Raw genomic sequence first — 114,306 nt, forward strand, 5'->3', positions numbered from 1 at the left:
TGGTCGTTCGGTGGTTATGGCGAGGGGGAAACACCCGGTCCCATCCCGAACCCGGTAGTTAAGCCCCTCAGCGCCGATGGTACTGCATGGGAGACTGTGTGGGAGAGTAGGACACCGCCGGACATATTTTGGAAAGGGCCCCGCCACGAAAGTGGCGGGGCCCTTTTTCCATTTGTGGCTCCACTCGGACCTGCGCGTCATGCGCTGCTCTCGAACGAACTCCTGCTGGCAACGGGGCTGAAGGCATACTGTTCTCTCTATGACCGAGGAGAACCTGCCGGAGCGACGACCGGAGCTGAGGGTCTCGCATGAAGACCGGGACCGGGTCGCCGAGCAGTTGAGAGTCGCGGCCGGGGACGGTCGGCTCACGCTGGAAGAGCTGGACGAGCGGCTCGACAAGGCGCTGTCCGCCCGTACGGAGTCCGATCTGGCGATTCTGGTGAACGACCTCCCTGCCGTCGCCGGCGGATCGGTGCAGGTTCCGGCTCCCGAGGTCAAGGATCTCGTCCGGATCGAGGTCGGCAGTAGCAGCGTGTCGCGTGAGGGTGAGTGGGTCGTCCCTCGCGCGATGGACATCTCTGTCCGCAGTGGCAGCGTCAAGCTGGATCTGACCCATGCCGTCATCAGTCACGGTGTCCTCCGGATCGCCGCGGCGGTCAAGAGCGGCAGCCTCACGATCGTCACGCGACCGGGGATCGTCGTGGACCACGACGAGGTTCGCGTGAAGAGTGGATCCGTGAAAGTGCGCGTCCCGGCGGCTGCGAAGGGGACGAATCCGGAGACGTTCCTCCGTGTCGAGATCACGGGATCGGTGGCCAGCGGGAGCATCAAGGCGCGTCCGCCTCGGCGCGGGTTCTTCGGCTGGCTGTTCCGTCGTCCGCCCAGGTACTGATGGAACCCAGGGATCTGTCGGCGCACCCGGACCGGGTGCGCTGGAACGCGAAGTACGAATCCGCCGATGTGCCGCGGTTCGCGCCGCACGCGCTCGCCGAGTGGGCGTTCGCCACGCCGGTGCCCGACGGACCGGTCCTGGATCTCGCGTCCGGTCCCTCGGGCAGTGCGCTGCGCTTCGCGGCAGAAGGACGCGCGGTCACGGCCGTCGACGTCTCCGAGGTGGCGCTGAGGCTTCTGCGCGCCGAGGCACGGCGCCGGGGCCTGGACGACCTGATCACGCTCGTCCAGGCCGACCTGGCGACCTGGCGTCCGGCGCCTGCCGACCAGTACGCCGCCGTCCTCTGTACCGGGTTCTGGGACGAGCGGATCTTCCGTCCGGCTGTCGAGGCCGTTCGCTCCCGCGGCCTCGTCCTGTGGGAGGCGTTCACCGCCGAGGCGCGGCGCCATCGCCCGAGGCTTCCGTCCGAGTGGTGCCTCGGGCAGGACGAGCCAGGATGCCTCCTCCCGGAAAGATTCACGATCATTCTCCAACAGGAGCTGCCTGACCAGGGAAAACGAAGGTTCGCCGCGCGCGCCGCGTGATCGGTGAGAACAAATTCCTGGATCCACCCCAACGTTCCGTGCCCGTCAGCCGTTTTTCAGGGGTGACGACGTTGAGGCGGAGGCTGCATGGCTGGCTGGGCTCAGACCATGGCCGCGCTCGCGGACCGGCGGGGCGCGGCGTTGAAGAGGTACGCGTTCCTGCTGTGCGGTGACGATGCCGAGGCGGACGACCTGGTGCAGGAGGCGCTGGTCAGGGCATTCGCCCGGCCGGGCCACCGGACCGAGGACGAGGCGGAGGGATACGTCCGCCGCATCATGCTCAACCGGTTCCTGGACGCCAAACGGAGCCGGCGGGTCTGGCGCAGGGTGAGTCCTCTGCTGCACCGCAAGGACTACGTACCCGACGCGTCCGGCCAGGTGGTCGTGAACACGGACGTCCGCGCGGCATTGGCGCGGCTCTCACCGAGGCAGCGCGCCTGCGCGGTGCTGCGCTACTACGAGGATCTGACCGTCGCGCAGATCGCAGCCGAACTCGGCTGCCGCGAGGGATCGGTCAAGCGCTACCTGAGCGAGGCGCATCAGCGCCTGGCCGAACTACTGGGCGATGGCGAAACCGCCGACGAGGGACGGACGAAGGCCCCCGCACGCGCTGCGGTCGCGCGGCCTCGTCCGGCGGCGAGGAAGTAGGAGAAGGCAATGGAGTCGAAGGTCGAAGAGATGCTGGCGCGGCGCATCGCCGAGCTGGCGGACGAGGCGCATCCCCTGTCGGTCGGCCCGGACGAGCTGGCCAGGCGGGTCCGGCGCCGCAGGCGCACTCGGAACGCGACCGTCGTCGTGGTGGCGGGGGCAGCAGCCGCCACGGCCGTGGGCATCCCGCAGATCTGGGCGGCGACCCGTCCGAGCGGGCACCCCGGAACGGCGACGGGCTCGGCCTCTCCCGACATCATGATCGCCGCCGCACCGCCACCGGGCGTCGCCGCGCCCCCCAAGTACTGCGGCGCGGCGCGGCGGACCACACCGACCACTCCCGATCCCCGCCAGTCCGCCCCGCCCGACCAGGCCGCGCTGGACCGCGCCGCCCGCACGATCGAGAACGTCGTCGGCGGCGGTAAGGAGATCACCAAGAACGGACGCCGACCCGGCCCGCTCGAACGCTGGTACGCGGGCGTCGCCATCGACAACGCCTGGCGCAAGGTCATCGTCTACCGGCTCCCGAACGACCGCTTCGACACGGCCGTCTGCGGCGCCGTCCACGACGTGACCGTGGAGATCCGGGGCGCCTACCGCAACGAGGCCGACGCGGGCCACATCGTCACGCGAATCATGGCCCAGCCCAAGCAGCCCACCTTCGAGATCTTCGGCGGCGGCCCCCTGCCCGACGGACGCATCGAGGTCTACACCGACCACCCCGCCGAGGCCACCAGGGCTCTGGCCGCCTACGGCCCCGGCATCACCGCCCGCCAGGCCTCCCGCCCCCAACCCCTTCAAGGAAGCGACCCTGGCTCGTCCCCCGACACCCCGAGAACCGGCATAGGCACAGTGACTCCCCAAACGACCCCGAGCTGACGGCCCCACCATGACGCCACCCAGTCACCCCCTACGGCACCCCGTACGCCGCCCGACCTCTTCAGCCAGCCCGACCGCTTCACCTCGCCGACTCCGTCCCTCCACAGCAACTTCCACAGCCGCCTCACTCAACCGCGAGAGCCCCCACAACATCGATCACCCACGCAGCGGCGATCAGCCGGATACCTCAGCTTGCTGGCCTCCCGAAAGGCGCGAAGCCGCTCCAGACGAACATCCCGCCGGGAGCCGACCAGCCACTGCCAGGGCGTCGCCTCCAGCTCGTCCTCGTGACGATGCCGCGTCCATGGCATGGGCATGGGGCCGCTGCACCGAAGCGGGACGGTCCACGCCAGGCGCGGCGCGTCGGGATCAGCGGAGATCAGGGGACGGCTGATCCCGACGTCCCACTCCGGGCCAAGGTGATCTACCCACCGCATGATCGAACGGCCAGGCGCGCAGGCCCTGGGCAGTGCGAGTACGAGGGGACGTGGGCCACGCGAGCGGACCTGGGTGATGCGATGGGATCTGTACGGCGCGGTGGGAGCCGGGCGATGCGAGGGGGAACCGGTGGTGCGGTGGGAGCTGGGCGGCGCGGAAGGGGCGCGGTTCTCTGTCGCCGGGTCTTCGGGGGTGTCGGCGTGGAGGATGCGAATCGCTCGGGATGGATGGGAGAAGCGAGAGGTCAGGAGACGGGAGAGGGGAGTAGCGCGTTCCAGTAGCGCTGGGCTGTCGGAGGGAGGTCGGTCTGGCGACCGCTCTGGAAGATGGTGAGGGTGCCGGTGGGGGACGCGTCGGGGGCCGGCTGCTCGTCGATGCGGCGGAGGGTCTGGCTGGCCAGGGCGTTGGCGGAACTGAAGAGCTGAGGAGGGGAGGGGAACGCGGCGGTGATCTGCGGCGCGATCAGCTCGTAGTGGGTGCAGCCGAGGACCACGTGCTTCGCCTCGTCGGGCGTGGCGCGGACGGCGGTGTCGATGGCGGCGCGCAGGCGGCTCGGGTCACCGGAGTCGACGGCGTCGGCCAGGCCGGGGCAGGCGACGCGATGGACGGGGACGTCCGGGGCGAAGCGGCGGATCAGGTCGGCCTGGTAGGCGCTGTGCGTGGTGGCGACCGTGGCCCAGACCGCGACCGGGACGCCCGCCGCGGCGGCGGGCTTGATCGCCGGGACGGTGCCGATCACCGGGACGGCGGGTTCGAACGCCAGGCGCAGCGTGGGGAGGGCGTGCACGGTGGCGGTGTTGCAGGCGACGATCAGCGCGTCCGGCTCGGTGGAGGCCGCCGCGCCGGCGCAGGCGAGGGCGCGCTCGGTGATCTCCTCCTCCGGGCGCGGTCCCCAGGGCGCGCCGTCCGGGTCCCAGGACAGCACGAGGTCGGCGTCCGGGCGGAGGCGGCGGACGGCGGCAGCGGCGGCGAGCAGGCCGAAGCCCGAGTCGATGAGAGCGATGCGCATGCGGGGCCTCAGGATTCCAGTTCGGCCAGGTAGGCGGCGGCTTCGGGGAGTTCGTCCTCGCTGAACACCCGGATCCCGGCCGAGGACAGCAGCGCGGCCGTGACGCCCTCGCCGGGGACGGAGGTACCGGTGAAGGTGCCGTCGTAGACGCGGTGGCTCCCGCAGGAGGGGCTCGACTCCTTCAAGATCGCGATGCGGGCGTCCGCCCGCCGCGCGGTGTCGAGCGCCACCAGGGCCCCGCGCACGAACTCGTCCGTGACGTCCTCCCCGGACGCGGTCACCACCCGCGCCCGATCACCGGCCCCACGATTCGTCGCCGAAGCGTCCGATGAGGCGGGAAGGACGGTGAGGGGGAGGAGGGTTCGGGTGGGGGCGCCGGTGAGTTCGGCGGGTGGGCGGGGGACGGGGAGGCCGCCGGCGATCTCGGGGCAGACGGCGACCAGGCGGCCCTCGGCCCGCCAACGGTCGAAAAGGGCGTCCGCCACGGGCTTGGCCGCGCCGTCGTAGCGCACGGGTCGGCCGAGCAAACAGGAACTCACCAGTATCCGCTCCACGGACACAGCCTAGGAGGTCGGGGTGAACGGGTGTGTCTTGCGTCTCAGGAGGGAGCGGCGAATAGTTGAGGACACCCCCCGTTCCAAGGGAGACCGGCATGGTCCTACTCGGCCGCCCCCTCCCCGAGGCGCCCTCCCAGCGGCGGCGTACCCGGGGATCGGTCCTGGTGTCCTGGATCACGACCACCGACCACAAGGTGATCGGGCACCTCTATCTCATCACCTCGTTCGTGTTCTTCCTCCTCGCCGGACTGATGGCGATGGTGATCCGGGCGGAGCTGTTCTCGCCCGGGCAGCAGTTCGTCACCAACGAGCAGTACAACCAGCTGTTCACGATGCACGGCACGGTCATGCTCCTGCTGTTCGCGACACCGCTGTTCGTCGGGTTCGCGAACGAGATCATGCCGCTGCAGATCGGCGCGCCGGACGTGGCGTTCCCGCGCATGAACATGCTGAGCTACTGGTTCTTCCTGTTCGGCGGCATCATCGTGATGCTGTCGTTCGTGGCGCCGGGCGGTTCGGCGGCGTTCGGCTGGACGGCGTACTCGCCGCTGACCAGCTCGATCCGGTCGCCGGGCATCGGCGGCGACATGTGGATCATGGGGCTGGCGCTGTCCGGGGTCGGCACGATCCTCGGCGCGGTCAACTTCATCACCACGATCATCGGGATGCGCGCGCCCGGCATGACGATGTTCCGGATGCCGATCTTCAGCTGGAACATCCTGCTCACCAGCCTGCTGGTGCTGCTGGCCTTCCCGGTGCTCGCGGCGGCGCTGCTGGTGCTGGAGGCCGACCGGCGGTTCGGCGCGCACGTGTTCGACCCGGACGTCGGCGGCGCGCTGACCTGGCAGCATCTGTTCTGGTTCTTCGGCCATCCCGAGGTGTACATCATCGCGCTGCCGTTCTTCGGCATCATCACCGAGATCATCCCGGTGTTCAGCCGCAAGCCGCTGTTCGGCTACTTCGGCATGGTCGGCGCGACGATCTGCATCGCGGGGCTGTCGATGGCGGTGTGGGCGCACCACATGTTCACCACCGGCCGGATCCTGCTGCCGTTCTTCTCGTTCATGACGTACCTGATCGCGGTGCCGACGGGGGTGAAGTTCTTCAACTGGGTCGGCACGATGTGGCGGGGCAACCTCAGTTTCGAGACGCCGATGCTGTGGTCGATCGGGTTCCTGGTGACGTTCCTGTTCGGCGGCCTGACCGGGATCATCCTGGCGTCGCCGCCGCTGGACTTCCAGCTCCAGGACTCCTACTTCGTCGTCGCCCACTTCCACTACGTGGTGTTCGGGACGGTCGTGTTCGCGATGTTCGGCGGCTTCTACTTCTGGTGGCCGAAGTTCACCGGGACGATGCTGAACGAGACCCTCGGCAAGATCCACTTCTGGACGCTGTTCGTCGGGTTCCACACCACCTTCCTCCTCCAGCACTGGCTGGGCGCGGAGGGCATGCCCCGCCGGTACGCGGACTACGCGAAGGGGTTCACCGCGCTGAACCGGGTGTCGAGCATCGGCGCGTTCCTGCTCGGCGCGTCCACACTGTTCTTCCTCTACAACGTCTACATCACCTGGAGGCATGGAAAGCGTGTCGAGGCGGACGACCCTTGGGGATATGGCAATTCCCTGGAATGGGCCACGTCCTCACCCCCGCCGCGGCACAACTTCAAGGCGATACCGCGGATCCGCTCGGAGCGGCCCGCCTTCGACCTGCACTATCCCCGGCTGCCGGTGGAGCCGCCGCCCGAGCACGCCGCCGAGCCGGAGGGGTAGCCGAAGTCCGGGAGTGGTCATCAGGCTCCGTTCCGCGCCCGAATGCTCACGCTGCGTCCTACATTGCTGCTCATGGAGCAATGCAACCAGCCGGTACGACGGGATTGGGCCGCCTGGCACGACGCGTACGACGAGCCGGGATCGGCGCTGTCCCGGCGGTTGCGCACCGTCCAGCAGCGCCTCCGTGAGGCCGTGGACGCCGCGCCGCCGGGACGGATCCGGGCGGTCAGCTTATGCGCCGGGCAGGGCCGCGACCTGATCGGGGCCCTGCGCGACCATCCGCGCCGCGACGACCTCGTCGGGCGCCTGGTCGAGCTGGACCCGGTCAACGTGCACCGCGCCGGGGAGGCGGCGCGGGCCGCCGGCCTCAAGCAGGTCTCGGCGGTGGTCGGCGACGCGTCCCGCACCGACGCCTACGCCGGGGCCGTCCCGGCGGACATCGTCATGGCGTGCGGGGTGTTCGGCAACATCGTGGACGGCGACGTCGAGCGGACGATCGGCCTGCTGCCGCAGCTGTGCGCGCCCGGCGCGTTCGTCGTGTGGACGCGCAACCGCCAGCCGCCCGACCTGACGCCGCGGATCCGCGAGTGGTTCGCCGAGCACGACTTCGAGGAACGCTGGATCTCCCCGCCCGAGGAACGCGCCTACGGCGTCGGCGTGCACCGCTTCACCGGAACCCCGCGGCCCCTGGAGCCGGGCGTCCGGATGTTCACGTTCGTCGGGTACGACGTCCTGCGTAACGGTCGTCCGTGGCCGCAGTGATCCGGGTCCGTCCCGAATCGGCCATTGACCCCCTGACGACCTGATCGTCAAGGCCCCGGCGGCCCCGTCCCGCGAGTCTCCGACCTGCGGGGCGGGGCCTTCTCGCCGCAGCGGAAGCGATCTCCCCGGGCAGACGGAGATGTGTGCGTCCGCAAACCGTTCCGGCGAAAGCGATCCGGTTCGTGTCCGTCGGGCTACAATCGGCGACTGACAGCGGTCCGTGAGCGTCTCGTGGCTCGCGGGCGAAGTCCACGACGAACGGCACCCCCTCCCCATGGCCTGGATTCGTCACTCCCACCGCGTCGACCCCGCGGCGTGCGTCCCCCTCGCCGCCCTGCTGGTCGTCGCGATGGCCGACGTGTGCCTGCCGGACGGCGGTTCCCTGCTCGACCTGCTCATCGCCGTGCCGGTGCTGGCGGGGCTGCGGCCGTCCTCGGCGCGGTTCGTGACCGCGACGGGCGCGGCCACGCTCGCGACCGTCGGGGTGATCGGGGCGCCGATGGCCGGCGACGACGCGGTGAGCTTCACCGCCGTGATCGGCGGCGTCCTCGGGACGACGGCGATGATGGCGGTCGCGACGCGCCGCCGCGAGCGCAGCGACCACGCGCAGGCCGACCTGCGCGAGATCGCCGACGCGATGCGCCGGGCCGTGCTGCGTCCCGCGCCGAACCGCACCGGCGGCGTCCGCACGCGCGTCCGCTACCTGGCGGACGCGGCGGAGGCGGGGCTCGGCGGCGACCTGTATGCGGTGATGGAGACCACCTACGGCGTCCGCGTCATCGTCGGCGACGTGCGCGGCAAGGGCCTGGGCGTGGTGGAGCAGTCCGCCGACGTGCTCGGCGCGTTCCGCGAGCTCGCGCACAACGAGCCGACGCTCACCGGCATGGCGCTGCGGCTCGACGGCTTCCTCGCCCGCCGCGACGGCGCCGAGGACTTCGTCACCGCGCTCCTCATCCAGATCCCGCCGGGCGGCGGGGCCGCCGAGCTGGTCAACTGCGGGCATCCGCCGCCGCTGCTGCTGTCGCTCGACGGCTGCTCGACGTTCGTGGACGCGCTGCCGCCCGCGCCGCCGCTCGGCCTGCTCGCGCTGGCGGGCGAACCCTGCCCGTCCGGCCCGCTGCCGCTCCCGTCCGGCGGCGGCCACCTGCTCCTCTACACCGACGGTGTGACCGAATCCCGCGACGCCGCGGGCCGTTTCTACCCGCTCGCCGAGCGCGCCGCCGCCCTCGTCCGCCCGGACCCGGACGACCTGCTGGACGCCCTGCAAACGGATCTCCAGGCCCACGCGGGCGGCCACCTCCAGGACGACGCGGTCCTGCTCGTCCTCGCCCTGGACCCCGTCCCGCCCCCGCGCCCGAGCGGCGACCCGCCCCGGCCGCGTTCCGCCCACCGCCGGACCGGCGACTGGACCCATGAGCCCGCGGACGGCCGCTGACCACGCCCCGGCTCTCCGCTCCGCCCGCCCAGCGCCCCCGCCGAACGCGCCCCGCAGGCCCAGCTCACCGCGCGTCCGGAGAAGCGCAGAATCGTGTGTCAACACGGCATTTCTTCACCCTCGAACTCACCACACGTTCCCCCTCCCGCGCGTCCGTGCCTGCCGGCGGGCTTTTCGCGTTCGCGAATGCAGGGTGCTCGGGTGGGTGCGTTGCGGTCGGACGCGTTGCGTTGGGCAATGTTCGTCGCGGTTCACAGGGCCTGGGTTGGAGGCGTGCGGTGACGGGCCGTGGAGCGTATGTGGACCGATCCAAGAACGGGGTTGACGTGGCTTTCGTCGGATTCGGATTGTGGGAGGTGACGGGTGTTCCGGGACGATCGGTCGTTGCTGGCACGGGTCGGGTTGGTGGATCGGGACCGGGAGCTCGCGACGGTGCGCGAGCAGGTCGGGCGGGGACGGCCGGTGACGCTCACCGGTGTCGGCGGCGTCGGGAAGACGCGGCTGGCACTGCGGGCCGCGCAGGAGTTGCGGACGCTGTTCCGCGACGGCGCCTGGTTCGTCCGGATCGACGAGATCCGGCAACCGGGGCTGCTCGCGCACGGCGTGGCTGCGGCGATGGGCGTGGCGGACCAGCCGCGGCGGCCCCAGGCGGACGTCCTGCTGGAATACCTCGCGGACCGGGAGGCCCTGCTCGTCCTCGATGGCTGCGAGCACCTACGCGAGGCGGTCGGCGAGCTGGCCGGCAGGGTGCGCGAGGACGCGCCGGGCGTGCGGATCCTGGCCACCGCGCGGCAGGGCATCGCGATGCCGGACGAGTACCGGCTGGTCGTCCGGCCGCTGCCGGTGCCGGCCGACGCGGACTGCGAGCGCCGCGACTTCCACCCCGCCGACCTGCGCAGGCTCGCCCGGGTGGAGGCGGTGCGGCTGTTCACGCTGCGCGCCGCCGAGGCCGCTCCGGGCTTCGCCCTGACGGCGGCGAACGCGCGGCAGATCGCGCTGCTGTGCAGGCGGCTGGACGGGGTGCCGTTCGCGATCGAGCTCGCCGCCGTCCGGCTGCGGGAGATGTCTCTGGACGAGGTGCTCCGACGGATCGGCGACCGGTTCGCGGTGCTGGGCGCGGCGCGTCCGGGCCTGCCGAGGCACCAGACGCTGCGCACGGCGATCGGCTGGAGCCATGAGCTGTGCACGCCGGCCGAGCGGCTGCTGTGGGCGCGCCTGTCGGTCTTCGAGGACGGCTTCGACGCCGACGCCGTGCGCGCGGTGTGCGCGGACGACCGGCTGCCCGCCCGCGACGTCCCGATGCTGCTGGCGGGGCTGGTGGACAAGTCCATCCTGTACCTCGGCGATGACGACGACGGGACGCGCTACCGGCTGCTGGACACGATCCGCGAGTACGGCCTCGGCTGGTTGCGGCTGCTCGGCGAGGAGCAGCGGATGCGCCGCCGCCACCGCGACCACTATCTGGAGGTCGCGCGCCGCGTCGACCGCGAGTGGTTCGGTGCGAACCAGTTCGTCCTGTATCGGGGACTGCTGGCGAACCTCGGCAACTTCCGGACGGCGCTCGGTTACGAAAGTGTGGCGGACGCGGACCGGCGGGCCTCGATGGAGCTGGCCGCCGCGCTGTGGCCGCTCTGGATCGTCCGGGGGCTGACCCGCGAGGGCCGCTACCACCTGGAACGGCTCCTCGACGACGAGCCGCCGCCCGGCCTCGAACGCGCCCGGGCCCGCTGCCATCTGGCGTGGGTCGCGTTCGCCCGCGCCGACGTCGAGTCCGCCTGCGAGTCCGCCGAGACCGCCCGCTCCGAGGCCCTCGATCTCGGCGACCACCTCCTCGCGCTGCGCGCCCGGATGATCGCCTGCGTGTCGGTCGGGACGAGCGGGCACCTGCCGAGCCCGCTCGCCGCGCCGAGCCCCGCCGTCCGGGAGTCGCGCGGCGGCGCCGAGGCCGGGAGCGGCCCGCACGGCCTGGCGCGCGAGGCCGCGCTCGTCCTCAGCGACACGCTGGACGACGTCCTCGCCGGTGACGCCGGACGCCCCGACGACCTGGACCCGCTGCTCGCGCTCGGCGTGATCGGCCTGCTCCTGGACCGCTGCGGCGAGCTCGACCGGGCCGCCGACCTGCTCGTCCGCGCGGTGGAACTCTGCGCGGGGAACGGCGACCTGTGGTGGTGGTCGCACCTCGACTGGATCCTCGCGTGCGTCGAGCTGCGCCGGGGCCGTCCGGTGGAGGCGTCCGGACGGGCGCGGGCCGCGCTCGCCGTGAAGCTGGAGTTCCAGGACGCGATCGGCGCGGCGATGCAACTGGAGGTGCTGGCGGCGGCGGCCGTGGCGCTCGGCGGTCCGGTCCGCGCCGCGCGCCTGCACGGGATCGCCTCGGCCGTCCTGCGCACCGCGACCACGCCCGGCTTGTCAGTTCTGGCGCTGGGTGACGTCCACGCCGAAGCGGAACGCGCCGCTCGCGAGCGGCTAGGGGACATGGCCTACGAGCGGGAACGCGATTTCGGAGCCGCTCTGGACCAGGAGGCCGCGGTCGCCTACGCCCTGGCTCCGGACACCGCCGAAACCTGAGTGACGTGCGAGGGCCCGTCCGCCGGCGGCGGACGGGCCCTCGCACGTACCGAGGATCAGTGCTTCTGGTCGGCGCGGACGCGGTTGACGGCGATCTGGGCGACGCGGACGGCGGCGCCCGGGTTGAGGCGGACGCCCCGCCAGGCGGCGCGGCCGTGGGCCGGGGCGACGATGAGCGCCTGGTTCTTCCGGACGCCGCGCATGATGTCGCGGGCCAGCTTCTCGGCGGTGTAGAGGCGCGGGGACGCCTTCTTGATGTCCTCCTTGGCGTCGCCCGACATCGGCGTCGCGGGGAGGTCGGGGTTGACGTTGGTGAGCAGCGGCGTGTCCACGAAGGACGGGCAGACGACGCTGACCTTGACGCCGCGTCCGGCGGCCTCGGCGCGCAGGCCGAGGGAGAGGCCGACGACGGCGTGCTTGGTCGCGGTGTAGGGGATGCCGATCGGCATCGGGACGAGCCCGGCGAGCGAGGCGGTGTTCACGATGTGCCCGGAGCCCTGCTCCAGCATGATCGGGTAGGCCGCGTGGACGCCGTGCACGACCCCCTTGAGGTTGATGTCGATCGCCCGGTTCCAGTGGTCGAGCGTGAGCTCCTCGGCGAGGCCGCCGATGGCGATGCCCGCGTTGTTGAACACCAGGTCGAGGCTGCCGTGCTCGGCCTTGACGCCCTGGTAGAGCTCGGCGACGGCGGCGGCGTCGGTGACGTCGAGGCGCTCGGCGGTGGCCTTGCCCCGGCCGAGGGTGTTCAGCCGCTCGGCGACCTTGGCCGCGCCGTCGGCGTTGATGTCGGTGACCACGACGGTGTTCCCGCGGGACACCAGGGCCGTGGCGATCGCCCGGCCGATGCCGGACGCTCCACCGGTCACGATCGCAATGCTCATCGTCGCTGCTCCGCTCGCTGTTCAGTGGGCACGGGGATGGGGGAGGGACACCGGGCCGCGGGGCCGGCCTGGAGGGGGAGTGCGGCCGGCCCCGCGGTGGCTAATTGGATGGTTGGTTCAATACGGCCGTGCGGGGCAGTCTAGCCAGCCGCCGCCGGCGCCTGCGCGCGACCCCCGGAACCGGCCCCGCCGGACCCGCCACCAGGTCCGTCACCAGGCCCTTGGCCGCGACCGTCCTGACCGGCGGGGCCGGTCAGGACGAAGGACGCCGGGTCGAGGCGGCGCGTGCGCAGCCAGTAGCTCGCCGTGGACGCCGGCCACGCGGCCCGGTTCACGCCCTCGCGGTCGAGGTACCAGGACGTGCAGCCGCCCGCGACCCACACCGCGCCCTCGGACTTGCGCTGCACCCACTCGTTGAAGCGGTCCTGCGCGCCGCGCCGGACGGCGATCGCCCGCGAGCCCGTCGCGTCCATCAGCCGCAGGCACTGGAGCGCGTGCCGGACCTGCGCCTCGATGATGAAGATCATCGAGTTGTGGCCGAGCCCGGAGTTCGGGCCGAGCAGCAGGAACAGGTTCGGGAAGCCGGCCACCGTGACGCCGAGATGCGCCTCGATGCCGTCCTGCCAGGCGTCCTGGATCTTCAGCCCGTTCCGGCCGACGATGTGCGCGTGCTCGAACGCGTCGGTGACGTGGAAGCCGGTGCCGAGGATGATCGCGTCCACCTCGTACTCGCGGCCGTCCTTCGCGACCACCGAGTGCGGCCGGACGGCCTCGATCCCCGCGGTCGTCAGCTCCACGTTCGGCCTGGTCAACGCCGGATAGTAGTCGCTGGACACCAGCGTCCGCTTGCAGCCCATCGTGTAGTCGGGGGTGAGCTTGCGGCGCAGCTCCGGGTCGGCGACCTGCCGGTTCAGGTGCGCCTTGGCGAGCGTCGAGGCGACCTTCAGCAGCCGCGGGTTCTTGAACCCGAGGACGAAGCTCTCCTGCAGCAGGTAGATCCCGTTCCGGTAGGCCCGCTGGACGCCCGGGACGCGGCGGAACAGCGCCCGCTCGACCCCGGTGATCGCCCGGTCCGGCTTGGGGATGATCCACGGCGGCGTCCGCTGGAACACCGTCAGGCGCGCGACCCGCCTGGCGATCTGCGGCACGAACTGGATCGCGGACGCGCCCGTCCCGATCACCGCGACGCGCTTGCCGGTCAGGTCGTAGTCGTGGTCCCACTCCGCCGAGTGGAAGACCTTCCCCTCGAAGGACGCGAGGCCGGGCAGATCCGGGATGTTCGGCTGGTGGAGCGGTCCCATCGCGGACACGAGCGCCCGCCCGCGGACGACCTCCTCACCGTCGCCCACCAGGACGCGCCAGGTGTCGGTGTCGTCCTCGTACTCCGCGCCGACGACCTCGGTGCCGAACCGGATGTGCTGGCGCAGGTCGTACTTCTCGACGATGTCCTTGATGTACTCGAGCAGCTCGCGCTGCTTCGGGAACATCCGCGACCAGTCGGCCTTCGGCTCGAAGGAGTAGGAGTACAGCAGCGACATGATGTCGCAGGCGCAGCCCGGATAGGTGTTCTCCCGCCAGGTGCCGCCGACCTCGTCCGCCTTCTCCAGGATGACGAAGTCGTGCACGCCCGCCTTCTTCAGGCCGATCGCCATGCACAGGCCGGAGAAGCCCGTCCCGATGATGACGACCTTGTAGGGGCCGCCGGGGCCCGCCGCCGGAGTGACCGTGCGATGCGCGACCACCGGAATTCCGGACGCGTCGTCGCGGCCGGCCCCGCTCACGCCGTCGCGGCCGGCGCCGCTGTGGTCGTGGTCCGGGACGCTCGCGTCGTCATGGTCCGCCACGCTCAGGCCGCCTTCGCGGCGCGGCCGGACGGCTTCTCCTCGGGCAGCGGACGGCGCTCGCCCGGCTCGTCCCAGATCCCGAACGCCTTCCAGATCCGCTTGTTCACCGGGGTGATCACGCCCAGCTCGGCCATCAGGTCACGGATCTTGCCGACCGAGTTGGCGATCTCCGCCTGCGCGACCGGGTTCCTGTACGCCTCCCGGACGACGTCCTTCGGGATGTTGAAGTGCCGCACCATCGGGCCGGGCGGGGACAGCATGATCCGCGCCATCACGCCGAGCACGATCGGCGTCGCGACTCCGAGGGCGCGCCGGCGCGGCTTCGGCATCGCCGGGACCCGGTGCTTGAGGTAGTGCCGGGCGAACGAGATGTGCCGGGCCTCCTCGGCGATGTGGATCTTCATGATGGTCTCTTCGAGCGGGTGCTTGATGTGCCCGCCCTTGAGCGACTTGCGCTGCACGTAGTCGATCGGGTCCTCGCCGCCGAGCACGAAGACGAAGAACATCTCGGTGCTGATCAGCGGGATCCACGGCGCGAGCTGCGCGACCAGGGTGAGCGCCTTCGGCATGCCCTTGATCGGCATCTTCGTCCGGTTCACGAACTCCTGGAACATCATCCCGTGGTGACATTCCTCGGTCGTCTCGTGGTAGACGTACCGGAATTCCGGACGGCCGTTCGGCAGCCAGTAGGCGAAGTTCAGCAGGCCGCGCTTCAGCAGGTTCTCGAACTGGAGGCCGATCTTCATCGCGGTCGCGACCCGCCACAGCCCGATCTGCGCCTGGATCTCCGGCGGCTGCGACCGGTACCACTCCGTCCGGCCGAGCCGGTCGAACGGCGGCAGCACCCAGCGCGGGTCGTTCCGGTCGACCTGGAACTCCGGGTCGTCCCAGGGGATGTCCGCGTACGCCTCCCAGTGCTTCTCCACCGACGCCTTGTTCAGGCGGTCGATGACGCCCAGGTAGGACTTGCGGTCCTTGACCTGCTCGCGGACTTCCTCGGCGAGTTCGGTGGGGGCCTTGGTCATGGCTGTGCTCCCTCGGGGGTCGGGGGTACGGCGGTTCCCGAGTCGGTGTGGGCGGGCGGGCCGTCCGCGGTGTCCGGACGGTCCGGGGAGGACGCGGTGTCGGCGTCCGCTGTGGCTCCGGTCGAGGCGCCGGCGGTTTCGGGCGTGCTGCCGGCGGGTTCGGTCGAGGTGCCGGCGGTTTCGGAGGCGGCGCCGGCGCTCGCGGGGGAGGCCGCGCCGGGATCCGGGATGATCAGGCGGGCGACGCTCTTGACCTGGTCGAGGACCGCCTTCTGGTGGCCCGCGGCGTCGTCGTCCAGCGCGTGCTGGACCGACAGCCCGACGAACATCGCGAACACGCCGCGCAGCATCGTCGGGACGTGGTCGTCTGGGAGGTGCGTCGCCGGGAAGAGCCGCTCGAACGTCTCCAGGATGACCTCCAGGATGCGTTCGTTCAGGTCGCGGCAGAGCGGCCGCAGCTCGTCGTCGGTGCGCGCGGCGACCGCGAGCTCCAGCAGCGCCTTGGCCGGACGGCCCCGGAAGACCTCCCAGAGCAGGTCGAGCGCGCCCTCCACGTTGCGCCGCTCCGGCGGCAGGACGGCGAACGCCGTCTCGTAGGCGAGCCGCTGCCGCTCCAGCAGGTGCTCCAGCGAGGCCGCCACCAGGACCATCTTGGTCGGGTAGTGGTGCTGCTGCGCGCCCCGCGACACGCCCGCGCGGCGCGCGACCTCGGTGGTGGACGTCCCGGACCAGCCGAGATCGACCAGGCACTCCATGGTCGCGTCGAGCAGGCGCGCCTGGGTCCGGGAACGCCGCTCCTCCTGGGTGCGGCGGCCGGATGACCTGCGGCGCGCATGACGTCGGCGAGTGCTTACTGACACATCTCCGACGGTACGGACACACTTACAAGCAAGCAAGCCTGCTTGTATGTTGCCCGCATCACAATTGGACTGCATGTCCAATCAGAGGAATCGGTGCGCCCGACCGCGCGAACTGCGGTGCCCCCGTGTTCGCCTGTCGCGCGGCGGTGCCTGTCGCGCGGTGGTGCCCGCGCGGCGGGTGTCACATGCTGGCGATGAGCTCGTCGACGCGTTCGTCCACCGAGCGGAACGGGTCCTTGCACAGCACCGTGCGCTGCGCCTGGTCGTTCAGCTTGAGGTGCACCCAGTCGACGGTGAAGTCGCGCCGCTTCTCCTGTGCCCTGCGGATGAACTCGCCGCGCAGCCGCGCCCGCGTCGTCTGCGGCGGCACCGACTTGGCCTCGAAGATGTCCAGGTCCCGCGACACCCGCTCCACCGAGCCGCGCTTCTCCAGCAGGTAGTACAGGCCGCGACCGCGGTGGACGTCGTGGTAGGCCAGATCGAGCTGCGCGACCCGCGGCGAACTCAGCGGCAGGTCGTACTTGCGCCGGTACCGCTCGATCAACTGGTACTTGGTCACCCAGTCGATCTCCCGCGAGACCAGGTCCAGGTCGCCCGTCTCGACCGCCCGCAGCGTCCGCTCCCAGAGGTCCAGCACCCGGGCCGTCACCGCGTCGCCGCCGTGCCGGTCCACGAAGTCCTTCGCCTTGCCGAAGTACTCCCTCTGGATCTCCAGCGGGCTCACCTCGCGGCCGTTCGCCAGCCGCACCTTGCGCCGTCCGGTCATGTCGTGGCTGACCTCGCGGATCGCCCGGATCGGGTTCTCCAATGTCAGGTCGCGCAGCACCACGCCCGCCTCGATCATCCGCAGCACCAGGTCGGTCGCGCCGACCTTGAGCATCATCGTGGTCTCGCTCATGTTGGAGTCGCCCACGATCACGTGCAGCCGCCGGAACCGCTCGGCGTCGCCGTGCGGCTCGTCCCGGGTGTTGATGATCGGACGGGAGCGGGTCGTCGCCGAGGACACGCCCTCCCAGATGTGCTCGGCCCGCTGCGACACGCAGTACACCGCGCCGCGCGGCGTCTGGAGCACCTTGCCCGCGCCGCAGATGAGCTGCCGCGTCACCAGGTACGGGATCAGCGCGTCGGCGAGGCGGCCGAACTCGCCCTGGCGTCCGACGCAGTAGTTCTCGTGGCAGCCGTAGGAGTTGCCGGCCGAGTCGGTGTTGTTCTTGAACAGGTAGACGTCGCCGGCGATGCCCTCCTCGTGGAGCCGGCTCTCGGCCTCCTCGCGCAGGCCCTCCAGGATGCGTTCGCCCGCCTTGTCATGGGTCACCAGGTCGATGACGCTGTCGCACTCGGGCGTGGAGTACTCGGGATGGCTGCCGACATCCAGGTACAGCCGGGCGCCGTTGGGGAGGAAGACATTGCTGCTGCGGCCCCACGAGACCACCCCGCGGAACAGGTAGCGGGCCACCTCGTCCGGTGACAGCCGCCGCTGGCCGCGGAAGGTGCAGGTGACGCCGTACTCGTTCTCAAGCCCGAAGATGCGCCTGTCCACACCTGGAGCGTAAGCGTCCGGACGCCCGGTTGACACTCCCCGAAGCCTCTGTTCACTCACCGTGCAAAGGCGGTACCGCCCGGCGGGGCGCGGGCTCGGGACCTTGCGACGTGCGCGTTGCGGGACGGGACGCGGAGGCGCGACGCCGCGACGTGGGCATTCGCCGTCCGCCTACGCCCGGTGCGGTACGCCGGAGGGCGCGACTGCTGCGCAGGACGCACTGCTCAAGCCGCTTCCCGCCGGACGACGCGAACACCGTCCGCGCGGGAGCGTCGACGTCATGAAGAAGAGCAGAGAGAACCACGCCGACGCGCGCCCCTCGGGCAGGGGCGTGACGCCGTCCGCAGGCGTGACGCCGTCTGCGGGAGCGATGCCGTCTGCGGGGGCGATGTCGTCCGCGAGGGGGACCGCGAGTGAAGCCGCGGGTGGGGCGGCGAGCGGGGACGGCGGCGCGCGCACCGAGCGGCTGTCGAAGGTGTACGGGACGGGCCCGACCGCCGTCCGGGCCCTGGACGGGGTGAGCGTGACGCTGCCCGGCGGGCGGTTCACCGCGATCATGGGACCGTCCGGCGCGGGCAAGTCCACGCTCATGCACTGCGTCGCGGGCCTGGACGCGCCGACCTCCGGCCGCGTGTTCGTCGGCGGCGTCGATCTCGGCGCGCTGCCCGACGCGAAGCTCACGCGGATGCGCCGGGAGCGGATCGGGTTCGTGTTCCAGGCGTTCAACCTGCTGCCGACGCTGACCGCCCGCGACAACGTCCTGCTGCCGACCACGCTCGCCGGGACGCGCCCCGACCAGCAGTGGTTCGACACCGTCGTCCGGACGCTGGGGCTCGGCGACCGGCTCGGGCACCGGCCCGCGGAGCTGTCCGGCGGCCAGCAGCAGCGGGTCGCGCTCGCCCGCGCGCTGATCACCCGTCCGGAGATCGTGTTCGCGGACGAGCCGACCGGCAACCTCGACTCGCGCACCGGCGCGGAGGTGCTGGCCCTGCTCCGCCGCTCGGTGGACGATCTCGGCCAGACCGTCGCGATGGTCACCCACGATCCGGCCGCCGCCGCGCACGCCGACTCCGTGATCTACCTCGCGGACGGCCGGATCGTGGACGTGATGGACGCCCCGACGCCCGACCGCGTCCTGGACCGGATGCGCTCGCTGGGCGGTGCGGCATGATCGGGCTGGCCGTCCGGGAGCTGTGGGGACGCCGCCGCCGGCTCGCGTCGTCGCTGGTCGCGGTGTTCCTCGGCGTCGCGTTCCTCACCGGGACGCTCGCGCTCGGCGACACGCTGTCGCACGCGATCGACCGGTACTTCGCGAACGCCTACGGCGACACCGACGTGATGGTCCGGAACGCGACGCGCGTGAGCAGGTCGCCGGGACAGTTGCCCGGCGAGATCGACGGGGCCGTCCTGCCGAAGGTGCGGGCCGTGCCGGGCACGGCGGACGCGCAGCCGGTGATCCAGGGGGCCGGCCAGCCGCTCGGCCGGGACGGGAAGGTCATCCCCGAACGCGGTCCGCGCGTCGCCGGGAACTGGATCGAGGACCCCGCGCTCAACGCGTACCGGATCGCGCAGGGCCGCGCGCCGCGCGCGCCGGACGAGGTCGTGATCAACAAGCGCGCCGCCGACGACGGGCACCTGCGCGTGGGGGACCGGACCGTCGTCCTCACGCCCGAGCGGGTGCCGGTGACGGTCGTCGGCATCAGCATGTTCGGCAAGGATCCCGCGTTCGGCGAGACCGCGTTCACCGCCTTCTCCCTCGAAGGCGCGCAGCGGTACGTGGCGCACGGGACCGGGCGCCTGACCGGCGTCGCCGTCCGCGCCGGATCCGGCGTCGGGCAGGGCGAGCTGGCCGCGCGCGTGTCCCGCGTCCTGCCCGCCGGAACCGAGGCGATCACCGGGAAGGCGCTGGTGGACGAGGGCGTCGGGCAGGTCCGGGACGGCTTCCTCAAGGTCTTCCAGAGCGCGCTGGCCGCCTTCGGCGCGGTCGCGCTGCTGGTCGCGGCGTTCTCCATCCACAACACGTTCGCGATCACGCTCGCCCAGCGGGTGCGCGAGTCGGCGCTGCTGCGCGCGGTCGGCGCGAGCCGCCGCCAGCTCACCCTGCTCGTGGGCGCGGAGGCGCTGGTCGTCGGCGGGGTCGCCACCGCGGCCGGGGCCGCGGGCGGCGTCGGCTGCGCGGCGCTGCTGAAGCTGCTGTTCCAGGGCTTCGGCATGGGCCTGGACGCGCAGGGCGTCGTGATCACCGCGCGGACGCTGCTGATCGCCGTGCCGGTCGGGCTGGCCGTCACGCTGCTGGCCGTGCTCGGACCCGCGGTGCGCGCCGCCCGGATCCCGCCGATCGCCGCGCTGCGGGAGTCGGCGGCCGAGCCCGCCGGAATGTCGGAGGCGCGTGTCATCGTGGGCTCGGTGGTGGCGGCCGTCGGCGTCGGGGCGGCGGTGTTCGGGGCGGTCGTCGGCCGTGCGGCGTGGACGGGCGTGGGCGCGTTGATGTCGCTGGTCGCGCTGGTGGCGCTGGGGCCGGTCGCGGCTCGTCCGGCCGCGGCTCTCATCGGCATGCCCGCGGCCCGGTGGCGCGGCGTGCCCGGGCGGCTCGCCCGCGAGAGCGCCGTGCGCTCGCCGCGCCGCACCGCCGGGGCCGCGACCGCGCTCATGATCGGCGTCGGCGTGGTCACGCTGCTCACGGTCTTCGCCGGGTCGCTGCGCGCCTCCCTGGCGGACGGCGTCGCGGGCTCGTTCCGCTCGGGCCTCGTCGTGAACGGCGGCACGAACGCGAGCGGCGGATTCGAGCCGTCCCTGGCCGCGCGCGCCGCCGCGCTGCCCCAGATCGAGACGGCCGCCGGGCTCGGCAAGGGCGCGGCCCGCGTGGACGGCCACACAGCGACGGTGGGCGTCGCCGACCCCGCGCAGCTCGCGCGGGTCCTCCGCCTGGACGTCACGTCCGGCACCCTCCCGTCCGACCCGTCCTCGCCTTCCGCGCCAGCACCAGGCCCCGGCCCCAGCGGCGCGTCGGGCACCGGTGGCGGCACGTCGGGCACGTCGGGCGGCGCGTCCGGCACCGGCAGCGGCACGTCCGGTGGCGCGTCGGGCACCGGTGGCGGCACGTCGGGCACGTCGGGCGGCGCGTCGGGCAACGGCGGTGGCGCGTCCGGCGGGGGAGCACGGGGGGCTGGGCCGGGGGTGCTGGCGGTGGCGGAGAAGGTCGCCGACCAGCGGAAATGGCGGGTCGGGGCGACGGTCACGGTCACGTTCTCGGACGGTTCGCGGCTGCCGATGACGGTCGGCGCGATCTACAAGCGGGCCGATCTGGCCGGGGACTACCTCGTCCCGCGGTCGGTGTGGGCCGAGCACAACCGGCGGCCGCAGGACATCGTGGCGTTCGCGAAGCCGAAGCAGGGCGTGTCGGAGGCGGACGCGCGGGCCGCGCTCACCTCGCTGGCCCGCTCGTACGGGGCGCCGGATGTCCAGAACCGGCCAGAGTACGTCGCGGCGCAGACCAAGCAGATGAACGCGTTCCTCGGGATCGTGTACGTGATGCTGGCGCTGGCGATCGTGATCGCGCTGCTCGGGATCGCGAACACGCTCGCCCTGTCCGTCCATGAGAGGACGCGTGAGCTGGGGCTTCTGCGGGCGGTCGGCGCGACCCGGCGGCAGCTGCGGTCGATGATCCGGTGGGAGTCGCTCATCGTGTCGCTGTTCGGCACGGCGGGCGGCGCGGGCCTCGGCCTCTTCCTCGGCTGGGCGCTGGTCGGCGCGATGTCGAACCCGTTCTCCGTCCCGGCCGTGCCTCTGGTGGTGATCCTGCTGGTCGGCGCGGTCGCCGGCGTCCTGGCCGCGCTGCGGCCCGCGCGCCGAGCGGCACGGCTTCCGGCGCTCACCGCCGTGGCGTCCACGTGAGACGCGTCCGCGCCGTCCGCCCTCGGTGTTTTCAGGGGGGCGGACGGTGCCGGGCGCGCACGCGCATGGTTGTCACTCCTGTGCCTCGCGCCGCCGGAGTCACGGTCGTCCCACCCGCGCGGCCTAAGCGGACGCCTCGTGCGCGCACGAGGACGGCCCGTATGCGGTCTCGGAGGACGCGATCGGGCGGCGAGGACGGTGCGAGGACGGTGCGCCGCAGGATGCGCGGTTTGCCTGGATAGGCTGTTGCAATGCAGGTCAACCAGTCGGGCAAGCTCGCCAACGTCTGTTACGACATCCGCGGTCCGGTCCTGAAGCGCGCCAGGGAGCTGGAGGCGCAGGGCAACCGGATCCTCAAGCTGCACATCGGGAACCCCGCTCCGTTCGGGTTCGAGGCCCCGCCCGAACTGCTGCAGGACATGATCCGCAACCTGCCGGAGGCGCACGGCTACAGCGACTCCAAGGGCATCCTGCCCGCCCGCCGCGCCGTGGTCCAGCGGTGCGAGGAGCTGGGCATCGCCGGAGTGGACGTCGAGGACGTCTACCTGGGCAACGGCGTCTCCGAGCTGATCGTGATGACGCTCCAGGCGCTGCTCGACGACGGTGACCAGGTGCTCATCCCCACTCCGGACTACCCGCTGTGGACGGCCGCGACGTCGCTGTCCGGCGGCGTGCCGGTGCACTACCGGTGCGACGAGGCGGCGGGCTGGGCGCCCGACCTCGACGACCTGGAAAGCAAGATCACCGACCGCACCCGGGCGGTCGTGATCATCAACCCGAACAACCCGACCGGCGCGGTCTACCCGCGCGAGGTGCTGCTCGGCATCACCGAGCTGGCGCGCCGGCACGGCCTGCTGATTTTCGCCGACGAGATCTACGACCGGATCCTGTACGACGGCGCGGCGCACACCTCGATCGCCTCGCTCGCCCCCGACCTGCTCTGCCTGACCTTCGGCGGACTGTCGAAGAACTACCGGGTGGCCGGGTTCCGGTGCGGCTGGGTGATCCTCTCCGGCCCGAAGGAGCACGCCGAGTCCTACATCGAGGGCCTCGACATCCTCGCGAACATGCGGCTGTGCCCGAACGTCCCCGCGCAGTACGCCGTGCAGGCCGCGCTCGGCGGCACGCAGAGCATCGAGGAGCTCGTCCTGCCGACCGGACGGCTCGGCGAGCAGCGCGACCGCGCCGCGAAGATGCTCAACGACATCCCCGGCGTGAGCTGCGTCCGCCCGGCCGGCGCGCTCTACGTCTTCCCGCGCCTCGACCCGGAGACGTACCCGGTCAAGGACGACGTCCAGTTCGCGTTCGACCTGCTGGAGCAGCAGAACATCCTGATCGTGCAGGGCACCGGCTTCAACTGGCCGACGCCCGACCACTTCCGGATCGTGACGCTCCAGTACGCCGACGAGCTCGAAGAGGCGATCGGCCGCATCGGCGACTTCCTCGGCACCTACCGTCCCTGACCGTCAGGTGAGACTTTCGGAGCGCCGCGAAAGCGTTCTGTGGCCCGCGGGGAGGCCGGAGGCTACTCGGCGTCCCCGTCCTTCCCGCTCGCCGCCGCGGCCTGGTCGAGACGGCGGAGCGCACCCCGCACGACCTGCGGATCGGTCGTCGCCCAGAACGGCGGCAGGGACGCCTTCAGGAAACCGCCGTACCGCGCCGTCGCGAGCCTCGGGTCGAGAACGGCCACCACGCCCCGGTCGTCCATCGCGCGCAGGAGACGGCCCGCGCCCTGCGCCAGCAGCAGCGCGGCGTGCGTCGCCGCGACCGTCATGAAGCCGTTGCCGCCGCGCGCCGCGACCGCCCGCTGCCGCGCCGACGCGACCGGGTCGTCCGGGCGGGGGAACGGGATCCGGTCCATGATCACCAGTTGCAGCGACGGGCCGGGCACGTCCACGCCCTGCCAGAGCGACAGGGTGCCGAACAGGCAGGTCCGCTCGTCCTCGGCGAACTGCTTGACCAGCAGGGACGTGGAGTCCTCGCCCTGGCAGAGCAGCGGGTGCGACAGGTGGTCCTTCAGCTCGTCGGCGGCCTGGCGGGCGGCGCGCATCGAGGAGAACAGCCCGAGCGTGCGGCCTCCGGCGGCCTCGATCAGCTCGGTGATCTCGGTCAGGTAGGCGTCGGGGAGGCCGTCGCGGCCCGGCTGCGGCAGGTGCCGCGCGACGTAGAGGATGCCCGAGCGCGGATGGTCGAAGGGCGACCCGACGTCGATGCCCGTCCACGCCAGGTCCTGCTTGCCCTTCTCGGGCTTGGCCTTTTCGGACTGCGTCTTTTCGGGCTGGGCCTTTTCGGACGGGGCCTTCTCGGGCTGAGCCTCGGCATCGGCTTGCGCGGGGGCGCGCTGCGCCGGGACGTCAAGCGGAGGCAAACCCCATTGGCGAGCCAGGGGTTCGAAGGATCCGCCCAGCGTGAGTGTGGCGGACGTGAGGACGGCCGTGCGCTTCTCGAAGAGCGTCGCGCGCAGCAGCCCTCCCACGCCGATCGGTGCAACGTGCAACGTCGGCGGACGCTTCGGACGGCCGTCCTGCACGAACGGCTTCTCCAGCCAGACGACCTCGTTCCGCGCGGCGATCTCGACCTGGTAGGACTCCAGGATCCGGACGGCCGTGTCGTGCAGATCCTCCAGCGCGGACCGGGCCGCCTTGCGCGCGCCCGCGTCGGCCGGGTCCATTTCCTTCTTCTCCGGACCGATCGCGGTGAGGCAGGCGTGCGCGGCGTCCCGGACGACGGCGAGCGCGTTGCCGAGGGCCTCGGGCAGGACGTCCATACGTCCTGCAGGAAATTCCTCCAGGAGAAGCGTCAGATCCTCTGCCGAGACCTTCAGACGGTCGGCGACGCCCTCTTCGATGAGCCGTCCGCAGCGCCGGGCGGCCGTGTCTACAGCGGAAGCTGAAATGTCGCCCGTGGCTACGGCGGTGACGCGGTCGACGAGTTCGTGCGCCTCGTCCACGATGACGATGTCGTGCTCGGGGAGGACCTGGAACTCCTCGAGAGCGTCGATCGCGAGCAGCGCGTGGTTGGTGACGACGATGTGCGCCTCGCCCGCCTGCGCGCGGGCCAGCTCGGCGAAACACTCCGTGCCCTGCGGACACCGCGTCGCGCCCAGGCATTCCTTGGCGGTGACCGCGACCTGACGCCACGCCTGTTCGCTCACGCCCGGAACGAGCTCGTCGCGGTCGCCCGTCTGCGTCTCGTCCGCCCATTCGTTCAGCCGTTTCACCTGGCGGCCGAGCGTGGAGAGCTGCTGCGGATCGAACAGGCCGTGGTCTTCTTCCTGCTCGTCCGGAACGCCGGTCTGGACGCGGTGGAGGCACAGGTAGTTACGGCGGCCCTTGAGAATCGCGAACTTCAGCTCGGTGCCCAGGTGCGGCCGGAGGGCTTCGGCGAGCCGCGGCAGATCGCGGTCCACCAGCTGCCGCTGGAGGGCGATGGTCGCGGTCGAGACCACGACCGTCCGCCCCTTGGTGACCGCGTGCCGGATCGCCGGGACGAGGTAGGCGAGCGACTTTCCGGTGCCGGTGCCCGCCTGCGCGGCGAGGTGCTCGCCGTCGCCGAGCGCCTTCTCCACGGCCTCGGCCATGGCGACCTGTCCGGTCCGCTCGGCGCCGCCGATGGCCTGGACGGCGGCGGAGAGCAGCGTGGCCGTGTCGGGGACGCGTCCGGCCGTGGCGGGCACGCCCTTGCCTTTGGCGGGACGCGCGGAACCGGCCGACTCTTCGGCGTCGGCGGAGCTGGAGAGCAGATCAGGGGCGGGCACGACGCCCAACGCTACCGTCCGTCCGCCGTGCTCGCGGCCAAGCCGGCGCGGTTGGCCCAGGCGGTAACGACCCAGTGGCCTGGATCACTTCCTCGACCAGCAGCCGCTGGGCAGTTGTCCAGATCACACGGTTTCGGACGGTCTCGGCTGGAACGCGGCCCACATAATGAAGCACTTACTTATTCCGCTGCCCGTCGAGGGGGTTGACGCATGTCCGAAGTCGGGCTTTCCGGGCGGTCCCGGGCAGTGTTCAGCTGCTTCGGCGCGGCCGTCATCGCCGGTGCGTCGGGCCTCGCCGTGTATGCGGCGAACCCGTCCCCACCGCCGTCCCGCTACTACAGCGCCACTTTCGCGCGCGCGGGGCAGGGGCTCGACAGCAGGTCGGACGTCAAGGTCCGTGGGGTGACGGTCGGGAACGTCGATTCCGTGAAACTCACTGGGGACGGCCGTGTGCGCGTGCGTCTGCGCGTGGATCGCGGCGTGCGCGTCCCGCGCGGGGCCGAGGCCCGCATCGACCCGGTGTCCATCTTCGGGCCGAAGGAGATCTCGCTGGATTTCGCCGGGGCCGGGGACGGTCCCTATCTCGCGGACGGCGATGCCATCGCGCGCACGCGCGAGGCGTCCGATCCGGCTGAGACGGCGATGCCCGCCTACCGGCTCAGCCAGGCGATCGACCCCGACGACGTGGTCACCCTGACGCGGACGCTGTCGGAGGGCCTGAACGGTCAGGGGCCCGCACTGCACCGGACGATCGACAACGGCAGCCGCCTGGCCGGGCTGGGCACGTCCGACCGCGCCGAGCTGCGGACGCTGATCGGCAGCCTGAACGGCCTGGCCGGAACGTTCCAGGGACGCGGCGACGAGATCGTCCGGACGAGCCGCGACGCGTCCGGGCTGACCGCGCTCGTCGGCGACCGGCCGGACCGGATCACCGCGCTGCTCGACCAGGCCGGAATCCTGAGCGGACGCGTCGGCGACCGGCTCCGCGACCACGGGGCGAACGCCGGGAGCCTCATCGACGACCTCAGCGGGCCGGCCACGCTCGTCGCGGCGAACCGTCCCGCGCTGAGCCTGCTGATCACGAACCTGACCCGGCTCTTCAACGGGCTCGGCGGCATGCTGAACGGCCCCGGACCGTCCGGGTACCGCACCGCGATGATGATCGACAGCCAGCAGATCACGCCCTGCGGGATCTTCATCGACCTCTGCGCCACCGCCACGCCCGCGCGCTGACGGGCCGCGTTGCGGTCGGCCCCGAAGAGCGCTTTGGGACAGCCCCAGGGACGGAACGGTCCAGAGCGTCCGCGAAGATACTGCTGTGTCTGATGCTGAAAGAGAAGTCCTGACCTGGGAACTGTTCGGCACGGCCAGCCGCGAGCTGGCCGTCGCGGTCGCCGAGAGCGGTTACCGGCCGGACCTGATCCTGTCGATCGCGCGCGGCGGGCTGTTCGTGGCGGGCGCCCTCGGCTACGCCCTCGACGTCAAGAACCTGCACGTCATGAACGTCGAGTTCTACACCGGCGTGGACCAGCGGCTCGACATGCCGGTCATGCTCCCGCCCGTCCCCGCCCCCGTGGACCTCTCCGGCGCGCGCGTCCTGGTCGCCGACGACGTCGCCGACACCGGCGCGACCCTCAAGCTCGTCCGGGACTTCTGCGCCGACCACGTCGCGGACGTCCGCTGCGCCGTCGTCTACGAGAAGCCCCACTCGACCGTGAAGTGCGAGTACGTGTGGCGCCACACCGACCGCTGGATCAACTTCCCGTGGTCCACGCTGCCCCCGGTCGTGCAGCGGGACGACCAGGTCCTGGACGCCTGACGGTTCGCCCCTCGCAAAGGCCGGGTCCCTCCGCCGGGCCCGGCCTCACTCATAGGGGCACGACCTGCGAAATCGTGGGCCGCGCCTAAGGCACCCGTTCGGTTATCCACAGATCGGCCGCCCGGTGGCGACCCCGGAGCCGGGTCGGCCAGGGTCGAAGCATGACCAACGCATCGACCCGTCTGGTGATCCGGACCCCCGACGACGCCATCGCCGCCGTCCCGTACCTGCTCGGCTTCCACCCGTCGGACAGCCTCGTCGTGCTGGGCTTCGACGGCCCGGAGAGCACCTGCGCCGTCCGCGTCGACTTACCGGACGACCCGTCCGCCACCCGCGAGGCGGCCGAGCGGATCGCGACCGTGATCGGCCGCAACGGCTTCCGCAAGGCCCTCATCGTCGGCTACGGCGACCCCGCGAAGGTGACCGCCGCCGCGTCGGCCACCTGGGAGTCCCTCGCCGCCGCCGACGTCCGCACCGTCGAGGCCATGCGCGTCGCGGACGGCCGCTGGTGGTCCCTCACCTGCCTGGAGAGGTGCTGCCCGCCCGAAGGCCGCCCCTTCGACACCAGCACCACCGAACTCGCCGCCCGAGCGGCCTACGCCGGCCACACCGCCCTCCCCAACCGGGACGACCTCCGCAACTCCCTGGCCCCCGCACCCGGCGCATCGCAGGCCGCGGTCCGCCGCGCCACCCTCCGAGCCGAAGCCGAAATCCAGCAGTGGACGCAGGAGACACCGTCCGCCCAAGCCCTGACCGCCCGCAAAACGACCAAGGCGCTGGACCTTCTCACCGGCATCCGCGCTGCCGGCGGCACCACGAACGCCGACGCGGCCATGCTGTCCGTCCTCATGACCGACCTGCGCGTCCGAGACGAGATCTGGGTCCGCCTCGACCACGAGACGGACCTGCCCCTCTGGCGAGAGATCCTCCGCAGAACCGACCTCCGCCACGCCGCCGCCCCGGCGTCCCTGCTGGCCTTCCTCGCCTACACCACGGGCGACGGCGGCTTGGCGAACCTGGCCCTGGACCGCGCCGAGGAGGCCGATCCCCACTACTCCATGGCGGCCCTGATCCGCGCCATCATCGCCCTCGGCGTCCCGCCGAAGAAGGCGCGCTTGAAACTCACCCCGCAAGACCTGGCCGACCTCTACAAGGCCCGCGACCATCCCGAAACCCTTCGCCCGGAGCCCCACCCATGACTCGCCACCGCCGGCGCCCGCTGGCGGCGAGGCATCGAGGTGCTCGCCCAGGCCGTCGCTGTCCGGTGCGATCACCCCGTTGTCGATCAGCCGGGGGATTCCAGGCCAGTGGCGTGCCAGATCGTCGGCGCAGTAGGCGGCCGGTGAACGCTCGGTACGGCTGCGGGGTCGTGGGCCGCAGCCGTCACGCGAACGACGGCCACCGGTCGGCGGCCCACTTCCGCCAGCCGTCCCAGCCGGGCGGCGGGTCAGCGATCTCACGGCCCTCCAGCTCTGCCGCGTCGGGTTCCTCGAAGAGCGCCCGCCCGTCCACGATGTCGGCGTCCGATATCGCCACCGTCTTCTCGGAGTCGGTCGCCCAGCGGTTGGCGATACGCGCGCGTTGGGTCTCCTCGTCCACCGGCAGGTAGACCATGCGGAAGCAGGCTCTCTCGGCCTCCACCAGCCAGCGGATCGCCGACCGTTCGTCCCGCGACCAGCAGCCGTAGTCCAGGACGACGTCGGTGCCCACTTTGACCGCCTCCAAGGCGAGCCAGAGCAGGCGCCCTTCCAGCACGTCGCGCTTCCCGTCCGCCTCCGCCTCGCCGAACAGGGGAATCATCCAGTCGTCGGGCGTCAGACGCAGCGCGCCGTGCTCCGCGGCGAGCTGCCGGGCTTGCGTGGTCTTTCCGGCCCCTGGCAGGCCGACCATCAGGAACAACGTGGTCACGCCCGAATCGTGGCAGGAAGGCCGATGAGACCACCATCGCTTTATTCGCCTGCTCACAGGCCGAGCACAGGAGCATGGAGGCCCCCGTGACGGTCTGGCCGCGCGCTCGGGGCCGCCCGGCATGTTCGCGGGGCTGCCGCTCCGTCCGGCTGGTCGGCTGGGCGCGCGAAGGCCCGCGAGCCGGTGCTCTTCGGTGCTCGTCCTGCTCAAGCCCGTTCTGCGCGGGGCGCACGCCTGCGCGGGGCGCACGCCTGCGCGGGGCGCACGCCTGCGCAGGTCGCGGTGTTCGCTGGTGGGCGGGTAGGCGCTGACGAGGGGTGAAGCGGCGCAGTTCGAGCCCCTCTTGGAGGCAGCGGTGGGTGGCCGGCTGTTGCGGTTGTTACTCGAGTGGCCGTAGGTGGTCACGGTGCATCAGGAGGTGGGGTGAGGGCTCCTTTAGGAGTCGGTGATTCCTGGGGAGGCATTGTGGGTGGACGTGACGTTCGGTGCGGTGGGGGCTCGGCCACGGCGGGGAACCTCGCGTTGGACCTGGTGGGCGGCGGCGCTGGGCGGGTGCCTTTGCGGGTGCTGCCCGGAGGCGAGTCCGCCGTGGGGGCTCGGCAGGTGGCGGCGCAGGTGGTTCACCTGCTGCTGGAGGCGCTGGCCGGGAAAGCGGTGCTCGGATATGAGGGCGTGGCCGTGAGCGGGCCGGTGGCCGTGCCGCAGGTGCTGTCCTGCTGGGTGCAGCAGGTGGACGGACGGGCCGCTGAGGGTGGGGCCGTCGTCCTGTTCCGGGGGCGCGTCCACGGGGTCGCGCTCCGGATGGAGCTCCGGCACGGGCGGTGGCGGTGCGCGGAACTCGAAACCACCGCTCTCCGCCGGGTGGCGACGTCCAGTGCCTAGCGCTGGCACAGTGCGCGCGCCGGATCGGTAACGGCGTCCGGGACCTCCGGGATCCCGGTCGGCGCGGTCGGCGCGGTCGGCGCGGTCGGCGCGGTCGGCGCGGTCGGCGCGGTCGGCGGGGTCGGCGGGGTCGGCGGGGTCGGCGGGGTCGGCGGGGTCGGCCGGTCACCCTCGGCGCGGGCAGTCGTACCTGTGGAGGCTGGTCAACCGGATCGCGGGCGAGTGCGGTGTCCCGTTCACGGTCGGCCCGCGCTCCTTCAGCCGCTCGGCGGCACGGCGGGCGGGGTCAGGGGGAGGTGCCGGCTTGGTGGCGGCGGGCGGCCGGTTGTGGCCGTTCGGGGAAGCGGGGTGGTGAGTGTCAGGGGCGGCGGACGGCTTCGCCGGGGCTGCCGGGGTCTATGCGGCGGTGGCGGTTGCGCTCGTTCCAGGCGCGCATGCGGGGTGGGTAGCCGACGATCTGGACGTCGTAGACGGGCATGCCGAGGTCGCGGGCGACCTTGCCGATGACCTTGGGGGAGCCGACGCGGCGGCGGGTCCATTCGCCGTCGGTGGCGACGGCCACGGCGGTGGTGTCGGTGGCGAAGGTCTCGGGCTCCACGTAGAACTCGACGCCCGGACGTGAGCGGGCGAACGCGATCAGCGCCTCGATGTCGTCGTCGGTGGCCTCGCGGTCCAGCTTGGCGACCGTTGTTCCGCGGTTTCGGCGGATTCCGAAACGGTCCCGGAATCTCATCGGTTGTCCTGTCCGTTCTCTTGCGCTCGGGATGCGGTTTTCCTGAGCGATCGGCATTATTGCGTCAACGATCGCCGGGGCGATGCCGGTTCCCCGACATTCGGCGCGTCCGGGGCGGACGGCGTTCGGGTGCGGCCTACACTGGCGGACTCCGGCGATCAATGCAACGGGCGCCCCCAGGAGGCGGGATGAGGGTTCGGCAGGCGTTGGTTCGACGGGGAGCGGCGGCGGTGGCCGCCGTGACGGCTTGCGGGGCGGTGAGTTCACTGGCGCCCGTGGCCGCGGCCGGGCGGATCGATCTGGCGGCGGCACGGCAGAGCACGACGCAGCAGGCGCAGCTGCTGAGCGCGCAGCGCAATCCGGTGGCGGCTCCGCCGCGCAAGATCAATTGCGCCAAGGTCAAGTGCATCGCGCTGACCTTCGACGACGGGCCGGTGGCGGGCACCGACAAGTTGCTGAAGATCCTGGCGCAGCGGCACGTGCGGGTGACGTTCTTCCTGGTCGGACGCAACGCCAAGGCGCGTCCCGACCTGGTGCGCAAGGAGCTCGCGGCGGGGCACGAGATCGGCAACCACAGCTACACGCACGCGGAGCTCACCAAGCTGTCCACGGCCGGGATCAAGAGCGAGATCGGCAAGACCCAGGCGGCGATCCGGAAGGCGAGCGGGTTCACGCCGAAGCTGCTGCGGCCGCCGTACGGGGCGACGAACTCGCGGGTCGCGTCCGTCACCAAGCGGCTCGGGATGCCTCAGATCATCTGGGCGGTCGACCCGCTGGACTGGCGTGACCGCAACTCCAGGACCGTCGAGCGGCGCGTGGTGAGCGCGGCGCGTCCGGGCTACATCGTGCTCATGCACGACATCCACCCGACGACGGTGAACGCCGTCCCGACGATCCTGAGCAAGCTGGCCAAGAAGGGCTACGTGTTCGTGACCGTCTCCGAGCTGTTCGGGCACCCGCTCAAGCCCGGCAAGACGTACGCGCACCGCTGATCCCGGCGAGATCCGGCCGGTCCCTCGCGTGAGGGATCGGCCGTTCGGGTGAGCCGTTCGGGCCCGCCGTCCGTGAAGGAGACAGGGACGGCGGGCGAGGGGACGGAATCATGGCCGGAACATGCGACGGCGAGCAGCCCGGATCGGCGGGCGAGCACGCGCTCCAGGAGACGGCGGGGACGGCCGGGCGCGCGCGGCGGTTCTACGACGACCAGGTGCTCGACCACCTGAACCCCAAGATGATCGAGTTCGTCCGGCGGCAGGAGATGGCGTTCGTCGCCACGTCGGACGCGTACGGGGAGTGCGACTGCAGCTTCCGCGCCGGCCCGCCGGGATTCCTGGCCGTGCCGGACGACCGGACCATCGCCTACCCGGAGTACCGGGGCAACGGCGTCCTGGCGAGCCTCGGGAACATCACCGAGAACCCGCACGTCGGCATCCTGATCATCGACTTCTTCCGGGACGTGATCGGACTGCACGTCAACGGCACCGCCCGGATCGTCCTCGACGCGGACATGCGGGCGCGATATCCGGAACTGCCCGAACCCGACGTCCCCGGGCGGCGCGCCGAGCGCTGGGTCGTGGTGGACGTGGAGGAGGCGTACATCCACTGCGCCAAGCACATCCCGCTGCTGGCGCGCCTTCCGCGCGAGCGCCACTGGGGGACGGACGACACGCGCCGTAAGGGCGGCGACTTCTTCGGCGCCGCCGCAGACGCCCGCACCCGACGCCGACTCCCCGGCAACCACCCTCGAAGCGTCTGACCCACAGTCCCGTCCGGAACCATGAGCCCACCGGACGGTCTTCACCCACCCACCCACCCACCTACCGGACGGTCTCCACACCCACCTACCGGACGGTCTCCACCTGCACTCAGCCCGCCGGACGGTCTTCACTCGCACTCAGCCCGCCCCGCGCTCCGCGCCGGGTCGCGCTGGCATCGCGCCGAGGTGTGCCCGAATCCGGATACGCTCCGTATGCACTCGTAACGTTACGAAGTAGCTCCAGGTAACTGGCCGGTGGAACACCGCGTCGTCACCCACAGTGACAGATTCTTTACCTGTCGGCGGAAAAGCGGTAAGGGACCCGTTTCGCTCCGACGGCAGGGAGGCCCACATGCTGCACGGCGTCGACATCTCCTCGTACAACCCGCACTACCGCCCGCACGGCGAGGTGGACTTCGTGATCATCAAGGCCACCGAGGGACGTACCTACGTCAACCCCCACCGCGTCGCCCAGGCCGCCGCCGCGCGCAAGGCGGGCTGTGTGGTCGGTTTCTACCACTTCCTGCACCCGCGCCGGATCAATGCCCAGGCCAAGTACTTCGTCGAGCACTGCCACGCCCGCGAGGGCGACATCCTCGCCCTGGACTGGGAGACCACCTCGAAGGGCAAGCGCGCCTCCAGCAAGCAGAAGGACAAGTTCCTGCGCAAGGTCAAGAAGCTGATGCCCCACCACCGAGTGATCCTCTACTGCGACCGCCACGTGTGGAACGACCGCCGCACGAGCCACTACGTGGCCGACGGCCTGTGGATCGCCAGCTACCGCGAGGCGGGCGACCCCGGCATCGACGAGAAGTGGCTGTTCCACCAGTACACCTCCACTCCGATCGACAAGAACGTCGCCCGGTTCGGCAGCCGCTCCGCCCTGCGGAAGTGGGCCTTCGGCCACGACCACTGACGTCCCCCGTTCCGGCCCCGGCCCCACCGTCCTCGCCGTCTGGGTGCCGGGCTGCCGGCCGTCCGCGCACCTCCAGGCCTTCCGGCGGTGGCGCCGCCCCGTATCCGACCGGCCCCCGTATCCGACCGGCCCCCGTATCCGACCGGCCCCCGTATCCGACCGGCCCCCGCATCCGACCGGTTCCCGCGCCCGACCGGCGCCTCGTATCCGACCGGTCCTCCTCCCTCCCCGGCGCGGTGGATGGGGACTCAGGGGTGGCTCAGGGACTTCCCCGATGGCGGTCGGACGGGCCCTGGCCCACTATGGGTGCATGGACAGCGGGTATGCGGATCTGAGGGTCTCCAACGCCGAGCGGGACGAGGTCGTCGAGCGGCTCCAGGTGGCCTACGCCGACGGACGGCTCGACCACGACGAGTTCGACATGCGGACGCACCTGGCGATGACGGCCAAGACGCGGCGGGACCTCGACGCCGTCCTCCTGGACCTCCAGCCGGTGCCGACGGCGGGACGGACGCCGGCGACGGCCGGGGGACCGCCGACGTCCGAGGAGCGGATGCTGGCGGCGGTGGGGCACGGGCTCGGGTACTTCACCCTGTTCGTCGGGCCGCTGATCATGATGATGACGGCCGGCAGGCGGTCGGCGTACGTGCGGGCGCATGCGGCCGAGGCGGTGAACTTCCAGCTCACGGTGCTGCTGGTGACGATCGTGACGTTCGGGCTCGGCGCCGTCCTCTACGCGGTCACCTGGATCGTCGCGGCGGTCGCGGCGCTGTTCGCGCTCACCGGCCAGCCGTTCCGCACCCCGTACATCCTCCGCCTCGTCAAGTAGAGCGCGCCCTCCTGACCCGCCCTCGTCGACTCGCGCCCTCCTGACCCGTGCCCTTCCGGCACGCGTCCTTCCGACTACTCCGCCGCACGGCGGTTGGGGCCCTGTTGTGCGCGGGTCCGCCGCGAGGGCGGTGGCCTGTGTCGGCCACGAGTGGAACGATCGTCCCCGATGATGGTGAGGGCCGCGTCGCCTGCGGGAACGCGGTCGCGGAGGGGTGTCCGGCGTGGGCGGTTTATTCCCGTCCGGGCCTGTGACGACCCTCTCGCCATTTTATGTGGAACATACATGGGATGATCGATTTACTGTGTGCGGGAGGGGTAGATGACGGAGCTTGCGGTCGACGGGGGTCACGAGCGCGCGGTCGAGAGGCTGCGCCGGTCCTATGACGCGATCCCCAAGGGCACGCCGGTCAGGCTGGCCAAGAAGACCTCGAACCTGTTCCGCTGGCGGGACCCGGCGCAGGGCCCCGGCCTGGACGTCACGGGCTTCGACCGCGTCCTGAGCGTCGACCCGGAGACGCGGACGGCGCAGGTCGGCGGCATGACCACCTACGAGGACCTGGTCGACGCGACGCTGCCGCACGGGCTGATGCCCACGGTCGTCCCGCAGCTCAAGACGATCACCCTCGGCGGCGCGGTGACCGGGCTCGGCATCGAGTCGACCTCGTTCCGGCTGGGGCTGCCGCACGAGGCCGTCCGGGAGCTGGAGATCCTCACCGGCGGCGGCGAGATCGTCACCGCGACGCGCGACAACGAGCACTCCGACCTGTTCTACGGGTTCCCGAACTCCTACGGGACGCTCGGCTACTCGCTCCGCATCAAGATCGACCTCATCCCGGTGAAGCGGTACGTCCGCCTCCGGCACCTGCGGTTCGACACCGCGCGGGAGCTGTCGCGGGTGATGGCGGAGATCACCGACTCGGGCGTGTACGAGGGCGAGACCGTCGACTTCATGGACGGCACGGTCTTCTCGGGGGACGAGCAGTACATCACGCTCGGCTTCTTCACCGACGAGGCGCCCTACACCTCCGACTACACCGGCCAGCGGATCTACTACCGCAGCATCCAGGAGCGGTCGGTCGACTTCCTGACCGTCCGCGACTACATCTGGCGCTGGGACACCGACTGGTTCTGGTGCTCGGGCGCGTTCGGCGTGCAGAACCCGGCCGTCCGCCGCCTGTGGCCGGACAAGTACAAGCGCTCGGACGTGTACCGCAAGCTCGTCGCCTACGACCGCCGCTACCAGATCGTCGCGCGGGTGGACCGGTGGAGCGGCAAGCGTCCCCGCGAGGACGTCATCCAGGACATCGAGGTGCCGGTCGAGAACCTGCCGGCGTTCCTCGACTTCTTCCACGCGAAGGTCGGCATGAAGCCGGTCTGGCTCTGCCCGCTCAAGGCCCGCGAGAACTGGCCGCTGTACCCGCTGGAGGCGGGCCGCGCCTACGTCAACGTGGGCTTCTGGGGAACGGTCCGGATTCCGCCGGGCCAGATCCCCGAGTACCACAACCGGATGATCGAGCGCGAGGTCGCGGCGCTGGACGGGCACAAGTCGCTGTACTCGACGTCTTTTTACTCGCGCGACGAGTTCTGGAAGCACTACGACGGGCAGACCTACCGGCGGCTGAAGGGGATCTACGACCCGGAGGCCCGGCTGCTGGATCTCTACGACAAGTGCGTGCGCGGACGCTGATCGTCCGCGGCATCGGGGGGAGGGCCCCGAGCCCGGGGCCGGTGGTAGTGACGCCGTCGTCCCGCCGGGCGGGGCGAACAGACAGGAGGGATTCACAATGACGCTGGCCAGGGTCTTCGAAAAGCTCATCGGGCCTGACGCGCCAGTGGAGTTCGTCGCCTATGACGGGTCGCGCGCCGGACGCCCCGGATCCGACATCCGGATCGAGGTGACCTCGCCGTACGCGCTGTCGCACATGGTGCACGCGCCGGGCTCGCTCGGCCTCGCGCGCGCGTACGTCAGCGGTTACCTCGACGTGCACGGGAACATGTACGAGGCGCTGTCGACGCTGCAGGCGGCACTGGGCGACATCACCGGACGCGACAAGGCGATGCTGCTCCGGGAGGTGCTGAAGGACCCGCTGCTGCGCGCGGCCGTCTCGCGGCGCCTGGACCCGCCGCCGCAGGAGGCTCCGTTCAGCCGCGTCCCGTCGTGGCTGCGGCACTCCAAGAAGCGGGACGCGAAGGCGATCTCGCACCACTACGACGTGTCCAACACGTTCTACGAGTGGGTGCTCGGGCCGTCCATGGCGTACACGTGCGCGTGCTTCCCCGAGGAGAACGCGACGCTGGAGGAGGCCCAGTTCCACAAGCACGACCTGGTGGCCAAGAAGCTCGGGCTGAAGCCGGGCATGCGGCTCCTGGACGTGGGCTGCGGCTGGGGCGGCATGGTCATGCACGCGGCCAAGGAGTACGGCGTCAAGGCGCTCGGCGTCACGCTGTCCAAGGAGCAGGCCGAGTGGGCGCAGAAGGCGATCGCCGAGCGCGGCCTCTCGGACCTGGCCGAGGTGCGGCACATGGACTACCGCGACGTGACCGAGACCGGTTTCGACGCGGTCAGCTCGATCGGCCTCACCGAGCACATCGGCAAGGACAACCTGCCGTCGTACTTCGCGCACCTGTACGGCAAGCTCAAGCCGTACGGCCGGATGCTGAACCACACCATCACCCGTCCGGACAACCTCGCGCCGCCGATCAAGCAGGCCGGGTTCATCAACCGCTACGTCTTCCCGGACGGCGAGCTGGAGGGCCCCGGCTACATCCAGCAGCAGATGAACGACGTGGGGTTCGAGATCCGGCACCAGGAGAACCTGCGCGAGCACTACGCGCGGACGCTCGCGGGCTGGTGCCGCAACCTCGACGCCCACTGGGACGAGGCCGTGGCCGAGGTCGGTGAGGGCACGGCCCGGGTGTGGCGCGTGTACATGGCGGGCTGCATCGTGGGCTTCGAGCAGAACTGGATCCAGCTGCACCAGACGCTCGGCGTCAAGCTGGACGAGAAGGGCGCGGCGCACATGCCGCTGCGCCCCGACTGGGGAGTCTGAGCGGGCGGCCGTCCTGGCGGACGGGGCCGGAAGCCCGGCGCGCGGGTCGAACGCGCGCCGGGCTTCCTCCTGTTCCGAGGATGGTCTGCCGGGGCCCGCCGTCCGGGGGACGAGGAAACGTCTCACCGGACGTCCGGCGGGACGCCCGGTGAGAGTTGCGTGCCCTCGGGAACGATTTTATGGCTTCCGGGACAGCCGGGTCAGGTGAAACGGAGGGTGGACGCGATGGCGTCGGCTTCGTCCGGCATGTGACCGTCGCGTGCGGTCACGGTGACGACGCAGAGCCGGTCGGAGCCGATCACCTCGTACTGGCGGCCCTGGAGGACGCCGGTCCCGGTGCGCAGCTTGTAGTCGGCGCGGACGCCCTGCTGCCCGGCCATCGGCATGTCGGTGGTGGTGAGGTTGGTCGCGCCGACGCGGCTGAGGCCCGAGCTGACCGCGCTCTTGAGCAGTTCGGGGGTGATGCCGCCGGTGCTCTGGCAGAGCCCGTTGACGTTGGTCGCGTACCCGTCGATGACCGACTTGGGGTCGAGCGCGTAGATCGCGTGCCGCGCCTGGAGGGTGGCGAGGCCCTGCTTGATCGTGTTCTGGTCGGCGCCCTGGATGCCGACCTGGCTGAGCTTGTCCTCCAGGTCGCCCGCGCTGAGCGAGATCGGGCTCCAGGTCGGCGGGACGGCGAGGGCGAGCTGGTTCTCCGGCCCGCCGATGGTCTTCCAGCCGGCCGGGGTCGGCGCGGACGCCGGTCCGGAGCCGCCCGGGCTCGCGGTGCCGGACGGGCCGGACGAGTCGGAGGGGCTCGCCGAACCGGACGACGTGGCGGAGGGGGAGGCGGTGTCCGCGGACGAGCCGGACTTCGAGTCGGACTTGCCGATGCCGAGGCAACCGGTCAGGGTCAGGGCCGCGCCCAGGGCGACGGCTGCGGAGGCTAGAGCGCGGCGTGCCATCTGCAGGGGTCCTCTCGCTGGAAAGGGGGCCTTGCTAAGGAAAGCGTGCATTGTCCAGACGCGGGAGGGACGTACCGGGTTCGGGCCTCGATCTGTGGCGTGTATCACATCGGCGGGGCGGTCAGACCGAAATCGGTGATCTCCTACTAACGCAGCGTGCAGGTGATATCGCCGTACTGTGGACTACGACTACGTCATCGTCGGCGCGGGCTCCGCCGGGGCGGCGCTCGCCGCGCGGCTCTCGGAGGACACCTCGATCCGGGTCGCCCTGCTGGAGTCCGGAGGACCGGACCGCAAGCAGGAGATCCACATCCCCGCCGCCTTCACCAAGCTCTTCAAGACCCCCCTCGACTGGAACTTCCACACCACCGAGCAGGACGGCCTGGACGGCCGCGAGATCTACTGGCCGCGCGGCCGGATGCTCGGCGGGTCGTCCTCGATGAACGCCATGATGTGGGCGCGCGGCGCCCGCGCCGACTACGACGGCTGGGGCGTGCCGGGCTGGACGTACGACGACGTCCTGCCGTACTTCCGCCGGGCCGAGGGACGCGTCGGCAGCAACGCGGGCGCGGTGTACGGCATGGACGGCCCCCTCACGGTGTCCGAGCAGCGCGACCCGAACGTCACGACCCGCGCCTTCCTGAAGTCGTGCCGGGCGGCCGGGCTGACCCCGCTGCCCGAGCTGAACGGCCCGGAGATCGAGGGGTTCGGCCTCGTCCCGGTGAGCCAGAGGCGCGGTCGCCGCTGGTCGACCGCCGACGCGTACCTGCGTCCGGCCGGGCGTCGCAAGAACCTCTACATCCGGCCGAGGACGCACGTCACCCGCGTGCTCTTCAACGGCGGACGGGCCGTCGGCGTCGAACTCGCCGGGGGCCGGCGCGTATCGGCCCGCCGCGAGGTCGTGCTCAGCGCGGGCGCGATCGGCTCGCCGCACCTGCTCCTGCTGTCGGGCGTCGGCGACCCCGACCACCTGCGCGAGCACGGCGTCCGGCCGGTCGCCGAGCGGCCCGCGGTGGGCCGCCACCTCCAGGACCATCTGGCGATCATGCTGCTGCGGCACTGCCCGGTGCCGGTCACGCTCGTCGGCGCGGCCACGCGCGCGAACATCGCCCGCTACCTGCTGCTGCGGCGCGGGCCGTTCACCTCGAACGTGGGGGAGGCGGCCGTCTTCGCGCGCAGCGGCCCGGAGCAGCCGGCGCCGGATCTGGAGTTCATCTTCGGTCCCGTCCCGCTCATCAACGCGGGGCTGGAGGAGCCGACCCAGCACGGCGTGACGCTGGGGATCGTCCTGCTGCGGCCGGAGTCGTCCGGGCGGGTGATGCTGGCGTCGGGCGACCCGGCGGTCAAGCCCGCGATCGACCCCGCCTACCTGAGCGCGCCCGGCGACCTTCCGCGCCTGGTCAAGGGCCTGCGCATGGGACGGGAGCTGCTGGACACCGCGCCCGTGTCGAGGTACGCGGAACGTCCGATGCTCCCGCATCCGGACGGTGACGACGACGCGTCGCTGGAGGCGTACGTCCGCGCGCACGCCGAAACGCTCTTCCACCCGACCGGAACCTGCCGGATGGGCGTGGACGACGACTCGGTCGTGGATCCGGACCTGCGCGTCCGGGGCGTCGAGGGGCTGCGCGTCGCGGACGCGTCCGTCCTCCCGGAGATCATCCGGGGGCACACCAACGCGCCGTCCATCATGGTCGGCGAGCGCGCCGCCGACCTCATCCGCCGGGGCTGAGCGCGGCGAGGGGGCGGGGTCCTCGAAAGGCCCCGCCCCCTCGCCCTGCGTCTCGGCTACAGCTTGGCCCACGCCTCCGTCAGGACGGTCCGCAGGATCTGCTCCATCTCGTCGAACTGGGTCCGGTCGCTGACCAGCGGCGGCGCGAGCTGGACGACCGGGTCGCCGCGGTCGTCGGCGCGGCAGTACAGGCCGTTCTCGAACAGCGCCTTGTCGAGGAAGCCGCGCAGCAGCCGCTCGGCCTCGTCGCCGTCGAAGGTCTCCTTGGTCGCCTTGTCCTTGACCAGCTCGATCCCGTAGAAGTAGCCGTCGCCGCGGACGTCGCCGACGATCGGCAGGTCGAGCAGCTTCTCCAGAGTGGCGCGGAAGGCGGCCTCGTTGCGGGAGACGTGGCCGAGCAGGTCCTCGCGCTCGAAGAGGTCGAGGTTGGCGAGCGCGACGGCCGACGACACCGGGTGGCCGCCGAAGGTGTAGCCGTGCGCGAACATGTTCGTCCCCTGCGCGAACGGCTCGAACAGCCGGTCGGTGACGAGCATGCCGCCGAGCGGCGAGTAGCCCGAGGTCAGCCCCTTGGCGAAGGTGATGATGTCCGGCTGGTAGTCGAACTTCTGGGCGCCGAACATCGTGCCGAGGCGTCCGAACGCGCAGATGACCTCGTCCGAGACGAGCAGCACGTCGTGCTTGTCGCAGATCTCCCGGACGCGCTGGAAGTACCCGGGCGGCGGCGGGAAGCAGCCGCCCGCGTTCTGCACCGGCTCCAGGAAGACGGCGGCGACGGTGTCGGCGCCCTCGAACTCGATGGCCTCCTCGATCCGGTCGGCGGCCCAGCGGCCGAACGCCTCCGGGTCGTCGCCGTGCTCGGGGGCGCGGTAGAGGTTGGTGTTCGGCACGCGGAAGCCGGACGGCACGAGCGGCTCGTACGGGGCCTTGAGGCCGGGCAGCCCGGTGATCGACAGCGCGCCGTGCGGGGTGCCGTGGTAGGCGACCGCGCGGCTGATCACCTTGTGCTTGGTCGGCTTGCCGACCAGCTTGAAGTAGTGCTTGGCGAGCTTCCAGGCGCTCTCGACCGCCTCGCCGCCGCCGGTGGTGAAGAAGACGCGGTTCAGGTCGCCGGGCGCGAGGTCGGCGAGCCGCGCGGCGAGCTCGACGGCCTTCGGGTGGCCGTAGGACCAGATCGGGAAGAACGCCAGCTCGGCGGCCTGCTTGGCGGCGGCCTGGGCGAGCTCCTCGCGGCCGTGCCCGGCCTGGACGGTGAACAGCCCGGCGAGACCGTCCAGGTAGCGGCGGCCCTTGTCGTCGAAGACGTACGCGCCCTCGCCCCGGACGATCATCGGGACCTCGGCCCCGGCCGCGACCGGGGCGTGCCGGGCGAAGTGCATCCAGAGGTGGTCGCGGGCGGCCGACTGAAGCGACTCGGACGGGTGTGTCATCACTCTTCCTCGCAAAGCCGAAGGACTCTCGCTGTCTGCGAGCGATCCAGTTGTCTAGATGCTAGCTAACAACTGATTCCGATGTAAACACGGCCATGTATTTGCGAGATCCGTACATCCCGTGAGCCCGGTCACGGTTCGGTAGGGTCGTCGGGGCGGAGCGAGCGCTTGGGAGGTCACCTCATGGCGGACGTCGGCACGGGAACGGTCGAGGCGAACGGGCTCGAGTTCGGCTACCTCACGGCGGGACCCGCGTCCGGGCCGCTCGCCCTCTGCCTGCACGGCTTCCCCGACTCGGCGCACACGTGGCGGCACCTGATGCCCGAGCTGGCCGCCGCCGGGTACCGCGCGGTCGCGCCGTTCATGCGGGGGTACGCGCCCACCGCGATCCCGGCGGACGGCGCATTCCAGACAGGCGCGCTCGCCGCCGACGCGAACGCGCTGCACGAGGTGTTCGGCGGGGACGGCGACGCCGTCCTCATCGGCCACGACTGGGGCGCGTTCGCCGCCTACGGCGCGTCCGGGGCCGCCCCCGGCCGCTGGCGGCGGGTCGTCACGCTGGCCGTCCCGCCGATGGGCGCGATGCTGCACTCGTTCTTCGCCTACGAGCAGCTCAAGCGGTCGTTCTACATCTTCCTCATGCAGACGCCGCTGGCCGCGATGGCGATGTCCGACGACTTCGTCGCCGGGCTGTGGCGCGACTGGTCGCCGGGGTTCGACGCGTCCGACGACGTCACGCGGTTCATGGCGTGCATGGCGACCCCGGCGCACATGGAGGCGGCGATCGGCTACTACCGGGCGATGCTCGACCCGACCCGGCACCGGGAGCGCTACGCGTCCGAGCAGGACGCCGCGTCCAAGCCGGGCAGCAAGCCGACGCTGTACCTGCACGGCTCGTCCGACGGATGCCTCGGCCCGGACGCCGTGTTCGCCGACCACGCCGCCCTGCTCGCGCAGCTCCCGCCGGAGTCGCGCGCCGAACTCGTCCCGGACGCGGGCCACTTCCTGCACCTGGACCGCCCGGGCGAGGTCAACCGCCGCATCCTGGACTGGATCACCACCCGCTGAGTTCCGTCCCTTCCTGCCGGACCCTTCCGTCCGCGCGCTTGACGCTGGCAGAGTGGATGTAAACCGAATCTCATTCTGCTCAGTTCCGCCGTGAGGGGTGCGCGATGCCGAAGGCCGAGGACATCGACCTGACCGACTGGGCGTTCTGGCGGCTCCCGCCGGACGAGCGCGCCGCCGCGTTCCGGACGCTCCGGTACGAGGCGGACCTGCCACGCTTCGAGGAGCCGGACGTCGTGATCGTCCCGCGCGGCCCCGGCTACCGGGCGGTGACCCGGTACGCCGACGTCGTCGAGGCGTCCCGGAGGCCCCAGGACTTCTGCTCCGGGCGCGGCGCGATCAGCATCCCGGACATGCCCGGCGACATGCACGAGTACTTCGGGTCGATGATCGGCATGGACGACCCCCGGCACGCGCGCCTGCGCCGCATCGTGTCCCGCGCGTTCTCGCGGAGCATGCTGCTGCGGTTCCAGGACAGGGTCGAGCGGGTCGCCGCCGGGATCGTGGCGGACCTGGCCGCCGGGCGCGGCACCGGCGACTTCGTCGCGGACGTCGCCTGCCGCCTGCCCCTGAAGATCATCTGCGACATGATGGGCGTCGGCGAGGAGCACTACGACGACGTGCTCGCCGCGACCAACGTCATCCTCGCGGGCAACGACCCCGAGTTCCTGCCCGCCGCCGACCCCGAGGAGGCCGCGCTCGCGCTGCTCGCGGCGGGGGAGAGGCTCAAGGGCATCGTCGAGGAGTTGGGCCGCGCGCGCCGCGCCGACCCGGCCGACGACCTCGTCTCCGCGCTGGTCACCGCCGACATCGACGGCGAGTCGCTGACCGACCAGGAGCTCGGCTCGTTCTTCATCCTGCTCGTCGTCGCCGGGAACGAGACGACGCGCAACGCCATCGCGCACGGCCTGCACCTGTTCACCGCGCACCCCGACCAGCGCGCCCTGCTCACCGCCGGCTTCGAGGGCCGGATCGCCGGCGCGGTCGAGGAGATCGTCCGGTACGTGTCGCCGGTGATCTGGATGCGCCGCACCGCCACCCGCGACACCGAGCTGAACGGCTACGCGGTGAAGGAGGGCGAGAAGCTCGTGCTCTACTACGGCTCTGCCAACCGCGACGAGACCGTGTTCACCGATCCCGACCGCTTCGACATCCTGCGCGCGCCGAACCCGCACGTCGGGTTCGGCGGCCCCGGTCCGCACTTCTGCCTCGGCGCGCACCTCGCCAGGCACGAGATCACGGTGATGTTCCGCGAGCTCTTCGCGGCGTTCCCGAAGATCCGCTCGACCGGCGAGCCGGACCGGCTGGAGTCGAACTTCATCAACGGCGTCAAGCGCCTGGCCTACACCCGGGGTTGACGCAAGCGCTTGCTTTGTCACGATGGGAGGGACGCGCGGGAGAGGCGGTGCCATGGTCAACCCGGACGACTTCGACCTCGGTGACATGGAGTTCTGGACCCGGCCCCTGGAGGAGCGCGCCGCGGCGTTCGCGGCGCTGCGCCGCCTGGACCGTCCGGCCCACTTCGACGAACCCGAGATCGCCGGCATGGAGGCGTTCGGGTTCACCCGCGGGGACGGCCACTACGCGCTGGTCAGGCACGCCGACATCGTCGAGGCCAGCCGCCGTCCCGACGTGTTCTGCTCCTCGCGCGGCACGGTCGCCGGAGTGCTCGACCCGCCGCCGGAGTTCATGGAGTACTTCGGCTCCATGCTCACCATGGACGACCCGCGCCACGCCCGCCTGCGCCGGATCGTCTCGCGCGCCTTCACCGCCCGCGTGATCGCCCGCATCACCGACGTGATCGACGAGGTGGCCGTCCGGGTCATCGAGGACTTCCGGCCGAGCGGCGGCGGCGACTTCGTCACCCGCGTCGCCGGCCGGCTGCCGCTGACGATCATCTGCGACCTCATGGGCGTCCCGGCGGACAAGCACGACCGGGTGTTCGAGCTGTCCAACCTCATCATCGGCTCGTTCGACCCCGAGTTCGTGTCCGATCTCGCCGAGATCGGCCCGAAGGTGATCGAGGCGGGCGAGGAGCTGCGGCAGATCGTCTACGACCTGGCCGCCGAGCGCGCGGACCGGCCGCGCGACGACCTGACCTCCGTCCTCATGCAGGCGAACGTCGAGGGCGAGTCGCTCACCGACAAGGAGCTCGGCTCGTTCTTCATCCTGCTGATCATCGCGGGCAACGAGACGACCCGGAACGCGATCGCGCACGGCCTCACGCTGCTCACCCGCCATCCCGGGCAGCGCGAGCTCTGGATGTCGGACTTCGAGAAGCACGCCCCGACCGCGGTGGAGGAGATCGTCCGGTACTCCTCGCCCGTCTCGTACATGCGCCGCACCGTCACGCGCGACCACGAGCTGGGCGGCCATCGGTTCAAGGACGGCGACAAGGTCCTCATGTACTACTGCTCGGCCAACCGCGACGAGGACGTGTTCGAGGATCCGGACGTCTTCGACATCACCCGGTCCCCGAACCCGCACCTCGGCTTCGGCGCGCCCGGCCCGCACTTCTGCCTCGGCGCGCACCTCGCCCGGCAGGAGATCACGGTCATGTACCGCGAGCTGTTCCGCCGCCTGCCGGGCATCCGCGCCGCCGCCGAGCCCGTCCGGCTGGAGTCGGCGTTCGTCAACGGCGTCAAGCACCTGGAATGCGAGTTCTGAGCAGCCGGGCTCTGAGCCGCCGGGCTCTGAGCAGCCGGGCTCTGAGCCGTCCGGTCCTGAGCCGCCGGGGCTCCGAGCCGCCGGGCCTACCAGGGCAGGGGCTCGGTGCCGGTGAAGAAGCCGCCGGACGGGCCGTCCTCGGGGAGCAGCGCGAGCGGGACGACGTAGCCCGCGCCCTCCTCGACGGTCTGCGGGCCGCTGTGCATGTTGATGTCGGTCGCGGTGTAGCCGGGGTTGGCGGCGTTCACCTTGATCCCGGTGTCGGCGAGTTCCTTCGCATACGCGAGGGTGACACCGTTCAGGGCCGACTTGGACGAGTTGTAGGCCAGGAGGTTGAACGGGTAGAAGGCGCTCTCCGGATCGCTGAGCAGCGTCAGCGAACCCAGCTCGCTCGACACGTTCACGATCCGCGCGGCGTCGGCGCGGCGCAGCAGCGGGAGGAACGCGTTCGTGACGGTGACGACGCCGAACACGTTCGTCTCGTACGTCGCGCGGAGCGCCGCGATCGGCACCTCGCTGGGCGAGACGCTGCTCTCCGGCGGCATGATCCCGGCGTTGTTGACCAGGACGTCCAGCCGGCCGAACTCGGCCTCGACCCACTTGGCGGCGGCCCGGACGCTCTCCTCGTCGGTGACGTCCAGTTGGACGAACCGGGCGTCGATGCCCTCGTCGGCGAGGACGCCCGCCGCCGGCTCGCCGCGTTCGGCCGCCCGCGCCCCGACGAGGACGGTCATCCCCTCGCGGCCCAGCATCCGCGCCGTCTCGAACCCGATTCCCTTGTTGGCCCCGGTGACCAGGGCGATGCGCTTCTCGCTCATGCCGTCCACCGTGGCCTCCGCTCGTGCGGCACGAGGAGAGACCGCCCGAGGCTGGGATCAGCGATACCACCCTTGGCGTGCGATAACAGATGACAATGGACGGGTGGAGAAGGACCAGCTCGCAGAGTTCCTGCGCACCCGCCGCGCCCGCGTCGGCCCGGAGGACGTCGGCCTGCCCTCGGGCTCGCGGCGCCGCACGCCGGGCCTTCGGCGGGAGGAGGTCGCGCGCCTGGCCGACATGTCGGTGGACTACTACATCCGGATGGAGCAGGGGCGCGGGCCCAACCCGTCCAGGCAGATCCTCGGTTCGCTGGCCCGCGCGCTGCGGCTGAGCGACGACGAGCGCACGCACCTGTTCAACCTGGCGGGCGAGCCGCCGACGCCGCCGCAGGGCCCGCCGCAGGACGTGCCGGCGGGGATCGTCCACCTGCTGGAGCGCATGGACGACACCCCCGCGTACGTGATGGACGCCGCGTACAACGTGCTCGCGTGGAACGCGATGGCGGCGGCCCTCATGGTCGACTTCTCCACGCTGCCGCCGGACGACCGCAACCCGATCCGCTGGTTCTTCCTGGTGGAGGGCGCGGCCGACATCTGCCCGGAGAGCGAGTTCTACCAGTTCGCCCGCGAGTCCGCCGCCGATCTCCGCGCCGCCCAGGGGCGCTACCCGCACGACCCGGGGATCAAGGGCCTGCTGGCCGAGCTGCTGGAGAAGAGCGAGCTGTTCCGCCGCGTGTGGGCCGAGCACGACGTGGAGATCCGCCGCACCAACAGGAAGACGATGACCCATCCGGCCGTCGGGCCGATCGAACTGCACTGCGACGTTCTGGTCGTCCCGGAAAAGGACCAGAAGGTCATTCTCTACACGGCCACGCCCGGCACCGCGTCCCACGAGGCGCTGAAACTTCTCCGCGTCATAGGGACGCAGCAGATGCAGGCCGAGCGTTCTCAGGTTCTGTAAGCGGTTTCTCAACCGTTCCCACCGAGGCGGGCAGGAGCAGCGTCGCCCAGACAATCTTCAGCCCGCCCGCCGTGAACCGGTGGCCGAACTGCGACGCGAGCGCCCGCACCATGAACAGTCCGCGCCCGGACTCGGCGAGCAGATCGGGCTCCTGATCGGGCGCGGGCCACCGCGGCTCGTCCGGCGAATGGTCGTGCACCTCGATCAAAAGGTGCCCCTCGTCGCGAATAAGTCGCAGACCGAAAAGCGACCCGGCCGCCTGGACGGCCGCCACGTTGGCGACGAACTCCCCGACGATCACCTCCGCGTCGTCCCGGAGGTCCGGATGCCCCCACTGGGCGAGAACCTGCCTGGTCAGGAGTCGTGCCGTATCCGACGCGTCCGCGTTGACGAACAACGCCCGCCGGAACATCCCCCCGCCGTCCCGCGCCCCGTCCCTCACCCGCGCCACCCGCCCTTCAAGAAGTCGTGCCGTCAAAGACACAGTTCTCCTGACGCGCTGTGATGTCGCGTGTACGGTCAGCATCTGGGAAACATTGGGAAAGCGAGGTGCGGCCATGGCGACGCGTGAGTCTCTGCTTCGACTGCCGGATCCCAAGAGCAACATGTGGGATCTCACCGCTCACTACCTGCGGCAGACGCGGAAACGGAAGGGTTTGTCCGGTGAGGCGCTCGGACGCGCCCTCCAGATCAGCAAGTCGAAAGTTTCCCGGATCGAGCGCGGCGATGAGCGGCTCGATCTTGTCCTCGCTGAAAAAGCCGATATCGCGTTGGGGACGGTCGATCTCTTCGCGCTGCTCGTCTGGTATGCGAGCTTCGGTCACGATCCGGAGTGGTTCCCGCAGTACGTCAAGTTCGAGCAGGCGGCGACGTGGCTCCGTCTCTACGAAGCGGACGTCGTCACAGGGCTCTTCCAGACCGAGGAATATGCCCGCGCGCTCATGGTCTCGTCCATCGAGACCGACATTGAGAGCCGTGTCCTGGAGCGGCTTCAGCGTCAGGAGATGCTCACGCGCGAAACGGATCTTCCGAATATCTCGCTGCTGCTCAGCCAGAACGCCCTGGAGTGGCCTGTGGGGTCACCGCGCATCATGCGCGAGCAGCTCGGCACTCTATTGGAGATTGCCGAGTTGCCGCACGTCATGGTGCGAGTGGTGCCGCGGTCGTGGGAGTGCGGCGCGCACGCCGGGCTCGCTGGTTCTTTTCAGCTCCTCACCGGGGAGCCCTGGGGAGACGTCGCATACACCGAGGCGCCGGGCGCAGGGCGGCTGATAGCGTCGCCTGCCGAGGTGCTGAAGTACGCTCTGAGGTACGAGCGGATCAGCGGATCGGCCTTGAGCATCGAGCGCTCGATCGAGCTGATCCGGCGAGTTATGGAGGCGTTCCGTGACTGATCAGCCCGTCTGGCGTAAGGCCAAGGCCAGCGGCCCCGAGCAAGGGGCCTGCATCGAACTCGCTGACTTGGCGAATGTCGTGGGACTTCGCGACAGCAAGGCTCCGGAAATGGGGCACCTGAACCTGTCGCGTTCGGCGCTCGCCGAACTACTAGGACGCGTGAACGAGACGTCCCGTGAATGATCACGCCACCTGGCGAAAGTCGAGCTACAGCGGGACGGAGCAGGGGGATTGCGTCGAGCTGGCTGACCTGGTCGGCGGCATTGGGCTTCGGGACAGCAAGGATGCTCGTGCGGGGCATCTGAGCTTGTCGCGGGCGGAGCTGGCCGAGCTGTTGCGGCAGATCGACAGCTGACGACGAGGAGCGCGTCACCCGTTGGGTGGCGCGCTCTTCCGGCTTCGCGCCCTCGGGCGTTCGCGTGAGCGAAGCGTCCCGTAACTGAGCAGGTGACGGTAACGAGCTGGCTCTGGCATGACCGCACGTTCGTTTGGGACGAGATCACCGACGTCTACGTGAAGGAAACCCCGAGGCGCGGTGGCAAGAACCATCACCTGCGAGGACGGCTCCGGTCCGGCAAGTCCTTCTTTATGCCCGGGCTGACCGGCGACGACCTGACCACGACCCGGCAGGACCCGGTCGGCGCGCTGTACGAGATCCGCGATGACCTCCTCCGTCGCGTCCGCGAACACCAGGCGAGCACGCCGGCCGGATGAGTCTCGCCGCCCGCGGTCGCGAGGCGGGCTCAGCCGAGGATGAGGGGGAGGCGGGGGGCCAGGGGGCCTAGGGCCGCTTTCTCTTTGGGGGTGGGGGTGCGGCGGCCGGTGCCTACCAGGAGGGCGTCTTTGTCGGTGAAGGACGTTGGGAACTTGGCTTGGGCGATCTCTTCTAGGAGGGCGCGGGCTGCTGCTGTGGACTCGGGCGGGGGCTCGGGGGCGGACGGCAGGTGGGCGATGAGGTCCAGATGGTGCAGCGTCCATTCGAGGACGTAGGCGGACAGGTAGTCGCCGGCAGTTAGGACCATGTCCTGGGTGCTGATGCGGGCTGTGGGGTCGGCGAGGTCGGCGGCTCGGGCGGCGGCTGAGCCTACGTCGTCCAGGTGGAACTTCAGCCAGCGCGGTTCGCCGTACGCGGCGGCGAGGCGGGGGATCAGGGCGTCGAGGGGGTCGTCGCCGGTCGGGGGCTCGTCCTGGAGGCGCCAGTAGGTCGCGGCGTTCGCGGTCGGCTCGGCGTCGGCGGGGGTGACCAGGGTGATCAGGACGTCCTGGGCGTCGATGACCAGATGGCAGGCCAGGTCGCGGATCGACCAGCCGACGCATCCGGACGGCTTCTCGAAATCCTCGTCGGGGGTCTCGGCCACCGCGGTGAGCAGGGCCGTCCACGCGCGCGAGAAATGGTCCATCCGCCGCACGCTAACGGCGGGGCGCGGGCCCGACAACGACTTTTCCCGGCGGACGGTCAGGGGTCCAGGCCGAGGGAGGCGACCAGGGCGCGCATCTCGTCCAGGTAGATGGTCGCCGGGTCCCCGATCAGCGGACTGAGGTGGCCGTAGATCTCCAGGGCGAGGAGCCCGTGCATGCGGCCCCAGACGCGCAGGGTGAGCGCGAGCGCGGCCGGGGGCAGGTCGGGGAACTCCGCGCGGACGTGCGCGACGAGGCTCGGGTCGAAGTCGTCCCACGAGTAGTCGCGGACGTCCCGGACCAGGGGTGAGGCCGTCGGCCAGGCGGCGGCGACCAGGCCGGTGAGGCCCGAGCAGGCGCGGACCTCGGCGGCCTTGCCCGGCCCGTCGTCCGGCGCCCGGTAGCCGGGGACGGGATCACCGTAGATCAACCGGAAGCCCTCGGGGTTGGCCAGCGACCAGGCGCGCAGGGCGTCCGCCCAGGCGAGGATCCGGCCGCCCGCGTCCGACTCGGGGACGGTGTCGCGGGCGGCCTCGACCGCGTCCACGAGCGCGGTGTACACATCGCCGATCAGCGTCGTGACGAGGTCGTCGCGGGTCGCGAAGTAGCTGTAGATCGCGCCCGCCGTCATGCCCATCTCGCGGGCGATGGCGCGCAGCGAGATGGCGTCCGGGCCGCCGCCGGCCATCAGCCGGAGCGCGATCGCCTTGATCTCGTCGCTGGTCTGCGCCCGCAGCCGGGCCCTGCGGGTGGTCGCCTGCTCGCTCACCCTTGACACTCTACAGCGTTGGGCTACTGTACGGCGTGTGTCTTCTGAACGGCGTGTAGTAAATCAACGGCATGCAGGATGTGGAATGGAACGGCATCGACTACGCCTCGGGCTGCTGGCGTTCACGCAGCTCATCGTGGCTTTGGACTACAACATCGTGTACGTGGCGCTGCCCGACGTCGGGCGCGCGCTCGGATTCGGCTCGTCGTCGGTGCAGTGGGTGGTCAGCGCCTACGCGGTCGGCCTCGGCGGGCTCCTGCTCTTCGGCGGACGGGCCGTGGACCGGCTCGGCGCGCGCCGGATGTTCATGATCGGCCTCGCGCTCTACGCCGTGTCCTCGCTGGCGGGCGGCCTCGCGCCGGACGCCGGGACGCTGGTCGCCGCGCGGGCCGTCCAGGGAGCGGGCGGCGCGATGCTCAGCCCCGCGACGCTCACCCTCATCTACCGGAGCTTCGCCGAAGGACCCGAGCGCAACCGCGCCCTCGGCGCGTGGGGCATGGCGGGCAGCGCGGGGCTCGCCGCGGGTTCCCTCCTCGGCGGAGTGCTGACGAACTACCTGGGCTGGGAGTGGGTCTTCTTCGTCAACGTGCCGCTGGCGCTCGGCAGTGCCGCGCTCGCGCCGCGCGTGCTGCCCGCCGACCCCGCCCGCACGCCCGGCCCGTTCGACGTGCCGGGGGCGCTGCTCGCCACGGCGGGCTCGGCCCTGCTCGTGTTCGGCCTGGCCAGCGGCCCGGACGCCGGCTGGTTCTCGATCCGCAGCGCGGGCGCGTTCGCGGCCGGCGCCGTGCTGCTGGCGCTGCTGGTCCTGGTCGAGACGCGGACCCGCGATCCGCTGATCCCGCTGCGGCTGGTGCGCGGCCGGAGCCTGTCCACGACGATGGTCGTGATCGCGATCTTCCAGGGGACGCTCGGCGGCGGCTACTTCATCCTGACGACCTACCTGCAGCCCGTGCTCGGCTACAGCTCGCTCGAAGCGGGGCTGACGTTCCTGCCGCTCACGCTCGTCTGCATGATCGCCGCGCTGAAGGCCACCCCGGCGCTGCTCGGACGCTGGGGGATCCGCACGACGCTGGCCCTCTCCATGGCCGGCACCGGCGCGGGCATCGCGGCGCTGGTCGCGGGCACCACGTCCGGCGGCGGCTTCTGGACGCTGCTGCCCGGCTCGGTGATCTGGGGCCTGTTCGGCGGCATCGGCTTCGTCACCCTCTTCGCGTCCGCCGGGGCCGGCGTCGCGCCGCAGGAGCAGGGCGTCGCGTCCGGGCTGGCCAGCACGGCCAAGGAGGTCGGCGGCGCGATGGGCCTGGCGGTCCTCGTCGCGATCGCCACGTCCTCGGCCCAGCCGCTCGAAGGTCTGCACGCCGCCGGCTGGACGGCCGCCGCCGTCACCGTCGCGGGCGGCCTGGTCGCCCTCGTCCTCAAGCCCGCTCGAACCCTTTCCCGACCCGAGAAGTCGATCGAACTCGAAGGAGCCGTCCAGTGAACGTCACCGAACTGATCAACGCCTACCTCGACATCTGGAACGAGCGGGACGCCGCCGCCCGCCTGAAGCTCATGGAATCCGTCCTGTCCGAGGACTCGCTCTACGCGGACCCCGACTACGAGGGCCTTCGCGGACACGCCGCCCTCTCGGACGCGATCGCCCTCGCCCACACCAAGCTCGGCGACCTGCGGTTCAGCCTCGGCGAGCTGATCGGCGTCCACCACGATCGCGCCCTGTTCACCTGGAGGCTCGGCGACGCCGCGACCGGATACGACGTGGTCGAGTTCGCCGGCGGACGCATCCGAAGCGTCATCGGGTTCTTCGCGTGAGCGGCTGAGCGGCGGTCTGGACCGCCGCACCGCAGCGACCCGGCCCCGGCTTCGCCCCCAACTGGTCCGAGGAGGGCTTCACCGACCGGACGATCCGCCAGACCGTCCGGCTCACCCGCGGCGGCGGCGTGCTGCGCGTCAGGCTGTCGAACCGCTACGGCACGACACCCCTGCGCGTCGCGGGCCTGACCATCGCGGCGAGCGCGGGCGGCGCGGCGGCGAAGGGCGACACGCTCGACCCGCGCCACGACTCCGGGGATGGCCTGCACCCGAACGGCGCCGGATACGAGGCGATGGCCGCGGCCGTCGATCTCGACTCGTTGTGAGCGAACCGGCGTCCCGGCCTCGGAGGAAGCCGGGACGCCGGGGCGGTCAGCGGAGGCCGTAGGCGTCGATCAGGGTCTGGTCGACGACTCCGGGGACCTGCGCGCGGAGGGAGACCGTGCCCTTGGGCGGGTTGGTGAAGGTGGCCTTCCAGCCCTGGTCGGTGGCGGTCACCGGGACGGGCTGCCAGGTGGTGCCGCTGTCGGTGGACGTCCACAGCTTGGGCGCACTGGAGGCGGGCAGGGTGTCCGGGGTGAGGGTGATCGTCTGGCGCGCGCTCGCGGCGGCGCGGTTGGAGGCGTCCAGGCCGGGGACGCGGTAGCGGACGACGCCCAGCGGCAGGGTCGCCTTCGGGTCGGTGACGTTGAGGTTCCAGACGATGTGCTGGCGGGTGGAGAGGGCCGACCAGGGGGCGGAGCGGCGGTCGTCCACGGTGAGGGTGTGCGGGCCGGGCTTGGCGGGCTCCCAGCCGTCGAGCACGCCGGGAATGCTGCTGGTCGCGACCATCGCGCCCGAGGCGTCGGTCAGCGTCGTCGTCCCCTGGCTGGACGCGTCGGGGCCGGGACCCGAGATCGTGTCGGCGGTGCTCAGCATCGGCACCTGGACGAAGTTCTGGCCGTCGTGGTCGGGAGTGAAGGTGCCCGCCGACGCGGCGACCGGCGCGGTGTTCCAGGTGCGGGTGTAGCGGCCGGGCGCCGGGAACCGCTCCTGCCGTTCGTAGTAGTCGAGGCTCTGGAACGAGCAGGACGCGTCGGTGAGCCCGCGGTTCAAGTCCCACTTCACGCCCGGCGTGTAGTACTCGACGCGTTCGGCGGGAAGCGCGCCCGGCGCCTCGTAGAGGCCGATCCCAGCTTCGAGGCCCAGGTCCGCCATGGCGTGGCCGCCGACGCACCCGGGAGCGCCCTCGCTCGCGTAGCGGGTGCGGACCCGCGCCATCTCGGCCTCGCGGACATGGACGCTCGGGTCGGCCGGGATGCCCTGCGCCGTCGTGGCGATGTTGTAGGCGTACGGGCTGCCCTTCTCCACGCCGCCGCGCGTCAGGACGGCCAGCACGTGGAACGCGAGGTCACCGCCCGCCGGCTGCGGGGTCACGTACAGGTCGTTCCCGTCGATCTCGGTCATCCACTGGACGTGGTCGCCGAGCCTCTGGGAGATGACGGCGGCGGTCGCGAGCGGCGCTGCGTCCGGACGGTCGGCCGTCACCCGGACGGGACGGGTCGTCCGCGCGTCGAGCGTGAGGGCGGTGTCGGCGGCGATGGTGACCTTGGGCAGGTACATCAGCGCGGCCGAGGTGCGGCCGTCCGGCGCGGTGTCGTAGATCTTGCTGTAGACGATGTACTCGCCGTCCGGAACGGGGCCTTCGGCGTGGCCGTTCTCGACGTCGAGGCCGGTCGGCATGTCGCCGTTCAGCGGCCAGACGTAGAGGCGGCTGTCGCGGTCGGTCGAGGGCGCCTTGCCCTCGCGGTCCAGGACGTCCACCTTCAGGACGTGCTCTCCCGCCGCCTTCTTCAGGTGCGGACGGCGGGCCTTGGCCTCGCCGTCCGAGCCCGTCCGGACGGTGCGCGTGAAGGCTTCGTGCCGCCCCGGCCCGGGCGGCGACGCACTGGCGGGGACCGCCGCTCCCGCGAGGGCCGTGCCCACGGAGAGCGCCGCTGTCGTGGCCGCCACCGCTGCCTTGAAAACCATGCGTTTCCTCTCGCCGGAAAGACGGCGGCGCTGGGCGCGCCGCCGTCACGAGAGGTTCGCCGAAGGGGCCGAAGCCTTTCCCGAGCGGTTCCTAGCGGAGCTCGCGCTTGAGGATCTTGCCGGTCGCGGTCATCGGCAGCTCCTCGCGGAACTCCACGATGCGCGGGTACTTGTAGTTCGCGAACTGCTCCCTGCCCCACGCGATCAGCTCGTCCTCGGTGAGGGACGAGCCGGGCGTGCGGATCACGTACGCCTTGATCTCCTCGCCGTGCGAGTCGTGCGGGACGCCGACGACGGCCACCAGGGAGACGTCCGGGTGGGTCATCAGGACCTCTTCGAGCTCGCGCGGGTACACGTTGTACCCGCCGCGGATGATCATGTCCTTGGACCGGTCGACGATGTAGTAGTAGCCCTCGTCGTCGCGGCGGGCGATGTCGCCGGTGCGGAACCAGCCGTCCCGGATCGCGGCCTCGGTCGCCTCGGGCCGGCCGTAGTAGCCCTTCATGACGTTGTGCCCGCGGATCGCGATCTCGCCGGGGCCCTCGCCCTCGACGTCCTTCCAGTCGTCGGTGATCAGCTTCATCTCGACGCCCCAGATCGGCAGGCCGATCGAGCCCGGCTTGGCCGGACGGTCCGGGCGGTTGAACGACGCCACCGGCGAGGTCTCGGACAGGCCGTAGCCCTCCAGCACCTGGACGCCGAACTTCTCCTTGATGCCGTTCAGCACCTCCATCGGGAGGGCCGCGCCGCCGGACACGGCGACGTTCAGGTTCTCCCGGATGGTGGCGACGTCCTCGGGCGACGTCTCGTGCGTGAGCAGGCCCCAGTACATCGTCGGGACGCCGGCGAAGACGTTCACCTTCTCCTTGACCATCAGCTTGATCGCCTCGTCGGCGTCGAACCGCGGCTGCATGACCATCGTCGCGCGGCGGTAGAGGCTGACGTTCATCACGCAGGTCTGGCCGAAGATGTGGAACAGCGGCAGCGTGACGAGCGTGGTGTCGTGCGCGCTGCGCTTGAAGAGCGTGTCGTCGAGCATCGCGTTCGTCAGCAGGTTGCTGTGCGACAGCTCCGCGCCCTTCGGCTGGCCGGTCGTCCCGCTGGTGTAGATGATCACCGCGGTGTCGGTCGGCTCGGTCGGGTGCGGCTCGAACTCGCCGGACTGGCCCGCCAGCGCGGCCCAGAACAGCTCGGCGCCCTCGATCGGGGACTCGGTCGCGGCCGGGTTCGCGGGCAGCAGGAAGAAGTGCTCGCAGCCCTCGGCCCGCTCGAACCCGGCGTGCCCGGACTCGCCGAGCGGGAGCTGCGGGGTGCCCTCGAAGCAGAAGAACGCCTTCGCGTCCGAGTCGGACAGGTGGTAGGCGATCTCGCGCGGCTTGAGCAGCACGTTCAGCGGGACGACGACCGCGCCCGCCTTGAGCGCCCCGAAGTAGACCATCGGGAAGTAGGGCAGGTTCGGCGAGGAGAGCGCGATCTTGTCGCCCGGCCCGATCCCGCGGGCGCGCAGCAGGTTCGCCACCTGGTTCGCGACCGTGTTGACGAACGTGTAGGAGAGCCTCAGGTCGCCGAAGACGAGGGCGTCGCGGTCGGGCGTCTCGCGGGCGGCGTCCTCCAGCAGGACGGACAGGTTGTACATGGCACTCCTCGCGCCGAAGTCACCAGGCGGTTATTACTGACGAGTTTATGCAGTTTTGCCACATCCTGGCTCATGTCCGCCATGCCGCGCCAGCCCTGACGTGCGGTTCCTTCCTGGAAGGAAGCTGAACGCCCCGCTCGGACGGGTGTGTCGCGATTGGTCGCTAGGCTGGCGGCGAAAACGACAGAGGGGATCGGGCCAGTGCTGATCATTTTCGGCTTCCGGGTCGTGTACTTCACGCTCGCCCGGGGCGTGTTCCACTGCCCGAACTGCGGCGGCGACCGGGACTTCCGCCGCCGCCAGGGACGCAACTTCTTCACCCTGTTCTTCATCCCGGTGCTGCCGCTGAACAAGACCGGCCCCGAGATCGTCGAGTGCGACACCTGCCACGGGCGCTGGACCACCGCCGTCCTCGCCGTCCCGACCAGCGCGCAGCTCTCCACGATGCCGGGCGTGCTGCTGCGGATGGCGATCGTCCAGGTGCTGCGCTCCGGCGACTCCTCGAACGCCGCCGCGCGGGCGCGCGCGGTCGAGGTCGTCCGGCAGGCGGGGATCGAGTACGACGAGGCCGCGCTGGACGCCGACCTCGGCCGCTCCTTCGACGACATCCGCGTCGAGATGGCCCGCTCGGCCGACACCCTCGCCCCCGAGGCCCGCGAGAACATCCTGCGCGCCGCCGCCGAGATCGGCCTGCTGGACGGCCCGCTCACCTTCTCCGAGGAGGAGACGCTGAACGCCGTCGGCGCCGACCTGGCGCTGACCCGCGTCCAGGTCACCGGCGTGCTGTCGCTGGCGCGCGAGTCGTCCGGCCGCTGAGAACCGACGACGGGCCGCCCGCCGTCCCTCCTTCGGGACGGCGGGCGGCCTCGTCGTTGCGCGGCTCAACCGAAGTTGACGTCAGAGCACTGGTAGAACGCGTTGCCGGTGTCGGCGATCGTCCAGACGGCGAGGATCATGTGCCGTCCGTGCTTGGCGGGCAGCGTCCCGGTGTGCGAGACGTCGTACGGCGGGATCTTGCCGTTGTAGTTGACCGTCAGGAACGGCGTCAGGTCGAGCTGGGCGCGGGTGAGCGGCTGCGTCGGGTTCCAGCCGTCCCGCGTGACGAAGTAGCGGAACGAGGTCGTGGCGTGCGCGGCCGTGAGGTGCCAGGTGAAGGTGTAGGACGACCCGGGCGGCACGGACGCCGCGGGCCAGGTGCCGTTGCGGGGATCGTCCAGCGGAGCCCAGCGCGAGTCCCCGGCGGCGCAGATCGTGCCGTCGGCGGGTCCCGCGCTCGGGAACCCCTTCGGCCCCTCGGTGCTCTGCGGCTCCCACTGGATCGGGCCGCAGTTCTTGACGACGCCCTGGTGGCAGAGCAGGGCCCGGCTGGGCGGAGCGGTGGTGTAGCCGTGCGCGAGGGCCGGCGCCGCGCTGAGCAGCGGCAGGCCGAGTCCGGCGACGGCGGCGAGCAGGAGCGTGGTCTTTCTGGGCGCTGTGGGCATGCGCGTCTCCTCGGCGGGGGAGCCCCTCGGGGCGGGGCTCCGGAGCGGTCGCAAGGCCGGGCCGTCCCCTCTCCCGGTCCTTACCGACAAGAAACCTTCCTGTCGGATGCCCGTCAACCCCTGACCGCCCGGCGCCCGGCCGGCACGGCCCTCGCGCGGGCCTGGCGCAAGCCTCGTGCAGGCCGGTCGGTTGTCCCGGAGGGCGCGGGCCTTGCCCCTGCGCTACTCTTGGGGTATGCGAGCCAGGCTGCTCCTTGGACCGCCGCGTTGACGCGACTCTGACACGTCGGCGCGGCGACCCCTCCTGTGCGAGGGGTCTTCTCATGTTCCGGGGCCGGTGCGGCACCGACCCCCGGGACCCACGAACCCCAGGACAGCCGGACATCCCGTTTGAGTTGAGGACCGGAGTAGCGACCGTGAGCAGCGACGAGCAGTACGACCCCCGGGCGGTTCAGGACACGTGGCAGGCACGGTGGGCCGAGCTCCTGCCGTTCGCCGCCGCCGAGGAGGACGACGGCCGCGAGCGTCGCTACGCGCTGGACATGTTCCCCTACCCGTCCGGTGACCTGCACATGGGCCACGCCGAGGCGTTCGCGATCGGCGACGTCCCGGCCCGGTACTGGTTCCAGCGCGGCTTCAACGTGCTGCACCCCATCGGCTGGGACTCCTTCGGCCTGCCCGCCGAGAACGCCGCGATCAAGCGCGACTCGCACCCCGCCGAGTGGACCTACGCCAACATCGAGACGCAGGCCGGGTCGTTCCGCCGGTACGCGCCGTCCTTCGACTGGTCCCGGCGGCTGCACACCTCCGACCCCGAGTACTACCGGTGGACGCAGTGGCTGTTCCTGCGCTTCCACGAGCGCGGCCTGGCCTACCGCAAGGGCGGCCAGGTCAACTGGTGCCCCAACGACCAGACCGTGCTGGCCAACGAGCAGGTCGTCGGCGGGCACTGCGAGCGCTGCGGCGCGCTGGTCGAGAAGCGCGTGCTGACCCAGTGGTACTTCAAGATCACCGACTACGCGGACCGCCTGCTGGACGACATGGACCAGCTGGAGGGCAACTGGCCCGAGCGCGTCCTGCTGATGCAGCGCAACTGGATCGGCCGCTCCACCGGCGCCGACGTCGACTTCGTCATCGAGGGCCGGGACGAGCCGGTCACCGTCTACACCACCCGCCCCGACACCCTGTTCGGCGCGACGTTCATGGTCGTCGCCGCCGACGCCGCGCTGGCCGAGGAGATCGTCGCGCCCGAGCAGCGCGCCGCGTTCGAGGCCTACCGCGACGAGGTCTCCCGCGAGAGCGAGATCGAGCGGCTGTCCACCGAGCGCGAGAAGACCGGCGTCTTCCTGGGCCGCTACGCGGTCAACCCGGTGAACGGCGAGCGCATCCCGGTCTGGGCCGCCGACTACGTGCTGGCCGACTACGGGCACGGCGCGATCATGGCCGTCCCGGCGCACGACCAGCGCGACCTGGACTTCGCGCTGAAGTTCGGGCTGCCGGTCCGCGTCGTGGTCGACACCGGCGAGCCCGACCCGGCCGAGACCGGCGTCGCCACCGCCGGGGACGGCCGGATCGTCAACTCCGGCCCGATCGACGGGCTGTCCAAGGCGGACGGCATCGCCAAGATCATCGAGCTGCTGGCCGAGCGCGGCACCGGCAAGGCGGCGGTGAACTTCCGGCTGCGCGACTGGCTGGTCTCCCGGCAGCGGTTCTGGGGCTGCCCGATCCCGATCGTCCACTGCGAGGCGTGCGGCGAGGTCCCCGTCCCCGACGACCAGCTGCCCGTGACGCTGCCGGACAACCTGCGCGGCGCCGACCTGGCGCCGAAGGGCGAGTCGCCGCTGGCGTCCGCGCACGACTGGGTGAACGTCGAGTGCCCCAAGTGCGGCGGCGCGGCCCGGCGCGACACCGACACCATGGACACCTTCGTCGACTCGTCCTGGTACTACTTCCGGTACTGCTCGCCGCGCTACACCGGCGGGCCGTTCGACGTCGAGGCCGTCCGGAAGTGGATGCCGGTCGACCAGTACACCGGCGGCGTCGAGCACGCCATCCTGCACCTGCTGTACAGCCGGTTCTTCACCAAGGTCCTGTACGACATGGGCATGGTGGACTTCACCGAGCCGTTCCGCCGCCTGATGAACCAGGGCCAGGTCATCCTGAACGGCAGCGGGATGTCCAAGTCCACCGGCAACCTGGTCGACCTGGGCGAGCAGATCGACGAGTTCGGCGTGGACGTCGTCCGGCTGGCGATGCTGTTCTCCGGCCCGCCGGAGGACGACATCGACTGGGCCGACGTCTCCCCGCACGGCATGCTGAAGTTCCTGGGCCGCGTGCACCGCATCGCGTCCGAGGTCCGGGCCGAGCCGGGCGCCGACCCCGCGCTGGGCGACGCCGCGCTGCGCCGCGTCACCCACCGCACGATCGACGAGGTCACCTCGCTGGTCGAGGCGGGCCGGTTCAACGTCGCGATCGCGCGGATCATGGAGCTGGTGTCGGCCGCGCGGCGCGCGATCGACTCCGGCCCGGGCGCCGCGGACCCGGCCGTCCGGGAGGCCGCCGAGACGATCGCGGTCACGCTGTCGCTGTTCGCGCCCTACACCTCCGAGGAGGCGTGGTCGGTGCTGGGCCGGCCCGCCCCGGTCATCAAGGCCGGCTGGCCGCAGGCCGACCCGGCGCTGCTGGTCGAGGAGTCGGTGACCTGCGTCGTGCAGGTCGCGGGCAAGGTCCGCGACCGGCTGGACGTCCCGCCCGCGATCGCCGCCGACGAACTGGAGCGGCTGGCGCTGGACTCGGCCAAGGTCCGGGAGGCGCTGGGCGGCGCGGAGATCGCCAAGGTCATCGTCCGCGCCCCGAAGATCGTGAACATCGTGCCGAAGCGCTGACGCCGGTTTCGTCCCGGCTCTCCCGGAGATCACTGCTCCCGGCGGTCGATCTCCGGGAGGGGCTGTGGGCGAGGCGTTGGCACTGGCGGCGGCGGTCGGTTTCGGCACCACGCACTTCCTGAGCGGCCTGCTGTCCCGCCGCGTGGACGCGACGGCCGTGGCGCTCGTCGCCCAGCTCGGCGGCACGCTCATCGCCCTGCTGGCCGCGCCCTGGTTCGCCGCGCCGCACGTCACGCCCGGCGACCTGGCCTGGGGCGCGCTCTCCGGAGTGGGGACGGGCGTCGGCGTGGCGTTCCTCTACCGCGCGCTGGGGGAGGGCGACTTCAGCGTCGTCGTGCCGCTGAGCGACGTGGCGGCCGTGGCGCTCCCGGTGCTCGTCGGGGTGCTGGTGCTGTCCGAACGTCCGGGCGCGTTCGCCTGGGTGGGGATGGCCGCGGCCATCCCGGCGCTGTACCTGGTCGCTCGTCCGGCCGCGTCGTCGCAGGCCTCTGCCGATGCGGGAAAGCAGGGCGGGGGTTCGCGGGGCGGAGGTTCGCGGGGCCGGGGTTCGCGGAGCTCGGCGTTGCGGGGCGGAGGTTCACGGGACTGGGCGTCGTTCGTGCGGGTGGGCGGTTCTGCGGGGACGCGGGACGCGCTGGTCGCGGGGGTCGCGTTCGCGGTCCAGTTCGTCGCGCTCGCGCGGACGGGAAGCGACGCGGGGCTGTGGCCGCTCGTCGCGTCGCGGGTGGCGTCCGTCGTGGCGATCTTGCCGATGGCGTCCGCGATGTGGCGCGAGGCCGACGAACCGGCGCGGCAACGGGTGCTCGCCTCGCAGACGGTGTGGCATGTGCGCGAGCCCGAAGACGGGCGATCGGCGGCGGAAGAGCGCGCGCGTGCGAAACGGGGGCTGGCGCGCGTGCGCATGAGTGCGGGGACGGTAGCGGGCGCGCTGGGCACGGGCATGCTGGGCACGGTCGCGATGACGCTGTACCTGCTCGCGACCCACGAGCAGCTCATGACGCTCGCGGTCGTGCTGACCGCGCTCTACCCGGTCATCCCGGTGGTGCTGGGCCTCGGCGTGCTCCGCGAACGCGTCGGACGCGCCCAGGTCGCCGGGCTCGGCTTCGCCGCCGCGGCGATCGCCCTGATCAGCCTCGGGTGAGCCGCCGGGAGGCGAGCCGGTGAGCCGAATGCGCGCCCGCTCTCGGCCCGTCCATGCCCGGGGAGACCGGGAGTCGGACGGGCGCTGCTGAGCGGACGCGCACCGGAGGACGTGCGGGCGCCGGGGGCGGCTACATCTTGCGCAGGACGGCGACCACGCGGCCGAGGACGCTCGCCTCGTCGCCGGGGATCGGGTCGTAGGCCGCGTTGGCCGGCATCAGCCAGATGTGCCCGTCGCGGCGCTTGAAGGTCTTCACGGTGGCCTCGCCGTCGATCATGGCGGCCACGATGTCGCCCTGCTCGGCGACCGGCTGCTGCCGGACGACGACCCAGTCGCCGTCGGCGATGGCGGCCTCGATCATCGAGTCGCCGGTGACCTTCAGCAGGAAGTGCGTGCCCTCGCCGACCAGCTGCTTCGGCAGCGCGAACACGTCCTCGACGGCCTCCTCGGCGAGGATCGGGCCACCGGCGGCGATCCGGCCGACGAGCGGGACGTACGCGGGCGCGGTGCGGCCGGCCGAGTCCACGACGCCGGGCGACTCGAAGGTCTCGTCCTCGGTGCGGACGGGGGTCGCGCCCGGCACCCGGACCTCCACGGCGCGCGGCCGGTTCGGGTCGCGGCGCAGGTACCCCTTGCGCTGGAGCGCGCGGAGCTGGTGCGACACGCTGGAGGTGCTGGTCAGCCCGACCGCCTCGCCGATCTCGCGCATCGACGGCGGATAGCCGCGCCGGGTCACCGAGTCGCGGATGACCTCCAGCACCATGCGCTGGCGCTGGGTCAGGCCGCTCTCGTCGCTCGGACCGTCGGGCAGCTCCCGGACCTTGCTGCTCATCGCTCGTTCGCCTCCCGGCGCGTCGCTCCGTCACTCCTCGTCACGGCACGATATCGCGGATCCGCTTGATGATCAAACAATTGTTCGAAGATGGTCCTCGATTTCCGTCCCGGCGTGCGCTACAACATCGTACATGCGTTCGATCGAAATTATTTTCGATCAGCGGTGGCGGGCGGCACGTGGCGAAGGGGGTCGACATGGCGGCGCAAATGCCTCACAGGGGACGGGTGGCCGCGGGCGATCCCGTTTGGCTGCGCCATAAAGGCCCGCGTCCGCGCACTCACCTCCGACTCGTCCACCCATTGCCCGAAAGCCCACCCGCGCCCGTGGTCGGGACGCCTCCGGCTCGCCGTCCCGATGTTCAGCGGCCTCCGGCTCGCCGGTCCGCGGTCGGGCGGCCACCGGTTCGCCTGTCCGCGGTCGATGGGATGCGTGGGTCCGAGGTCGATCGGGTTCGGGTTCGCGGGCGCGCGCGTGACGGAGTCGTGCGGGGTGACGCCGCGCGGGGCGAAGTCGTGCGGGGCGGGGTGGCGCGGGGCGGAGTGCGGTTGACGCGGCGGGGGCGGGTCGTGGTGGTCGTGTTCGCGGCGGCGGTCGTGCTGCTCGCGCTGTGGGGCGCGGGGGCGCTGGTGGCGCGGGCGGGCGGGGGAGATCATCCGGCGCGTCCGGTGCCGGACGCCCCTAAGGTTGTCCAGGTCGAGGTGCGGCCCGGCGACACCCTGTGGGGCATCGCCGAGCGGGCCGAGCCCCGCGCGGACACGCGCCGGACCGTCCAGCGGATCCTGAGGCTGAACGGCCTCCCGGAGGACGCGCTCGTCCAGCCGGGCCAGCGCCTCCGCGTGCCCGCCTCCTGAACGTGCCGCCGGACGGTCGCGTCCGGCCGGACGGCGCCGGCGACACGCGCGGGAAGCGAGCCGTCGCGGGTCGTGTTCTCGCAGGTCGTAGCCGGTTTGGCGGTGACGGTCGGTGAGCGCGCGGGCGCGACACGCCGGAGGTTCCGGCGGCAGGCTCGGTGTGACCAGGGTCTACGCGTGGGGCGCGCGTTCCAGGTTGCGCAGCCGTCCGGCGCGCTCTACGGTTGACCACAACATCTAGTAGTTACACGGACGTCATTAACCACAAGTTGTGTCTTGTGCGGACGGTTCCGTGGACGTGGTTTGACCGTCGGGAGAGGGAGGGACGCGTGCACTGCCCGTTCTGCCGCAATCCCGACACCAAGGTGATCGACAGCCGTTCCACCGACGACGGGGCCGCCATCCGGCGCCGCCGGTCGTGCCCGGAGTGCGGCAAGCGGTTCACCACCCAGGAGAACGTCCTGCTCATGGTGGCCAAGCGCAGCGGGGTCACCGAGCCGTTCTCCCGCGAGAAGATCGTCGCCGGGGTGCGCCGGGCCTGCCAGGGCCGCCCGGTCGACGAGGACGCGCTGGCCAAGCTCGGCCAGCGGGTCGAGGAGGCGCTGCGCGCGACCGGAGCGGCCGAGATCCCCTCGCATGAGGTGGGGCTGGCCATCCTGGGTCCGCTCGGAGAGCTGGACGAGGTCGCCTACCTGCGGTTCGCCTCGGTGTACCGGAGCTTCGAGTCGCTGGACGACTTCGCGCGCGAGATCGAGGCACTGCGCCGGGCGGCCGGCGGTTCCGACCCCGGCGAGGCCCGAGCGGGCGGGTCCGGAGCGCCGGACGGCCCGGACGGCCCGGGGGACGCCACGGGGGGACGTTCCCCCGGCGGTGGCGCGGCGGCGGCCGAGGCCGCCCCGCAAGGCGCGGGAGAGCGACCTCCCGCGGGCGGCGGCGCGTCCCGCTAGGGGCGCGGACCGCATCGCGACAACAGATCACGGCATCGCGACAACAGACTTCAGCAGCGGTTTTTCAGCGCCCGGGGCGGGATGAGGCGGCCCCTGGACGGCGTTTTACCTGGACAGGGCCCCCGGCGGGCGGGCCCGAGAGGGGGAGGGTTCATGACGGAGACGGTGAGCGGCTCGGCGGCCAAGCGCGGCAAGGGGGGCCGCAAGGGCCTGAAGGTCGAGCGGATCTTCACCACGCCCGGCGTCCACCCGTACGACGAGATCACCTGGGAGCGCCGGGACGTCGTCATGACCAACTGGCGCGACGGCTCGGTCAACTTCGAGCAGCGCGGCGTGGAGTTCCCCGACTTCTGGTCGGTGAACGCCGTCAACATCGTCACCTCGAAGTACTTCCGCGGCGCGGTCGGCACGCCGCAGCGCGAGCACAGCCTGAAGCAGCTCATCGACCGGGTCGTCCGGATGTACGTGACGACCGGCGTCGAGCACGGCTACTTCGCCTCGGACGCCGACGCCGAGATCTTCGAGCACGAGCTGACCCACGCCCTGGCGCACCAGATGTTCAGCTTCAACTCGCCGGTGTGGTTCAACGTCGGGACGAACGCGCCGCAGCAGGTCTCGGCGTGCTTCATCCTGTCGGTGGACGACACGATGGAGTCGATCCTCGACTGGTACAAGGAAGAGGGGATCATCTTCAAGGGCGGTTCGGGCGCGGGCCTGAACCTGTCCCGGATCCGCTCGTCCAAGGAGCTGCTGTCGTCCGGCGGCACCGCGTCCGGCCCGGTGTCGTTCATGCGCGGCGCGGACGCCTCCGCCGGGACGATCAAGTCGGGCGGCGCGACCCGCCGGGCCGCCAAGATGGTCGTGCTCGACGTGGACCACCCCGACATCGCCGAGTTCATCGACACCAAGGCGCGCGAGGAGGACAAGATCCGCGCGCTCCGGGACGCCGGGTTCGACATGGACCTCGGCGGCAAGGACATCAACTCGGTCCAGTACCAGAACGCCAACAACTCCGTCCGCGTCTCCGACGAGTTCATGCGCGCGGTCGAGACCGACGGCGAGTTCGGGCTGCGCGGCCGGCTGAACGGCGAGGTCATCGAGACCATCAAGGCCAAGGACCTGTTCCGCCGGATGGCGCAGGCCGCCTGGGAGTGCGCCGACCCGGGCATCCAGTACGACGACACGATCAACGACTGGCACACCAACCCCGAGACCGGCCGGATCACCGCGTCCAACCCGTGCTCGGAGTACATGTCGCTGGACAACTCGTCCTGCAACCTCGCCTCCATCAACCTGCTGAAGTTCCTGCGCGCCGACGGCACCTTCGACGTGCAGAACTTCGTCAAGATGACCGAGCTGATCATCACCGCGATGGACATCTCGATCACCTTCGCCGACTTCCCGACCGAGAAGATCGGCGAGACGACCCGGGACTACCGCCAGCTCGGCATCGGCTACGCCAACCTCGGCGCGCTGCTGATGGCGACCGGCCACGCCTACGACTCCGAGGGCGGCCGCTCGCTCGCCGCGACGATCACGTCCCTGATGACCGGCGTCGCCTACCGCCGCTCCGCCGAGATCGCGGGCGTCGTCGGCCCGTACGCGGGCTACGCCCGCAACGCCGACGCGCACAAGCGCGTGATGCGCAAGCACGCCGCGGCCAACGACGAGATCCGCACGCTGGACGAGATCGACAAGGCCATCCACGCCGCCGCGACCAAGCAGTGGCAGGAGTGCCTCAAGACCGGCGAGAAGAACGGCTACCGCAACGCGCAGGCGTCGCTGCTCGCGCCGACCGGCACCATCGGCCTGATGATGGACTGCGACACCACCGGCATCGAGCCGGACCTCGCGCTGATGAAGTTCAAGAAGCTCGTCGGCGGCGGCTCCATGCAGATCGTCAACCTGACCGTGCCGCGCGCCCTCGCCAAGCTCGGCTACCAGCAGGAGCAGATCGAGGCGATCGTCGAGTACATCGCCGAGCACGGTCACGTCGTGGACGCGCCGGGCCTGCGCCCCGAGCACTACGAGGTGTTCGACTGCGCGATGGGCGAGCGCGCGATCTCCCCGATGGGGCACGTCCGGATGATGGCGGCCGTCCAGCCGTTCCTGTCCGGCGCGATCTCCAAGACGGTCAACATGCCCGAGCAGGCGACCGTCGAGGACATCGAGAAGGTCTACTACGAGGGCTGGAAGCTCGGCCTGAAGGCCCTGGCGATCTACCGCGACAACTGCAAGGTCGGCCAGCCGCTGTCCGCCGCGGGCAAGAAGGAGGAGCCGAAGGCCGAGACCGCCGCGGCGCCGGTCGAGGTGCGGCCCGTCCGCAAGCGGCTGCCGAAGCAGCGTCCGGCGATGGTCACCCGGTTCTCCGTCGCGGGCGCCGAGGGCTACATGACCGCCTCGTCCTACCCGGACGACGGCCTCGGCGAGGTCTTCCTCAAGCTCGGCAAGCAGGGCTCGACCCTCGCCGGCGTGATGGACGCCTTCTCCATGGCGATCTCCATCAGCCTCCAGTACGGCGTGCCGCTGGAGACCTGGGTCGAGAAGTTCACCAACATGCGCTTCGAGCCGGCGGGCATGACCGACGACCCGGACATCCGCATGGCGACCTCGGTGATGGACTACATCTTCCGCCGCCTCGCCCTGGACCACCTCGACTTCGAGACCCGCTCCGAGCTCGGCATCCTGTCCGCCGCCGAGCGCGCGATGCAGGCCAACGGCGAGGACCCGGCGTCCCTGCACGCTCCGGACGCCGAGACCGAGCGCGAGATCCTGGCCCAGTCCGCCGAGATCACCCGCGCCCCGGCCCCGGCCCCGTCCGCTCCGGCGCCGTCCGCGCCGCACTCGTCGGTCGAGGTCATCGAGTCGCGCCAGGGCCGCACCGCCGACGCTCCGCTCTGCCTGACCTGCGGCACCAAGATGCGGCCCGCGGGCAGCTGCTACGTCTGCGAGGGCTGCGGCTCCACCAGCGGCTGCAGCTGACGCTCGGCAGAGTCGCCGCGAATGCGGCGTTCGGCCTGAGCCGTTAGGCCATAGCGCCTGACGCTGAGGGGGACCCGGAGGTGATCCGGGTCCCCCTCAGCCTGTTTCGGGACTCCTGCTCGTCACCTGCGGTACCAGGTGGCGGATTCCCAATCCTGTTTCGGGACTCCTGCTCATCACCTGCGGTACCAGGTGGCGGATTCCCAATCCTGCCGGTCGCGTTCGTAGACCTCCGCGGGGGCGAACAGGTCGGTCGCGCCGGTGAAACGCAGGAACTCCGGGTCGAGGCAGTTGTCCCAGTCGTCGGCGGCGCGGTGATGCCAGCTGGGGCCTGTTTCGTAGTAGCGCTCGACGGCCTGGAACGACGCGGAATGAACGAGCCGGCCCCGCCAGCGGTATTCGATCGACGTGGCGGTCGAATCGCGGGCGGTGAGAGCGGCGAGCCAGGACGGGTCGATGCCCGTCAATTCATCGCCGTTCGTGGTCGGGGTGGTCGGTGTGGGAAACGGCAGGTCGGCCGGGTCGGGGTCCGGCACGTCCGTCGTTGGCGTCGCGCAAGGTCCGACGTCAGCGGAACGGTCATTACCGGTCCGATAACTGCCTGCGACCTCCACGCACCAGGCTCCCTCACGACGCTGCCACGACGTTTCCGGAACCATCGGCGGCTGCCCGTCCGCGGTGACCACGCGCACCTCGTCGAAACCGTATCGGCAGAACCGGCGCGGGCCGTCGTTGACGTCGTCCTGCCAGATCACGTCCTCCGAGCCGCCCTCGTCGTAATGCCGTCCCCAGATCGTGCTGTAGTGGCTGCCGACATAGTCGCTGCAGAAAGACACGATGTCGGGGCTCTTTCCAGAGCCGTACTGGATGTCGGCGTAACGGCCCTGGGGACCGCGCCGGATGGAGACCGGAACCCAATAGGATCCGTTGCGTCCGAGCAACATCCAGGCGATCCACTGCGCCTCGACCTCGTTGATCTGATCGTCGGGCCGCGCGTGGACGCGGACGAAGTCCGTGTAGATGTTGGACACCAGCCGATTATCGCTGCACGACGACGCGCCCTTCACCTGCCGGCCATCGAATGCGTCCTGGCGGTTCTGTGACGGGGTACTTCGGGCAGGTGCGTCGTGTCGGGGGAAGGGGGGACGGGCGTGATGAGGTGGGCGGAAACGGGTGCGGGGGACGGGCCGGGCTTGGTTTACTGATCTTCACGGGTGTACAGCGGCACAGCGGGGAACGAGGAGAACATGGCGGAACCGACCGAGCTGCCCTCCGTGCGGTCGGAGCAGTGGCGTCCTTCGGAGTTCGAGGAGCGGACGCCCTCGGTGGCCCGGATGTACGACTTCCTGCTCGGCGGCAAGGACAATCTCGGCGTGGACCGGGAACGTGCCACCGAGGCGGTGCGCGCCGATCCGCTGTTCCCGCGGGTCGTGCGGGAGAACCGGGCGTTCCTGGGACGCGTGGTGCGGTTCCTCGCCGAGGAGTGCGGCATCGACCAGTTCCTCGACATCGGCACCGGGCTGCCGACGCAGGACAACGTCCACCAGATCGCGCAGCGGATCAATCCGGACGCGAGCGTCGTGTACGTGGACAACGATCCCGTCGTGCTCGCGCACGGGCGGGCGCTGCTCGCCGACAACGACCGGACCACGGTGATCCAGGCGGACCTGCGGGACCCGGGCGAGATCCTCGCGCATCCGGACGTGCGGCGGCTGCTCGACCTGGACCGTCCGGTGGCGCTGCTGCTGCTGGCGATCCTGCACTTCGTGCCGGACGCCGCGGAGCCGGCCGCGATCCTGGACGAGCTGCGCGCCGCGCTGCCGAGCGGCAGCTACCTGGCGATCACGCACGGCTCGCCGGACCTGCGTCCCGACGTCGTGCACCGGCTGGAGGAGATCTACTCCCGGACGGCCTCGCCCGCGCTCGCGCGGTCGCGCGAGGACGTGCAGCGCTTCTTCGGCGACTTCGAGATGGTCGAGCCGGGGCTGGTGTGGGTGCCGTGGTGGCGTCCCGAGCAGCAGCCCGCGGACGACTCGGACCTGGTCTGGTTCCTCGGGGGAGTCGGGCGCAAGCCGTGACGGTGAGGTAGGTGAGGGCCGGGATTGTTTCCCGGCCCTTTTTCATTTGGCGTCGAGCTGCGCGGTGATCAGCGCGTGGAGGGCCGCCTTCAGGCGGTCGGGGCCCTGGTCGGTGAGCTGGGCGAGGATCGGGTCGCTGTGCAGGGCGCCGAGGATGAGGTGCGCGAGGGTGTCGGCGTCCACGGCCGGGTTCTCGGCGCGCAGCAGCGTGCTGATGTGGCCGTGCCAGAACTCGTAGACGGCGTGCGGGTTCGGCTGGCTCCGGTGGTACTCCTCGCTGGACGGCACGGTCACGCCGGAGCGGGCGAGCTCGGCGAGCAGGCTCTTGTTGCGGCTGACGACGTCCACGATCGCGGCCACGAAGGCGAGCAGGCGCTCGCGGTCCGGGGCGCCCTCGCCGAGCGGCGGCGGGCCGGTGCGGACGGCGTCCTCCAGCGCGTGCGCGCGCTCGACCATGAGCGCCAGCATCAGCCCGGCGCGGTTCCCGAAGCGGTGGAAGACCGTCCCCTTGGCGACGCCGGACGCCGCCGCGACCCGCTCCATCGAGATGTCCTGCGGGCGGTGCTCGGCGAGCAGCCGCTCGGTGGCGGCCAGGATCGCGCGCCGGTTGCGGGCCGCGTCGGCACGTTCGGTGGGCACGGGGCGTCCTTCCCGTAGACAAGTTGACCGGCGGTCAAGTAGCGTCCAAGTTGACCGATGGTTCAGTTTAGCGGGCGGGCCGATCGCGGCCGTCCGGAGGAGGCATCATGCGACACGTGCGCTATCACGCCCACGGTGGCCCCGAAGTGCTCGCGGTCGAGGAGGCCGGCGTCCCCGAGCCCGGGCCGGGGCAGGTGCTTGTGCGGGCCGAGGTGATCGGCGCGAACTACGTGGACGTTCAGCTCAGGCGGGAGACCGACCCGTCCTCGATCTGGTACCGGGAGCTGCCCGGCACGCTGACCGGCGACGTCGTCGGGACGGTCGAACGGACCGGCGCGGACGTCGATCCGGGCCTGACCGGAAAGCGGGTGGCCGCCGTTTCGGTCGACGCCTGGTCCGATGCGGTCCTCCTGGACGCCGACTGGCTCGTCCCGGTACCGGATGGTCTGGACGCCGCCGAGGCGAGCCTGCTGCCGCTCGCCGGCGCCGTCGCGCTCGGCTGCCTCACCGTCGGACGCGTCGCCGCCGGGGAGACCGTCCTGGTCACGGCGGGCGCGGGCACGATCGGGCACCTCGCCGTGCAGCTCGCGCGGCTCCGCGGGGCCGGGACGGTCATCGCGACCGCGGGCTCGCCCGAGAAGCGGGACCTGCTGGCCGACCTCGGCGCGGACGCCGTCATCGACCACACGGCCGCCGACTGGGACGAGCAGGTCAAGGCCGCCGCGCCCGAAGGCGTCCACCTCGCGCTCGACGCCATCGGCGGCGACGCGCTGCACCGCACGCTCAACCTGCTCGCCCCGTTCGGACGGGCCGTCGTCTACGGCGCGTCCGCCGGAGACCTGACGAGCGTGCCCGTGACCAGCGTCTTCGCGCTTCGGTCGGTCATCGGCTTCGCGCTCCTCCCGTACCGGCTCGCCCGTCCCGAGCAGGCCCGCGCCGACCTGGACGAGCTCACCGAGCTGCTGCGCTCGGGCAAGCTGCGCGGGGTGATCGGCGCGCGCGTCCCGCTGGACGAGCCCGTGCGCGCGCACCGGCTGCTCGAAGAGCGCGCCGTGCTCGGCCGCCTCGTCCTGGAGCCGTAAAGGCTGCTCGTCCTGGGGGCCGTAATAGGGCGTGAACGTCAGCGGGCGTCCGGGGCGAGCAGCAGCCGGACGGCGAGCCCGGTGAAAACCACGCCGCCGAAGACGTTCAGCGCGCGGGCGGCGCGGCGGCTGCGCCGGAGCGCGGCGGCGAGCCGTCCGGACAGCAGGCCGACCGTGCCGTCCACGGCCAGCCCGATCAGCACCAGCGTCACGCCGAGGATCAGGAACTGGAGCATCGGGCTGCCGATGTCCGGGTTCACGAACTGCGGCAGGAACGCGATGTTGAACAGGATGACCTTGGGGTTGAGCAGGTTCGTGACCATGCCCTGCCAGAAGGCGCGCAGGCGTCCGGGACCGGCGGGACGCGGCGCGCCGTCCGCCGCGTCCTGCTCGCCGCGCTCCCGGAACGCCTTGATCGCGAGGAAGACCAGGTAGGCCGCGCCCGCCCAGCGCAGCACGTGGTACAGCGTCGGCACGGCCGCGAAGAGGGCCGACAGCCCGAGCATCGCGGCGATCGCGTGCACGAACGCGCCGGTGGCGACGCCGACGGCGGCCATCACCCCGGTCGTGGGGCCGCCGCGCCCGCCCATCGCGACGATGAACATCATGTCGGGGCCGGGGCTCAGGCAGAGCGCGAGCGCGGCGACGAGGAAGGCCGCGTACAGCGAGGAGTCGATCATCCCGGCAGCGTGCCCCGGCGCGTCCCGCCGAATCAACTTCGTTTCGCATCGCGGTACGCGCGACGAGAAGCCGGACGCGACTCCGGACATTACGCCGGATGCGACGCCGGACTCGACGCGGGATGCGGCGCCGGACACGACGCGCGACACGACGGGGGGCGAGACGCGGGATGCGACGCCGTACGCGGCGGGCCGGGCGAGCGCGGCCGGAGCAGGCGGAGGCACTCAGCCGCGGCAGAGCGCGTCGACCAGGAGGTCGAGGCGAGACGCGGAGTGGTCGGGACGCAGCCGTTCTCCTTTCGTGAGCGTCGCGAGGCCGTGCAGCCAGCTCCAGCCGACCTCGGCGAACGTCTCCAGGTCGCGGTCTCCGGCGAACGGCCTCAGCACGCTGACGATCTCGTGGAAGGCGTCGTGGAGGGCCTGCGGTGACTCGTCCGTCCCGAACGTGACGTCGATCCGCTGGACGAACATCGCGTCGTAGGCCGCCGGATGCGCCGCAGCGAAGTCCATGTACGTCCGCGCGACGGCGCGCAGCGCGGACACGTCGTCCGCGGCCTTCTCGCGCGCGGCGCGGAGTTCGGCGGCGAGGTCGCCGAGCGCCTCGACCGCCACCGCGGCCACGATCTCGGCCTTGCCCTTGAAGTGGCTGTACAGCACGGGCTGGCTGTACTGGACGAGCTCGGACAGCCGCCGGGTCGTGACGGCGTCCCACCCTTCGGACTCGGCCAGCTCCCGGGCCGTCCGGACGATCAGTCGGCGGCGTTCGGCACGTTCGCGTTCTCGGCGCTCCTGTACGGACATGGAAGGAATCCTAGCACTGCTAGACAATCGAGCACGGCTAGTGTTAGCGTCGCTCTTGTTCCTAGCAACGCTAGTTTTCCTGAAGGGGCCCCCATGAACGCCACCGTCCCGGCTTCCACCTCCGCCTCCGCCGCTGCCGCTGGCTCCGGCGGTCGCCTCGTCGCCCGCACCGCCACGGGCATCGCGATCGTGACCGGCCTGGTGGTCACCTACTTCGGTCTCAACTTCCTGCTCAACCCGCACGCGGCGGACGGCTTCGGCATCAAGCCCTGGCCGACCGGCCACGCGACCGGCTACTTCGACGTCAAGGGCTTCCGCGACCTGGCGACGGGCGCGGCGGTGTTCGCCCTGCTGGCCCTGCGCCAGCACCGCGCCCTCGCCTGGATCATGCTGTTCGACCTGCTGCTCCCGCTCGGCGACATGTTGACCGTGATGACCCACGGCGGCACCGTCGCCTTCGCCCTCGCCGTGCACGGCTCCGCCGCCGCGCTGCTGGCCCTCGGCGTCGTCCTCCAGTTCGTCCGCGTCCGCCGCGAGGCCCGCGCCGAGAACCGGCCCGCCGCCTGACCCCGCCATCCGCGCCGCTCCACTCCGCACGCGCCCCGCTCCTCGCGGTCTCGAGGGCGGGGCTCGGATGGCAGGCTGGAGGCGACGAAAGGGAGTTCGGTGAGTGATCTACAGACCCGGCCGGAGGCCGTGGCGTGCGGGGGACGGGACGACGTCTCGGGCGGTCCCGTCCGCGAGTTGCTGAAGCCCAAGACCGTGCCGCTGGGTGAGACGACCGAGGTGCGGCGGCTGCTTCCGACTCTCGGCCGCCGGATGGTCGGCGCCTGGTGCTTCGTGGACAACTACGGGCCGGACGACATCGCCGGCGAGCCGGGGATGCAGATTCCACCGCATCCGCACATGGGATTGCAGACCGTGAGCTGGCTGCACGCGGGGGAGGTGCTGCACCGCGACAGCCTGGGCAGCGTCCAGACCGTCCGGCCGCGCCAGCTCGGGCTGATGACCTCCGGCCGGGCCATCTCGCACTCGGAGGAGTCGCCGCGGGAGCACGGCCCGACGCTGCACGGCGCGCAGCTGTGGGTGGCGCTGCCGGACGCCGCCCGCCACACCGATCCGAGCTGGGAGTTCCACGCCGACCTTCCGGTGGTGACCGGTCCGGGGCTGACCGCGACCGTCCTGCTCGGCGAGCTGGACGGGGCCGCCTCGCCCGGCCGCGCCTTCACCCCGATCGTCGGCGCGGACCTCGGGATCGCGGACGGCGCGGACGTCCGCGTCCCGCTCGAACCCGACTTCGAGTACGCCGTCCTGACCATGGCCGGACGCACCGTCGTGGACGGCGTGCCGCTGGACCCCGGCGCCATGCTCTACCTCGGCTGCGGACGGCGCGAGCTGCCCGTCCGCGCGGACGGCGGCGGCTCGCTGATGCTGCTGGGCGGCGAGCCGTTCGAGGAGCGCCTGGTCATGTGGTGGAACTTCGTCGGGCGGAGCGGCGACGAGATCGCGCGGGCCCGCGCCGACTGGATGGACGGCGACCGGTTCGGAACGGTCCAGGGGTATGACGGCGGCCGGACCCCGGCTCCGGCCCTGCCCGGCCTGCCGCTCAAGGCGCGCGGCCGGACCCGCTGAGTCCCGCCCGTCAGGCGGCGGGCAGCCGGGCACCGGTCTCGGCGGAGCGGCGGACGACGTCGAGCAGCCGGTGCAGCTCCAGGGCGTCCGCGAAGGTCGGCACGGACGCGGACGAGGCGCCGATCGCCTGGTAGAGGCGGGCGACGTTGGCCGCCTGCGTGCCGTTCAGCGAGGCGGGCAGAAGGTTCAGCTCGTCCGGGACGGCGATCTCCTGCGGCGCGCCACCCGGCTCGCGGTTGCCGAGCAGGACGAGATCGTCGATCTGGACGCCGTAGCCCCCGCGCGCGACGAGGATGAGGTCGCCCTCCGTCCCGGCGATCTCGATGCGCGTGCCGGGCGCCGTCACCTTGGCGTAGTGGATGTGCGCGGAAAGCGTCGCACCGGACGCGAGGGTCCCGATCACGGCGACCTGGTCGGGGCTGTCGACCGGCACGGGCTCGCCGGTCTCCGCGACCGTGTACTGCCGGCGCTGGACGGCCGTCGTCGCGGACAGCTCGGCGATCGGGCCGAGCAGGTGCCGCACCAGGTCCAGGTGGTGGCCGCCGCTGACCTCCAGCGTCCCCGCCGCGTTCCGGACGTCGGAGGTGTAGGCCGACCAGGACGGCACCGTCCCGTCCGCGCCCTTGTACAGCGCGGCGTGGACGGTCACCGAGGTCACGCGGCCGACGAAGCCGTCGGCGAGGAGGCGCCGGGCCTGCTCGGCGGCCGGGGCGAACCGGGCCTGGAGGCCGACGGCCGTCCGGACGCCGGCGTCCGCCGCCAGCTTCACCACGGCCTCGGCCTCCTCGGTGGTCCGGGTCAGCGGCCACTCGGAGAACACGCGCTTGCCCGCGCCCAGGGCGGCGCGGATCAGCTCGTCGTGCGCCGGGACCTTCACGGTGATCGCGACGAGGTCCACGTCCGGGTGGGCGGCGAGCGCGCGCGGGTCGGTGAAGTGGTGCGGGACGCCGAAGCGGCGGGCGGCCTCCCGGGCGCTCTCCTCGCGCCGGGTGCCGACGGCGGTGATCTCGAACCCGTCCAGGGCGCGCAGCGCGGGGATGTGGGCGCGGGACGCCCAGCCCTGGTCGGGGTTGGCTCCGATGATGCCGACGCGGATCGCGGACATGGGTGGACTCCGTTCCAAGAAGCGGACGCATTCCGTCCGGTTGTCTGGGACCCTAGAACAAGCGGACGCGAGTTGTCCACTTAATCCGGACGCTGCCAGTCCGCTTCTGCCGGAATCCCCGGCGCCCGGACGCGGTTGACCTCCGTGTGATGCATGGCGAATACAAGGTGCCCGGCGGGAAGCTCGTCGTCGCCGACGTGAACGTGGTGGACGGCCTGCTCCGCGACCCGCGGATCAGCGGTGACTTCTTCCTCGAACCCGACGAGGCGCTCGACGCGATCAACGGCGCGCTCGACGGGCTGTCCGCCGGACTGGAGGCGCGCGACCTCGCCGCCCGCGTCCAGGCGGAGCTGCCGCCGGGCACGGTCATGCTCGGGCTCACCGCCGAGGCCGTCGGGATCGCCGTGCGGCGGGCCGTGGCGCGCGCGTCCGACTGGCGCGACCACGACTGGCGGCTCGTCCACGAGGGGCCGCAGCCGCCCGCGCTGCACATGGCGATCGACCAGGTCCTCGCCGAGGAGGTCGGCGCGGGCCGCCGCCCGCCGACGCTGCGGATCTGGGAGTGGGGCGCGTCCGCCGTGGTCATCGGCAGCTTCCAGTCGCTGCGCAACGAGGTGGACGGGGACGCCGCGCGCGCCCTCGACGTCGAGGTCGTCCGCCGGATCAGCGGCGGCGGCGCGATGTTCGTCGAGCCCGGCAACACGATCACCTACTCGCTGTACGCGCCGGAGTCGCTGGTCGCGGGCATGTCGTTCGCCGAGAGCTACGCCTTCCTGGACGACTGGGTGCTCGGCGCGCTCGGCGAGCTGGGCGTCCGCGCCTGGTACCAGCCGCTGAACGACATCACCTCCGACCAGGGCAAGATCGCGGGCGCGGCGCAGAAGCGGCTCGCGAACGGCGCCGTCCTGCACCACGTGACCATGTCCTACGACATCGACGTGGACAAGATGCTGACCGTCCTGCGCATCGGCCGCGAGAAGCTCTCCGACAAGGGCACCACCAGCGCGAAGAAGCGCGTCGACCCGCTGCGCCGGCAGACCGGCCTGCCCCGCGACGAGATCATCCGCCGCATGGTCGCGCACTTCCGCGCCCGCTACGGCCTGACTCCGGACACCCTCACCGACGACGAGCGCGTCCTCGCCGACAAGTACGTGGCCGAGAAGTTCAGCACGCCGGAGTGGACCGCACGCGTTCCTTGATCGTGCCCCGCTGGCAGGTCTTGCCGTTGTGACCGGCACGGCCGGGCGGTTAGAACCGGGGCATGAGCCAGTACCCGTACCCGGTCGTGCCCGCTCCCCGGTTCGACGTCCCCGCCGAGCGGGCCGTCGAGCGCGCGCGGGCGTTCGCCGACACCATGACGCTCCGCCGGACGGTCCGGGACTTCGCGCCCCGGCCCGTCCCGGCCGAGGTCGTCGAGCACGCGCTGCGCGCGGCGGCGACCGCCCCGAGCGGCGCGAACGTGCAGCCGTGGCGGTTCGTCGTCATCACCGACCCGGCCCGCAAGCGGAGGCTGCGCGAGGCGGCCGAGGCCGAGGAACGCGACTTCTACGAGCGCCGCGCGTCCCCCGAATGGCTGGAGGCGCTCGCGCCGCTCGGCACGGACTGGCACAAGCCGTTCCTCGAGGACGCCCCGGCGGTCATCGTCGTGTTCGAGGTGCACAAGGGGCCGCACTCGCCGCGTCCCTACTACGTGAAGGAGTCGGTGGGGATCGCGGTCGGGTTCCTGCTCGCGGCGCTCCACCAGGCGGGCCTCGCCACGCTCACGCACACGCCGAGCCCCATGAAGTTCCTCAACGAGGTCTGCGAGCGTCCCCGGGAGGAGCGCGCGTACGTGGTCATCCCGGTCGGCTACCCGGCCGACGAGGCGATGGTCCCCGACATCACGAAGAAGCCCCTGAACGAGATCGTCGTCCACCTCTGACGGCCCACCGCTCCGACGCGCTGCCGTTGGGAAGGGACGCGCGGGGCGGCCGGGCGGGCGAGCGCCCGGCCGCGTCCCGCGTGAGGGTCAGCCCTTCAGGATGGACTCGGCCAGCTTCTTGTCCCGCGCGACGCGGACGAGCGCGGCCGCGAAGCGGGCGAGGTCCTTGTCGGGCACCTCGTCCGCGAGGCGCTTCGGGTCGGCGGGCAGGCCGAGCCGCTCGGCGCCCTTGAGCGCGAGCCCGTCGATGTACGGGCGCAGCCACGGCCAGATCAGCTGGGCCTCGCGGCAGAAGATGTCCACGCCGACCTGCCCGATCCCGGGGAACTCGCGCAGCAGTTCGGCGGCGCGCTCGGGGTCGCGCCCGGCCTCGATCGCCAGCCGCCGCAGGTCGCCGCCGTACCGGTCCAGGACGAGGTCGGCCATGTCGCCGAGGTGCGTCGCGGTGCTCTCGTCGTAGCGGACGTAGTGGCCGCGGTCGAGCGCGTCCACCCGCTGCTGCCAGGTCAGCCGCGCGAGCCCGCGCGCGGTGCCGCCGCTCGCCTCGAACAGCTCGCGGGCCGCCGCCATCGCGATCTCCGCACCGATCCGGGCGCTGAGCAGGTTGGACAGGACCACGAGCCGGAACAGCGGGCCCGGCTGGTCCTTCAGCGGGATCCCCGCCTCCTCGGCGTAGGTCCGGCCCGCGTCACGCAACAGCCTCTTCACGACAGCGTCCATCAACGCACCTCCCGTCAATCGCGCCTTTACCCACGCGTGGCCGATTGACGCCTGCCGGACGGTTCAGAGCAGGCTGAGCTGGCCCTCGCCGGCCGACGGATCGCGGTAGCGCTTCAGATGCCGCCAGCGGGGCAGGTCGTCCAGATACGACCAGGACATCCGGTGGTACGGGGTCGGGCCGTGCTCCTCCAACGCCTTCTGGTGGACCGGCGACGGGTAACCGGCGGCGTCGGCGAAGGCGTACCCCGGAAACTCGGTGTCAAGCGCGGCCATCAGCCCGTCCCGGTGCACCTTCGCCAGCACGGACGCGGCGGCGACCGTGATCGACCGCTGGTCCGCCTTGACCTCGCAGCGGACCCGCCAGCGCGGGTCCCGGACGTAGTCGGCGTCGCCGTCGAGCAGCACCAGGTCGGGCGGCTCCGGCAGCGCGGACAGCGCCCGCACGGCCGCCCGCCGCAGCGCCGCCGTCATGCCGATCTCGTCGATCTCCTCCGGCGACGCCGAGCCGATCGCGTGCCCGTCCAGCCAGGCGGGGAGGACCTCCGCGAACGCCTCCCGGTGCGCCTTGGTGAGCAGCTTGGAATCGGTGAGGCGGACGGTCCGGTCGCCGCGTCCGGGCAGTTCCGGCGGGTCCGAAAGGTCGGTGACGGCCGCGCAGACCACGACCGGGCCGGCCCAGGCGCCGCGCCCGACCTCGTCCACCCCGGCGATCCGCACCGGACGTCCGGTGAGCTCGCGCAGCTCGTGCTCGATCTCGTACCCGGCCACCCGCGGCAGCCGCTCCCCGGACGTCCCGGACGTCCCGGCCTCGAACCCCGGCAGGGCCACATCAGCGGTTCCGGACTCACCAGCGGACAAGGATCCTCCCCGAACGTCGACACCCCGCAGCGAACCACGATCGTACGGCCCCGTCCCGCCCGCCCCACGCACCCCGGGCGCGCTCCGGGCGGCGGCGCTTTCAGCTTTCTCCCAGCTGCGAGGGGAGTTTTCTCGCGGCTTGCGAGGAGTAGCATCCGCGCAACAGGACTCCGCCGCTTCAGGGGTGGTCGGCATGGAGGCTCTGCGGTCGGGGGACCCTCGCCGTCTGGGCGGTTACGACGTTCTCGGACGGCTCGGAGCGGGCGGGCAGGGCGTGGTCTACCTCGGCCGCTCCGGCGGCGGTCGGCGTGTCGCGATCAAGCTGCTGCATCCGGGGCTCACCGAGGACCCGCTGGTCCGGGCGCGCTTCGTGGCGGAGGCCGCGGCGGCGCAGCAGGTCGCGCGGTTCTGCACGGCGGAGATCCTGGAGGTCAACGTCGCCGAGGACCAGCCCTACGTGGTCACCGAGTACGTGGAGGGGCCGTCGCTGCGCCGCCTGGTCGCGGGGCGCGGGCCGCTCGCGGGGGCCGAGCTGGAGCGGCTCGCGATCGGCATGGCCACCGCGCTCGCCGCCATCCACCGCGCCGGGATCGTGCACCGCGACTTCAAGCCCGCCAACGTCCTCATCGGCCCGGACGGCCCGCGCGTGGTGGACTTCGGGCTCGCGCGGGCGCTCGACGTCACCGCCACCCAGACCGGCGGACGGCCCGTCGGGACGCCCGCCTACATGTCGCCCGAACAGCTCAACGGCGACACCGCCGACCTCGCGATGGACGTGTTCGCCTACGGCGCGACCCTCGTCTACGCCGCGACTGGCAACCCGCCGTTCGGCACCGACTCGATTCCCGCGGTCGTGGCCCGCATCCTGCGCGGGCACGCCGAACTGGGCGACATGCGCGGGCCGTTGCGCGCGCTCGCCGCGTCCTGCCTGGCCAAGGACGCGGGCAGCCGTCCGACCGCCGAGCAGATCGTCCTGCGGCTGCTCGGGTCCGCCGAGGCCGCCGCCGCGCGGCGCGACACGCTCGGCGTGCTCGCGGCGGGGAGCGCCGCCGCGGAGCTCCACTCACCTGGCGCGTCCGCCAAGCCGGAGGCGATGTCGGGGACGATGTCGGGGACGTCCGACGCGTCGGGAGCGTCCGGGGAGCCTGCATCGAGTGCGCGGCCGGAACCGGCCTTGCCGCCGGACGTGCCGATGGCGGGGGAGGCCACCGTCCCTCCGGGGCAAAAGCGGCCTTACCTGTCCGGATGGCGCCGGGGCGTGCTCGTGGGCGGGACCGCGCTGGTGCTCGCCACGCTCCTCTCGGCCCCGATGATGTTCGGGCACGGAGCGGCGGCGCCGCGAGCCGCCGGTCCCGGGCTGCTCGCGCCGACGACGTCCGGACATCCGCCCGCGTCCGGCGGCAAAGGGGAAGCAGGCGGAGGCGGCCCGTCGGACGACCCCAGCGCGCCGCCGACCGTTTTCGGCTCCTCCTCCGTGGCTCCGACGACGACTCCGGCGACCAAGCGGACCACGACGGCACGCGCCCGGCCCTCGACGAGCGCGAAGCCCCCTTCGACCACCCCGACGCGCCCCACGACGACACCGCCTACCAGCCCGTCCCCGCAGCCGGGGATTCTCATGGCGGAGCGCGGCGGCGTCGAGCTCGCGCCGAACTGGGGCAGCCACAGCTTCCGGATCTGGACCGAGACCGGGCCGGTGCACTGGACGTCCAGCTACGGGCCCTACCTCAGCGCGCCGTCCTCCGGGGACCTCGCCGCCGGGGAGCGCTCCGAGGTCACGGTGACCGAGCGTCCGTCCGCGCCCGCGAAAGGCTGCGACCAGCTCACTCTCACCGGCGAGCTCAACTCGCGCATCTTCACCATCTGCTGGGACTGAGCCGTTCGCACCCGGCTCTCAGAGCCAGCCGTTCTGCCGGGCCGCGCCGACCGCCTCGATGCGGTTGCGGGCGCCGGTCTTCCCGATCGCGGACGACAGGTAGTTGCGGACGGTGCTCTCCGACAGGTGCAGCCTGCCCGCGATGTCGGCCACGGTCGCGCCGTCCGCCGCGGCGGCCAGGACGTCGCGCTCGCGGTCGGTCAGCGGGTTCGGGCCGACCGAGAGCGCGGCCGCCGCGAGCGCGGGGTCCACGACCTGCTCCCCGGCGAGCACACGGCGGATCGCGGCGACGAGGTCCTCGATCGGGCCGTCCTTGACGAGGAAGCCGCGCGCGCCCGCCTCCATCGCGCGCCGCAGGTAGCCCGGCCGCCCGAAGGTGGTGACGATCAGCACCCGGCAGGACGGCAGGTCGCGGCGCAGGTCGGCCGCGACGTCCAGGCCGGTGCGGTTCGGCATCTCGATGTCCAGGACGGCGACGTCCGGACGCGTCGCCAGGGCCGCGGGGAGCACCTCCGCGCCGTCCGCGACCTGCGCGACGACCTCGATGTCGTCCTCCAGGTCGAGGAGCAGCGCCAGCGCGCCCCGCATCATGCCCTGGTCCTCGGCGAGCAGCACTCGGATCACCGGATCATTCTCCACCCGCCGCGACCGGCACCGTCGCCACCAGCACGAACCCCGACGCGGACGGCGCGGCCCGCAGCGTCCCGCCGGCCGCGCCGACCCGCTCGCCGAGCCCGGCCAGCCCGTTCCCCTGCGCCGCCGCGTTCCCCTGCGCCGCCGCGTTCCCCTGCGCCGCCGCGTTCCCTTGCGCCGCCGCGTCACCCTGCGAGCGGGCGTCGCCCGGCGACGCGGCGGCCCGGGCGCGGCCGTTGTCGGAGACCTCCACGGACGCCTCCGTCCCGTCGTGGCGCACGGTGATCACGCAGCGGCCCGCGCCGCTGTGCCGGATCACGTTCGTCACGCCCTCCCGGACGACCCAGCCGAGCAGCGCGTCCGGCTCGGGCGGCAGCGGCCCGCCGGAGCGCCGCACCACCGCCTCGACGCCCGCGTCCGCAAGGGCCGTCCGCGCGTGGTCCAGCTCGGCGCCGAGCCCCCGCCCGCGGTAGCCGCTGACGGCCTGCCGGACCTCGGTGAGCGCCTGCCGCCCGACCTGCTCGATGTCGGCGGCCTGCTCGGCCGCGCGCGCCGGGTCCCGCTCGGCCAGCCGCCGCACCGCCTGCGCCTTCACCACCATCAGCGACAGCGTGTGCCCGAGCAGGTCGTGCAGGTCGCGCGAGAACCGCAGCCGCTCCTCGGCGACGGCCGCGTGCGCCAGCTCCTCGCGCACCTCGCGGAGCAGCCCGATCACCGTGAACAGCCGGATCACGATCGCGGTCACCGTGCCCGCCGAGATCGTCCCCCACAGGGTGCTCTGGATCGCGCCGCTCTCCAGCCCGGTCAGCCAGATCGTCAGCCCCGCCGCCGTGGACACGCCGCCGACCAGGACCAGCAGGCCGTACTCCGGACGCGGCGACGCGCTCGGCAAATGTCCCGCGACGGTCCCGGCGGCGAGCCCCGACAGCGGGAACAGCACGAACCAGCTCGGGCCGAGCTCGACCGTCGCCGTCACGGCGAGCGACGTGAGGACGGCCACGCCCGCGATCGGCAGCCGCAGCGGGACGCGGCCGTCGAACGCCGTGAGCACCGTCCCGAGGTAGCAGGCCGCGAAGGCGAGCAGCATCGGCACGGCCAGCCACATCGGCCGCGCCTCGCCCGTCAGCACCTCCTGGAGCGGCCACCAGATGATGACCGCCCAGAAGACGAACGCCCATGGCGACGGACCGTGCTGGTCGAGCTTCGCCAGATCCACGGACGGCCGCCGGGGCACGCGCCTCCGCTCGACGCGGGCGACCCGCTCCTCGATGTACCGCTTCATCCGCCGCTCACCTCTCGCACGCCGAATACCGTACGGCCTGGTCAGAGCGTCCGCGCCGCGCGCCGGTAGGCGATCACCGAGAACGCCGCGAACGCCGCGGCCCACGCGGCCAGCACCAGCACGCCCACGAGCGTCGGCGCCTGCCCGCCCGCGACCTTCCACGACAGCTCGCCGTACCGGTTCACCGGCGTGACCCGCGCGACGCGCGCCAGCCAGGACGGCATCTTGGCGACCGGGAACCACAGGCCGCCGAGCATCGACAGGCCCATGTAGAACACGAGGCCCGCCATCTGCGCCTTCTGCGCCGTCAGCAGGTACCCGAACCCGACGCCCAGCACCGCCAGCGGCGAGATCCCCAGCCACAGCAGCAGGAACACCGCGACCCACCGCCCCGGCGACAGCGACACGTCGTCCACCAGGGCGCCCGCCGCGCAGACCGCGACGATCGGCGGCAGCGCCGCGACCATCGCGCACGTCGCCCGCCCGACCACCGCCTGCGACGGCGCGAGCGGCAGCAGCCTCAACTGCCGGATCCAGCCGAGCGGCTTGTCCTCGGCGATCGAGACGCCGTTCGTCATCACCGCCCCGATCGCCCCGAACCCGGCCATCCCCACCATCGAGTACACCGCGCCGTCGCGGCCGGCCCCGCCGCCGAGGTCCAGGTTGGTGAAGACCAGGTACATCGTCAGCGGCGTCACGAGCGTCATGATCAGGTAGCCCGGATCGCGCAGCAGCCGCAGCAGCTCCAGCCGGACGTAGGGGAACAGGATCATCGGACGCCCTCCTCGGCGTGGGTCAGGGTCAGGAACGCCTCTTCGAGGCTCGCGCCCGAGACCTCCAGGTTCCGGACGGCCCCGGCGGCGGCGAGCGCCAGCACGGTCGCGTCCGAGTCGGTCGTGTGCAGCCGGACGCGCGTCCCGTCGATCTCGCTGCTCACCACGCCGGGCAGGGACGACAGGTCGATGTTCGCGAACGCGTCCACGCCGACGTGCGTGGCTCCGTCCACGCTGACGTTCGGGGCTGCGTCGATGCTGGGGGCCGGGGGTACGTCCACGCTGACGGTCCGTCCGGCGACCCGGCGCTTGATCTCCTCGCTCGTGCCGTCCGCGACGACGCGGCCCCGGTCGATCACCACGATCCGGTCCGCCTCGGCGTCCGCCTCCTCCAGGTAGTGCGTCGAGAACAGCACCGTCGCGCCGCGTTCCGCGCACCTCCGGATCGCCGTCCACAGCTCGCGCCGCGACTCGATGTCCAGCGCGGCGGTCGGTTCGTCCAGGACGATCAGGTCCGGCGAGCCCGCCACCGCCAGCGCGAACCGGACCCGCTGGGCCTGGCCGCCCGACAGCGCGTCCGCGCGCCGTCCGCCGAGGTCGGAGATCCGCGCGAGGTCCAGCAGCTCGCCGACCGACGGCACCGGTCCGCGCGCGACCGCGGCGTGCGCGCGCTGGACGAACCCGACGAGCTCCCGCACCGTCACCCCGGAGATCAGCCGCCCGGTCTGCGGCATCGCCCCGACCCGCCCGTCCCGGACGGCCCGTTCCGGCGTCCCGCCGAGCACCCGCACCGTCCCGGTGTCCGGCGCCCGCAGTCCCAGCATCATCGAGATCACCGTGGACTTGCCCGCCCCGTTGGGGCCGAGCAGCGCCACCGTCCGCCCGCGCTCCAGCCGCAGGTCCAGCCGGTCGACGGCCCGCACCGTCCCGAAACTCTTGCTCACTCCGCGCAACTCCACCGCTTCCATGCCGTTGACACTAGGAATCGGCGGGTACTCCGAGGCAGAGCCGGGAATACGCGTTCGCGCAGGACAAATGTCCCGGCTGACACAGAGCGGATCGGCCCGGTGAGCGAAGCTTGGGTTCGAGGGGTGCCGTTGGGGCAGCTCCTACGCTTTACTCGATCGTGATGACGTTGTTCGGCGGCTCCGGCTCCCGCCCGGCGGCAGGGACCGCGGCGCGGGACCTCTTCGAGCGCCTGCGCTGCCGGTACTTCCAGGTGCTGCCCGGCATCCGGTTCCTGGGCGGGCTGGTGGTGCTGGCCGGGGTCGCGGCGGTGGCGGCGGTGGTGGGCCTGCCGGTGCCGACCGCGGCGGCGTTCGCGGCGATCCTGCTCGTCGTGGCGCATCTGACGCTCCGATCTCCGGCGGGGATGGCCGTGGTCGCGGTGGTCGCCGGGTGGCTGGCGGCCTCGGTCGCACTCGGACGGCTCTACCCGCACGGCTACCTGAGCCCGGGGTTGCTGCTGGCGCTGCTCGCGCTGCCCGTCGCGGTCGGGGCGCTGCGGTTGCGGGGTTACGCGCCGTGGCGGACGGCCGTGGTGTCCCTGGTTCCGGCGGGCGTCGTCGCCGCAGGGAGCGCGGTCTCGGTGCCGGTGCTCTCGGTCGCTCCGGCATGGGTGGCGGCGCTGGCCGTCCTGGGCTACCGGTGGGATCAGGCGCGGCGGACGACCGCGGCCGAGGCGTACGAGACCGGCTGGGTGCAGGAGCAGGCGGGCGACCGTCCTGACGGGAAGCCCGGCGGACGAGCCGGAGGGAAACCCGCGCGCGACGGCGGGAAGCGTGCCGGAAACGGGGACGGCGGCGACGCCGAAGACGACGGCGTGCCGCCGTCCGCCGGAAGCTTCCCGGCCGGGAGTTCCCCGCCCGGCGGGAGTTCGCCGTCCGGCGGGGGTTCGCCGTCCGGCGGGGGTTCGCCGTCCGGCGGAGGCCTTCCGGCCGGCGGGTCGCCGTCCGCCGGAATTCCGGCGTCCGCGGCGGCTCCGCCCTCGGCCGGGGTTCCGGCGGCGACCCGGGCCGCGTACGAGGAGCGGGCGGCGGCCGAGACCCGCCCGGCGGACGAGCCGGACGGCCCCACGGTCGGCGAGGCGATGGCCGAGCTGGAGGGGATGATCGGCCTCGCGCCGGTGAAGCGGCAGGTGCGGTCGCTCGCGGCGTCCATCGAGGCGGCGCACCTGCGGGCGGCGGCCGGGGTGCCGACCGAGAAGCCGATGCGGCACCTGGTGTTCGTCGGGCCGTCCGGGACGGGCAAGACGACGGTGGCGCGGGTGCTCGCGCGGATCTTCCACGCGTTCGGGCTGCTGCCGACCGCGACGGTCGTGGAGGCGACCCGCGCCGACCTGGTCGGCGAGTACCTCGGCGCGACCGCGATCAAGACGAACGCGCTGGTCGACTCGGCGCTCGGCGGCGTGCTGTTCGTGGACGAGGCGTACGCGCTGGCCAACGCGGCCGAGGGGCAGCCGGACCGGTTCGGCGACGAGGCCGTCCAGACGCTGCTCAAGCGCGCCGAGGACGACCGCGGCAACCTCGTGGTGATCCTCGCCGGGTACGAGGACCGGATGGCCGCGTTCCTGGACTCCAATCCGGGGCTGGCCTCGCGGTTCGGCACGCGGGTGCACTTCCCGTCGTACCGCCCGGACGAGCTGCTGGAGATCGCCGAGTACCACGTGGGGCAGCGCGACGACCGGTTCGACGACGCGGCCCGCGCGCGGCTGCGCGACCGGTTCGGCGAGATCCACCGGCGCGGGATCGTGGACGAGCTGGGCAACGGCCGGTTCGTCCGGTCGCTGACCGAGGCGGCGGCGCGCGCCCGCGACGTGCGGGTCGTCGCGGCCGTCCGCGACCGCGCGCCGACCGCCGACGAGCTGGTCACGATCACCGCGGGCGACGTCGAGTCCGCGTTCGCCGAGCTCACCGAGCGCTACCGCGGCTACGCCGAGACCCCGACGCTCGAAGAGGCGCTCGGCGATCTCGACGCGATGATCGGCCTCGCCCCGGTGAAGCGGCAGGTGCACCAGATCGCGGCGCAGCTGCAGGTCGCGCGGATGCGGCAGGAGCAGGGCCTGGTCACCCGCCCGCCGACCCGGCACTTCGTGTTCACCGGCCCGCCCGGCACGGGCAAGACGACGGTGGCGCGGGTGCTCGGCCGGATCTTCGCCGCGCTCGGCCTGCTCACCCGTCCGGACGTGGTGGAGGTCCAGCGCGCGGACCTGGTCGGCGAGCACCTCGGCGCGACCGCCCTGAAGACCAACCGGGTGATCGACTCGGCGCTCGGCGGCGTGCTGTTCGTGGACGAGGCGTACTCGCTGGTCAACCCCGGCTACTCGGGCGGCGACGCGTTCGGCTCCGAGGCGGTCCAGACGCTGCTGAAGCGCGCCGAGGACGACCGCGACCGCCTGGTCGTCGTCCTGGCCGGATACCCCGCCGACATGGACCGGTTCCTCGCGTCCAACCCGGGCCTCGCCTCCCGCTTCGACGAGCGGGTGGACTTCCCGTCCTACGGCCCGGACGAGCTGCTGCGGATCGCGCAGCTCATCGCGGCCCAGGGCGGCGACACGTGGGCCGAGACCGCCCTGGACGACCTGGCCCTGGTGTTCCAGCGCGCGGTCGGCCTCGGCCGCGTGGACGAGCTCGGCAACGGCCGGTTCGCCCGCAACCTCTACGAGAAGGCGTCCGCCTTCCGCGCCCTGCGCGCCGCCGCGCTCGGCGAGTCCGCGACGCCGACCGACCTCACGACCCTCACCGCCGACGACGTCCACGACGCGCTCGCCGAGCTGACCCACCGGCTGTCGCGAATGTGGTGAGATCGTCCGTATGGAGACGGTGACCTGGGCGCAGGCCCTCGCCTGGCGCATGCGCCGGCAGTACGTGGAGAGCCCGTCCGGCGCGTCCGCGGTCGAGGTGGCGGGGCGGCTGGCGGGCGTCCAGGCGCAGGTCGCGTCGGCCGCCGACCTGGCCGTCCGGATCCGCCAGTACGCCCCGTCCGGAACCGCCTCCGCCGTCGCGTCCGGAACTGCCTCCGCCGTCGAGTTCGGAACCGCCGCCGCCGTCGAGTTCGGGACGGCCGCCGCCGTCGCGTCGGGTGCGCTGGTCAAGACGTGGGCCATGCGCGGCACCCTGCACCTGCTGCCCGCCGGCGACGCGCCCGCCTACCTCGCGCTGTGCGCCGCGCCGCGCACCTGGGAGAAGAAGAGCTGGCAGAAGAACTTCGGCGCGACGCCCGGTGATGTCGAGGCCATCGCCGAGGCCGCCCGCGCCGCGCTCGCGGACGGCACGCCCCTGACCCGCGAGCAGCTGACCACCGCGATCGTCGAGGAGACCGGCTCGACGCACCTCGCCGAAGTGCTCGGCTCCGGCTGGGGACCGCTGCTGAAGCCGCTGGCCTGGACGGGCGTCCTCTGCCACGGGCCGTCCCGCGGCAACCGCGTCACGTTCGTCCGGCCGCCCTGGGAATCGCTGCCGCCTGTGGAGGACGCCGCCCGGACCGTCGTCCGCGCCTTCCTGGGCGCGCACGGCCCCGCCACGCCCGAGGCCTTCGACGCCTGGCTGGTCCGCAGCGCCAACCGCAAGAAGGACGTCCGTGCCTGGTTCGAGGCCGCCGGGCTCGCCGAGGTCGACGTCGAGGGCACCCCGATGTTCGTCCTGGACGACCACCTCGACGACCTGCTCTCGACCGAGCCGTCGGAGTCCGTCCGCCTGCTGGGCCCGTTCGACCAGTACGTCCTCGCGGGCGGCACGGGCTCGCCCCACCTCGTCCCGCCCGCCCACCGCAGCGCCGTCAGCCGCACCGCCGGCTGGATCTCCCCGGTCGTCCTCTTCCAGGGCCGCGTCGCCGGAGTGTGGGACGCCGCGGACCCGTCCGCCGCGCCGACCCTCTTCGAGGACGTCCCGGTTCCCGCGCTGAACTCCGAGCTCGACCGCGTCCGCGCGCTGCCGGCCTGATCAGCGGCGTTGCTCGCGGTCGCGGCGGGACGGCCAGTCGGAGGGTTTCCAGTCGCGGGAGTCGCGTGAGTCCGCGACGCCGATTCCGAAGTAGGCGCAGCAGGACAGCACCACGAGCAGGGCCAGGACGACCAGTGCTCCCATACGCGGAGTATGCGCCCGGCCGGCGAGCCTGCCCAGGGCCAATCAGGTCAGGCGAAACCGGACCAGGTCGCCCGGACGGCGAACCCGCCCAGCGCCAATCAGGCGAGGCGGAAACGGACCAGGTCGCCCGGACGGAGTTGCGCGGCCAGGGCGTGGTCGCGGTGCCTGACGACGGCGATCACCGGGTAGCCGCCGGTCGTGGGGTGGTCGGTGAGGAAGAGGATCGGGTTGCCGTCCGGCGGGACCTGCAGAGCGCCGGTCACCATGCCCTCGCTGGAGAGTTCGCCTTCGCGCGTGCGCACGAGGCGGGGCCCGTCGAGACGGACGCCGACGCGGTTGCTGGCGGGCGTGACCGTGAACGGCTTCGAGATGAGGACGGCCAGGGCGTCGTCGGCGAACCAGTCGTCGCGAGGGCCCGGGACGATGCGGAGTTCCGGCTCGTCCGGAAGGGGCGGGACGGGCGCGAGGTCCACGGTGATCGGGGCGCCGGTCTCGCCGATCGGAAGGTGGACGCCGGGGGCGAGCGGGGCCGGGCCGAGGCCGGAGAGCAGGTCGGTGGACCGGCTGCCCAGCGTCTCCTCGCAGGTCAGACCGCCCCGGACGGCCAGGTAACCGCGCAGGCCGCGGGTCGGCGTGCCGAGGCTGAGCGTGCCGCCCGCCGGGACGTGGACGGGCGCGTTCATGCCCCGGGGACGACCGTCCAGACGCAGGTCCACCGGAGCGCCGGTGACCGCGATCCAGGCGGACGCGTGGAACCTCAGCGCCGCGTTGCCGAGGGTGAACTCGATGCCCGCCGCGTCCTCGGGGTTGCCGACGAGGCGGTTGGCGAGGCGGAGGGACGGCGCGTCGGCCGCGCCCGAGCGGGGCACGCCGAGATGGGCGTATCCGGGACGGCCGAGATCCTGCACGGTCGCGAGCGGCCCCGGCCGGACGACCTCGATCACGGCATCCACTCCGGGACGAACCGGACGCGCAGCCCCGGACGCAGCAGCGACGGCGGATCACGCCGGACGTCCCACATCGTGAGACTCGTGCGTCCCAGCAAGCGCCACCCGCCCGGAGACGGCGACGGATACACCGCCGTGTAAGCTCCCGCGATCGCCACCGACCCCGCCGGAACGGACGTTCTCGGCGTCGTGCGGCGCGGTACGTGCAGCGCCTCGTCCAGGCCGGTCAGGTATCCGAAACCGGGGGAGAAGCCCAGGTAGGCGGCGGAGTACTCGACCGAGGCGTGCCTGTCGACCACCTCGCGGACGGTCAGCCCGGCCAGCTCGGCGACCTCGGCCAGATCCGCGCCGTCGTAGCGCACCGGGATCTCCACCGGCGGCGCGCCCTCCGCCTCGGCCGCACCCGCTTCCAGCTCCGCGACGCGGGACGCGAGGCGGTCCAGGTCGCAGGCGTCCGGATCGGCGACCACCAGGACGGTCCGCTCGCCGGGCACGATGTCGGACACGCCGGGAATCGCGGCGTCCAGCAGTGCCCGGTGCAGGCGGTGCGCCTCGTCGAGCGTCGCGGTCTGCACGAGCAGCCCGCCGTCCCCGGCCCGCCGGACCGTCCTCACGCGAACGGCCCCAGCCGCACGCCCGCGGCCTCCAGCCCGTCCCGGACGGCCCGGGCCAGCTCCACCGCGCCGGGCGTGTCGCCGTGCACGCACATCGAACGGGCCGACAGGCGCACGTCCGAGCCGTCCACGGCGGTGACGCTGCCCTCGGTCGCCATCCGGACGGCGCGCTTCACGACCGTCTCCGGATCGTGCACGACCGCGCCCGGCTCGCGCCGCGACACCAGGCCGCCCGCGGGCGTGTAGGCGCGGTCGGCGAAGCACTCGTCGATCACCGTGAGATCGTCCGCGACCTCGTACAGCGCCGAACCCGGCAGCGTCAGCACCGGCAGGGACGGGTCGAACGCGCGCACCGCCTCGGACACCGCCCGCGCCTGCACCGGATCGCGGGCCAGCCGGTTGTACAGCGCGCCGTGCGGCTTCACGTACGCGACGCGCCCGCCCTCCGCGCGCGCGATGCCGTCCAGCGCGGCGAGCTGGTACAGCACCTCCGCGGCCAGCTCGGACGGCGCGACGTCCATCTCGCGCCGTCCGAAACCGGCCAGGTCGCGGTAGGACACCTGCGCGCCGATCGCCACCCCGCGCTCCACCGCCGCCGCGCACACCCGCCGCATGATCAGCGGGTCGCCCGCGTGGAAGCCGCACGCCACGTTCGCGCTCGTGATCACGTCCAGCAGGGCGAGGTCGTCGCCGAGCTCCCAGACGCCGAACCCCTCGGCGAGGTCGGCGTTGATGTCCATCACCGGCATGGCACCAGATGTACCACCTCAGGCCGGCGTGAAGCTGTCCGGCCGGTCGGTGACGAACATCTTCCCCGGCGCGTGCGTGATCGCGAACTCCGGCCGCGCGGCCATCAGCACCGCCTGCGGCGTCACCCCGCACGCCCAGAACACCGGCACGTCGCCCGGCGCGAACTCGACCGGCTCGCCGAACTGCGGCCGGGTCAGGTCCACGATGCCGAGCTCGGCCGGGTCGCCGACGTGCACCGGCGGCCCGTGCATGGCCGGGAACAGCTCGCTCACCGCGACCGCCGCGCTCACCGCCTCCGGCGGCATCGGACGCATCGACACCACCAGCGGCCCCGCGAGCCGTCCCGCCGGGACGCACGGGCGGTCCGTCACGAACATCGGCACGTTGCGCCCCTGCTCGACGTGCCGCACCGGGACGCCGGCCCCCAGCAGCGCCGTCTCGAAGCTGAAACTGCACCCGATGAGGAACGCGACCAGATCGTCCCGCCAGTAGGGCGTCGCGTCCGAGACCTCCGCCACCGGACGCCCGTACTGGAACACCCGGTAGGACGGCAGGTCCCGCCGCAGGTCCGCGTCCGGCGCCGTCTCGTGCGGGCACGCGTCGCCCGGATCGGTGACCTCCAGCAGCGGGCACGCCCGCGGGTTGCGGCGGCAGAACAGCATCGCCTCGAACGCGATGTCGCGCGGGACGGCCAGCAGGTTCGCCTGCGCGTACCCCTGGCACCACCCCGCGGTGGTGACCGGCTCCGCGCCCGCCCGGAACAGCGCCCGGGCCTGCGCCGGAGTGAGGACGGACGGCCGGTCCGGCGATGGCCGGTCCGGCGGCTCGACCGGTGGCTGCATGGCGGCCGCCCCTTTCGCCGACCTGCCGGTTATGCCCCGTCCGAGGCGGTTTCAGACCGCCTTCTCGGCCAACCCCGTCACCTCGCCGCGCGGCGCCCACGCCTGGTACACGCCCCGGTCGAACGGCTCCAGCCCGAGCCGCTCGGCGACCGGCGCCCGCCCCCCGGTGTACTCCACGCGCAGCCAGCCGTCATGCTCGCCCAGCACCAGGAACGGCTCCCCGCGCCACGTGCAGTGCGTGCTCACGTACGCCAGCCGCGTCACCTCGCCCACCGGCACGACCCGGACATAACGCTCCGACGTGACCTCCTGGAACCCCTCGGCCGGACGCGCCCGGTAGAGCCGCACCTCCTCGCCGTCCGGGCTCGCCTCGTACTCCTCGCCGCGCCAGTCCGCGACGTACCCCTGCCGGATGCTCATTCCCAACCCCCTCGTGCATGCCGCCCCCGCGGCGCCTCCGGCCCACCGCCCGACCCGCCCGCGCCCTCCGGCCTCCCCGAACCCGCATCCGAGCCCGCGCTCCCCTGCCGCCCGCGATCCACGTCCGGCCCGCCGGTCTGCCGCCGTCCAGGGGACGCCTGCGGGGGCGCGGGTTGCTGGCCTCCGGGAGAGGCTTGCGGCGACGCGGGTTGCTGCCGTGCGAGAGAGGCGTCCGGGGACGCGGGTTGCCGGCGCGCGGCAGAGGGGTCCGGGCTCGTGGGTCCCTGTTGTCCCGGGGACGCCTGCGGGCTCGCAGGTTGCCGGCGTCCGGAAGACGTGGCGGCGGTGGACGAGGTGGAGCGGCGTGCGGCGCGGGGCGTGCGCGGCTTGTCGACGCCGCGCGCGGTCGCGAGGCGGATCCGCCATCGGCGCAGGTCGGCGTCGTAGACGGCGACGAGCGTCGAACGTCCCTCGCGCGCGATCCGGTGCATCTCCGCGCCGTGCGGCAGGCGCTGGCTCTCCACCTTGTACTCGGGGATGGGCGTGCCCAGGCCCGGGGCGTACCCGTTCCCGGTGAACGGCGGATGCTCCACGACCCAGCCGCCCGCGACCGACGCCGGCGCCGACTCGTCCGTGCCGCCCAGCGGACGCCGGAACAGCGCCGGCTTCATCGCGGGCCAGCGGATCACGTGCACCGCGTCCATTCCGGGATCGAACGGCGAACCCGGATACTCCAGGCCCAGCGCGCGGACGATCTGCTCCGGACGGGTCAACTCCGCGACGTCCTTCAGCTTGTGGACGTACCCGGCGACCAGGTCATAGCCGCCGTCCAGGTAGTGGACGACATGTTCCGGGCGCAGCACCTTCTGCATCACGAACACCTTGGGCGCCGCAGAAGCCTGCTCCGACACGGGCGCCGACGCCGACGCCGACGCCGAGGCCGAGGCCGACGCCGAGACCGACGCGGGCGGGAATTGCTGCGCGGGTGCCGACTGCTGCGCGGGCGCGGACTGCTGCGTCGGCGCGGACGGCGACGCGGGTGCGGCCTGCGGCGCGGACGGGGGCGTGGGCTGCGGCGCCTGCGCGGGTGCAGGCTGGGACGCGGGTTGCGGCGGGCGGACGCGCTCGGGCCTCGTCTGCTTCGGGGCGGACGCGGCCGCATGGCTCCGTCCGGCCACATGCCGGTCGGACGGGTGAGGCGGCACGAGCGCCCCGGCGCCAGCCGGCCGTCCCGGCGTCCCGGCTCCGCCGATCTGGCCTGGCGCCCCGGGACCGCCGACCCGTCCCGGCTGGCCGGTCGCGCCGACCCGTCCCGGCTGGTCGGTCGAATCGAACCGTCCAGGCTGGTCGGTCGCGCCGAACTGTCCGGGCTGGTCGGTCGGGGCGAACCGTCCGGGCTGACCGGACGCGGGGGATTGGCCCGTCAGGCCCAGCGCGGCGAGGCCGCCCGACGGCGCGGGCGGGGGCGGCGGGGACTGCGGGAGCAGGCGCGTGTCCAGGTAGGACGCGCTGGGCAGGCCCGGATTGACGGCGAGCTTCCAGTCCGGATGCGGCCAGTCCCGGACCAGGTCGCCGATCGTCGAGGTCTGGTGGTGGACGGCCTGGCCGCGCAGCGACCGGTCCATCGCCTCGGGGGACGTGAAGGCCAGCACGAACGTCCCGCCGCCGAACTGCGCGGTCGCGAACTGCCGTCCGGCCTCGCCCTCCGCGCCCGACGTCGGCAGGTACAGGGTGGCCCGGGCGAGGAGGTCCAGGTATCCCTCCTGGTCACCGCGCTCGCGGGCGACCGTCAGGGCGTGCTCGACGTCCGCGTCGCCGCCGGGGCCGGGCATGACCGCCGCCACCTCGGCCTCCGGCACGGCGGACGGGATCCCGAGCGCGGGCAGCGCCAGCGGAGTGCCGTCGTCCTGCCCGGTCATCCCGGCCAGGTAGACCAGCTCCCGCGGGGAGCGCACGCCGTAGGCGTCCCGCAGCGCGCCCGTCATCCGCTTGGCGAGGTCCGCGCAGGGGCGTGGACGCGTCGAGTCCGGCGCCTCCAGGTGGATCCACCAGTTCAGCCGCTCCTGCTCGTCCGGCTCGTTCCAGCCGAGCCCGGACAGCTTCCGCTCCTGCCGTGACGTCAGCGGCGTGGGCAGGAACGCGTTACCGACCGCCTCGGCGTGCAGCGCGCGGCCCACGCGCAGGACCTGCGTGTACGGCAGCCCGGTCGGGCCCTGCACGATCAGGTACGCGCGGTCCGGCAGCCGCGGCAGCTCGGCGGCCAGCCGGTCGGCGAAGTCGCTCCAGTCCACTCGGTCCAGCCTTCACGTCCGCGGGTCGGGGAGAACGACCGTAGCGGAGTGTCGCCGTCCCCGTCGCCACCAGTACCTATTCGCCGCGCTGCGCGGGCAGCGCGTCCGCCCGCACCGGGGCCCACGCGCCGCCGATCGCGTCGTAGACCGCGACCGGAACGCCGTCCCCCGTCCCGTCGGTCTCCCAGAGCGGGGTCCCGTGCGGGACGCGGAGCGGAGCGGCCTCGCCGGTGCGCGCGGCTTCACCGTACGCCCCGTCCGGCACCGGAGCGGCCGCCGGCATCGCCGCCGTCCCGTGCGCCTCCAGCCCCGGCAGGATCGGCAGCCCGGACGTGTCGAACTCCCGCAGCCCCTCGGCAGTGGCCGGACCGGGCCGTCCGAGGAACGGCACGGCCCCCGCGAACGCCTCCTGCCCGGCGGAAGCGAACCGCTGGCGCCCCGACGCGTCCGACGCCGCGGCCGAAGCGAACTCCTCCGGCCGTCCGACCGGCCAGGGAACGCGAGAAGCCTGACCCTCATCGCCTTCGGCCCGCTCGTCCGCGCCAGGCGAGGGCACCTCGCGGAGGGGCGCGTCGCGGAGAGCCGCGTCGCTCACGTCGCCGTCCGCCGGCGACTCTTCGCGCGGCATCGGAACAGCCGGGGCCGGCGGCACCGAGAACTGCTCACCCTGAACGTCAGCGCCGGGGGCGGGGAACTGACCAGGCGGCACCTCCGCGCCCGGTGCAGCGACCCGCTCCTCCTGAACGTCCGCGCCCCTGGAGGAGAACTGCTCAGACTGAGCACCCGCGCTCGGGCTGGCGTACTGCTCGGGCGAGACGTCTGAACCCGTCCCGGCGAACTGCTCGGGTCGCGCATCCGCGCCGGATGCGGGGAATCGCTCAGGTTGCGCGTCCGTGCTCGGGTGGGCGAACTGCTCAGCCTGGACGTCCGTGCCGGGCGCACCGAGCCGCTCGGGTTGCGCACCCGCGCTGGAATTGGCGAACTGCTGGGGTGGGACGTCAGCGTCCGGCCCGGCGAACTGCTCGGGTCGCACGTCCGCGCCAGAAGCGGGGAACTGCTCGGGCGGGACGTCCGCGCCGGGCGTGGGGAACTTGTCGAACTGGGCAGCCGTGTCCGGCGTTGAGGGCTGCTCCGGGTAGGCGTTCGCGCTCGGCGTCGGGAACTGGTCGGGCTGGGCGTTCGTGCCTGGTGTGAGGAATTGCTCAGGCTGAGCCGGGGCGCCGGGCGGGAGGGAGGACGCTCCTGGCACCGGGTACTCGGGTGGGACGGCAGCGCCGGGCATCGCAGAAGGCGGGCCGTGCTGCAAAGGCATTCCGGGCGGAGGGGGAGTGCTCGGCGCCCCCGGGTACGGGGTCGCGTCCGGGTGGACGGGCTGGTGCGCCTGCGTCGCAGCCGGGCCTTGCGGTACGTGCTCGCCGCCATGGACGGGCAGGCCCGGCATCTGGGGCGTAGCGGACGGATCGTGGTCGCCGTGTGTCCCCTGGCCTGCGTCGAAGGCCGCAGGACGCGCGGGCTCGGCGGGTTGCGGAGCGCGCGTGGCGCTGAGGCGGACGACGGCCGAGAGGTCCAGGTGGACTTCGCTCGGCAGGCCCGGGTTGATGGCGAGCTGCCAGGCCGGGTCCGGCCAGTTGGCCGACAGATCCGCGAAAGATGTCCGGCGGAAAGGCGTGGGCTGGGACGAGACGCGGGCGAGCGCGCCGGGGGACGTGAAGACCGTGACGTACGTGCCCGTGCCGATGCCGATGGTCGGCGGGAAGGTCTCGCCCGGCGTGTCCGGGAAGACGAGGTCGGCGGTGGGCAGCAGGTCGAAGTAGGTCGTGTGGTCGCCGCGCTCCTTGGCCTCGGCGAGGAGCGGCTCGATCTGGTCCGCCGGAGATGCGGCGGCAGGCGTCGCCGCGGGAGCGCCGCCGGACAACGCGTCCTGCACGGACGGCACGGACGGAGGCAGGTCGCCGAGCCCCGGGAGTCCCTGACTCGCCGGTTCGGCGAACCCGGACGCGCCGGGCGGCACATTGCCCGGGAAACCGTTCGGCAGCGGACCGCTCAAGTTCTTGGCGTCCGGCAACACGACGGGCGGCGGCCCACCCGCCTCCGCACCGGCCGGCGACCCGCCCGGCCCGTCACCGGGCAGCGATCCCGTCGACCCCGTGCCGGGCAGCGAGCCGCCCGGTCCCTCACCGGGCAGCGATCCTGTCGCCCCCGTGCCGGGCAGCGAGCCGCCCGGTCCCTCACCGGGCAGCGATCCGGCCGGCCCCGTGCCGGGGAACTGCCCGATGGGCCCTGTGCCGCCGGGAAGCGGCCCGCTGTCCCGCTCCGCGCCGGGCATGGGCGGAGCATCCGGTTCGGAGGCCAGGACGTTCTGCTCCGGCAGCGCAGGCGGCAGATCCGGGAACGAGTCGTGACCGGTTGCGGACACCGGGCCGGACGAGCGGGTCCGCGTGACGCGGGACGGGTCGGCGCAGTCGAGGCCGAAGTCGGGCAGCCCGACCAGGCCGGTGCCGTGCCGGTGGAAGGACTCGTAGACCAGGTCGGACGGCCGGCGGACGCCCTGGACGTCGCGCAGCGCGGTGACCATGACGTCGGCGAGGCGGCCGTAGTCGGCCGCGGTCGCGAAGGCGGGCAGCTCGGTCCACCAGTTGCGCGGTCCGGCCGTGCCGGGGTCCGCCGGGGGACGCCAGCCCGCCTCGCTCATGACCTCTTCGTCCGCGAGGGTGAGGAGAAGGGGGCCGTCGAGGAAGTTGTTGCTCACCGCCTCGGCGTAGAGCCGGTCCGGTTCCCGCATCGCCTGGACGTAGTGGCGGCTCTCCTCACGCTCCCGGACGATCAGGATCGTGTCCCGTTCCAGGGCCGCCAGCTCGCGTCCCAGGCGCCGAGCGAACTCGGACCACTCCAACAAGATCACTCCCTACGGCCCGGGGGCGCCCCCCGGTTCCCCCCGTCGATCACTGCCCGGTTCGATGATTGTCGGCCGGGACGGTTTCTGGCAAACCGGGCGCTCAGGCCCGGTGGCGGCACGCTCAGCCCGGCGGCGGCTCGTGTCGCAGGATCCGCAACCCGGCCCGCAGCGCGCGCGGGTCGTGGCCGGTGCGGTCCAGCACCGCCATCAGCCGGTGCAGCACCTCGTGCCGCTCGAAACCCACGTCCAGCAGCGCCTGCGCGGTCTCCCACAGCTGCGGCGGATCACCGCGCCAGAGCCGGTCCGCCAGCCGCTCGTGCGCCTCCAGGTGCTCCTCCGGCGCCCCCGGATGCTCCAGCTCCAGCAGCACGCGCCGGTCGGCCGGGTCGGACGGGTCGAGCTCAGACAGGTCGATCGTGCCGTGCCGCCCCGACACCCGGTGCCGTCCGGACAGGAACGGCAGCGCGAACGCGCGCCGCGGCAGCGCCTCCAGGTCGCCGTCCGGAAGCAGCCGGTCCACCAGCTCGCGGTCGAGACCGAAAGCGGACGGGTCGCGGTAGGCGTCCGCGAACTTGGCCGTCGCGTCCCACACCGCGTCCAGCGTCGCGCGGACCGCCTCGTCCGGCAGCCCGGTGCGGCGCCCCGCCCAGCGGACCCACGCGGCCAGCACGTGCGGGACCGCCTCCTGCTCGGCCTGCGACAGCAGCACCTTGCGCGGCAGCCAGTCCAGCAGGAACATCTCGCACTTGACCGGGCTCACCCGCAGCGGACGCCCGAAGTCGTGCGTGCAGCCGTAGTCGATGATCCGGTCGACGCAGCGGATCGCGGCCGCCGTGTCGGACAGGTCCGCCGCCTCCTTCGACGCCAGGAACCGCGTCGCGAGCGTGGCCCGCTGATCCGGACCGTGCACCGCGGGCTGCGGCGCCCGCCCGCCGGTCGGCAGCGCCCGCACCCGATGCCGGACGAACGCGTGGTAGGACGCGAAGTTCTCGTCGACCGGCGCGTCCGGCTCCTCGTTGGCCTGGTCGAGGCAGCGCTGCAGCAACGCCCGCGCGTCCCGCGGCTCGATCTCCTCGAACCGCATCAGCGGATTCGCGGCGGCCTCCCGGCGGCAGTGGTCGAGCAGCCGATCGATCCGCGACGAGACCCACGCGTCCCGCACCGTCCCGCACGCGGGCGGTCGCTCTCCCGGCAACCGAGGCCCCACCACGCCCGGCTTCGTCCGGTCCACCAGCACCACCAACGCATGCCGATCCGTCCCCCGCGCCCGAACCCCTTCCGCCGACGCGTCCCCGGCATGCCCCCCACCCTGAGCCCGCGCCGCCTCCCCGGACGCCGCCTGCGACACCGCCGATCCGCCAGGCTGCGCGTGCGCGGCAGTCGGCCCGCCAGACGACGCCCGCCCCGCAGTCGGGCCGCCGGACTGCGCGTGCGCTGCCGCCGGTCCGCCGGACTGCGCGTGCGCTGCCGCCGGTCCGCCGGACTGCGCGTGCGCTGCCGCCGGTCCGCCAGGCTGCGCCTGAGATCCCGCCGGTCCGCTGGACGGCGCGTGCGATGCCGCCGGTCCGCTGGGTTGCGTCGCGGACGCTGGCGCAGTCGTGGGCGCGTCGCTGTGCTGGCCGTGGGTTGCCGGGGCACCGGTGGGGCGGGGCTGGGACGCCGCCGCGCTCCCGGGTCCGTGCGAGGCGGGCTCGGCGGACGGGTAGTCGAAGATGCAGATCACCGACTCCTGGTCGCCGTAGACGTCGCGGGACACGTAGCACTCGCGCGGCTCGACCATGCCGACGCGGTCGGCCCAGATCGGGCGCGCGACGCCGCGGTCCATCAGGTCGAGCGCGGCCCGTTCGGCGCGGGCGGCCTGGCCGCGCGTGCCGAGGCAGGTGATGCCGGTGAGCAGCGCGAGCGCGGCGGGGCTGCCGGTCCGCGCGGCGTGCGCGACCAGCGCCTCGCCGACGACCTCCTCGACGTCCCCGTCCGCCGCGCGCCGACCCCACCAGGTGCCGAGGATCTCGCTGACGATGAGTTCGGCGTCCAGGGGGCTGCGCACGGCCAGCAGTTCGCGCGCGTGCCGCAGCATCCCATCGAAGATCGCGGCGATCTCGTCGCCCGGTTCGGGCGGCTCGGGCGCGGGCTCCCCGGCGGACGGACGGCTGCTACGGGGACTCACGCCTCCTAGCTTCTCAGATCCGGACGCCCGGAACGCGATACTTCCCGTCGCGCGGGTCCGCGAGCGCGTGCCGGACGCCCCCGCGGACCGCCGGAAGGATCAGCCGCCGCGGGCCCAGGGGGTCACGCTGCCGGACGGCGGAGCCGACTTCACGCGGCATGTGAGCTGCTCGCGGGCCATGCGTTCGACGAGTTCGAGGGTGGGGGACAGGCCGAGGTGGGTCATGCGCGCCTGGACGTCGGCGACGCACCGCGCCACGTCCTCGGCGGTGAAGATCACGAATTCGGTGGTGAGCCGCCGCGTGAGCAGGTCCCGGGTCTCGCTCCGGTGATCGGTGAGTGCAGGCATCGCACGCCTCCGCGCCCGAGGGAGCCGGCGGACGGGGGTGAACCGCCGGTCGAGGCGCGGCCGGGCCACGCACCGCCCGGCAGGCCGCCGCGACCCCGCCTCGATGTCTCATTTCAACGCGTTCGCGGCGAGTGTCAAGACTTTTGACCACGCCGGTTCGCGGCGGCGAGCCCATCACCCACCGCGGTCCCCATCCAACCCGCCCTCCTCACCTGCGGCCTTCCCGCCCGCGCCCGTTGGCGTCCCGCCCGCGCCCGTTGGCGTCCCGGCGCCGGGCCGGAAGCCGCGTCATGGAGGATGATCGGCCGTCCTCCGGAGGGCGTGATCTTCGGCACCTCCGGCGGTTTGGTCGTCGAACCAGGCGGCGTGATGGCGCGCGGCCCAGGCGCGGGTGACGCGTCCGGTCGCCATTCCACGCAGCGCGCCCGGATCGCGGAACGCCTCCCACAGGTGGCCCAAGGTCACGACCGCGATCACCAGGAAGAGCCAGTCGTGGACGAAGGTCGCGCCGGTGCGCCAGCGGTCGGGCCACGGATCCGGCCAGGTCAGCATCGCGCCCGTGCCGAGCATGACCAGCGCCGCCCCGGCGGTGAACGCGGCGTTCAGCTTCTGCCCGGCGTTGAACTTGCCGACCGGGACGACGCCGCGTCCGTCCACCACCGCGCGCCGCTGCCCGCTGCGCAGCCAGTGCCCGTCCTGCGGACCGAACCGGTTGAGCGCGCCGAGGTCGCGGCGGAACGCCCGCGACGCCAGCCCCAGCAGCGTCGGCAGCGGCAGCAGCAGCCCGGAGTAGATGTGGACGGGCTTGACCACCTCGCGGTGCCCGACCATCGTCGCGAACGCCGGTATATAGAGCATCGTCGCCGTGACCAGGCACGCCAGCATCAGCACCGCCGTCGCGTGGTGCACCCACCGCTCCGCGAGCGAGAACCGCACCAGCAACCCGCGCCCCTCACCCCTCCGTCCCGCGGCCAGCCCTCCAGCCGCGTCCTCACCCACCCCCACGAGCGGACGCTCCCGCGAGCGCTCGGGCAGGTGCTCGCGTGAACGCTCGCCCGAGCCCTCGCGCCGCTGCTCGGCCGGACGCCCGCCTAGGTGCTCATGCGGGTGCTCGACCAGACGCTCACGCGGACGCTCGTCGGACGATTCGGGCAGACGTTCACGCGGGTGCCTGGGCGGACGTTCGCGCGGGGGCTCAGGTGGGGGCATCGTCGCGTCCGTTCGAGCGGCCGACCCAGGCGTCCACGTCGTAGCCGCGGTCTTCCCAGTAGCCCGGATGGACGGTTTCGGTCAGTTCTATACGTCCCAGCCACTTGAGGGACTTGTAGCCGTACATCGGCGCGACGAACAGACGCACCGGGCCGCCGTGGTCGTGGCTGACCGGCTTGCCCTGCATCGAGGTCGCCACGAGGACGTCGCGCCGGCGCGCCTGCTCCAGCGTCAGCGACTCGGTGTACGCACCGTCGAACGAGTGGAACCGCACCGCGCGCGCACGAGGGGAGACGCCCGCCGCGTCCAGCAGGTCGGGGAGCGCGACTCCCGCCCATTCCACGTGCGGGACGCGCCAACCCGTCACGCACTGGAAGTCGCGCCGCACCCGTGTCTGCGGCAGCGCCGCCAACTCCGCGAGCGAGTACCCGCGCGGACGGGCGACCAGACCGTCCACCCGGACGCGCAGGTCGCGCGGCGTCCGGACGGTGCCCACGACCGAGTAGAAGCGGAACCCGCCCACCGCGGGCAGCACGTCGCCGATGCCGCTCACCGGAGAGAACGCCCGCGTCACCTCCCGCTGCACGGACGCGCCGACGGCGACCCCGGCCGCGCCGAGGCCCAGCATCCCCAGCACGATCCGGCGGCCGACCGGTGCGCCGCGGTTCTCGTCCACGCCTCCATTCGACCACCGCCTCGCCGCCCCCGCCACGATGCGCGGCCCGCCGTAAGACTTCCGCAAGAATTGGCCCGGACGCCTTGCCGCCTGCCCGGACGGACCGCCGTCCGCTCGGGCGGACCGCCGTCTGCCCGGACCCACCGCCGCCCGCCCGGATGCCCCGCCGGCCGCCCGGACGCACCGCCGCCTGGAGGAAACCATGCCGATCACGCTGCCGATCGAGGACGGTGCGAACGCCCTGCTCAACCGGGACCCGTTCGCCCTGCTGACCGCGATGCTGCTGGACCAGCAGGTCCCGCTCGAGCGGGCCTTCGCCGCGCCGCACGAGCTCGCCGAGCGCCTCGGCCACGACCCGGAACCGGAGGAGCTCGCGGCCTACGACCCCGACGCGCTCGTCGAGATCTTCAGCCGCAAGCCCGCCCTGCACCGCTATCCGAAGTCGATGGCCGCGCGCGTGCAGACCCTCGCGCGCGCGATCGTGGACCACTACGACGGCGACGCGTCCGCCCTCTGGAAGGACGTCGAGTCCGGCAAGGAGCTCTACAAGCGCATCGCCGCGCTGCCCGGCTACGGCGAGCAGAAGGCGAAGATCTTCGTCGCGCTCCTCGGCAAGCGGCTGGACGTCCGCCCGGAGGGCTGGCGCGAGGCGGCGGGCTCCTACGGCGACGAGGGCTCCTACCGTTCCGTCGCCGACATCGTGGACGAGGAGTCCCTCGGCAAGGTCCGCTCGTTCAAACAGGAGATGAAGGCCGCCGCGAAGTCCGCCAAGTCCACGAAGTCGAAGTAGCCGCCGAGTCCGCCGAGTCCGCCGCGTCCGCCGAGCCCGCCGAGCCCGCCGAGCCCGCCGCGTCCGCCGAGCCCGCCGCCCGCCGCCCGCCGAGCCCGCCGAGCCCGCCGAGCCCGCCGAGCCCGCCGCGTCCGCCGCGTCCGCCGAGCCCGCCGCGTCCGCCGAGCCCGTCGCGCGCGCCGAGCCCGCCGCCCGTCGCGCCCGCCGAGCCCGCCGAGCCCGCCGCCCGCCGCGCCCGCGAATCGAAGTAGCCGATTTCCGATGCGCCGCGCCATCGCGCGGGTTACGGACATTCCGTGGCGCCCGATCCGGGCCTGTCTGTTCGAGCAGCGGCGGTCGAACTCGCTTTACCTTCTTTTTGCCTCCGGATAGGGCGGCTGGTCAGCGTTGATTTGGTGTGTCCGGAAATACGTGGGAGCCGGGCGGACGGCGCGTCCCTGCGGCGCCCGACGCCCGATCCGGCGTAGCATCGTCCACTCGCCGTCCGGAAGGACACCGTTCCGGCGGGGGCCCGCGACCGCGTGCGATCTACCGTCCGAATCACGCGCGGAGCGCCGGATCCGTCCCTGGCGGATCGGCGTCAGGGGCTTCCGTCGGGGCCTACGCGTCGAGATGATGAGAACCTGACGTCGACGGGTGTTGTGATGGAGGCGGGAGCGTTAGCCTGCTCCCATTCACACATAGTGATGAGAACTTGCCGCGCGGTACGGGACCCCCTGGGGCGGAGGTGTTGCCTGTGAGCACCGAGACGTCCGTTCCGCGTCCCCGGCTCTCCCGGCTGAAGGGTCAGCCCATGGATGCGTCCGACGCCGCCCTGTACGCCACGCTGCTGAAGGAGGCCCCCGCCGGGATCGCCCTCTTCGACACGGGGCTGCGGTGCCGCCGGGTCAACGACGCGCTCGCGGCCATGCTCGGGGTCTCGGGCGCCGACCTCACCGGACGCCATCCCGGCGAGGTGCTCGCCGAGGACACCGCCGCCGCCTTCGCCGCCGCGCTGGAGGCCGTCCTCGCCGACGACCGCCCCATCACCGACGCCGAGCTCGCCGTCGGCGGACGCATCCTGTCGTGCAGCTGGATCCCCGCGCGCGGCGGCGCCCAGCCGGACGCCAAGGGCAAGGACAGGGACAAGCAGAAGGACCGGGACAGGGCGCGCCCGCCCAAGCAGGCCGCCTGGGACGACAAGCCCGTCGGCGTCGTCCTCACCGCGCTGGACGTCACCGAGCGCCGCCGCGCCGAGGAGGTCATCCGGCGCAAGGAGCAGCGCTACCGCTCGCTCGTGGAGGCCAGCTCCCAGGTCGTGTGGGTGGCCGCCGCGGACGGCGCCGCCATCGACGACGCGCCCGAATGGCGCGAGATCACCGGCCAGACCCCCGACGACTACGCCGCCGGCGGCTGGCTCGCGGTCGTCCACCCCGAGGACCGCCCCCGCATCGAGGAGATCTGGCGCGAGGCCGTCGCGGGCGACCGGGTCTTCGAGACCGGCTACCGGATCCGCACCCGCAGCGGCGCCTACCGGCACTTCGACGTGCGCGCCGTGCCGATCTGGCAGGGCGACCGGGTGATCGAGTGGGTCGGCGCGAACACCGACGTCACCGGCCAGAAGGAGGCCGAGGAGATGCGCGGCCGCCTCACCGAGCAGCTCTCGGCGGCGGCGCTGCGCACCGCGCGGCTCCAGCAGGCCACCTCGATGCTCGCCGAGGCGCTCACCGTCGCGCAGGTCGTCCAGGTCATCACCGAGGTCGGACGGTCCGCGATCGGCGCCGACTACTCCGCCGTCGCGCTCCTCGACGACGACAAGCTGCGGCTGTCGATCGTCACGCCGGCCCCGCCCGGCGGCGGCGACCCCGCGCCCGACCAGGCCCGCCCCGCCCGGGACGACATCCGGGTCAGCGACCAGACGGTCATGTCGGTCGCCGTCCGCGAGGGCCGCCCGTTCCTCGCCCAGAGCCCCGACGACCTGCGCCTCCAGCTCGGCCGGGACGAGGCGGAGCTGTTCACCCAGCACGCCGAGGAGCGCGCCTGGGTCGGGCTGCCGCTGCTCGCGGCGGGCGCGCCGATCGGCGCGCTGCGCTTCTCCTTCAAGCGCCCCCGCGAGATCACCGAGGAGGAGAAGGTCTTCCTCGAGGCGCTCGCCGGCCAGTGCGCCCTCGCCGTCGAGCGGGCGCTGCTGTTCGAGCGCGAGCACAAGACCGCCGAGGAGCTCCAGCTCAGCCTGCTGCCGAGCGACCTGCCGCAGCTGCCGGGCATGGTCCTCGCGGCGCGCTACAACCCGGCGACCCGGCACGTGCAGGTCGGCGGCGACTGGTACGACGTGTTCCGGCTGCCGGACGACCGGCTCGCCGTCGCCGTCGGGGACGTCATGGGCAAGGGCGTCCGCGCCGCCGCCGGGATGGGCCGCGTCCGCAACGCGCTGCGCGCCCTCGCGCTGAACGACCCGCGCCCGGCCGCGGTCCTGTCCGGTCTGGACCGGTTGTTCTCCGCCACCGAGGACGAGGAGCAGTTCACCACCGTCGCCTACGCGGTCATCGACCCGGAGACCGGACGCGGCGCGTTCAGCAACGCGGGTCACCCGCCACCCCTCCTGATCTCCCCGGACGCGCCCGCGCGCGTGTCGACGCGGGAGCCCGGCACCCCGCTCGGCTGGCCCTCGCAGCGCCAGCAGACAAGTTTTTCCATCGAAACCGGCAACACTGTGGTCTTCTATTCCGATGGACTTGTGGAGAACCGTAGGCGTGGGGTGGACGCCGGGCTGGAGGAACTTGCCGCGGTCGCGACGGACGCCCCACCTGAAGTGGTAGGAGACCCCGAGAGACTCGTCGACTTCCTGGTCGATCGGATGCTTGCCGGGTACGAGCAGGTGGACGATGTGACCGTACTTGCCCTGCATGTCCCGCCGAAGTCCCCGTGACGCCCGTGTAGAAGTTCCGCCGAAGGCGGCGAGAAGACGGCGTAGTACGTACGAAGGACCGCCGTGCGCCCTCTAAGGTGGTGTGTTACCGGGCAGCACAACGAAGCGGAATGCGCAGCCGTGCCAGAATGCTTGACCCTAGTAAGAGCGGGTACGCTGCGGTCCCGCACAGGGTGGCCCGCCCGGTGCACGTGGTCCCACTCCCAGTGAGGCCGGTCCCGTCAGGGCGCTTGGGTCAGCCAACCCACACGTTCGTTCGAGAGGTATTTGTGTCGCCTGCTAGCTCGACCTCGAAGGCATCAGACCTGCACGAGACCGTCATCGCGCAGCTGATCGAGCGTGGGAAGTCCCAGGGCAATCACCTCGACGCCGACGACCTCCGCCGTACGTTCGAGGAGGCCGAGATCCCCATGTCGATGGCCCCCAAGATTCTGCGTGCCCTGAGCAAGGAGGGTGTGATCGTCGTCGTGAGCGCCGCCGACTCAGCGGCGCCGAAGCGGACGCGCAAGCGCGCGGCCGCGCCGGCGCGCAAGCCCAAGACCGCCGCTGCCGCCAAGGAGCAGCAGCCCGACACCGTGACCGCCGTCGTCGGCGACGAGGACGAGACCGCCGAGGCCGCGCCGGCCCCGGCGAAGAAGGCCACGGCCAGCAAGCCCGTGCCCGCCAAGCCGAAGAAGCCCGCCGCCAAGAAGGCCGCGCCGAAGAAGGGCGAGGCCGCCCCGGCCGCCGCCAAGGGCCCGGCGAAGAAGGCCGGCGACGACCCCGAGATGGACGACGTCGACGTCGAGGACCTCGACGACGATCTCAGCGACCTCGAGGCCGACCTGGTGGACGACACCGAGCTCGACTCGTCCGACCAGGCCGAGCAGGACGGCGACGAGGAGGAGGAGCAGCCCGCTCCCGCCACCGTCGCCAAGGCCGCCGCTCCGGGCCAGCCCGCCAAGTCGCCCTCCGACGAGGAGGCGTTCGTCCTCGGCGACGACGACGAGGACGCCCCGGCCCAGCAGATCGCCGCGGCCGGCGCGACCGCCGACCCGGTCAAGGACTACCTGAAGCAGATCGGCAAGGTCCCGCTGCTGAACGCCGAGCAGGAGGTCGAGCTCGCCAAGCGGATCGAGGCCGGCCTGTTCGCCGAGGAGCGGCTCGCCACCGAGGTGGGCACCCTCTCCGAGGAGGACCAGGAAGACCTCGAGTGGATCGCCGAGGACGGCCGCCGCGCCAAGAACCACCTGCTGGAGGCCAACCTCCGCCTGGTGGTCTCGCTGGCCAAGCGCTACACCGGCCGCGGCATGCTCTTCCTGGACCTGATCCAGGAGGGCAACCTCGGCCTGATCCGCGCGGTCGAGAAGTTCGACTACACCAAGGGCTACAAGTTCTCCACGTACGCCACCTGGTGGATCCGGCAGGCGATCACCCGCGCGATGGCCGACCAGGCCCGCACCATCCGCATCCCGGTGCACATGGTCGAGGTGATCAACAAGCTCGCCCGCGTCCAGCGCCAGATGCTCCAGGATCTCGGCCGCGAGCCGACCCCGGAGGAGCTCGCCAAGGAACTCGACATGACCCCGGAGAAGGTCGTCGAGGTGCAGAAGTACGGCCGCGAGCCGATCTCCCTGCACACCCCGCTCGGCGAGGACGGCGACAGCGAGTTCGGCGACCTCATCGAGGACTCCGAGGCGATCGTCCCGGCGGACGCGGTCAGCTTCACCCTGCTCCAGGAGCAGCTGCACTCCGTCCTGGACACCCTGTCCGAGCGCGAGGCGGGCGTGGTCTCCATGCGCTTCGGCCTGACCGACGGCCAGCCGAAGACCCTGGACGAGATCGGCAAGGTCTACGGCGTGACGCGCGAGCGCATCCGCCAGATCGAGTCGAAGACCATGTCCAAGCTCCGCCACCCGTCCCGAAGCCAGGTCCTCCGCGACTACCTGGATTGAGATCGTAGTGATCGAGCCTCCGGCTCCGGGGAGCTCGGTCGAACGCGGCATCGCTTCGCGATCGACCGCGCGGACGCCCGCCCAGGGCGTAGCGTCCGCGCGGTCGCTCACGCGTTCCCGCAGGTGATCAGGCGCCCGGGCACGGGCTGTCGCCCCCGCGCCTCCGTTTTGTGCTTTAGGTCGTGTACTTAGAGTGTGCGAATGGGTGCGGAGCGTGGTCACGCCTGGAGGATGATGTCCAGGTTGGGGCCGTTGAGTTCGGCGGTGTGGCCGAGGTCGGTGACGGCCTTGAGGAGTTCCTCGGGCGTGGACGGGTTCGCGCCCGCCTTCAGGAGATCGTGGGCCACGGCGCCGCGGGTGGCCTTGGCCATGTGGCTGACGACCGTGCGCTTGGCGACGCCGCCGAGGAAGAACTCGCGGAAGACGCGGACGGCGACGGCGGGGCGCCGCGCCTTCCAGGCCGCCGCGTAGGGGCCGGAGCGCATGTCGACGACGAGGCCGTCCGGGAGGTCGGCGAGGGCCTCGGCCAGGGCGGGACGCCACAGCGCCGCCAGACGCCCCTCCGGCGGCAGTGTGACGCCCATCGCGAGCCGGTATGGGGGGATGCGGTCCGTGAGGCGCAGCACGCCCCACAGGCCCGAGAAGACCAGAATCTGCTCGGTTGCGGCGTCCGCCGGCAGGTCGTCGAGGGCGAGGTTGTCGTACAGGACGCCCTGGTACAGCTTCGCGACCGGGAGCGTCGGGGCCTCGCGCAGCGCGCGGTTGCGGCTCAGTGCCTCGTCGGTCTGGCCGGATGACAGGCCGAGCACGTCCGCGGCGTCCTCGCGCAGGCAGACTTCACCGAGCGCGTCCAGGACGCGTTCGCGGACGGGGTTCAGGGACGGGAAGCCGAGCGACGCGAGATCCAGCGGCGGGCCGTCCCCGGTGCGGGACTTCTTCTCGGACGGCGGCAGCAGAATCAGCACGGTTCCCCCGTTGACTCGTCGAACGGTCCGTTCCGGGCGAACGCGGGCATGGGCCTTCGGCGGCTCCGGACGGCGGTACTCCCAGGATATGAGGTGGACACCGGATTCTCGCAGGTCGGCGGTGTGAGAATGCGCGCCCCGCATGAGTCCGGTCACGTACCGTACATGTCCTGTTACAGTCGAACGGCGGTCATCGCCACGCGATGACCGCCGTTCGGCGATTCACTTATTTCGAGGCTAACGCTCGTCTTCGGAAGCGGCAGCCGGGGTGTTGGTCAGCCTGTCGGTCTCATCCTGGATGTCGGCCCCGTTAGAGCGGAGCGCCTCCGAGTACTTACGCCCGTGGTGAGCGCAGAACAGAAGGTCGCCGCCGCCTACAAGGACCGCACGGACGTAGGCCTGAGCGCCACAGCGGTCGCACCGGTCGGCGGCCGTCAGCGGCTTGGTCGGGGCAAGGGCTCCAGTCACGGCACCTTCCTCATGGTCGGGGTCGGTACTTAGGACAACATCTAACCCGACGCTGACGTTCCCAACCTGCTTCTCAGTACGCCCACAGCAGAATGGACGCATTAGTGACGGAGGTCACACCACTTCGTCACGCAGCGTCCCAGCGGAAGAGCCGCGCCGCGATCGCCGTCGCCACCACCGCGATCCCGAGCAGGATCCCCATCTGCGGAAGCGCCGACGCGGGACCGAGACCGCGCGCCATCACGTTCAGCATCCCCTCGTTCAGATAGCGCAGCGGGAACACGTACGAGATGGCCTGCATCCACTTCGGCGCGTAGTCCAGCGGGAAGAACGAGCCGCCGAGGAACGCCATCGGCAGGACGATCAGCTGCGTCACCGTCTGCGCGGTCTCCTGCGTCTTCGCCCACGCGCCGACCAGCATCCCGAGCGACAGGAACGTCAGCACACCGCACACCACCAGGGGAATCGACATCCACCACGCGTGCTGGAGCTTCAACCCGAAGAACGGCAACTGCGCGACCAGCAGGAACACCGCGAGCTGCCCGAGCGCGATCCCGAGACTCACCACGACCCGCGCCGCGAACACCGTCGGCACCGGCACCGGCGCGAGCCGCAGCCGCCGCAGCAGACCCTTCGTCCGCCACAGCACGAGCGTCTGCGACGCGCCGAACATGCCCGCGGACGCCAGCGCCCAGCCCAGCAGCGACGGCGTGTAGAAGTTGATGCCCTTGATCGACTTGTCCTCGACCTGCTGCGCGGTGACCGTGTACGCCGGCGGCCGTCCCGTCGCGGCGAGGTTCGCCGAGTTCGTGACCTGCTGCACGATCGACTGCACCACGCCGGACTTCACCTGGTCGGCCCCGGAGTAGTGGACGACGACCCGCCCGCCCTGCTGCTCCACCGCCGCGTCCGCGTCGCCCTTGCCGACCTTCTTCAGCGCGCCCGCGAGACCGTCGTGCTTGATCTTCACGGTCTTGCCCAGCTCCCCGGACGGATCGCGCGCCAGCGCCCGGTCGAGCACCGGAACCGACCCGACCTCCACCACCTCCACCTTGCCGGTGGTCTGCTTCCCGAACACCCCACCGAAGATCACCAGGAACAGCAGCGGGAACAGCACGGTGAAGAACAGAGCCCCCCGATCCCGCCGAAACCCGAAGTACAACGCCCGCGAGAGCGACTTGAAGCTGTCAAAAGTACTCACGCTGTGTCTCCCGCGCGCTTCCGGGGCGCAGCAGGGCGGCGCCTTCCCTCGCTCGTTCCTCGCTCAGTCCAGGCGCCGCCGCGCCCCTCCAGCACGCTCACGCTGTGTCTCCCGCGCGCTTCCGGGGCGCAGCAGGGCGGCGCCTTCCCTCGCTCGTTCCTCGCTCAGTCCAGGCGCCGCCGCGCCCCTCCAGCGCGCTCACGCTCTGTACTCCCGCCCGGTGAGGTCGAGGAAGACGTCCTCGAGGGTGGCGCCGCGGATCTGGACGCCGTCGAGGGCGTCCTTCGCGGCGAGCGCGGCGACCACCGAGGACGCGTCGCGGGTCTCGACGACCAGGGACACGCCGTCGTCGGTCACCTCGTCCACGCCGGGCAGCAGGCGGGCGTCCTCGGCCGCGAGGACGCCGGACGCGACGCTGACCCGGGTCGGGGCGTCCAGGCCGCGGACGAGCGCCGCCGGCGGGCCCAGCTTGAGGATCTGCCCCCGGTCCATGATCGCGACCCGGTCGCAGAGCACCTCGGCCTCGTCCATGTAGTGCGTGGTCAGCACGATCGTGCGGCCCTCGGTGTTGATCGAGCGCAGCACGTCCCACAGGTTGCGGCGGGCCTGCGGGTCCAGCGCCGCGGTCGGCTCGTCCAGGAAGACCAGCTCCGGGTCGTGGACGAGCGCGCACGCGATCGACAGCCGCTGCGCCTGCCCGCCCGACAGCTTCTCCACCCGCACGTCGGCCTTCTCGCTCAGGCCGACCGTCTCCAGCATCTCGTCCGCCTTGCGCGGCGAGACGCCGTACAGGGACCCGAACGTCCGCAGCTGCTCGCGCGCGGTGAGCCGCTCGAAGAAGGACGTCGCCTGGAGCTGCACGCCGATCCGCGGCAGCAGCTTCGGGTTGCGCGGCCACGGCCGCTCGCCGAGCAGCTCGACCTCGCCCTCGTCGGCCTCCCGCAACCCCTCGACGATCTCCAGCGTGGTCGTCTTCCCCGCGCCGTTCGGCCCGAGGATCCCGAAGAACTCGCCCTCGGGCACCTCGAAGGAGACCCCGTCCACGGCCCGCACGTCCCCGTACCGTTTGCGCAGGCCGCGCACGCTGATGGTGTTTTTCATGGGGCCGACCCTAGATCGGCGTGACCTGCGTCTCCAATCGTCCCGCGGGTGGATTCCGCCCTCTCCACCCCCCGTCCGGAATGTGCGGAGCGGCGAGCCTGCCGGTGGAGTGTCGGTGCTCGGGGGTACCCTCATGCCCGACCGTCCATCCCCCGAGGAGCACACGCAGTTGACCGCCGCCACCGCCGAAGCGACCGCCGACGACCAGCAGGGCTATTCAGCCCGGCACCTCTCGGTGCTGGAAGGGCTGGAGGCCGTCCGCAAGCGACCCGGAATGTACATCGGGTCCACCGACTCCAGGGGCCTCGCGCACTGCCTCTGGGAGATCGTCGACAACTGTGTGGACGAGGCCCTCGCCGGGTACTGCACGCACATCGACGTCGTCCTGCGCGCCGACGGATCGTTCGAGGTCGGCGACAACGGCCGCGGCATCCCCGTCGACATCGAACCGAAGACCGGCCTCCCCGGCGTCGAGCTGGTCATGACGCGGCTGCACGCCGGCGGCAAGTTCGGCGGTGTCTCCTACACCGCGTCCGGCGGCCTGCACGGCGTCGGCGCGTCCGTCGTGAACGCCCTGTCGGCCCGCCTCGACGTCGAGGTCGACCGCGACGGCTACACCCACGTCATCAACTTCAAGCGCGGCCTGCCCGGCGAGTTCGCCGACGAGGGACGGCCCAACGCCCGCTTCAAGAAGAAGTCCGGCCTGCGGCAGACCCGCAAGGTCGCCAAGAAGACCACCGGCACCCGCGTGCGGTTCTGGCCGGACATGCAGATCTTCCTCAAGGGCGCGACGGTCGACACCCAGCTCGTCCTCGACCGGATGCGGCAGACCGCCTTCCTCATCCCCGGCCTCACCATCGACGTCCGGGACGAGCGCGGCGAGGAGGTCGTCGAGGAGACCTTCCGCTTCGACGGCGGCATCTCGGAGTTCTGCTCCTACCTCGCCAAGGACCAGCCCATCGTCGACGTGCTCCGGCTCCAGGGCCGCGGCCACTTCACCGAGACCGTCCCGGTGCTGGACGACCAGGGGCACCTCGTCCCCACCGACGTCGAGCGCGACCTGGAGGTCGACGTCGCGCTGCGCTGGGGCACCGGCTACGACACCATCACCCGGTCGTTCGTCAACGTGATCGCCACGCCCAAGCACGGCACCCACGTCCGCGGCTTCGACCGCGCGCTGATCCGGGTCGTCAACGAGCAGCTGCGCGCGGTGAAGCTGTTGAAGAACAACGACGACGACGTCATCAAGGACGACGTCCTCGAGGGCCTCACCGCCGTGATCACCGTCCGGCTGCCCGAGCCGCAGTTCGAGGGCCAGACCAAGGAGATCCTCGGCACCTCGGCCGCCACCCGGATCGTCTCGCAGGTCGTCTCCCGCGAGCTGAAGGCCGTCTTCGAGAACCCGGCGCGCGGGCAGAAGCAGGCGCTGCGCACCGTCCTGGAGAAGATCGCGGGCGCGGCCAAGACCCGCATCGCGGCCCGCACCCAGCGCGACAACCAGCGCCGCAAGAACGCCCTGGAGAACTCGGCGCTGCCCGCCAAGCTCGTCGACTGCCGCACCACCGACGACCGCAGCGAGCTGTTCATCGTCGAGGGCGACTCCGCCCTCGGCACCGCCAAGCTCGCCCGCAACTCCGAGTTCCAGGCCCTGCTCCCGATCCGCGGCAAGATCCTGAACGTCCAGAAGGCGTCGGTCGCCGACGTCCTGAAGAACGCCGAGTGCGCCGCCATCATCCAGGTCATCGGCGCCGGCTCGGGCAGATCGTTCGAATTGGACAATGCACGCTACGGTAGGGCAATTATCATGAGCGACGCGGATGTGGACGGAAGTCACATCCGTACCCTTTTGCTCACTCTTTTCTACCGGTACATGCGTCCGATGCTGGAGGCGGGCCGCGTCTTCGCCGCGGTCCCGCCGCTGCACCGCATCGAGCTGGTCAAGCCCAAGAAGGGCCAGGACAAGTACATCTACACCTACACCGACGCGGAGCTCCGGCAGCGCCTGGTGGAGCTGGAGCGCAAGGGCCAGCGCTGGAAGGAGCCCATCCAGCGGTACAAGGGCCTCGGTGAGATGGACGCCGACCAGCTGGCCGAGACCACGATGGACCCCCGGCACCGCATGCTCCGGCGCATCCGGGTGGAGGACGCCGAGGCCGCCGCGAAGGTGTTCGAGCTGCTCATGGGCAGCGAGGTCGCCCCGCGCCGCGAGTTCATCGTCGGCGGCGCATCGGAGCTCGACATGAACCGCATCGACACCTAGAGGCGTATCCGATGTCGCTGGCCCCGGACCAGCCGCTGTTCCTCCTGGACGACGAGGGCGGATTCGTCTTCGACCGTACCGGGGCGTTGCTCGGCGACGGGGAACGGCTGGGACGGCTTCGTCGCCTCCGTCAGGTGGCGCGCGGCGATCTCGCCGGCCTTCGGATCGCCGTCGCCGAGACGCCGCACATCGTCGAGGAGTTCTACCGGGGCCCGGCTGTGCGGGTGCGCACCGCCTTCGGTCGGGTCCTGACCGTCACCGGAGACCGGATCCTGTTCGTCCTGTCGGATGACCGGCTCGTCCCGCGCAGGGCCATTGATCTACGGGTGGGCGACTCGGTCGCCCTCGGGCGTCGCCTGCCTCGTCCGGAGGTCCCGCGTACCGAGATCGACCTGCTGCGCCTGCTCTGGGGAAGCGGGCATGCCGACGCGGTCCGGGTGGAAGGCGAACCGATCAGGCGGTTGCTCGCGCTGAAGGCGGGACGCCGCCAGCCGTCGTCCTTGCGTCGGGATGAGGAGCGCGTCCGGCTTCCCCGGGAGCAGTGGAGCCGGCTGGCCGCGGTCCGCCGGGCGCGGGCCATCACCGGCGCGGACATGGCCGTGCGCATCGGTTACCGGAGGGCGTGCAGCATCAGCGAGTTCGAGACCCGCCGGTCGCTCCCACCGGTCGCGGCCTTCCGCGCCTACCTCGGTGAGCTGGGTGAGGAATGGCCTCAGGACGCCGTTGTCGTCCCCTCTCTCGTCGCGCACTGGGCCGCCACCGAGTCCGCCAACACCCGGTACAGGGCGGTCTCGCCGGCGACATGGCTGGCGACGCTGGACGCCGCCGACCTGCGCTGGCTCGACCGGCAGCCGGATCGGCGCGAACTCGTCCTCTACACGCGTGCGCACCGCGACGGTGCGGTCCCGCGCTTCCGCTCCGTGACGAAAGACCTGTGCTACGTGTTGGGCTGGTATCTCGCGGAAGGCTCGCTGTCGTCGCGCGGCGCGCGGCTCAACTTCGCGCTGGGCGCCGATGACGACCGGTACCTGCCCGGCCTGCGCGAGGCGATCTCGGTTTTCGGCGAGGGCCGTGCCACCCTTCACCTGCCCAAGGGGCGACCGAACAGCCGCCAGCTCTACGTGCAAGCGCCTATCGCCGCGCGCATGATCAGGGCCTTGGGTATGGGTGAAACGGCCGTACGAAAGCGCATTCCCGACCTGATCTTCAGCTGTTCGGAGCAGTGCCAGAAGGCTTTCCTGGAGGGGTACTACCTCGGCGACGGTACGAAGACGGCGAGCGGGCACATGCTCGCCTTCGGAACGTCCTCCCGCGATCTGGCGGCGGGTCTGCTCCACCTCCTGGCCCAGTTCGGGGTCGTCG

Annotated in this window: 98 protein-coding genes, 1 rRNA gene and 2 pseudogenes (1 of these 101 only partly in view); 54 read left to right on the forward strand and 47 right to left on the reverse strand. The window is 72.1% G+C overall.

All coding sequences use genetic code 11. The features are described from left to right. Positions 1 to 6: 6 nt before the first annotated feature. The 5 genes from rrf to ACFPCY_RS39245 all read left to right on the forward strand — a co-directional run bounded on the left by rrf (position 7) and on the right by ACFPCY_RS39245 (position 3,003). Positions 7 to 123, forward strand: a 5S ribosomal RNA gene (gene rrf / locus ACFPCY_RS39225). A gap of 136 nt (positions 124 to 259) precedes the next feature. After that, positions 260 to 892, forward strand: coding sequence for a DUF1707 SHOCT-like domain-containing protein (locus ACFPCY_RS39230; RefSeq protein WP_378264263.1), 633 nt, complete (start codon positions 260 to 262; stop codon positions 890 to 892). Then, entirely contained in the window at positions 892 to 1,476 is a 585-nt protein-coding gene (locus tag ACFPCY_RS39235) for a methyltransferase domain-containing protein (RefSeq protein ID WP_378264265.1), read from the forward strand. The genes ACFPCY_RS39230 and ACFPCY_RS39235 overlap by 1 nt, the downstream gene beginning before the upstream one ends. Before the next feature lie 87 nt (positions 1,477 to 1,563). Further along, positions 1,564 to 2,124: an RNA polymerase sigma factor gene (locus tag ACFPCY_RS39240; protein ID WP_378264267.1), complete on the forward strand. Its 561-nt coding sequence runs from the start codon at positions 1,564 to 1,566 to the stop codon at positions 2,122 to 2,124. 9 nt (positions 2,125 to 2,133) lie between these two features. Then, positions 2,134 to 3,003, forward strand: coding sequence for a hypothetical protein (locus ACFPCY_RS39245; RefSeq protein ID WP_378264269.1), 870 nt, complete (start codon positions 2,134 to 2,136; stop codon positions 3,001 to 3,003). A 682-nt stretch (positions 3,004 to 3,685) separates the two neighbouring features. Here the strand turns inward: ACFPCY_RS39245 and ACFPCY_RS39250 are convergent. Further along, the gene (locus tag ACFPCY_RS39250) at positions 3,686 to 4,450 is read right to left on the reverse strand and encodes a glutamate racemase (RefSeq protein WP_378264271.1); all 765 of its coding nucleotides are present in this window, start codon (positions 4,448 to 4,450) and stop codon (positions 3,686 to 3,688) included. A gap of 8 nt (positions 4,451 to 4,458) precedes the next feature. Next, complete coding sequence (locus tag ACFPCY_RS39255) at positions 4,459 to 5,004, reverse strand: 2-thiouracil desulfurase family protein (RefSeq protein ID WP_378264273.1); 546 nt, start codon at positions 5,002 to 5,004, stop codon at positions 4,459 to 4,461. A 98-nt stretch (positions 5,005 to 5,102) separates the two neighbouring features. On the opposite strand from ACFPCY_RS39255, the gene ctaD reads away from it, so the two are divergent. The 4 genes from ctaD to ACFPCY_RS39275 all read left to right on the forward strand — a co-directional run bounded on the left by ctaD (position 5,103) and on the right by ACFPCY_RS39275 (position 11,541). After that, positions 5,103 to 6,776 (forward strand): aa3-type cytochrome oxidase subunit I, encoded by a 1,674-nt coding sequence (ctaD, locus tag ACFPCY_RS39260; protein WP_378264275.1) that lies wholly within the window; start codon positions 5,103 to 5,105, stop codon positions 6,774 to 6,776. Positions 6,777 to 6,848: 72 nt separating this feature from the next. Then, a complete protein-coding gene (locus tag ACFPCY_RS39265) occupies positions 6,849 to 7,538 on the forward strand; it encodes a class I SAM-dependent methyltransferase family protein (protein ID WP_378264277.1) in 690 nt (229 codons plus the stop codon). A gap of 274 nt (positions 7,539 to 7,812) precedes the next feature. Next, on the forward strand, positions 7,813 to 8,973 hold the full coding sequence (locus tag ACFPCY_RS39270; protein ID WP_378264279.1) for a PP2C family protein-serine/threonine phosphatase: 1,161 nt from the start codon (positions 7,813 to 7,815) through the stop codon (positions 8,971 to 8,973). A gap of 384 nt (positions 8,974 to 9,357) precedes the next feature. Beyond that, positions 9,358 to 11,541 (forward strand): ATP-binding protein, encoded by a 2,184-nt coding sequence (locus ACFPCY_RS39275; protein ID WP_378264281.1) that lies wholly within the window; start codon positions 9,358 to 9,360, stop codon positions 11,539 to 11,541. Between the two features lie 56 nt (positions 11,542 to 11,597). Here the strand turns inward: ACFPCY_RS39275 and ACFPCY_RS39280 are convergent, their stop codons facing one another. The 5 genes from ACFPCY_RS39280 to pafA form a co-directional block, all read right to left on the reverse strand. After that, complete coding sequence (locus tag ACFPCY_RS39280) at positions 11,598 to 12,422, reverse strand: SDR family NAD(P)-dependent oxidoreductase (protein WP_378264283.1); 825 nt, start codon at positions 12,420 to 12,422, stop codon at positions 11,598 to 11,600. Positions 12,423 to 12,562: 140 nt separating this feature from the next. Then, positions 12,563 to 14,164: a flavin-containing monooxygenase gene (locus ACFPCY_RS39285; protein ID WP_378264517.1), complete on the reverse strand. Its 1,602-nt coding sequence runs from the start codon at positions 14,162 to 14,164 to the stop codon at positions 12,563 to 12,565. A 104-nt stretch (positions 14,165 to 14,268) separates the two neighbouring features. After that, positions 14,269 to 15,291, reverse strand: a complete 1,023-nt coding sequence (locus ACFPCY_RS39290) for an AurF N-oxygenase family protein (protein ID WP_378264285.1) — start codon at positions 15,289 to 15,291, stop codon at positions 14,269 to 14,271. Next, on the reverse strand, positions 15,288 to 16,151 hold the full coding sequence (locus ACFPCY_RS39295) for a TetR/AcrR family transcriptional regulator (protein WP_378264287.1): 864 nt from the start codon (positions 16,149 to 16,151) through the stop codon (positions 15,288 to 15,290). The genes ACFPCY_RS39290 and ACFPCY_RS39295 overlap by 4 nt, the downstream gene beginning before the upstream one ends. A gap of 181 nt (positions 16,152 to 16,332) precedes the next feature. Further along, positions 16,333 to 17,691 (reverse strand): Pup--protein ligase, encoded by a 1,359-nt coding sequence (gene pafA, locus ACFPCY_RS39300; RefSeq protein WP_378264289.1) that lies wholly within the window; start codon positions 17,689 to 17,691, stop codon positions 16,333 to 16,335. 388 nt (positions 17,692 to 18,079) lie between these two features. Here pafA and ACFPCY_RS39305 point away from each other — a divergent pair, with 388 nt between their 5' ends. From ACFPCY_RS39305 to ACFPCY_RS39315, 3 genes are all read left to right on the forward strand, one after another. Then, a complete protein-coding gene (locus ACFPCY_RS39305) occupies positions 18,080 to 18,862 on the forward strand; it encodes an ABC transporter ATP-binding protein (protein ID WP_378264519.1) in 783 nt (260 codons plus the stop codon). Beyond that, positions 18,859 to 21,585, forward strand: a complete 2,727-nt coding sequence (locus ACFPCY_RS39310; RefSeq protein WP_378264291.1) for an ABC transporter permease — start codon at positions 18,859 to 18,861, stop codon at positions 21,583 to 21,585. The genes ACFPCY_RS39305 and ACFPCY_RS39310 overlap by 4 nt, the downstream gene beginning before the upstream one ends. A 251-nt stretch (positions 21,586 to 21,836) precedes the next feature. Further along, complete coding sequence (locus ACFPCY_RS39315) at positions 21,837 to 23,048, forward strand: pyridoxal phosphate-dependent aminotransferase (RefSeq protein ID WP_378264293.1); 1,212 nt, start codon at positions 21,837 to 21,839, stop codon at positions 23,046 to 23,048. Between the two features lie 62 nt (positions 23,049 to 23,110). Here ACFPCY_RS39315 and ACFPCY_RS39320 read toward each other — a convergent pair whose 3' ends face one another. Further along, positions 23,111 to 25,342, reverse strand: a complete 2,232-nt coding sequence (locus ACFPCY_RS39320) for an ATP-dependent DNA helicase (protein ID WP_378264295.1) — start codon at positions 25,340 to 25,342, stop codon at positions 23,111 to 23,113. Positions 25,343 to 25,552: 210 nt separating this feature from the next. Between ACFPCY_RS39320 and ACFPCY_RS39325 the strand changes: the two genes are divergently transcribed. The 3 genes from ACFPCY_RS39325 to ACFPCY_RS39335 all read left to right on the forward strand — a co-directional run bounded on the left by ACFPCY_RS39325 (position 25,553) and on the right by ACFPCY_RS39335 (position 28,360). Then, on the forward strand, positions 25,553 to 26,575 hold the full coding sequence (locus ACFPCY_RS39325) for an MlaD family protein (RefSeq protein WP_378264297.1): 1,023 nt from the start codon (positions 25,553 to 25,555) through the stop codon (positions 26,573 to 26,575). An 85-nt stretch (positions 26,576 to 26,660) separates the two neighbouring features. After that, positions 26,661 to 27,161, forward strand: coding sequence for a phosphoribosyltransferase (locus ACFPCY_RS39330; protein WP_378264299.1), 501 nt, complete (start codon positions 26,661 to 26,663; stop codon positions 27,159 to 27,161). A gap of 161 nt (positions 27,162 to 27,322) precedes the next feature. Continuing rightward, positions 27,323 to 28,360, forward strand: a complete 1,038-nt coding sequence (locus tag ACFPCY_RS39335) for a DUF4192 domain-containing protein (RefSeq protein WP_378264301.1) — start codon at positions 27,323 to 27,325, stop codon at positions 28,358 to 28,360. Between the two features lie 184 nt (positions 28,361 to 28,544). Here the strand turns inward: ACFPCY_RS39335 and ACFPCY_RS39340 are convergent, their stop codons facing one another. After that, positions 28,545 to 29,069, reverse strand: a complete 525-nt coding sequence (locus ACFPCY_RS39340; RefSeq protein WP_378264303.1) for a P-loop nucleotide/nucleoside kinase family protein — start codon at positions 29,067 to 29,069, stop codon at positions 28,545 to 28,547. Positions 29,070 to 29,600: 531 nt separating this feature from the next. On the opposite strand from ACFPCY_RS39340, the gene ACFPCY_RS39345 reads away from it, so the two are divergent. Then, complete coding sequence (locus tag ACFPCY_RS39345; RefSeq protein WP_378264521.1) at positions 29,601 to 29,951, forward strand: Rv3235 family protein; 351 nt, start codon at positions 29,601 to 29,603, stop codon at positions 29,949 to 29,951. 358 nt (positions 29,952 to 30,309) lie between these two features. Here the strand turns inward: ACFPCY_RS39345 and ACFPCY_RS39350 are convergent, their stop codons facing one another. Then, positions 30,310 to 30,684: a hypothetical protein gene (locus tag ACFPCY_RS39350; protein ID WP_378264304.1), complete on the reverse strand. Its 375-nt coding sequence runs from the start codon at positions 30,682 to 30,684 to the stop codon at positions 30,310 to 30,312. 275 nt (positions 30,685 to 30,959) lie between these two features. On the opposite strand from ACFPCY_RS39350, the gene ACFPCY_RS39355 reads away from it, so the two are divergent. The 6 genes from ACFPCY_RS39355 (at position 30,960) to ACFPCY_RS39380 (ending at position 37,237) form a co-directional block, all read left to right on the forward strand. Beyond that, the gene (locus ACFPCY_RS39355) at positions 30,960 to 31,676 is read left to right on the forward strand and encodes a polysaccharide deacetylase family protein (protein ID WP_378264306.1); all 717 of its coding nucleotides are present in this window, start codon (positions 30,960 to 30,962) and stop codon (positions 31,674 to 31,676) included. Between the two features lie 110 nt (positions 31,677 to 31,786). After that, complete coding sequence (locus ACFPCY_RS39360) at positions 31,787 to 32,440, forward strand: pyridoxamine 5'-phosphate oxidase family protein (RefSeq protein WP_378264308.1); 654 nt, start codon at positions 31,787 to 31,789, stop codon at positions 32,438 to 32,440. A gap of 352 nt (positions 32,441 to 32,792) precedes the next feature. After that, a complete protein-coding gene (locus ACFPCY_RS39365; protein ID WP_378264310.1) occupies positions 32,793 to 33,356 on the forward strand; it encodes a glycoside hydrolase family 25 protein in 564 nt (187 codons plus the stop codon). Between the two features lie 310 nt (positions 33,357 to 33,666). Further along, positions 33,667 to 34,185 carry a DUF1707 and DUF4870 domain-containing protein gene (locus tag ACFPCY_RS39370; RefSeq protein WP_378264311.1) on the forward strand — a complete coding sequence of 173 codons (519 nt, stop codon included), beginning with the start codon at positions 33,667 to 33,669 and terminating at the stop codon, positions 34,183 to 34,185. Positions 34,186 to 34,506: 321 nt separating this feature from the next. Continuing rightward, a complete protein-coding gene (locus ACFPCY_RS39375; RefSeq protein WP_378264313.1) occupies positions 34,507 to 35,874 on the forward strand; it encodes an FAD-binding oxidoreductase in 1,368 nt (455 codons plus the stop codon). Between the two features lie 97 nt (positions 35,875 to 35,971). Continuing rightward, on the forward strand, positions 35,972 to 37,237 hold the full coding sequence (locus ACFPCY_RS39380) for a class I SAM-dependent methyltransferase (RefSeq protein WP_378264315.1): 1,266 nt from the start codon (positions 35,972 to 35,974) through the stop codon (positions 37,235 to 37,237). 200 nt (positions 37,238 to 37,437) lie between these two features. On the opposite strand, the gene ACFPCY_RS39385 is transcribed toward ACFPCY_RS39380, so the two are convergent. After that, entirely contained in the window at positions 37,438 to 38,181 is a 744-nt protein-coding gene (locus tag ACFPCY_RS39385) for a hypothetical protein (RefSeq protein WP_378264317.1), read from the reverse strand. Positions 38,182 to 38,359: 178 nt separating this feature from the next. Between ACFPCY_RS39385 and ACFPCY_RS39390 the strand changes: the two genes are divergently transcribed. Next, positions 38,360 to 39,913, forward strand: a complete 1,554-nt coding sequence (locus tag ACFPCY_RS39390; protein WP_378264319.1) for a GMC family oxidoreductase — start codon at positions 38,360 to 38,362, stop codon at positions 39,911 to 39,913. A gap of 56 nt (positions 39,914 to 39,969) precedes the next feature. Here the strand turns inward: ACFPCY_RS39390 and ACFPCY_RS39395 are convergent, their stop codons facing one another. Further along, positions 39,970 to 41,343 carry an aspartate aminotransferase family protein gene (locus ACFPCY_RS39395; RefSeq protein WP_378264321.1) on the reverse strand — a complete coding sequence of 458 codons (1,374 nt, stop codon included), beginning with the start codon at positions 41,341 to 41,343 and terminating at the stop codon, positions 39,970 to 39,972. Between the two features lie 183 nt (positions 41,344 to 41,526). Here ACFPCY_RS39395 and ACFPCY_RS39400 point away from each other — a divergent pair, with 183 nt between their 5' ends. The 3 genes from ACFPCY_RS39400 to ACFPCY_RS39410 all read left to right on the forward strand — a co-directional run bounded on the left by ACFPCY_RS39400 (position 41,527) and on the right by ACFPCY_RS39410 (position 45,075). Further along, complete coding sequence (locus ACFPCY_RS39400; RefSeq protein ID WP_378264323.1) at positions 41,527 to 42,411, forward strand: alpha/beta fold hydrolase; 885 nt, start codon at positions 41,527 to 41,529, stop codon at positions 42,409 to 42,411. Between the two features lie 104 nt (positions 42,412 to 42,515). Continuing rightward, positions 42,516 to 43,766, forward strand: coding sequence for a cytochrome P450 (locus ACFPCY_RS39405; RefSeq protein ID WP_378264325.1), 1,251 nt, complete (start codon positions 42,516 to 42,518; stop codon positions 43,764 to 43,766). 52 nt (positions 43,767 to 43,818) lie between these two features. After that, positions 43,819 to 45,075, forward strand: a complete 1,257-nt coding sequence (locus ACFPCY_RS39410) for a cytochrome P450 (RefSeq protein ID WP_378264327.1) — start codon at positions 43,819 to 43,821, stop codon at positions 45,073 to 45,075. Positions 45,076 to 45,161: 86 nt separating this feature from the next. Here ACFPCY_RS39410 and ACFPCY_RS39415 read toward each other — a convergent pair whose 3' ends face one another. Next, the gene (locus ACFPCY_RS39415) at positions 45,162 to 45,893 is read right to left on the reverse strand and encodes an SDR family oxidoreductase (protein WP_378264329.1); all 732 of its coding nucleotides are present in this window, start codon (positions 45,891 to 45,893) and stop codon (positions 45,162 to 45,164) included. A 103-nt stretch (positions 45,894 to 45,996) separates the two neighbouring features. Here ACFPCY_RS39415 and ACFPCY_RS39420 point away from each other — a divergent pair, with 103 nt between their 5' ends. After that, the gene (locus ACFPCY_RS39420; RefSeq protein WP_378264331.1) at positions 45,997 to 46,854 is read left to right on the forward strand and encodes a helix-turn-helix transcriptional regulator; all 858 of its coding nucleotides are present in this window, start codon (positions 45,997 to 45,999) and stop codon (positions 46,852 to 46,854) included. On the opposite strand, the gene ACFPCY_RS39425 is transcribed toward ACFPCY_RS39420, so the two are convergent. Then, on the reverse strand, positions 46,808 to 47,380 hold the full coding sequence (locus ACFPCY_RS39425) for an ATP-binding protein (protein WP_378264333.1): 573 nt from the start codon (positions 47,378 to 47,380) through the stop codon (positions 46,808 to 46,810). The two genes, ACFPCY_RS39420 and ACFPCY_RS39425, sit on opposite strands and share 47 nt — an antisense overlap. Before the next feature lie 31 nt (positions 47,381 to 47,411). On the opposite strand from ACFPCY_RS39425, the gene ACFPCY_RS39430 reads away from it, so the two are divergent. The 4 genes from ACFPCY_RS39430 to ACFPCY_RS39445 all read left to right on the forward strand — a co-directional run bounded on the left by ACFPCY_RS39430 (position 47,412) and on the right by ACFPCY_RS39445 (position 48,963). Continuing rightward, complete coding sequence (locus ACFPCY_RS39430) at positions 47,412 to 48,248, forward strand: helix-turn-helix domain-containing protein (protein WP_378264335.1); 837 nt, start codon at positions 47,412 to 47,414, stop codon at positions 48,246 to 48,248. After that, positions 48,241 to 48,432, forward strand: a complete 192-nt coding sequence (locus ACFPCY_RS39435) for a DUF397 domain-containing protein (RefSeq protein ID WP_378264337.1) — start codon at positions 48,241 to 48,243, stop codon at positions 48,430 to 48,432. The genes ACFPCY_RS39430 and ACFPCY_RS39435 overlap by 8 nt, the downstream gene beginning before the upstream one ends. Continuing rightward, entirely contained in the window at positions 48,425 to 48,604 is a 180-nt protein-coding gene (locus ACFPCY_RS39440) for a DUF397 domain-containing protein (protein WP_378264339.1), read from the forward strand. Before ACFPCY_RS39435 ends, ACFPCY_RS39440 begins: the two co-directional genes overlap by 8 nt. 92 nt (positions 48,605 to 48,696) lie before the next feature. Continuing rightward, positions 48,697 to 48,963 carry a hypothetical protein gene (locus ACFPCY_RS39445; RefSeq protein WP_378264341.1) on the forward strand — a complete coding sequence of 89 codons (267 nt, stop codon included), beginning with the start codon at positions 48,697 to 48,699 and terminating at the stop codon, positions 48,961 to 48,963. A 29-nt stretch (positions 48,964 to 48,992) separates the two neighbouring features. Here ACFPCY_RS39445 and ACFPCY_RS39450 read toward each other — a convergent pair whose 3' ends face one another. Both ACFPCY_RS39450 and ACFPCY_RS39455 read right to left on the reverse strand, forming a co-directional pair. Beyond that, positions 48,993 to 49,649 (reverse strand): maleylpyruvate isomerase N-terminal domain-containing protein, encoded by a 657-nt coding sequence (locus tag ACFPCY_RS39450; RefSeq protein WP_378264343.1) that lies wholly within the window; start codon positions 49,647 to 49,649, stop codon positions 48,993 to 48,995. Between the two features lie 56 nt (positions 49,650 to 49,705). Next, positions 49,706 to 50,416 (reverse strand): TetR/AcrR family transcriptional regulator, encoded by a 711-nt coding sequence (locus tag ACFPCY_RS39455; RefSeq protein ID WP_378264345.1) that lies wholly within the window; start codon positions 50,414 to 50,416, stop codon positions 49,706 to 49,708. A gap of 85 nt (positions 50,417 to 50,501) precedes the next feature. Between ACFPCY_RS39455 and ACFPCY_RS39460 the strand changes: the two genes are divergently transcribed. From ACFPCY_RS39460 to ACFPCY_RS39470, 3 genes are all read left to right on the forward strand, one after another. Beyond that, entirely contained in the window at positions 50,502 to 51,896 is a 1,395-nt protein-coding gene (locus tag ACFPCY_RS39460) for an MFS transporter (RefSeq protein WP_378264346.1), read from the forward strand. After that, a complete protein-coding gene (locus tag ACFPCY_RS39465; RefSeq protein ID WP_378264348.1) occupies positions 51,893 to 52,225 on the forward strand; it encodes a nuclear transport factor 2 family protein in 333 nt (110 codons plus the stop codon). Before ACFPCY_RS39460 ends, ACFPCY_RS39465 begins: the two co-directional genes overlap by 4 nt. A gap of 128 nt (positions 52,226 to 52,353) precedes the next feature. After that, a complete protein-coding gene (locus ACFPCY_RS39470; protein ID WP_378264350.1) occupies positions 52,354 to 52,551 on the forward strand; it encodes a hypothetical protein in 198 nt (65 codons plus the stop codon). 46 nt (positions 52,552 to 52,597) lie between these two features. Here the strand turns inward: ACFPCY_RS39470 and ACFPCY_RS39475 are convergent, their stop codons facing one another. Then, a complete protein-coding gene (locus ACFPCY_RS39475) occupies positions 52,598 to 54,235 on the reverse strand; it encodes a hypothetical protein (RefSeq protein WP_378264352.1) in 1,638 nt (545 codons plus the stop codon). Between the two features lie 91 nt (positions 54,236 to 54,326). Further along, complete coding sequence (locus ACFPCY_RS39480) at positions 54,327 to 55,871, reverse strand: long-chain-fatty-acid--CoA ligase (RefSeq protein WP_378264354.1); 1,545 nt, start codon at positions 55,869 to 55,871, stop codon at positions 54,327 to 54,329. 201 nt (positions 55,872 to 56,072) lie between these two features. Here ACFPCY_RS39480 and ACFPCY_RS39485 point away from each other — a divergent pair, with 201 nt between their 5' ends. Further along, positions 56,073 to 56,687, forward strand: coding sequence for a zinc ribbon domain-containing protein (locus tag ACFPCY_RS39485; RefSeq protein WP_378264356.1), 615 nt, complete (start codon positions 56,073 to 56,075; stop codon positions 56,685 to 56,687). Between the two features lie 65 nt (positions 56,688 to 56,752). Here the strand turns inward: ACFPCY_RS39485 and ACFPCY_RS39490 are convergent, their stop codons facing one another. After that, complete coding sequence (locus tag ACFPCY_RS39490; protein WP_378264358.1) at positions 56,753 to 57,352, reverse strand: lytic polysaccharide monooxygenase auxiliary activity family 9 protein; 600 nt, start codon at positions 57,350 to 57,352, stop codon at positions 56,753 to 56,755. Between the two features lie 395 nt (positions 57,353 to 57,747). Between ACFPCY_RS39490 and leuS the strand changes: the two genes are divergently transcribed. Both leuS and ACFPCY_RS39500 read left to right on the forward strand, forming a co-directional pair. Continuing rightward, positions 57,748 to 60,237, forward strand: coding sequence for a leucine--tRNA ligase (leuS, locus tag ACFPCY_RS39495; RefSeq protein ID WP_378264360.1), 2,490 nt, complete (start codon positions 57,748 to 57,750; stop codon positions 60,235 to 60,237). A 64-nt stretch (positions 60,238 to 60,301) separates the two neighbouring features. Then, positions 60,302 to 61,378 carry an EamA family transporter gene (locus tag ACFPCY_RS39500; RefSeq protein ID WP_378264362.1) on the forward strand — a complete coding sequence of 359 codons (1,077 nt, stop codon included), beginning with the start codon at positions 60,302 to 60,304 and terminating at the stop codon, positions 61,376 to 61,378. Between the two features lie 130 nt (positions 61,379 to 61,508). Here ACFPCY_RS39500 and lexA read toward each other — a convergent pair whose 3' ends face one another. Further along, positions 61,509 to 62,210, reverse strand: coding sequence for a transcriptional repressor LexA (gene lexA, locus ACFPCY_RS39505; RefSeq protein ID WP_378264364.1), 702 nt, complete (start codon positions 62,208 to 62,210; stop codon positions 61,509 to 61,511). Between the two features lie 548 nt (positions 62,211 to 62,758). Between lexA and ACFPCY_RS39510 the strand changes: the two genes are divergently transcribed. The 3 genes and pseudogenes from ACFPCY_RS39510 (at position 62,759) to ACFPCY_RS39520 (ending at position 66,993) form a co-directional block, all read left to right on the forward strand. Next, entirely contained in the window at positions 62,759 to 63,064 is a 306-nt protein-coding gene (locus ACFPCY_RS39510; RefSeq protein WP_378264366.1) for a LysM peptidoglycan-binding domain-containing protein, read from the forward strand. A gap of 329 nt (positions 63,065 to 63,393) precedes the next feature. Then, a pseudogene (nrdR, locus tag ACFPCY_RS39515) lies at positions 63,394 to 63,846 on the forward strand (transcriptional regulator NrdR); the annotation flags it as partial. Positions 63,847 to 64,164: 318 nt separating this feature from the next. Beyond that, entirely contained in the window at positions 64,165 to 66,993 is a 2,829-nt protein-coding gene (locus ACFPCY_RS39520) for a vitamin B12-dependent ribonucleotide reductase (protein ID WP_378264370.1), read from the forward strand. 176 nt (positions 66,994 to 67,169) lie between these two features. On the opposite strand, the gene ACFPCY_RS39525 is transcribed toward ACFPCY_RS39520, so the two are convergent. After that, positions 67,170 to 68,024: a hypothetical protein gene (locus ACFPCY_RS39525; protein WP_378264372.1), complete on the reverse strand. Its 855-nt coding sequence runs from the start codon at positions 68,022 to 68,024 to the stop codon at positions 67,170 to 67,172. A 216-nt stretch (positions 68,025 to 68,240) separates the two neighbouring features. On the opposite strand from ACFPCY_RS39525, the gene ACFPCY_RS39530 reads away from it, so the two are divergent. After that, positions 68,241 to 69,071 carry an SAM-dependent methyltransferase gene (locus tag ACFPCY_RS39530; protein ID WP_378264374.1) on the forward strand — a complete coding sequence of 277 codons (831 nt, stop codon included), beginning with the start codon at positions 68,241 to 68,243 and terminating at the stop codon, positions 69,069 to 69,071. A 42-nt stretch (positions 69,072 to 69,113) separates the two neighbouring features. Here ACFPCY_RS39530 and ACFPCY_RS39535 read toward each other — a convergent pair whose 3' ends face one another. Next, a complete protein-coding gene (locus tag ACFPCY_RS39535) occupies positions 69,114 to 69,710 on the reverse strand; it encodes a TetR/AcrR family transcriptional regulator (RefSeq protein WP_378264376.1) in 597 nt (198 codons plus the stop codon). Between the two features lie 107 nt (positions 69,711 to 69,817). Here ACFPCY_RS39535 and ACFPCY_RS39540 point away from each other — a divergent pair, with 107 nt between their 5' ends. Next, positions 69,818 to 70,792, forward strand: a complete 975-nt coding sequence (locus ACFPCY_RS39540; RefSeq protein WP_378264378.1) for a quinone oxidoreductase family protein — start codon at positions 69,818 to 69,820, stop codon at positions 70,790 to 70,792. A gap of 38 nt (positions 70,793 to 70,830) precedes the next feature. Here the strand turns inward: ACFPCY_RS39540 and ACFPCY_RS39545 are convergent, their stop codons facing one another. Together ACFPCY_RS39545 and ACFPCY_RS39550 are read right to left on the reverse strand one after the other, a co-directional pair. Further along, positions 70,831 to 71,472, reverse strand: a complete 642-nt coding sequence (locus ACFPCY_RS39545) for a LysE family translocator (RefSeq protein ID WP_378264380.1) — start codon at positions 71,470 to 71,472, stop codon at positions 70,831 to 70,833. A 225-nt stretch (positions 71,473 to 71,697) separates the two neighbouring features. Further along, complete coding sequence (locus ACFPCY_RS39550) at positions 71,698 to 72,273, reverse strand: TetR/AcrR family transcriptional regulator (RefSeq protein ID WP_378264382.1); 576 nt, start codon at positions 72,271 to 72,273, stop codon at positions 71,698 to 71,700. Positions 72,274 to 72,366: 93 nt separating this feature from the next. Here ACFPCY_RS39550 and ACFPCY_RS39555 point away from each other — a divergent pair, with 93 nt between their 5' ends. Beyond that, positions 72,367 to 72,840, forward strand: coding sequence for a DUF4267 domain-containing protein (locus tag ACFPCY_RS39555; RefSeq protein ID WP_378264384.1), 474 nt, complete (start codon positions 72,367 to 72,369; stop codon positions 72,838 to 72,840). A 99-nt stretch (positions 72,841 to 72,939) separates the two neighbouring features. Beyond that, positions 72,940 to 73,905, forward strand: coding sequence for a pirin family protein (locus tag ACFPCY_RS39560; RefSeq protein ID WP_378264386.1), 966 nt, complete (start codon positions 72,940 to 72,942; stop codon positions 73,903 to 73,905). A gap of 10 nt (positions 73,906 to 73,915) precedes the next feature. Here ACFPCY_RS39560 and ACFPCY_RS39565 read toward each other — a convergent pair whose 3' ends face one another. After that, on the reverse strand, positions 73,916 to 75,010 hold the full coding sequence (locus tag ACFPCY_RS39565) for a Gfo/Idh/MocA family protein (RefSeq protein WP_378264388.1): 1,095 nt from the start codon (positions 75,008 to 75,010) through the stop codon (positions 73,916 to 73,918). Between the two features lie 149 nt (positions 75,011 to 75,159). Between ACFPCY_RS39565 and ACFPCY_RS39570 the strand changes: the two genes are divergently transcribed. After that, positions 75,160 to 76,209 (forward strand): lipoate--protein ligase family protein, encoded by a 1,050-nt coding sequence (locus ACFPCY_RS39570; RefSeq protein WP_378264390.1) that lies wholly within the window; start codon positions 75,160 to 75,162, stop codon positions 76,207 to 76,209. Between the two features lie 62 nt (positions 76,210 to 76,271). After that, positions 76,272 to 76,931, forward strand: a complete 660-nt coding sequence (locus ACFPCY_RS39575) for a nitroreductase family protein (protein WP_378264392.1) — start codon at positions 76,272 to 76,274, stop codon at positions 76,929 to 76,931. 87 nt (positions 76,932 to 77,018) lie between these two features. On the opposite strand, the gene ACFPCY_RS39580 is transcribed toward ACFPCY_RS39575, so the two are convergent. Both ACFPCY_RS39580 and ACFPCY_RS39585 read right to left on the reverse strand, forming a co-directional pair. Further along, positions 77,019 to 77,651, reverse strand: a complete 633-nt coding sequence (locus ACFPCY_RS39580; RefSeq protein WP_378264394.1) for an HhH-GDP family DNA glycosylase — start codon at positions 77,649 to 77,651, stop codon at positions 77,019 to 77,021. Positions 77,652 to 77,714: 63 nt separating this feature from the next. Beyond that, on the reverse strand, positions 77,715 to 78,428 hold the full coding sequence (locus ACFPCY_RS39585; RefSeq protein ID WP_378264523.1) for a ribonuclease HII: 714 nt from the start codon (positions 78,426 to 78,428) through the stop codon (positions 77,715 to 77,717). A 274-nt stretch (positions 78,429 to 78,702) separates the two neighbouring features. Between ACFPCY_RS39585 and ACFPCY_RS39590 the strand changes: the two genes are divergently transcribed. Next, positions 78,703 to 80,385 carry a serine/threonine-protein kinase gene (locus ACFPCY_RS39590; protein ID WP_378264396.1) on the forward strand — a complete coding sequence of 561 codons (1,683 nt, stop codon included), beginning with the start codon at positions 78,703 to 78,705 and terminating at the stop codon, positions 80,383 to 80,385. A gap of 18 nt (positions 80,386 to 80,403) precedes the next feature. Here the strand turns inward: ACFPCY_RS39590 and ACFPCY_RS39595 are convergent, their stop codons facing one another. Genes ACFPCY_RS39595 through ACFPCY_RS39610 form a run of 4 tightly spaced genes read right to left on the reverse strand, consistent with a single transcriptional unit; the run spans position 80,404 to position 84,041 of the window. After that, on the reverse strand, positions 80,404 to 81,009 hold the full coding sequence (locus tag ACFPCY_RS39595; RefSeq protein ID WP_378264398.1) for a response regulator: 606 nt from the start codon (positions 81,007 to 81,009) through the stop codon (positions 80,404 to 80,406). Positions 81,010 to 81,013: 4 nt separating this feature from the next. Further along, positions 81,014 to 82,300 (reverse strand): sensor histidine kinase, encoded by a 1,287-nt coding sequence (locus tag ACFPCY_RS39600; protein ID WP_378264400.1) that lies wholly within the window; start codon positions 82,298 to 82,300, stop codon positions 81,014 to 81,016. 41 nt (positions 82,301 to 82,341) lie between these two features. Beyond that, the gene (locus tag ACFPCY_RS39605; protein WP_378264402.1) at positions 82,342 to 83,073 is read right to left on the reverse strand and encodes an ABC transporter permease; all 732 of its coding nucleotides are present in this window, start codon (positions 83,071 to 83,073) and stop codon (positions 82,342 to 82,344) included. Further along, positions 83,070 to 84,041, reverse strand: coding sequence for an ABC transporter ATP-binding protein (locus ACFPCY_RS39610; protein ID WP_378264404.1), 972 nt, complete (start codon positions 84,039 to 84,041; stop codon positions 83,070 to 83,072). Before ACFPCY_RS39610 ends, ACFPCY_RS39605 begins: the two co-directional genes overlap by 4 nt. Before the next feature lie 161 nt (positions 84,042 to 84,202). On the opposite strand from ACFPCY_RS39610, the gene ACFPCY_RS39615 reads away from it, so the two are divergent. Next, positions 84,203 to 86,875 (forward strand): AAA family ATPase, encoded by a 2,673-nt coding sequence (locus ACFPCY_RS39615; RefSeq protein ID WP_378264406.1) that lies wholly within the window; start codon positions 84,203 to 84,205, stop codon positions 86,873 to 86,875. Positions 86,876 to 86,885: 10 nt separating this feature from the next. Beyond that, a complete protein-coding gene (locus tag ACFPCY_RS39620; protein WP_378264409.1) occupies positions 86,886 to 88,013 on the forward strand; it encodes a DNA glycosylase AlkZ-like family protein in 1,128 nt (375 codons plus the stop codon). Here the strand turns inward: ACFPCY_RS39620 and ACFPCY_RS39625 are convergent, their stop codons facing one another. The 12 genes from ACFPCY_RS39625 to ACFPCY_RS39680 all read right to left on the reverse strand — a co-directional run bounded on the left by ACFPCY_RS39625 (position 88,014) and on the right by ACFPCY_RS39680 (position 101,317). Continuing rightward, positions 88,014 to 88,157, reverse strand: a complete 144-nt coding sequence (locus ACFPCY_RS39625) for a hypothetical protein (RefSeq protein WP_378264411.1) — start codon at positions 88,155 to 88,157, stop codon at positions 88,014 to 88,016. It abuts the gene before it with no gap. A gap of 98 nt (positions 88,158 to 88,255) precedes the next feature. Then, a complete protein-coding gene (locus ACFPCY_RS39630; RefSeq protein ID WP_378264413.1) occupies positions 88,256 to 89,101 on the reverse strand; it encodes a 5-oxoprolinase subunit C family protein in 846 nt (281 codons plus the stop codon). Then, positions 89,098 to 89,718 (reverse strand): 5-oxoprolinase subunit PxpB, encoded by a 621-nt coding sequence (gene pxpB, locus ACFPCY_RS39635; RefSeq protein ID WP_378264415.1) that lies wholly within the window; start codon positions 89,716 to 89,718, stop codon positions 89,098 to 89,100. Before pxpB ends, ACFPCY_RS39630 begins: the two co-directional genes overlap by 4 nt. Beyond that, positions 89,715 to 90,467, reverse strand: a complete 753-nt coding sequence (locus tag ACFPCY_RS39640) for a LamB/YcsF family protein (protein ID WP_378264417.1) — start codon at positions 90,465 to 90,467, stop codon at positions 89,715 to 89,717. The genes pxpB and ACFPCY_RS39640 overlap by 4 nt, the downstream gene beginning before the upstream one ends. Before the next feature lie 18 nt (positions 90,468 to 90,485). Then, a complete protein-coding gene (locus ACFPCY_RS39645; protein WP_378264419.1) occupies positions 90,486 to 91,310 on the reverse strand; it encodes a putative hydro-lyase in 825 nt (274 codons plus the stop codon). 51 nt (positions 91,311 to 91,361) lie between these two features. Further along, the gene (locus ACFPCY_RS39650) at positions 91,362 to 91,730 is read right to left on the reverse strand and encodes a hypothetical protein (protein WP_378264420.1); all 369 of its coding nucleotides are present in this window, start codon (positions 91,728 to 91,730) and stop codon (positions 91,362 to 91,364) included. Further along, positions 91,727 to 94,021, reverse strand: a complete 2,295-nt coding sequence (locus ACFPCY_RS39655; RefSeq protein ID WP_378264422.1) for a TY-Chap domain-containing protein — start codon at positions 94,019 to 94,021, stop codon at positions 91,727 to 91,729. The genes ACFPCY_RS39650 and ACFPCY_RS39655 overlap by 4 nt, the downstream gene beginning before the upstream one ends. Before the next feature lie 76 nt (positions 94,022 to 94,097). Beyond that, complete coding sequence (locus ACFPCY_RS39660; protein WP_378264424.1) at positions 94,098 to 96,917, reverse strand: TY-Chap domain-containing protein; 2,820 nt, start codon at positions 96,915 to 96,917, stop codon at positions 94,098 to 94,100. A 121-nt stretch (positions 96,918 to 97,038) separates the two neighbouring features. Beyond that, on the reverse strand, positions 97,039 to 99,084 hold the full coding sequence (locus ACFPCY_RS39665; protein ID WP_378264426.1) for a hypothetical protein: 2,046 nt from the start codon (positions 99,082 to 99,084) through the stop codon (positions 97,039 to 97,041). Positions 99,085 to 99,183: 99 nt separating this feature from the next. Continuing rightward, positions 99,184 to 99,432, reverse strand: coding sequence for a hypothetical protein (locus tag ACFPCY_RS39670; protein ID WP_378264428.1), 249 nt, complete (start codon positions 99,430 to 99,432; stop codon positions 99,184 to 99,186). A 288-nt stretch (positions 99,433 to 99,720) separates the two neighbouring features. Beyond that, the gene (locus ACFPCY_RS39675; protein ID WP_378264430.1) at positions 99,721 to 100,641 is read right to left on the reverse strand and encodes a cytochrome b/b6 domain-containing protein; all 921 of its coding nucleotides are present in this window, start codon (positions 100,639 to 100,641) and stop codon (positions 99,721 to 99,723) included. Then, positions 100,628 to 101,317 (reverse strand): molybdopterin-dependent oxidoreductase, encoded by a 690-nt coding sequence (locus ACFPCY_RS39680; protein ID WP_378264432.1) that lies wholly within the window; start codon positions 101,315 to 101,317, stop codon positions 100,628 to 100,630. The genes ACFPCY_RS39675 and ACFPCY_RS39680 overlap by 14 nt, the downstream gene beginning before the upstream one ends. 202 nt (positions 101,318 to 101,519) lie before the next feature. Here ACFPCY_RS39680 and ACFPCY_RS39685 point away from each other — a divergent pair, with 202 nt between their 5' ends. The 3 genes from ACFPCY_RS39685 to ACFPCY_RS39695 all read left to right on the forward strand — a co-directional run bounded on the left by ACFPCY_RS39685 (position 101,520) and on the right by ACFPCY_RS39695 (position 106,949). Then, positions 101,520 to 102,107: an HhH-GPD-type base excision DNA repair protein gene (locus tag ACFPCY_RS39685; RefSeq protein WP_378264434.1), complete on the forward strand. Its 588-nt coding sequence runs from the start codon at positions 101,520 to 101,522 to the stop codon at positions 102,105 to 102,107. A 793-nt stretch (positions 102,108 to 102,900) separates the two neighbouring features. Then, positions 102,901 to 105,015, forward strand: a complete 2,115-nt coding sequence (locus ACFPCY_RS39690; protein WP_378264436.1) for a SpoIIE family protein phosphatase — start codon at positions 102,901 to 102,903, stop codon at positions 105,013 to 105,015. A gap of 269 nt (positions 105,016 to 105,284) precedes the next feature. Further along, positions 105,285 to 106,949 (forward strand): RNA polymerase sigma factor, encoded by a 1,665-nt coding sequence (locus tag ACFPCY_RS39695; protein ID WP_378264438.1) that lies wholly within the window; start codon positions 105,285 to 105,287, stop codon positions 106,947 to 106,949. Between the two features lie 218 nt (positions 106,950 to 107,167). On the opposite strand, the gene ACFPCY_RS39700 is transcribed toward ACFPCY_RS39695, so the two are convergent. The 4 genes from ACFPCY_RS39700 to ACFPCY_RS39715 form a co-directional block, all read right to left on the reverse strand. Further along, the gene (locus ACFPCY_RS39700) at positions 107,168 to 107,914 is read right to left on the reverse strand and encodes a YaaA family protein (RefSeq protein WP_378264440.1); all 747 of its coding nucleotides are present in this window, start codon (positions 107,912 to 107,914) and stop codon (positions 107,168 to 107,170) included. 237 nt (positions 107,915 to 108,151) lie between these two features. Then, entirely contained in the window at positions 108,152 to 108,382 is a 231-nt protein-coding gene (locus ACFPCY_RS39705) for a DUF7455 domain-containing protein (RefSeq protein ID WP_378264442.1), read from the reverse strand. Positions 108,383 to 108,509: 127 nt separating this feature from the next. Then, positions 108,510 to 109,583, reverse strand: coding sequence for an ABC transporter permease (locus tag ACFPCY_RS39710; protein WP_378264445.1), 1,074 nt, complete (start codon positions 109,581 to 109,583; stop codon positions 108,510 to 108,512). Between the two features lie 198 nt (positions 109,584 to 109,781). Then, on the reverse strand, positions 109,782 to 110,684 hold the full coding sequence (locus tag ACFPCY_RS39715) for an ABC transporter ATP-binding protein (protein ID WP_378264447.1): 903 nt from the start codon (positions 110,682 to 110,684) through the stop codon (positions 109,782 to 109,784). A gap of 169 nt (positions 110,685 to 110,853) precedes the next feature. Between ACFPCY_RS39715 and ACFPCY_RS39720 the strand changes: the two genes are divergently transcribed. Both ACFPCY_RS39720 and ACFPCY_RS39725 read left to right on the forward strand, forming a co-directional pair. Continuing rightward, positions 110,854 to 112,944 carry a DNA gyrase/topoisomerase IV subunit B gene (locus tag ACFPCY_RS39720; RefSeq protein ID WP_378264525.1) on the forward strand — a complete coding sequence of 697 codons (2,091 nt, stop codon included), beginning with the start codon at positions 110,854 to 110,856 and terminating at the stop codon, positions 112,942 to 112,944. 1,163 nt (positions 112,945 to 114,107) lie between these two features. Further along, a pseudogene (locus tag ACFPCY_RS39725) lies at positions 114,108 to 114,306 on the forward strand (LAGLIDADG family homing endonuclease); its annotated part runs 5 nt beyond the window's last position; the annotation flags it as partial.

The sequence above is a fragment of the Actinomadura gamaensis genome, assembly GCF_042652125.1.
Taxonomy (GTDB): Bacteria; Actinomycetota; Actinomycetes; order Streptosporangiales; family Streptosporangiaceae; genus Spirillospora; species Spirillospora gamaensis.

Coding starts and splice junctions, on each gene's coding strand:
- ACFPCY_RS39550 (WP_378264382.1), bottom strand. CDS start 72,273: ATGTCCGTACAGGAGCGCCGAGAACGCGAACGTGCCGAACGCCGCCGA.
- ACFPCY_RS39530 (WP_378264374.1), top strand. CDS start 68,241: ATGGCGGAACCGACCGAGCTGCCCTCCGTGCGGTCGGAGCAGTGGCGT.
- ACFPCY_RS39640 (WP_378264417.1), bottom strand. CDS start 90,467: ATGCCGGTGATGGACATCAACGCCGACCTCGCCGAGGGGTTCGGCGTC.
- ACFPCY_RS39400 (WP_378264323.1), top strand. CDS start 41,527: ATGGCGGACGTCGGCACGGGAACGGTCGAGGCGAACGGGCTCGAGTTC.
- lexA (WP_378264364.1), bottom strand. CDS start 62,210: ATGAGCAGCAAGGTCCGGGAGCTGCCCGACGGTCCGAGCGACGAGAGC.
- ACFPCY_RS39335 (WP_378264301.1), top strand. CDS start 27,323: ATGACCAACGCATCGACCCGTCTGGTGATCCGGACCCCCGACGACGCC.
- ACFPCY_RS39570 (WP_378264390.1), top strand. CDS start 75,160: ATGCATGGCGAATACAAGGTGCCCGGCGGGAAGCTCGTCGTCGCCGAC.
- ACFPCY_RS39650 (WP_378264420.1), bottom strand. CDS start 91,730: ATGAGCATCCGGCAGGGGTACGTCGCGGACTGGCGCGGCGAGGAGTAC.
- ACFPCY_RS39565 (WP_378264388.1), bottom strand. CDS start 75,010: ATGTCCGCGATCCGCGTCGGCATCATCGGAGCCAACCCCGACCAGGGC.
- ACFPCY_RS39600 (WP_378264400.1), bottom strand. CDS start 82,300: ATGAAGCGGTACATCGAGGAGCGGGTCGCCCGCGTCGAGCGGAGGCGC.
- ACFPCY_RS39685 (WP_378264434.1), top strand. CDS start 101,520: ATGCCGATCACGCTGCCGATCGAGGACGGTGCGAACGCCCTGCTCAAC.
- ACFPCY_RS39235 (WP_378264265.1), top strand. CDS start 892: ATGGAACCCAGGGATCTGTCGGCGCACCCGGACCGGGTGCGCTGGAAC.
- ACFPCY_RS39365 (WP_378264310.1), top strand. CDS start 32,793: ATGCTGCACGGCGTCGACATCTCCTCGTACAACCCGCACTACCGCCCG.
- ACFPCY_RS39405 (WP_378264325.1), top strand. CDS start 42,516: ATGCCGAAGGCCGAGGACATCGACCTGACCGACTGGGCGTTCTGGCGG.
- ACFPCY_RS39230 (WP_378264263.1), top strand. CDS start 260: ATGACCGAGGAGAACCTGCCGGAGCGACGACCGGAGCTGAGGGTCTCG.
- ACFPCY_RS39245 (WP_378264269.1), top strand. CDS start 2,134: ATGGAGTCGAAGGTCGAAGAGATGCTGGCGCGGCGCATCGCCGAGCTG.
- ACFPCY_RS39265 (WP_378264277.1), top strand. CDS start 6,849: ATGGAGCAATGCAACCAGCCGGTACGACGGGATTGGGCCGCCTGGCAC.
- ACFPCY_RS39280 (WP_378264283.1), bottom strand. CDS start 12,422: ATGAGCATTGCGATCGTGACCGGTGGAGCGTCCGGCATCGGCCGGGCG.
- ACFPCY_RS39645 (WP_378264419.1), bottom strand. CDS start 91,310: ATGCAGCCACCGGTCGAGCCGCCGGACCGGCCATCGCCGGACCGGCCG.
- ACFPCY_RS39430 (WP_378264335.1), top strand. CDS start 47,412: ATGGCGACGCGTGAGTCTCTGCTTCGACTGCCGGATCCCAAGAGCAAC.
- ACFPCY_RS39480 (WP_378264354.1), bottom strand. CDS start 55,871: ATGTACAACCTGTCCGTCCTGCTGGAGGACGCCGCCCGCGAGACGCCC.
- ACFPCY_RS39325 (WP_378264297.1), top strand. CDS start 25,553: ATGTCCGAAGTCGGGCTTTCCGGGCGGTCCCGGGCAGTGTTCAGCTGC.
- ACFPCY_RS39540 (WP_378264378.1), top strand. CDS start 69,818: ATGCGACACGTGCGCTATCACGCCCACGGTGGCCCCGAAGTGCTCGCG.
- ACFPCY_RS39690 (WP_378264436.1), top strand. CDS start 102,901: ATGGATGCGTCCGACGCCGCCCTGTACGCCACGCTGCTGAAGGAGGCC.
- ACFPCY_RS39475 (WP_378264352.1), bottom strand. CDS start 54,235: ATGGTTTTCAAGGCAGCGGTGGCGGCCACGACAGCGGCGCTCTCCGTG.
- ACFPCY_RS39460 (WP_378264346.1), top strand. CDS start 50,502: ATGGAACGGCATCGACTACGCCTCGGGCTGCTGGCGTTCACGCAGCTC.
- ACFPCY_RS39590 (WP_378264396.1), top strand. CDS start 78,703: ATGGAGGCTCTGCGGTCGGGGGACCCTCGCCGTCTGGGCGGTTACGAC.
- ACFPCY_RS39415 (WP_378264329.1), bottom strand. CDS start 45,893: ATGAGCGAGAAGCGCATCGCCCTGGTCACCGGGGCCAACAAGGGAATC.
- ACFPCY_RS39520 (WP_378264370.1), top strand. CDS start 64,165: ATGACGGAGACGGTGAGCGGCTCGGCGGCCAAGCGCGGCAAGGGGGGC.
- ACFPCY_RS39545 (WP_378264380.1), bottom strand. CDS start 71,472: ATGATCGACTCCTCGCTGTACGCGGCCTTCCTCGTCGCCGCGCTCGCG.
- ACFPCY_RS39490 (WP_378264358.1), bottom strand. CDS start 57,352: ATGCCCACAGCGCCCAGAAAGACCACGCTCCTGCTCGCCGCCGTCGCC.
- ACFPCY_RS39425 (WP_378264333.1), bottom strand. CDS start 47,380: ATGCTGACCGTACACGCGACATCACAGCGCGTCAGGAGAACTGTGTCT.
- ACFPCY_RS39395 (WP_378264321.1), bottom strand. CDS start 41,343: ATGACACACCCGTCCGAGTCGCTTCAGTCGGCCGCCCGCGACCACCTC.
- ACFPCY_RS39250 (WP_378264271.1), bottom strand. CDS start 4,450: ATGCGCATCGCTCTCATCGACTCGGGCTTCGGCCTGCTCGCCGCCGCT.
- ACFPCY_RS39605 (WP_378264402.1), bottom strand. CDS start 83,073: ATGATCCTGTTCCCCTACGTCCGGCTGGAGCTGCTGCGGCTGCTGCGC.
- ACFPCY_RS39305 (WP_378264519.1), top strand. CDS start 18,080: ATGTCGTCCGCGAGGGGGACCGCGAGTGAAGCCGCGGGTGGGGCGGCG.
- ACFPCY_RS39410 (WP_378264327.1), top strand. CDS start 43,819: ATGGTCAACCCGGACGACTTCGACCTCGGTGACATGGAGTTCTGGACC.
- ACFPCY_RS39270 (WP_378264279.1), top strand. CDS start 7,813: ATGGCCTGGATTCGTCACTCCCACCGCGTCGACCCCGCGGCGTGCGTC.
- ACFPCY_RS39610 (WP_378264404.1), bottom strand. CDS start 84,041: ATGGAAGCGGTGGAGTTGCGCGGAGTGAGCAAGAGTTTCGGGACGGTG.
- ACFPCY_RS39350 (WP_378264304.1), bottom strand. CDS start 30,684: ATGAGATTCCGGGACCGTTTCGGAATCCGCCGAAACCGCGGAACAACG.
- ACFPCY_RS39370 (WP_378264311.1), top strand. CDS start 33,667: ATGGACAGCGGGTATGCGGATCTGAGGGTCTCCAACGCCGAGCGGGAC.
- ACFPCY_RS39715 (WP_378264447.1), bottom strand. CDS start 110,684: ATGAAAAACACCATCAGCGTGCGCGGCCTGCGCAAACGGTACGGGGAC.
- ACFPCY_RS39385 (WP_378264317.1), bottom strand. CDS start 38,181: ATGGCACGCCGCGCTCTAGCCTCCGCAGCCGTCGCCCTGGGCGCGGCC.
- ctaD (WP_378264275.1), top strand. CDS start 5,103: ATGGTCCTACTCGGCCGCCCCCTCCCCGAGGCGCCCTCCCAGCGGCGG.
- ACFPCY_RS39375 (WP_378264313.1), top strand. CDS start 34,507: ATGACGGAGCTTGCGGTCGACGGGGGTCACGAGCGCGCGGTCGAGAGG.
- ACFPCY_RS39615 (WP_378264406.1), top strand. CDS start 84,203: ATGACGTTGTTCGGCGGCTCCGGCTCCCGCCCGGCGGCAGGGACCGCG.
- ACFPCY_RS39625 (WP_378264411.1), bottom strand. CDS start 88,157: ATGGGAGCACTGGTCGTCCTGGCCCTGCTCGTGGTGCTGTCCTGCTGC.
- ACFPCY_RS39620 (WP_378264409.1), top strand. CDS start 86,886: ATGGAGACGGTGACCTGGGCGCAGGCCCTCGCCTGGCGCATGCGCCGG.
- ACFPCY_RS39575 (WP_378264392.1), top strand. CDS start 76,272: ATGAGCCAGTACCCGTACCCGGTCGTGCCCGCTCCCCGGTTCGACGTC.
- ACFPCY_RS39290 (WP_378264285.1), bottom strand. CDS start 15,291: ATGACCAAGGCCCCCACCGAACTCGCCGAGGAAGTCCGCGAGCAGGTC.
- ACFPCY_RS39240 (WP_378264267.1), top strand. CDS start 1,564: ATGGCTGGCTGGGCTCAGACCATGGCCGCGCTCGCGGACCGGCGGGGC.
- ACFPCY_RS39310 (WP_378264291.1), top strand. CDS start 18,859: ATGATCGGGCTGGCCGTCCGGGAGCTGTGGGGACGCCGCCGCCGGCTC.
- ACFPCY_RS39670 (WP_378264428.1), bottom strand. CDS start 99,432: ATGCCTGCACTCACCGATCACCGGAGCGAGACCCGGGACCTGCTCACG.
- ACFPCY_RS39580 (WP_378264394.1), bottom strand. CDS start 77,651: ATGGACGCTGTCGTGAAGAGGCTGTTGCGTGACGCGGGCCGGACCTAC.
- ACFPCY_RS39380 (WP_378264315.1), top strand. CDS start 35,972: ATGACGCTGGCCAGGGTCTTCGAAAAGCTCATCGGGCCTGACGCGCCA.
- ACFPCY_RS39555 (WP_378264384.1), top strand. CDS start 72,367: ATGAACGCCACCGTCCCGGCTTCCACCTCCGCCTCCGCCGCTGCCGCT.
- ACFPCY_RS39315 (WP_378264293.1), top strand. CDS start 21,837: ATGCAGGTCAACCAGTCGGGCAAGCTCGCCAACGTCTGTTACGACATC.
- ACFPCY_RS39450 (WP_378264343.1), bottom strand. CDS start 49,649: ATGGACCATTTCTCGCGCGCGTGGACGGCCCTGCTCACCGCGGTGGCC.
- ACFPCY_RS39675 (WP_378264430.1), bottom strand. CDS start 100,641: ATGCCCCCACCTGAGCCCCCGCGCGAACGTCCGCCCAGGCACCCGCGT.
- ACFPCY_RS39360 (WP_378264308.1), top strand. CDS start 31,787: ATGGCCGGAACATGCGACGGCGAGCAGCCCGGATCGGCGGGCGAGCAC.